This window comes from Streptococcus infantis (assembly GCF_047464155.1).
Lineage (GTDB): Bacteria > Bacillota > Bacilli > Lactobacillales > Streptococcaceae > Streptococcus > Streptococcus infantis_U.
Genome location: NZ_JASHCL010000001.1, coordinates 230,686 through 346,028, shown reverse-complemented (window position 1 = coordinate 346,028; position 115,343 = coordinate 230,686). Strand labels below are relative to the sequence as shown.

Genomic DNA, 115,343 nt, shown 5'->3' with positions numbered 1-115,343 from the left:
TAAACTCCTAGTACTTCTCCATCAGCATCAATGACAGCTATCGAATTATATAAGACATTACCATCTTTTTCATAGAAACTGATTGGTAAAACGACCTTTAATTCCTTAGCAATCACTTTGAAATGCTGAATTGCCGTATTTTCTGTAACCGACTGGGCATACTGGTAGTAGTCATATTGACGTTCCTGACAGAAATAGGGACGTTCAAACAACTCAGGTAAGAGAATAATTTGCGCACCTTGATCTGCAGCTTGACGGACCAAACGTTCAGCTGTTTGGATATTCGTTTCCACATCCTTAGCGCATTGCATCTGAATAGCTGCAACCGTTACATTTCTCATCTTTTTCTCCTATTCTGGAATTTGTTGGGTAATACAGTGGATATTTCCACCACCTAAAAGAATATCTCTTGCAGGGATTCCGACGACTTCACGGTCTGGGAAACACTTACTCAGGATATCCAAGGCCACTTGGTCGTTTTCATCCTGAAATTGTGGCACCAAGACAGACTTATTAGCAATATAGAAGTTCACATAGGAAGCAGCTAAACGTTCACCAGCATAGCGCTCCTCTTCTCCTTCTTCATATGAATAGCCCGGCAAATCTTCTTCCGTCACTACTTGATGAAGCGCTGGAATTGGAAGTTTATGGATGGTGAAACTCCGACCCTTTGCATCTGTTTCATTCTCCAAAAGAGCTAGATTTGCAGCAGACATGGTATACTGGGGATCGTCTTGGTCGTCCGTCCAAGCTAAAACAACCTCAGCTGGACCAACAAAGGCTGCTACATTGTCGACGTGTTCATTGGTTTCGTCCTGATAAATACCGTAAGGTAGCCAGATGACTTTTTCAACCCCAAGACTCTCTAGTAAGGTATTTTCAATCTCTTCTTTAGTCAGATGAGGATTGCGACCAGGACTGAGGAGGCAACTTTCTGTGACAAGTATTGTTCCTTGGCCGTCACTGTGTATGGCTCCACCTTCTAGTACAAATGGTTTTGCATCGTAAACAGGTACCTCTAAGAATTCTGCAAAACGACTGGCCACTTGGTCATCTGCTTCATAGTCTTGATAGAGTCCATCCACAGAACCTCCCCAAGCATTGAAAGACCAATCTACCGCTAATTTTTCCCTTTTATCATTAAGGAGAATGGTCGGACCTGTATCACGAGCCCAGGCATCATTTGTAGGGATATCTAGATAAACGACCTGGTCCCTAAGATAGGATTGGGCTTCCGATAGATAGTCCTCCTCAACCAAAAGATAGACTGTTTCCCCTTGGGCAATGGTTTTGATAATCTGGCTAAATGTTTTTTTAGCTGCCTTACCTTGAAAAGGCCAAGACCCTGGTCGAGTAGGCCATATCATGAGAGTCCCATGATGGGGTTCATATTCTGCAGGCATACGATAACCTAATTTTTTTGGACTGTCCATCATGATAATCTCTCCTTAAAGTCTTTGTAACCAAATGCCTTGACTAGACTGCACTCACCCTCTTTATCCATCAGATACAAACTTGGCAGTCCAATCCCATTAAAGGTATTATTTTTGACAAAGGAGTAGATTGCCATGTCCTCGAAGTACAGTCTATCTCCAATCTCAACTGGATTTTCGAAACTGTAGTCTCCAATGATATCACCAGTTAGACAGGTATTGGAAGAAAGTCTATATGTATAGTTTTTTTCTTGCACTTCAAAACCATCTCTCAATGGGGGACGATAAGGCATCTCTAGAACATCTGGCATATGGCAGCTTGCTGAAACATCTAACACTAGGGTCACAATCCCATTTTCTACGATATCTAAGACTTCAGTAGCTAAATAACCAGCATTGAGTGCAATGGCTTCTCCTGGTTCGATATAGACGTCAAGGTTATAGGTTTCTCGAATTCGTTTAATCTCAGAAATCAGTAAGTCCACATCGTAGTCGGCTCTAGTAATGTGGTGTCCGCCACCCATATTGAGCCATTTAACCTGATGCAAGTATTGCCCAAACTGCTCTTCTACTGCTTTCAAGGTTGTCGCTAAATCATCTGCCCCTTGCTCACAAAGAGTGTGGAAATGAAGTCCGTCCACCAAGTCCAGCAAATCGCTCGGTACCTTATCTAGAGTAACTCCAAAACGGGATCCAGGAGCACAAGGGTCATAGAGCGCGTGATCTCCTTGTGTTGAACATTGAGGATTGATGCGTAGACCTACACTAATACCAGCCTCACGACAAATTTGACCGTATTTTCGTAGTTGTCTCTCCGAATTAAAAACAATGTGATCAGATATTTGAAGCAGCTCTTCCATATCTGCTTCTTTAAAAGCAGGCGCGAAAACATGGACTTCCCCTGGGAACTCTTCTCTAGCTAACTTTGCTTCATAGAGACCACTAGCCGTTGTGCCAGAAAGATACTGGCTAATCAAAGGATAGGTTTTATAGAGGGAATAAGCCTTTTGAGCTAGCAAAACCTTACAACCTGCCTTTTCCTGAACCTTTTGCAGAATGCGGCAATTCTCTTCTAATTTTCCTAAGTCAATGATATAAGAAGGCGTTGGTACTTGTTCTAACTTCATTAGTCTACCATTTGTGGATTTTCAACCACAACCCATGGCAAACCGTATTTATTCAAAGCTTCCATGAATGGATCTGGATCCAACTCTTCAAGATTATACACTCCTGGTTGTTTCCAAGTGCCATCCATCACTAATTTTGTCCCAATCATGGCTGGAACACCTGTTGTGTAAGAAATTGCTTGTGAACCAACTTCTGCGTAGCACTCCTGATGGTCGCAAACATTGTAGATGTAGATAGTCTTTTCAACTCCATCTTTGACACCTGTAAAGATACATCCAATATTAGTTTTACCAACTGTACGTGGGCCAAGGCTTGCAGGATCTGGAAGCAAGGCTTTCAAGAATTGGATTGGTACGATTTCTTGTCCGTTAAAATTAATAGCATCTGTACGAAGGAGCCCGACGTTTTCCAAGCATTTCATGTGCGTTAGATAAGATTGACCGAAAGTCATGAAGAAACGAATACGTTTAACTCCTGGAATGTTTTTAGCCAGTGATTCAATTTCTTCGTGGTGAAGAAGATACATGTCTTTTTGCCCAACTTGAGGGAAATCATACTCACGTTTGATAGACATAGCTTCGACCTCAACCCATTTTCCATCTTCCCAGTAAGAACCTGGCGCAGAAACCTCGCGGAGGTTGATTTCTGGGTTAAAGTTTGTTGCAAATGGATAACCGTGGTCACCACCATTACAGTCTAAAATGTCGATATAGTGGATTTCATCAAAATAGTGTTTCAAAGCATAAGCTGAAAAGACACTGGTTACACCTGGGTCAAAACCAGAACCAAGAAGAGCTGTCAAACCTGCTTCCTTGAATTTTTCTTGGTAAGCCCATTGCCATGAGTAATCAAAGTAAGCCGTAAATCCAAGCTCTTTGCAGCGTTTCTCATAAATAGCACGCCATTCAGGGTCTTCTGTATCTTCAGCCTCATAGTTGGCTGTGTCGATATAGTGAACTCCCGTTGCCAAACATGCATCCATAATGGTCAAATCTTGGTATGGTAAAGCTACGTTCAAAACGGCTTCTGGTTTGTAGCTTTCAATCAAGGCAATCACTTCTTCTACCTTGTCTGCATCAAGAGCAGCTGTCTCAATCTTAGTACTTGTTTTGCCTTCTAATTTAGCTTTCAAGTCATCACATTTTGACTTGGTACGGCTGGCAATCATAATCTCTTTAAAAGTTTCGCTATCTTGGCAAATCTTTGAAATAGCAACTTGGGCAACTCCCCCACATCCAATAACTAATAAACGACTCATTTTCTTCCTTCCTCTTCTTCTAAAATGTCTTCTACATACTTAGGCAACATAAAGGCACCAATATGCAAGTTTGCAGTGTAGTATTCTGTGAAAAGCTGGCGTTTTTTCCAGCCTTCCTTGTCAAAATCTTTGACAGGGTGATATTTTTTCGATGCAAATCCAAACAACCAATAGCCAGCAGGACTGGTTGGGATATGTGCTTGGTAAACCCGGCTGATTGGAAAGGCTTGATTGACCTTGCGGTGCATGCTTCGGCATGCTGACTCATCTTCGTCAAAGAAGGGACTACCATGCTGGTAAATCATGATACCGTCCTCTTTGAGAGCCCTATAACTATTACCGTAAAATTCCTTGGTAAAGAGCCCTTCCGTATGACCAAATGGATCTGTCGCATCGTTGATAATAATGTCGTAATCATCTTCACAATTTCTCAAAAATCTCAGTCCATTTTGGTAGTAAATGGTGACGCGAGGGTCGTCAAGTCCTGCAGCAAAGTCTGGAAAATACTCTCGGCAAACCTCAACCAGCATCTCATCTGGTTCTACAATATCAATTTGTTCCAATTCTGGATAGAGAGTTAATACTTGGGCAACACCACCGTCACCACCTCCAATAACCAAGACTTTCTTTGGATTTGGATGGACAGCCATAGGAACGTGAACTGTCATTTCGTTGTAGACAAAGTCATCTGCATCTGAGAATAAGACATGCCCATTTAAAATTAATACTTTCCCAAAAGCTGGGGTGTCCAAAACCTCGATATCCTGCCATTCACTTTGACCAGAATAAAGCTGTTTGGCTGTTCTCATTGTTAACTTGACATCTGGAGTATGAACTTCAGAAAACCATAAATCCATCTAGTTCTCCTTTCTTTCAATGACGTTGATATGATTGACCTCTGGATCTTCCGTACCTTGGAGGGAACAACCACGTTCTTTTGCAAATTGAATATAATCGACAATTTCTCGTGTAATTCGTTCACCTGGCGCTAGGATTGGAATTCCTGGAGGATAGCACATGACAAATTCCCCACAGACCTGGCCAACGGACTCGTCTAATGTTAAGCTTCTTCTCCCTGCATAGAAGGCTTCCTGAGGAGATAGCACCAACTCAGGCTGAATATATTCTCCAGCAATCAAGTCCTTCCCATCTCGTGAGTATAGTCTCTTGATATCAGCTAAAGCACCGACCAAGCGTTCAATGTCTTGGATACGGTCACCAATCGAAATGTAGGCTAAGATATTCCCGATATCACCAAACTCAATTTGAATGTCATATTCATCTCGTAAGAGGTCATAAACCTCGATACCTGTTAGACCAATCCCCTGAGTGTAAACTGACAGCTTGGTTACATCAAAATCACAAACTGATACACCATCTACTAGTTCTTTTGAGTAGGCGTAGTAGCCACCGATAGCATTGATTTCACGACGAGCATACTCAGATAACTCAATAACTTTCTCAAAGGAATCTTTGCCACGAAGGGCTAGGTTTCTACGAGAAACATCTAGACTAGCCATTAGCAAGTAGGATGCTGATGTTGACTGTGTCAAATTAATAATCTGACGTACGTACTCAGGATTCATCTGATCGCCAACTAAAAGAAGGGAACTTTGAGTCAAGCTGCCACCGGACTTATGCATGGATACAGCTGACATATCTGCTCCTGCGTCCATAGCAGACAGAGGAAGTTTATCTGTAAAGTGCAGATGAGCACCGTGCGCCTCGTCTACTAAGACTTTCATTCCTGCGGCGTGTGCCATCTCTGTTAAACCCTTAAGATCTGAACAAATCCCATAGTAGGTTGGATTGTTTATTAGGATAGCCTTGGCATCCGGATGGTCCTTAATCGCTTGCGCCACACGCTCATTTTCAAGCCCCAAAGCAATACCGATTTTTGGGTCCACACTCATCTCTATATAGATGGGAATAGCTCCGCATAAAACGAGTGCATTAATAGCTGATTTATGGACATTTCGTGGAAGGATGATTTTATCACCTGATTTACAGGTAGAAAGAATCATGGTCTGCACGGATGAAGTTGTCCCACCAATCATCAAAAAGGCATGAGCAGCACCAAAAGCTTCTGCCGCTAGCTCTTCCGCTTCTCTAATAATCGAAATAGGATGTCCTAGATTGTCCAAGGGCTTCATAGAATTGACATCAATACCAACGCATTTTTCCCCTAAAAGTTCCACTAATTCTGGGTTACCACGGCCACGCTTATGACCTGGTACATCGAAAGGTACAATTCTTTTTTTTCGTAACTTGACCAGTCCCTCATAAATAGGAGCTTGGTTTTGATTTAACATTATAGAGACATACTCCTTTATCATAGTTTTTTTCACCTTGTGTAAGGCTCTAAAGGATACTTATGAAAAAAGAGCAGGTTGGCACCTGCTCTACAATCTACTGACGTGTTTATGTTTGTTTCTTTTGAGTATGTCTGTTCCTGATGTTTCCTAACTCTCTAGTAGCAAATATTACGTACTTTATTGATCGTTTCACAAGATGACGTGTGCTTTCACCACACTAACAAATGTATACGAATTAGAACTAATGTCCTAACATCAACTTATAAAAGTAGGCTTTTAACCCTATCAATAATGCGGCTTTTCAACCACGCTTCGGCATTCAACCCTGCCTGTCCGTAGGCATTTTTTACTCGGGTTTATATTTGCTAGAAAACATCATCTCATTTTCTAAGCTTCATTACTATATCATGTTTTCAGATACTTGTAAAGTATTTTGGGGAAACTTTATAAATTATTTACATTTTTGTTCGTATTTTTACTATACCCAAAAATTGAAAACTATTTCAAATTTGTCTTTAAATAATAAAATAGGAACTAAATAAATTAATTCCTTTAGATAGGCATAATCAAATTCAACTATTCAAAATCGTATTTACTCATCACGCGCTACTTTGGCAGCTAGTTCAAAATCAGTCATCAAATAATTTTCATCTAGACGGATAATGCTGTAATACTCATTCCAAAATAGAGAGTCGCTGTTACTTGACCATTGTAATCCATACCACAATTGAGTGACATCACTTGTATTTGATGGGGGGATTGACCATAGATGCTTTTTGAAAGTTTCTTGAACAAGCGGAATATCAAGTCTAGTAGTCAAGTCGAGTTCATCTAACTTGAAAGTGATAGAATGTTTCTTAGCTGCTTCAATACTGTCCTTGTTAAATCGAATCTGAATAACCTTAGCATCTTCTAGAACCACGTCCTTATCTTCTGCCCCGTAAAAGGAAATACTCCCCAGCACTATACCATTTTTTGCTAGGAGATAGGGAGCGTAAGGGACTGCATTGCTATCAAGCCTAAAGCCTTTTTCGATAGTGACTGATTTATCACCTGCATACTTTTGGAAACTGCCATCTGTCAGGAGGTCTTCGTAGTCACTAGTACCATCTACTTGTCTTACATAGATATTAAACCCAGCTTCCATCAGATCACTTGCTTTTGTTTCTGCTAACGTAATTTTACTTTCATTAATTTGCAAAATTGGTGTTTGAGGTGGCAAACCAATCGTGAGATTAAACATGACTCCTACTAGAAAGACCATAAAGGTTATAAGGAGGGCAAGTAAAGACTTTCCAGTCCTTTTTCTTGCATTGAAAAGAGCCATTATAGCTGGGAGGAGGATCATTTTAGCTAAAATAGAATTCCCAACACCACCTCGATTTAAGGTCTGAAAAGCAAAGATCCCTGCGATGGCAATCAGTGTCAGGTAGACAAGAATCTCACCTAAACCTAGTTTTTCTGTTCGAGTTTGTTGATTTACAGGAGTTTCGTACAATGACTGCCCATTCTCTTTCCTCTTTTTTAGAAAGAGATAAAAGCCCAGACCGAGTAACAGATTAAAGATTGCAAAAACTATTAAAGTACCTATAATCACCGTTCTACCCATGGTTCTCTACTCCTTTATGTTCTCTCTCAAATCTTATCTTTCTCTTTAATTCCCAATTCCCAACTAATAAAACTAGTAAGAAGAAGGGGCCGCCTTCTATGACCACAATAGGCATAGCCAAAATAGCAATCATCAAAAAACTAGCTTTCTTTTGCCGCCAACTACCGCCCCATTCTCCGTTTATCAGTTGTCCCAAATAGTCGATGTAGTCAGTAAACCAAGTAAATAAAGGTGGGTGAAAATCACTTATCCTTAGGTAAATGAAGAGGACTGAATTTAAAAGGATGTAGAGAATTCCAAGAACTAGAATAATCTTTTGACTAGTTCGAGTAGCCTCTAGAACGATTTTTTCTCTCTTCTCTGGCTTTATTTTTTTTAGACTTGCATTCTTACAAGAGAGTTTTTCAAATCTATAGACCAGAAATCGGTAGAGATAATACTTTTTTATATCACGCTTCATAAAAACCTCAATCTAGGAAGGACGAATCATTTGTAAATCATGGTCTAAACATCTAATTTCAAGGAATTGCCTTCCAAAAAGACTGCTTTTGATTCAGTGATTTTAATCTTTTGATCTTCTGAAAATCCAACGGTTTCACCGTCATTTAAAGTGACATCACTGCCTAAAACATACTGAAGAATAGACAAGATAAAATAATATAAGTCATCGCTATTCATAGGAGACTCAATAATTTCAATCTCAGTTTTTCCAAACTCTTTTAAACCATAAGTGTAAATACTGGTCTTATCTTCCTGATTGATAATTCCTATATAAATCCAGAGTTGAAGGGGAAGCATTTCTTCTTTCAAAAGGTCAGCCAGGTCTAGATAAAGATCTTTGGGTATGAGTAAGGTAGCAGAACCCTGATAAATGCCAATTGCTGATTGACTAGTTTTTAGGATAGAGGCATTAACTTTAGTCAATAGGGAATAGGTTTCTACTGGCGAAAGATTGTCAGACAAGATAGATACAATAGCGTGTTGTGAATGCTCCTTTATTTCCTTCTCAACATCCTGCCAGAGGTAAGAATAGGCATACAATTTTTCAAATTCTTGGCTTGGGATAGGTAAATCTATTAAAGCCAGCGCAACAAGAGCACCATCAATCACAAAGGTTGCACTAGAATCATCCCCAGAAACTTCAGAAATTTCAAGCCCCCAGTGAGTTTTCAATTCCTGAACGACCTGATCTAAAGAATAGGCTTGATTGCCTTTGAAAAGAGGCATGGACAAGTTCAGTTGTTTTTTCTTCTCTGACTTTTCTTTCTTACTAGTAAATAGATTTTTTAAAAAATTCACAGGACTTCTCCTTTTTCTAATATCAGTTGGAAAGCAAAGCTCTCTTACTCAAAGTAAGTCGCCATACCAAGTTTCCTCATCCTCAAAACCGTAAAATTTTTCATCAAGTAGCCAATTTCCATCCACTAATCTAAGTACAAACTGATGCTTCATTTCTAAAGCTTCTTGATAGTGGGTGATGACTCTTGCTTCTTCAGCTTTTGTCATGATAAAATCTACAGAAAAATCATTCGTTTTAACATAGTTATACTCACTTGGGGAGCCATAAGAAATTCGAACTCCTCCTTCCAAGTAATTTTGAGTCACTCGTCCAGTTAGAAGTTGCATTTGCCTCTGAAAATAGTCATCCATAAGTTCATTCCACTTGGGATGAATTTGATTTGCTGGGATGCCAACGCCTTCTTTTTCCTTATCCAGTGCTCTGTTACGCTCAAAAATTTCCTCTTCTAACAAGGTTAAACTTTTGAGTAAATTAAGCAAGGGTGGGATGATTATTTCCGCCATAGCTCGATAATTTTCAGGGGTATTTTTATAGTTCACTCTCATAATTACTCTCTTAACACTCCTGGATTAATTGCTTTACTTCTATGTCTGAAAGTTGTCCTTCCATGTAGAGTTTCCTAAGTAAATCTTTATCTACGGTAATTTCATAATAGTCAGTCACAAACTCATGAAATCTCTCAAAACTATCAAAAAGGTATGAAAGCAACCATTCTCCACCATCCTGGCCTTGGTAAGTCTGTTGATGCGCGTGACCGTCATACCAGATAAAGAAGGTTGTTTCATCTTTTTGTTCTTCTGAATAAAGTGAGACATACTTTTCATCCAGACCTTTATAAAAACCATCAATGACGTCTTGATCCCACTCGTCAGCAGCAAACTGGCTTAAACTACTTTCATGATCAAAGCCTTTTATAAGGATCATTTTATCAGTCAAAATCACATCTAAAGAATCACCAGATCCATTATCAATAAGATAGCGGACTCCATAGTCTTCCTCAGTCTTAATCACGAGTCTGAGCCAATCCTCACTCGGATCTGTCAGATATTCGTCAATGACTAGCAAGGCATCTAAGCGAGTCTTTATCTTGTCCCAATTAATCTTTCTCATCTCTAAAAACCTCCATCTTATTCTTGCTATTTATCAAGATCACAAGCCCTATAACGAGCTGTTAGATAGCCTGAAAAACTAATCTGAGGGATATTCCACTCATTAGGCAAATAAATTGAACAGTCTACCTGATCACCTAGAGAGGAACTTGCTGAAAAGACATATCTTCCCAAATCTTCATTATTAGGATTTCTTTCAACTAGACTCAATCTGCTAGCATTGAACCAGTCTTTAAACAGTAACCAGATTTGCTCGGCATCTTCGTTTAATAGGGATACTTTCAAGTTGTAGCTGATTCCGACCCTACATCTTTTTTTGAATCCTGACTCATCAGCCCTACAAACTTTTATCAATCCCTTATCATACTGCCAGTTATCACTATCTAATAGGGGAAATTGAACAGATAGATTGTCTTTAAATCCCTGCATAGTATCTAATAAATCTTTGGAGGCGGCTTCGAATAATTCTAGTTCTTCCATAGTCTTCTCTTTAATTTTCATAGCTAATCACATTTCGATTTAATCTGCATCAACCCAGATCTGGTATTTTTGACAATGGAGACATCTGAAAAGGTAACCACAGATAGGCCCGTCTTTGACCAAGTAGTCTTCTACCTCTTGATATTCTTCACGCGCTTCATAGTCTGCCAAGACTTGCTCAGCGATTCCCATATCCTTTAATTCACGAGTTCCAACTGTACCCAAGTAAGCACAATAATCTTGGCAACAAGAAAGCCAATATTCTCCCTGCCAACTAGAGTAGCCTGGAGTCTGACAAAAAAGCAACTGATTCTTTTCTGGATCCAATTCACACTGGCACTCGGCATCTTGGATAAATTCTGCATCGAATTTTTTAGCTGCTTGACCGTTTGCAATGCAAGATGGGCAGAGATGTTCTACCTCTTCAATACTGTAGGGTCTAAGAGCATAATAAACATTGCTTTCTTTCCCACAAGATGGACAAACCTTAGCTTCTCCTTCAACAAATGAACCTGTAGCCAACGGATCTGGATGATAGATAAAATGCGGCAAAGACTGTAATAGCTTCTGTCTTTGCTTCTTCTCTTCTTTTCTTAGAGGTCGAGGAAGAGCAAAACGATCGCCATGACTCTGACTCATTTCTTGTAAACGGCTCAGTTTCTTTATCTGTTTTCGATCAGGTTTGCCTAAGATTTCGGTAAATAAGCTATAGGCACTAGCGTAGAGACCCAATTGTTCATAGAGGTCAACTAAGACTTTCTTAGCTTCTAAATCATCAGACTTAGCTAATTCATTAGCCAAATCATAGAGAGCTGCAACACTGGAAGAATTTCCATCTTTAGCATGGTATTCCCTTGTCCGAGTGATATATTCTTGTAAATATGGATTCATCTGACCACCTTCCTAATGGATGAAATAAAATCTTAACAAATGGTAACAAGGACAATACCATTTAAGTCCAATATTGCTTTATATAAATCTTTCATTTCATCACCTGATTTTAACCTCTCATTGTCAGACAGTCAGTAAATTTCATACACAAGCTCTCTATCAGCTTGAAAATGTTTGTCGAATTTCACTAAAAGATATAGGGATCCAGCTGGAGAAACACCGGCATCATAACCTAGAGCAAATTCGCCATAAGAACCACTTTTATCCAAGATTAACTCCCTTAATTCCAGTTCTGTAACTGCTTTATCAGGCCAATTATCATGGATAACCTTTTGAGCTTTTTTATCAAGGTGTTCCAAGTTTCTATATAAACTAGTCATCAAATCATCTGATAATAAGAGTAAATCCTGTTCACAGTACCCTGTAAAATAAATATTTATGTCTTTATTAAGATATCGCCCTAGAAAATAGATCCCCGAATCATGTTTTTCCCAGCTTATTCCCTTCCATAACGCCAATAAATCTTCTTTGTTCATTTATTTCCTCAAGCAGTTTTATTCTTTTAGGAAAGTTTAATATACTTTCTAACAAATAGTAACTAAGACATTTCCATTGAGCTCCAGAATCTTTTTGTAAAAGTCTTTCATTTTGACAAAGCAGGTTAAAATATCATCCTTGATTTCTTCCTCTTCCTCAAGATAATCCCAAATATCAGGATACAAGTCAGCTTTCTTGCATGCTTTCATACTAAAGTCTTTCAAAGCCTTGTCCATATCAAATTCTTCTAAAGCTTGACTGATAGCCGCAATTCTCGATTTTTCAGTATAGGCGATATATTCAGATACATCCTCTAGAGGAGTCACCCCTAAAACAGCTTCTCTCAAGGGATTGTCATCCAAAAATTCTGAACTACTAAATCCTGTCATTACAAAAACTAAGACATCCCACATCTTATCGATATCTATTAAGATATCATGACTATCAGCGGAGTCCTCAGCAAAGTCTAACAAGTCATCTTTTTGATTGGAAAGACCTTTTATTTGTTCTAATTCATTGTCTGGTAAATATTGATAATTGGCAATCATTCCCATGATTTTTCTCCTTTGAATCTTGTAGGATAATACTGTTTTTAGCTCTATTTCTATAGAAAATGCTATAATGGAGCTAAGAAATTGTTTTATTGAATGTTAAATAGGGGGAAATAGTCATGTTCACTAGTATTGTTTTGGGTTTTTATGCTCTTTTCTTTCTATCCTTGTCCTTTACTATCTATCTCTATATTAGTCTTGTAGTTGCGGTTAAAAAAGGCAAAGACATTCCCAAATGGATTTATAAACTTGGCCATGCTGTTCAAGGAAGAATTCACGTTGACTATGAAGAAATCACTGATGCTAACGCCCTTAAAGAGATTCATTGGTTCTTGCTAATCTATTTAATCGTAAATCTACTCGTATTGGCTGTCTTCTACTATCATGGTAATAGCTTTCCTCAAGCCATTTATGAATGTTTGAAAAAACAATTTTTTATCGTACTTGTTAGTATGGTTTTAAAAAGTATTGGTAAATTTGTTGTACTGGCTATAAGAAAAAACTTTCATAACAGTCATGTCTATGCATCAACCAACGCTTTTATCGGGACAGCTTTTTTAACGAGTTATGTTTTTATGTTTTGCATGATGATGAGTGGCCTTCCGGCTCAACCTGTTCCAGTAACCATTCAAGATACTACTGTCATTGTCGGGGAGACCAAGGCTTCCGAGCTTTTAGAGCATGGGTTCACCTTCGCAGATAAAGGTGCAGATAGTCCTATTACCAATCCAAAAAACGACCACTTCTACTACGGTCAGCTTCTTGAAGTCAAGCGGGATGATCAGTCCTATGGCTTTATGACCCTTACTCCCACAGGTAAAGATACAGATCAGCTCAAAAACTGCGTCATTACCTACTACAGAACACCTAAGGATAACAATCAACTAGAAGAAATTTCCGTCAATCATGTCAAGCTAGCCAATCTCAAGCTTCAAGATTTTCAAACACGAAAGTTAATCGATATCTTTGAAGTCAATCCTGCTGATTATAATGTCTCTGATAAGGATAACAACTTTATCCTAACCATTCAAACAGCAGACTACGACCTCTGGAAAAGGTACCGTATTGAATCCAAGTTCAATTCAGATGGTTCCCTAGATAGCTATGGTGTTAGAGCCCAGCACAGCATGTGGGAATGATTGACCATCTCCCCCTTTATCACATAAGCATTAAACTGGAAAAATATCGTCGACAAGTTTATAGGTTTCGATGAATCGAATGCCAGAGGAACCTTTATCTCTAGTGATTTCTTGATAAATATCTTCTAAATTTTGGGCAGGTGCCAGCATCCAAAGACTAAAAGGTCTGAGTTTCACCTGTCCAATTTTTTCAATATTTTCTAATAATTGCCCTAAATCTTTGTGATTGAACCAGCAGTCTGTAACGAGAGCAAACTTTGTATTTTCCATCTTACAGGAGATTTGACTGGTCAAAAAATCATCGATGGTGGGCTTTTTTGTCTGTAAGAGGCGCGTGCAAGCCAGATGATACTCAAGCTTTCTAGGACTCTGATCAACCATAGATACAAAGATAAGACCATACTGGTCTTTGAACTTAACAGCAAGGAGATCCCCTTCTACAAAGTAGGGTTTGCGTTTAGCTTTGGTCTTGAGGACCTTTAGAGGTCTAGGATTTTCAGTTTTCAACTGGATAGCAAGTTTATCCAAGACCTTTTGCCTTTGCTTCAAAGCCTTTGAATCTATTTCCAACCAAAATGGATCAGCCCCTTTTTTGATAAGCTCCAAGGTTTTATCTCTGATATCGTCTGTCAGGTGACCAATCTTCCACAGTGAGTAGGCAAGAGCAGTCCAATAAATTTCTGTAAAAAAGTCTGTTTGACAGTAATCTTTTTCTGCATCGAGGATATCCTTGATAATATCGGACACATGATCACCGTCTCTATAGCGACCGACTACTTCATTATAAATATCATAACCTTGATCACTGTCAATGATTTTAACGCCATCAATAGCCATACTAAACTCCTAATGCTCAATCGACACCTTATTGATAAATCTCAAAACTTATTTAATCTTATGCTTGTTCATTTTTTCTTGGAAAATATCTGTAAGAATTTGGCGCAATTCTTGAGCTTCTCTTTCAGGAAGTTGGCCTTCTTGTTCAGCTAAAGCATACAATTCTGGATACTCGAGCGAGATTCTCTTAACAGTACGTGTAATGGCATGTTTTCTAACAAAAAATGGAATTCGTTTAATCATATCTTCAGGAATTAAGGCGATAATCTTATCGGCTGTTTCCTTGTCGCTAAGTTTAGAGAAAGTTAATCCCTTTTTAATCATTTCTTGTTCTTTTTCTGTAAAATCTTTAATATCCATTGTGTCTCCTTATGACTTTTTTATTTGCTTCTATTATACTATTTTTTTAATTGGTCGAATGAAAAATCTCTATAAATCCGCTCTTTCCCAAGAACGGAATCTGTTGTAACAGGTAGTTTTTTCAGCAACAATTGAATATCAATATCTTTGGGAAGAGGATTAAATTCTCCCAGACTATTTTCCTGAAGGTGTGCTGCAAAGATAAACTCTCCCTTTTCCCAATCCATAGCACAATCATTGATAACATCTACCGGCGACAGGCCCAGCAGTTCTTGCTCTTGCGCTATAAAAGTCTCGTAAATCAGCTCAAAAATAGCTTCCTTATCAATTTTTACAACTCTTAATGTATGTTCATCCATGCTTGATCTCTCCTAATCATCACTATCATCTTCTGTCACTTCCCAAATCTCTGCTTGGTAAGGTTCTCCATCTTCATCGTATCGATTGATATAACCAATAAACCTTTCATTTTTTCTTGGTCTCTGCTGGTTTCCTTTGATAACCCAAACAGCCCATACTCCGATTAAAACAATTATTATGAATGCTAGTACTACTTCCATTTCAATGCCATCCTTTAAAATTGAACCCACTTATCATTATCCATAATAAATGGCTTAGCTAGACCTTCACCTGTATAGTTTTCATATTTTGTATCTAGATATTTGTAACAATCTTCCTTGGTCGCAAATTTGATGGCTTGATAAGGCTCCTCAAAGGTCAGCTTTTCGACAAAGAGATAGCCATCCTCGCTTGGTACAAGTATCCCGACATGGCCAATAAATAGGGATTGACCATCCAAGTCATCATGAACGACTACGGAGAGCATTCGAGCATTTTCGTTAAACTTGAATTGAGAAAGGAATTGTTCCATCTTTGCAGTATGAACTTTGACATTTGTCGTTGCTTCGGTCTTGACTCTTGAGAATAAAATATCAAAAGCATCTTTGTCTTCTGCAGCAAAGACCCTACCTTTGTCAATGGCATCATTATCGACAAACAAAAGGGAATCATCTTTCTCTAACTTAGGAATTTCGATAGAATTTTTTAACAAACAATAACTGTTAATACGACAGTTGGTACCGACAAAATCACCCTTTTTAGGCGTCCAAAGATTGCTTATCTTTTCAACATCATAGTCTGTTTTGGTAAATGTAGAAAAATCTCCAGTTAAGCCTACTGAACCGACAGTCGCGTTGTAATCATTGACAAGGTTGAAAAATGCATCGACACTGTCTTTATCCAAATGTGCAGCCAAGGCTTTCCGAACTTCTTCTGAACTTTCCTTGCTATTGAGATTGCTATAGGTTCCTTTGTAGTTTTCTTTATCTGAGCTAGCCAACTTAGTATTTGAACTATTCTGTTGTTCCATAGATTGGTTTTGGTTTGTACCACAGGCAGCTAACGTAAAGATAGCTAAACAACAACAGCTCATTAATCTAATTTTTTTAGATACTTTCATAAAATGTTTCCTTTTTTACTAAGATTTTTCAAGTCGATTAGCTTCTCTTACATTATAGTTCAAATTTATTTTAAGTCCAAGCATTTTGCTAAGTAAAGTAGATTTTAAATCATTAAAAAGGAAGCTGGCACACAGCACGCTCCCTAATAAGTGAAATATCTATGAAATATTTAATTTAGTCACCTTTTAGCTGTACCTGTGTATGAGCTATAAGATCACCTAGATGTCGCTTATCTTTCCTGAAAACCATCATTGCTAGTAAGGCAACTGCGAGGAGAGTAGCTAAAAACGAGAGGATAATAGATAAGAAATCAAACTCACTATAGAAACCATGTATCGTGCCCATATGACCTATTTGCCAAGGTAAAAATTTAATGGTGTTTCTAATTAAGCTAGCTTGCACTGTTTTTTTCTCGTAAACCAATTGAAGTCCTGCTTTCGCCTTCCCAAAACTCCCATTCTTTGTATAATCTAAGAATGTAAAAAGTAGAGTGATTGGCAAAACAGAGGTAAAAAAAACAAGACACTGCGACTGAATTTCTGTAAACTCTGGGATACCATTAAAAAAAATAATGTAAAAAAGCATAGAACCTAAAAACAGAAGTGCTAAATAAGCTAGAATGAAAAGATAATCAAATAGTAATTCAATCATTCTTTTTTTAAACGAAATAGAATTAATTACTAAAATCTTCATCATCATCAGCTCCTTTATTATCTACTATTCTTTTCAAAAGTTTTATTCTTTCGGTTGAGAATAAACTTCTATATGCTGCCCTAGAACCTTGATTTCTACTGGTAAATTATCAGATTTGTCACCATCAACATCCGTTTCTAATTCACTATCTGAAGAGATTTTGATGTGACGAGCTTTAATGTACTCGATGTGATCATTTTCTACGATGTCCCCTTTTAATAAGTCAGGGATAACTGACAATTTAGTAAGAAGAGATGCATCTTTTAAAATCAAAATATTAGCATAACCATCCTTGTCTTCATCAAAGATCTTTTTGTCAGCGAAATAATTGGTGAGGAGAACTAAAACATGACTGGCTGGTCCAATGTAATTTCGATTTTCAGTCACAACTGTAATGTTAAATGCTTGATCTGTAACCACAGACTTCATAGTATTAATCGCATAGGCTAGCATACCAAACTTTGTTTTATCCTCTATGCCAACATTATGAATGGCTTCTGGTAATGAACCGATACTGAAAATATAGCCAAAATAGTTTCCATTTGATTTTCCGATATCAATCTTGTTGGTAGAACTAAAATCAAGTTCATCGATCGCACCGTCAATATCTTGATTGATTTCTAATAGTTTCGTAATGAGATTTCCAGTTCCTCCTGGGATAATTCCTAGTTTAGGAGTATATTCTTTTTCCGCGATACCAGATATTACTTCATTAACTGTACCATCCCCACCAAAAACAAGGACTGCATCATAACGCTCTCTGGAAGCTTCTTCTGCAAAGTTTGTTGCGTCTTGCGCTTTTTCCGTAATTTTAATGTCCACATGTTCAAAGTAGTCTCTAGCTTTATTTTCTAACTTCACCTTATAATCCAGGGCTTTTTCACCACCAGATGTAGGGTTGATAATCACCATTATTTTATTCATTTATAATTCTCCTGTCATTAGATTTCCTTACTTTAACTAACTTTCTTAAGTTTCTTCAAGATACATTTTGACTGATAGGTATTCCTGATCTTTTGCATAGGCAAATACTTCTGAATTTCTAATGTAGTCAAAAATATTTTCCTCTAAATCCTCATCCCAGGTTGATTCACTAAAAATTTGATTGTCTTGACTAGCTTCATAGAAAATATCAAGGTGAACTTGATAAAACTCTTCATCTTCATTTGGAGCTTGCCTTACCAACGATAGTTGAAACAAGGGTTTATCAGATATACTTGTAAATGTCCCTACTTCAAACAAAATCATTTCATCATCAATAGGCTCACGACACAAATCTTCAAAGATTGCGACCATATCGTCTAAGGGCATCTTATCAGTAATTCTTTCTCTTAAAAATTCAAGTGATTGCTTCATACTTCTCCTCTTTCTGATAAGAGCTTCGTTCTTGGAAAAATCCTATTAAAAAATAGAATTCCTATACCCTTATTATACTACATTAACAGAAAAAAAAGACTGAACCAGACGGTTTTCACCTTGGTTTCAGTCTAGTTTTTTATAACAAAAAGTCTCAATGAAGACTCTATTTCAAATATAAACCCTTAACTTAAAAATGATTAATTAGGTCTAAGCTAAATTAAAAGTAAGCATTTTCAATTTGCAACTCGCATCCTCTAGAAATTCTCATGAGCGACTTCTTCAAGATAGTCATCAAGATGATCGTAAATTTGTATATCTTCTTCTGAACCATCTTGCAAAACTGCAAATACCTTCACTTTATCATCATTGACAAATATAAAGTTATGTTCTCCAAAATAAGCCTGATAACCCTTGTCAACTAAGGTCCAAAGTTCATCTTTTTTTAAACCGAAAATATCTTTTTTTACAAGATAGGTTTTCCCGATTTCCATTTTCATGATAGATATTTCTCCTTAAAAAACTAATAGTTCAAAAGATTTTCTCTTTGCAAATTAATCAGGTCACACAAGAAGTGACACAATTTCAAAACGAACTTTGGTTGACTATTGCATATCTACCATAGCTTCTTTCAAATATCCTTCGACATCTTCAATCTTTACAAACAACGGGTCTAAGTGACATAGGAAGTGCCAATCTTCAGTGTCGCGTTTTCTGTAGACAATCGCTTCACCGTCTTCACTTCCGAAAAAGCTTCTGTCGACTTCGTACCCTTTGCTTTCTAAGAAAGCTTTTGCCTTGCGGAAGTTTGCTTCTCTGGCTTCGACATAGACTTTCACTTCATCGTTGTTAACGACATAGGCATCGACTTTTGTAGCTCCTTCAATCACTTTATCGTTTTTAACAGATAGATTCGAAATCTCTTTCCAAATAATGTCCACATTTTCCTCAGAATTAAACGAAAACCTAGATAAAGGGACAATATTTCCATTGAAGACAATTTCCATATAATCGGGCAAGTGTTTAGGGTTAAAATACTCAACTTCAAACTCATCTTCTGTTTCTAAAGTATATCCAGGGATTTGAGCTACAAAGGCTTTCCCCTCCTCTAAAGAATCAAACACGACTAAATCTTTAGAAAAATCATTTTGGTACAATTCCAATATAACCATCTATCATCCTCAAATCTTAAATGTTTCTATTAATTCTGATCATTTTTACGTTATTACTCATTCTCAGGTGGTACTACTGTTGAAAAATAAGAGTAAGACATTAAATTTTGTCAATCTCCTTCTTAAACTTTAATTCAAGTATTTTATTATAACCTTCATGAAAACGATCTCTTGTTACCACTTCGCCTGGATATTTTTCCTCTAGAAGTGCATAAATTTCATTTGATCTAATTCCTATTTCCGCCATATCTTGAAGGAATGGACTGCATAGCTTCATCTCACCTTTACTCGATTGTTTTAATAAAACTCCGTATATAGGAATCTTAGTTAATAGATTATAGGTACTCTTTTTCATAATATTTATCTCCCACATAAATTTGGATTAATTAGCAAGCCTACTTGACAAAATGATCCTGCTCATAGCTTGACTTAATATTAGAAAAGAGGCCAGTAACAAACTTAAGCCCAGCCTCTTAGATAATCATTTTTCTTTGTAGCAAATAATGTATGCTTTGATGAAATCACTACCCGCGACAATGGTTAACGGAACACTCAAAACAACTTCATCAGTTTTGCCATTCTCATACTCTTGTCTTTCTTCAGGAGAGTATAGGTACATAGCTATTGAATAGGTGTTCCCAGCCTCCAAGTCAAGATCCATACTGATATTTTCTGATTTGATATTGATTGTTTGATTCAGTCGAGTCTCAGTCGTTTTATAAACGCCCTCAATTGTATATCTCCCTGGAACTAAAGCAACTACCTTTTCTAGGTTTTCTCCAGTTATTGGATTAAAGTCAGCAAGATTCTGTCCATTAATTTTAGTTTTTGAACAGTATAAATGAACAATAGCTTTATCACTATTATCACTAACAAAGCTAACAGCTTTTTTCTTTCTATTACCATTTGCAATCATAAAAACAACAAATAGCAAGAACCAAAAAACAACAAATCCTACGATAATATACATTGTATTCATCATCTATCTCCTATGTTTTCTTTACTTTTTAACTACATTATAGCACCAATCATTGAACAAAGCAAAAAGATATACTAAATGCAAGTAATTGTTTTGGGACTTCTCTTTCAACTCTTTTTTGTCACCTTAAAATAGGTGTTTCTACAAGCATTTTTAATTATATTAACTGTATGAGGTCGATAGAAAAATCGTTAATCAATAATTTTTATAAAGCGCTTGCTCATGACCTTGCGTCATGATGTATAATATATATTAGGAGGTGAGAATAATGGCAAAATTCAGAGCAATCCCTGAAGGTTTTATGACAGTTGGGGAAGTCGCAAAGAAAATGGGAGTTACAGTCCGTACTCTACAATACTACGATAAAGAAGAATTGCTTTCTCCATCTACAGAAAGTGAGGGGGGACGTAGGCTTTATACCGATAAAGATCTAGTCATGCTTCATCAGATTATATCCTTGAAATCGCTTGGTTTTTCTCTGAAGGACATAAAGGGGCGTTTGAACTCTTTGAAAACACCTGATGATATCGCAAATGCTCTTACCGAGCAGGCGGATGCTATACGTATAAATATTAAACAACTTAAGGATTCTTTGGCCGCAATAGAACAGTTAAAAACAGAAGTTTTACAGATGCAAACGGTTAATTTTAAGAAGTATGCTGATATTATTGTTAATCTACAGATGAAGAATGAGTCATACTCTTTAATTAAGCGCTTTGATGATGATACGCTGGACCGTATACGCAGTCGATTTGACAAGAAAAGCGGAGTAGACTTTATGGACAGATTTAATCGCCTGAGTGATGAGATTGTGAAGCTCCAAAAAGAAAAGGTGCCAGCTGATAGCGAACAATGCCAACAAGTTGTTCAAGAATACTGGGGCTTGATTATGGAGTTTACAAATGGAGATATGACTATGCTTCCGAAGTTGATGGAAGTCGGTAATATTGATACCGCCACTAATGCTTGGGAAGAAAAACAAAAGATCGTTAATGATTATTTAGAGCCAGCTTTGCAAGTTTATTTTTCAAGACTTGAAACCAATCCCTTTGAGGAGGTATAGGCATGAAATACGCAATAGAGGTTCGTGGATTAGAGAAAAAATACGGAAGTAAGATGGTCCTAAAAGGTCTTGATCTTCAAATCGAAAAAGGAGAAATTTTTGCTCTGCTCGGTGTGAACGGAGCTGGGAAAACAACAACACTTGAATGTATCGAAGGTCTGAGAAAATATGATGGAGGCACTGTTATTGTAAACGGCAAAATGGGAATTCAACTGCAGTCATCTTCTTTGCCTGCTCATATCAAACCTATGGAGGCGATAAAGCTCTTTGCAAAATGGAATCAGACAAGCATTAATAATACCATGCTGAAGGCTCTTGGAATAAAAGAAATTGAGAAATCACAATATCTGCAATTATCCACAGGACAAAAAAGAAGACTACATCTCGCCCTTGCACTTATCAGTAATCCGGATATTATTTTTCTCGATGAACCGACAGCGGGACTTGATGTTGAAGGAAGACTGTCCCTCCATGAACAAATCCGAAAGCTCAAATCACAGGGCAAGACAATTGTTTTGGCAAGCCACGATATGGCCGAAGTTGAAACCTTATGTGACCGCATTGCTATTTTGAATAATGGAAAGATTGTCTTTTGTGGTACTCCTTCAGAACTGACAGACAGGTTGGGAAGAAAATATTTCATCCATTTAAAGACCCGGGACGGAGAGGAATCTTTTGAAACAGATACGATCGAGGACACTTTGATTTCATTATTGGAAGAATGCAAACAGAAAAATATCCAGGTATTGGATATTAAGGTTGATCGTGGCACACTGGAGCAGCATTTCATCGAAATGGCAAGGAGGGGATCGGAATGAATGGTTTTTTATATAGCCTAGCATTACAGTGGAAATTGGACATACGAAGTAAGTCTCTCTTGGTTACTTACTATATTGTACCGCTTATTTTCTTTCTTCTCATGGGTGGTATTTTTACTTCCGTTATGCCTGAAATGGGTAGCACACTCATACAGTCAATGATTGTCATGAGTGTTTCAATGGGGGCCTTTCTCGGTTTACCGCCTTCCTTGATTGAAACATACGGAAGCGACATAAAAAAGATTTATAAAGCAAATGGTGTGCCTATTCATTTAGGATTGGTGACAATAGTTCTCTCTGCCTTTCTTCATTTGATGATTACCTGCATGGTGATCCTACTACTTGCTCCAATTTTATTTAAAGCAAATCTACCAAATCAATTTCCCTTATTCTTTCTCGCGCTTGCCATCTACATTTTTGTATCGTTGAGTATCGGAAGTATACTGGGCATTACTGTTAATAATCAAGCAAAGCTGACCATGATAGCGCAACTTGTATTTTTGCCTTCAATTATGCTTTCGGGGATTATGTTTCCTATTAGCTTACTACCCGATTTTCTCCAAATATTAGGGCGAGTTTTCCCAGCTTATTGGGGATACAGATTGATGCTAGAGAATGATTTTAGTCTTGAAAACCTGTGGTATCTAATTCTTGTATCTTGTATTGCAGTAATGACTTGTATCCTCCTCTTGAATAAACAAAAATCTGAGTAAATACCTGAATAGGGCAACATGAATCCATGGAAACATTAACTTTAAAGAAAAAGCGACGAGATTGTTTCTTATCTCGTCGCTTTACTATTTTTCAGGGGTCAAGCTCATGACTTGGTTAAGTTTGTTTCTGCCTTTTCCTCTCAAAAGGTGATAACTCTTTACCCTAGTATTTGCTCAACTTCCTTAATCTTATTTTTCAGAGTTTGATATTGAAACTTCTTTCTCCCACCTTCTGAGAACCTCTTTCAAAGGCTCATCTAGATAGCTATAGGCCTTGTCTTTAATCCACTCAGGAATTCCATAAGCTGCCTCGGCGATACTTCCTGTGATTGCAGCAAGAGTGTCGCTGTCACCGCCAAGAGAAATCGCATTTCGAATCGCATCTTCAAAATCTGTACTTTCTAGAAAAGCAACGATGGCCTGAGGAACCGTATCCTGACACGTTTCATTGAAACGGTACGTAGGACGAATTTCATCCAGCGTTTTAGAAAGGTCATATCCATATTCTTTCTCGATATGTTCCTTAACGCGTCTTTTAATCTCCGCTGCGTTATTACTACCGAAGAAATAACGGCACATAAAGATCGCATCCGCTGTTGCCATTGCGCCTTTGATTCCTTCTGGATGGTTATGCGTCACCTCTGAAGAAAGTTGCGCCAGACGTTTCCCTTCGGACGGCAACTCGTCTGTTGTAGCCTCCATCACCCAAGCACACGGAGAAACACGCATCGCCGACCCATTCCCAAAACTATTGTAAGGTTCACGGTTGTCGGTCATAAGCCAACGATTAAACCTAGCACCGTAATCCGCGTTTGGATACATCCTGCCGTACTTCTTCATGGCATCAATGAAGTCATCCTCCTGACCACCATTCATGATTGCTTCCGCCACAGCACAGGTCATCACCGTGTCATCTGTGAAAAAACAATCGTCCCTAAACAAGGGAAAATCCTTCGTTTTAATATTGTTCCATTCATAAACAGAACCTACAATGTCTCCTACTATTGCTCCTAGCATAAGATTCCTCCTTACAGCATATCAGATTCATTATACATTCCCAATGAATCACTCTTTAAAAATGGTACCACCAAATCAACCCACTCTTGAGGCAGGTAAGCTGATAAAAAGCCGTGGTTATAGCCCTTTGCTTCATACAGAATAGTGTTTGGATGTAGCTGCTGAAATAATTTCGCTGATGCTTTCACACAGTTCAATTCTTTTTCACCATAAATATACAGAACCTGCGCCTTGCTAGCAGAAATCGTATCCTTCAGCTTGTAACACCCCATATATGTTTTGTAAATGGTCACCATTGTTTTAATAGGTGTCCTTGGTAGATCCTCCAAATAATATGCTTTTATTTCCTCTGGATAAGCTAGTTTAGGATAGAGTTTGTTCATCATGCTTAATTGAAGTTTGCAAGACAGTTTACTGAACATCAGTTTACCAAATAGAGCTACTATAAAGATGCTGATTTTAGCTAACCTTGGTTGTGGAATACAGAGGCTTCCGTCTATGATGGCCTTCTCAGCTATCTCGCTGTCTAAGGACAAAAGCTCCATGGCAATTTGACCTCCGAGCGAAACACCACCGATTGCATACAATTTCCCACCACAGTTTGCTTTGATATAGTCTAGGATCTCCAAAGCAGAATCTTCAGTAGAAATATAATCGAGTTGATATTCTTCACCATGGCCATTCAAAGTGGGTAGAATAACACGGTAGTCTTCTGACAAGCTCCGCGCTTGACGAAGATAATTCCACCAAGAACTGCCACCACCATGTATCAGTAAGATAGTAGGCAAATTCTTATCCCCAAATTCATGGAATTTCATGTTTAAACTCCTTACTGTGAGACTTTCAATAGATTCATCCTTGTTTAATCTGTTTAAAGAAGCAGTGATCTAAATACATCAATCGTTACTTTCGATAATAGTTAAGCTGATCAAAAATTTAAAATATTTTTTCCTTACTAATTCTATTACTCGCCAATATAGTATAAATTAAATAACAAATAAAAATAATAATAAAAATAAAAAAGCAACCAGTCTTACAACTTACTATTGTTCATATGATAATTTATAAATGTCTTTCCAGCCACTCGATCTTTTTAAAATCCTTATTGTTATTGTGATCATTTCGATAAGAGTCTTGAGAAGAAGCTTTGTAAATACTTAGATACTGCTCCATACTTGGAAGACGAAAAGTGATGCCTTCAATGTGAATAAGCTCTATATCCGATTCCGAAACTCCTGCAAAATCAGGTAAGGAATCGATACTTCCAAATTCAACACTCACTCTATCCTTTTGGAATTCATGCTCATGAATATCCATTAAGACGTAGCCTAAGTCTTTCATCACTTTCATTATCTTGTCCCAGTCATAAATTCTGAGATGATCAGGTACTTCCCAACCTCTAGGGTCACCAGGCACATGAATGTCAATATCAGACGGCCTCCAATTTTCTTTCGTTCTAAACTCCAATCCCAAAGAACCCATCAGTGTCGGTGTAATTCCGACTCGATTTAAATAGAAACAAATGGTTTTAAATTCTTCAAATAAGAGACTCATGTTTACTCTAAACCTTTCATCTAAATGTTCGTTATTTCTACTTTATTACCTTGATCAAAATCATTTTCTAGAGTATATCCAGTTATTTTAGATACAAAGGCTTTCCCTTCTTCTAAAGAATCAAACACGACTTAATCTTTAGAATAATCATTTTTGTACAATTCTAATAGATACATCATTAATCCTTCCAATATTTGAAAAACCAACCGAGATTTAAACGACTTACAACCTAATTACCTATTCTTACTATACACATGTATTACATAACGAAGATATTTAACTAAAGTTTATCCAGGATCTACATCTATAGAAGTTAATTTGTAACCATCCTCTTGGTATAAAAATTCTAATTGTAGGGTTAAATCTACTAATTCAGAATCGGAGGTCATCTGATATTCAACAGCAAAGCCAGTTTGATCATTAAATTCATAAACTTGTAGTTGAGAATACTCATAATTCGGATGGAAATTACATTCTACACCATATTCATCAATTTTATCAAAATCATTTAATTGTAATGAATCGTCAATATATTCAAGCAACTCTCTTACATCATCAACTTCTGAACCATCAACACAATCCATAATATCTCTATAATTATTTAGATGAATTGCTCTTAAAATTTTTTTAAGTACCTCAATTACTTTTTCTTCATTTTGGCATTTTTCTTTGTACTTAAAATCATCGAATATTCCCATGATAATACTTCCTTTTTCTAAAATTTAAAATATTTTTTTCTTACTAATTCTATTACTTGCTAATATTGTATAAATTAAATAAGCTATAAAAATGATAATAAAAGTAAGATTAATCTTCAACACAAAATAGAGATTTAACAAATTTGCGAATGCATGAAATAATAAGCAGTAACCGACAGATTTCGTTTGACGGTAAAGAAGTCCTAAAACAAAACTTAAAAATAACGTATATATAAAAAATAAAATAAAAGGAAATCCTTGATGACTTTCTCCAACTATAAACCATAAAGGCAGATGCCAAATTCCCCAGATTGAACCTACAATCAAATTAGATTGCCAATAAGTATATTTTTTATCAAGTAATAGCTGTAGTATTCCTCTCCATCCTAATTCTTCATGTCCACCACCAAAAAAAATGAGTTGTATAAAGAATAATGGCATCAGATAAATGGATACTCCGTTTAATTCTAAGGAAGATACAGAAAATAGTATCAAAATTGCTAACAAATGAATAATGAAATAAATACTACTATTTTCTTTCTTACTAAATACAAAATGTTGAAATTTTATATTATTCCTTTTCAAATAAAAGCCACTTGCAATAGCTGGACCAAGTGCACCAACTATATGTAATGTTCTTCCTATAATTGTTTCTAATCCCAAAATATGAGATTGAGTAAAGATGGCAAGAAGCCCCCAAGCTATATAAGTAATTCCAAATGTAATATAAAGATAATTTTTTAAATTCCTTTTATCAATTTCTGTCATTTTATCTTCCTTATTTTGATTATTTTAAATGTAATATTTGTTACTGCTTCTTAGTTGCTGTCGATTATAACTACCTATATTCTATCACAAAAACACAAAAAAAGCCTTACAATCAAGGCTTTTCATTATTGATTCATACCAAGCTTTCTATGCTTTTACGAGCAAACCTACATACTCGACATGTGGCACTAGTCAACATCTATATTATAGAATGAAAGGGATAGAGTTGATGTTTAAACTTAAACTTTAGAATAAAACTATTTTATAGTTACCATTTTTCCAAGTTTATAGCTGATAATTGTCACTTAATAAATCTACTTGCTAACTTGTAAACTTTTTGAATCTCTTTACTATTAATATCCCAACCATCAAGTTCTTCTTTAATCAACTCTGGAAATTTTTTGCTAATATCCCTCAAAGCATTACCAACTGATTTTCTAACATATTCACTAGAATCTTCTTTTAATGCTGCAATACGTCTAACCGCTTCATATGGATTCTCTTTGAAATATGGTCTACTCGTCCATATTCTCAAACCTTCTGTAACAGCTCTTCTGACATTTGGATTATTATTTTGTAGCTAGTCGTCAATAACCGGAAGAGATTTTTCATAACCTGTTTGCTTACAAAATTCATCAAATGCTTTTGCTAATACTTTTTGAACTCTCCAATTGTCATCCTTTGAAACCTCATCCCTCAAAAAGATCAAAATTTCTTCACACGATGACAAATGGCCAAAGAGAAATACACTGTACATTCTAACTTGATATACATTGGATTTAAAAGCTAAAAATGCTAATTCTTTGGTATACGCATTATCGTTTGATTGATAGTCAGCAAGAGCTCTTTGCTCTTCTTCTTTAAATCCATTTTCTATTAAAGAGAATTCTTTTTCTAAATTTAAAATATATTCTTTCATGTAACTTGACCCCGAAACAACATTCCAAGTTTTAAGATAATTCTCGATAGGTATTAATAAAGAATTGAATTCGTTATAATATGAGCAAATAATCTTGACATTTTTTCAAATTGATATTTAAACTCTTTTATTATTCAACCTTTTTCTCAATCAGATACCAACTAGGAATGATTTGCTTCATATCATCATACCATTCTAAAATTTCCTTAGCTTGATTTTGCATTACTGATATTTCTTCGATTCCGTAAGGTAAAGCCCAAGGAAGTGATCCAACTAAGTTATTTAGAATATAGATAGCGAGAAGATTCCAAAATAAATCCGGAACCTTACCATCAAAATATCCATCTATCATACCAGAGGCAAAAGAAGGTGAAACTTGAGCAGACCATACAATACGATTGAATTCCTCCCAAGGATCTCCAAGATCAAATCGATCAAAGTCAATGACATAAATTTTACGATCTTCACCAATCATGAAATTCCCGATATGATAATCTCCATGTTGGAAAACCTGAGGTCTATCTTTCAACAAATCTCGATTTGCATTTAAAAACTCAATAAAGGTCTGACCATTTTCATATTGAACGGGACATTCTTTGTATTTGGAGATTTTGTCATCAATTTTTCGATTATAAAAGACCTCCCAATCTTCACGAACTTCTGTAACAGGGAGTGAATGAATTTTTTGAAGGATTCTTCCTGCTTCTACTCCGTAAATGTATTGTTGTTCTTTTGAAACAGTTAAAATGGTTTCTCGAGCATCTTTCCCGTCAATCCATTCGTGTAAAGAATGTACTTCGTCATCGCAGAGTTCAATGCTAATCGGTTTACACATCGGAACTCCAAGAGAAGCTACTTTCTCCATCATATCAAATTCAAATTTTTTAGAATCTAACTTCTCCTTATCAGAAACACGCAAGAAATATTTTTGCTGATTTTTATCTGTCACACAATATTTTTTATCATCTGACCAGCCTTTATTTATAGCTATCTTACTACTAAAATCCATCAATAACTCCTCGATTAACTTTACAACATTACTATATTCTTAACTAATGAAAAGTAATTCGTAGTTCGTCCAATCTTTCACACTTTCTAAAGATACATAAATTTTGACCACGTTCTGAAATTATAATTTCTTCTTAAAATGAATAATTCTATTTGCCTCCTGAAATCCAATATTGAGATGAAATCTTATAGAATCCGTATTCGTTAAAGTACTGTCACTTGCAAATTCCTTACATCCTTTATTTTTCGCCCATTCCTCACATTTTGTACAGAGATTTTTAGCAATATCCTTTAAACGATATTCCTCGTCGACAATAATCCCTTCTAAGAATCCCACAGGACTATATTTACAACCTTCAACATAATCAAATCTGAGTGAACATAGTGCTAGACCTACAATTGTGTCACCTTCAACTTCAGTAAAGATTGCAGTATTTTTGCCATTCGTATATTTTTTCACTTCATCAATAGCTTCTTTATCGGTCAATTGGGGCCATAATTGTTTCATTAGTTTAGCCGTTTTTATAGAATCTTTTGTTATTCCATCCATATTGATGTTCCTCCGCAAATTACAAGCAAATGTTTCGAATCATGCTGTTACTTTGTTACTCATTGATTGATACCAATACCATCCCCTTCTACTTTTCGACTATCTCAGATTGGAAGAGCAGAGCCACGCACTCAGCGGGTCGGACTTACCGTATCATTTCGTCGGTTTCCCTCCTCATTCTACGAGTCCTATCCCATGGGCGGACTCAAAAAATTTGGGGAACCTTTTGAGGTTTAGCTATGTTAGTCTAATAAACATGCACACCAAATGTGAAACGATTTAACACTAAGTATGTCAGGTAGTCTTGTCTGTATGTGAAAACATTTTCATATACCTTTTAATGATTAAATAAGGTTATCGTTAAAAGGTATTACCTCTACAAACTGTGAGTTGTTGGTTTCTTTTCATTATCATACATCAAAAAAGTTAAATCCAAAATAATTATTAAAATCGAGATATTTATCAGATGAAATGAATTTATTTAACTTATAAATTTCACCAGTTGAGCATAATTTATTGTATAATTTTGGGTGTAAAATGGTGTTTGATGTACATTTCAGAACAATGTTTTGAATAAAAAATCCACTATCTTTTGAGTATTCTACTAATTGATTAAAAATATAACTATCTTCCTCATGTGCGATTATATAAAATATATTTGGTTTATTCTGAAATTCGGGTAGTATTCCAAAAGAAATCGGATATTTAGATTCAAATAATTCTTTACAAGCCATACTTGCAAAAGACAACTCGTTATCTATTTGATAAGTAAAAATTTTAAATTCTTTAATGAATTCAGGTTTCACAGTTCCATCATCTACAATAAATTTTTCAAATAGATTTTTTAAATTCTCATATTTCCTGAAATCAAAATCCATAGATAATTTTTTTGAAATTTCATTCAATCCACTATCAATAAGAGGTTTAATATCATTTATTACAGGATTATTATACTGCTTTTCAAAAATGGCATTATCATTTGTTAATACTGTTTTTTCTTCCCATAAAAGATGACATAAATTACGATATGCATATAGAAATGAATATTCCTCCAAAGATGCTTTTTCTACAGAATCTTTAACTTCAATTAATTTGAACAATGGTGCATCATGATTCTCTTCACAAAAACCTTTGAAGACCGTAGCTTTATTTATATGTTCTTTATCAAAGAAGCTTTCTTCCCCATTTCTAATTCCTTGAGTTAATCCTTTAATACTCCAACAATAAACCATACCTTCTTTATCAGACAATTTTTCTTGTAACATTGATTTTTGATAACAATGAGAATCAATTGGCTTATTACAACATTCTTTATACATACATTGACTATTTTGGGTATTTTTAAGTAGTCTATTGGCTTCGGCATTCAACGCTACCTTTAATTTAGTTTTATTATCATACACAACCTTTTCCTCCGATATTAATTTTCTTAGTTCTATTTTAACAATACTAACAGCTTTTATAAAGATTATTCTTTACATTACTTTTTTCATCTTTTTTAATAAATATCGATGATAACTTTCATTTTTTTGCAAATATTGCTCTTAGTTTATCAAAGTCCTAAGCTTTAAATCCTTTCAGAGCCTTTTTAGTATCATTCACTTATCTCTAATATAACTCACTGTACATGTATTTACATCTAGCTTTTCCTTTTATAAATTAACTAAAGTTAAATTTTGGGGATTAAAGAATTGAAATATTCTCTTTTTATTCTATAACTATACCTATTCTGTTCGAGTTTCAGCTAAATATATTCCCCATTCAGATAATTCTGTAGGCAAATCATAAACAGTTTTTCCATTACTTTCATAGATTTCAGAGATTCCTGGTGAGGTCTTAGAAAAAGTTTTCCAGGCTGTCACTAGTTCTTCTACAAATTGAATATTATGAGGTTCAAAAAAGTCATTAAATTTCGATAGTTCTTTACTATAAATTGTCACAACATTATAGCTATCAAGCATGATCTCATCATGACTTTTATGCCCACCAAATCCAAACTTACTTAGTCCATCATTAACAAGCAAATCACCGTATCTAATCAACAGTGCTAGGCATTCCTCTCTTGAACAACCATCAATATAATAAACATCCTTATGGGATTCCTTGATAATATTCTTTGCTATCACTTTTTCTCTATCAATACTGACAGGCAATTCCAAAATAAAAAACAAGGGTTCGTCATGAATCGCAATAAAGTGTTGAAAAACCTCTAATATTTTTTCTGCGTGTACATTCGCCATCAAATGATGTTCAGTTAACTTTGTAAATGATTCAAACAGGTTTTCTACCAAGCTAACTCGGTGACCTTTTACTAAATTCAACATTATACATCCTCCAGAGAATTTAAACTATATTCACATTTATAATCTCATTATAACATTAAACCTCTAAAAAGACTGCAACTTCCCAGTCACAGTCTCTTATAAATCTACCTCAGTTCCTTCAAGGAAAGTTATTACAATTTGTCCAGCTTCTGAAATAGATTGATAGCATGTCAGACTATAGTATCCAGAAGCCATACTTGAACTATTACTCTGATTCTTACCCTCTATTCGATTAGAGAAGCTACCTTCACGCTTTTCATTCTCCCTTTCGTTACAAGGTTTCTAGGCTTTTACGAGCAGAGCAACACACTCAACGTGATGCGTCTGCGGAAAAAGGTCCACCGGCTGCACTTTCTTTAATTCGTAGCCCAACTCTTGATAGAGTTTGATATCACGCGCCATGGTGGCGACATTACAGGAGATATAGGCGATACGGTCAGCTCCTGTTTGGGCGCTTGCTTTGATAAAGCTTTCGGTCAAGCCCTTGCGTGGTGGGTCGACCAAGATGGCAGTTGGTTGGATACCCTCCTTAAGCCAATTTCTCATGGCATTTTCAGCTGTATCACAGACATAGTGGGCATTGGTGATGCCGTTTAAACTAGCATTTTTCTGGCTATTCTCCACTGCTTCTGGAATAACCTCTACTCCATAGACTTCCTTAACATGCTTGGCAACGGACAAGCCAATGGTCCCAATTCCTGAGTAGGCATCAATGACCACATCATCTTCACTTAACTCCGCAAAGTCAATGGCTGTCTGGTAGAGCATCTCTGCCATTTCGGTATTGACCTGATAAAAGGCTGGTCCAGAGATTTGGAAATCATTTCCCAACATTTGATCCGTAATATAATCTTGACCATAGATAACCCGCCATTCTTTCCCGAAAATCGCATTGGTATTCTGGTCATTAATATTCTGCATGATAGATACAATTTCTGGAAATTGCTTGATGACTTGTTCCATTAACTGTTCAACTCGGAAAATTTTAGGACGAGTTGTCACTAAGATAACCATAATCTGACCTGAATGATGTCCACGACGAACAACAAGGTTACGAATCAAGCCAGACTGTTCCTTCTCATCATAAAGCTTCAAGTCATATCGACGGAGTAAATCACGTAGGGCTAGAATAACCTGATCAATAACTGGATTCTGAATGTAAAAATCTTCCAACGGCATAAGGTCATGAGAATTCTTACGGAAGAAACCAGTTTCTAGAACACCATTTACTCGGCGAACAGGAACCTGGGCCTTGTTGCGATACTTGATAGGATTTTCCATACCTAGAGTACCAGCAACCTCTACATTCGTGATTCCAGCAATCTTGTAGAGATTGTCTTTCACTTGCTTGGTTTTAAACTTAAGCTGCTCTGGATAAGCAAGATGCCCCAAGTCAGCGATACCCGAACGCAAATAAGCCAAATCTAAATCTTGGTTACGATGAGATGATTGGACGAGATACTCCTCGACCTTACCAAAACCAATCTTCTTGTTGACTTTAAGGACACGCATAAGGATTTTTTCTGTTGGTAAAGCATTCTCAACAAAAAAGACCAAGCCATCTACCTTGGCAACTCCTGCTCCCTCATGAGTCAAATCGACAATCTCTACTTCTACAATATCATTTTTCTTTAACATATGTTTCACTTTCTATCAACCGACAAAAAAAGACGGCAACTGTTCTGTTACCATCTATTATACCATGAATTAGCCTAAGCACCAAAACTCTTGAAAAAGTTTACAATTGCTTGCCAAATAGCACTGAGGATATTTCCACCATCTTGAATAGCTTTATTAGCATCAAAGTTTAGGTCGATATTGCTGAAACTGTCACCTGCTTGAGCAACGATACTTTGTTTCAAATCTTTTAGAGTCTTTGTAAAGTCTTCGTTATCAAGAATATCGCTCTTAGAAAGATTGAAGGCAAAGTTGATGATGACATTGACCTGATTGCCTGTAACAACTTGATCCAGTTTGTAGTTCTTCAAGGTATCTTCAACAATCTTACGAACATCATCTTCTGTAAGTTCACCTTTGGACTCTTTAGCCTTAGCGACTGCAGCCTTGATATCGGCAAGAGCTACGTTCAGCTTGTTAGCGTCGAAGCCTGATTTGTCCTTGTTTTCATCATTAATATCAGACAAGGCCTTAAGCTCTTCCTGAGCTAAGTCTTTATTTTCTTGAGGTAATTTTACACCATTTGACTCGAGGGAATAGTAAATACCTGCTAGGGCACTTTCACCGGTTACAGGGATTGGTGCTGCAACGGTGATACGCGCATGCTCCACACCCAAGGTAACAGCCGCATTACGGTACATATCTTGTGTTACTTTAGTGATATTTTCAGGTGTTTCAATCTTGACCTCAAGGGGAGATTTTTCACCTAATTTTTGAATTTTTGCTGATGAATAAAGTTGAAGACTTGAATCGTTTGCGACATTCATAATTTTTGAGTAGACAGCTGGTGTCATGGTCTTCAAATCTTTAGTATCTTTTGAGGCATCATAGCCAAGTTTTTTAAGTGTTTGATTTTTTTGATCTTCCGTTAATGAAGAACCCAAGACGTACTCAGGTTGAACATAGGTTTCATCAATTACTTTTTGAACATCAGTAGCTGCCTGGGCGCTTTGCAGTGTTGCAACTGCTAAAAGTACTGCAGCGCTAGTCAGAAAGAATTTCTTTCGCATGAGACGTTCCTCCTTTTCCACTCTAGCATATTAAAGTATCCTTAAAGAAAACTTATAAAAGCACCTAGGAATTCTAGATGCTTAAAATAGATTAAAAATTTTCATAATATAGAGATTTAGCTGAACCTGTCTAGAGTAATAATAGTTTCCCCCATCCACATAAAGTTCTCCACCTTGAAAGATAGAAATGGGATTGATGTAGCGATAGGTTTTCCCTGTTGTATTTCCTAATATAGGCGCAACTGTATCTCTGGAGTATTGCTTAGCTAGTGCAATAGTATTCTTTTTCCCATTTTGGGCGATAAAATCAATATAAGCAGGTCCAAAGTTATAAGCTTGAATGGCTGTCCAGACATCCACTCCTTTTTCTTGAGCTAGATAGAGATTTTCTGTCAAGGTTTGAACCCCTTGCCGAATACTACTTGCATTATCGTTTATGGTATCAGTAGAGCCACTAGCAGATTCACTTGACTGCATCACGTCTCCTTCTTTACCCTTCGTTTCTGTATAAATCATGGCGAGCACAAGCTCTTCGTTTGCTGGGGTATCTCTTTCATTCAAGATTTCGCGAACCATGGGTTGGTAGGTCATGACTTGTTTGACATCCTGACGAATCAGATAAGCTTTATATCCAGCGAAAAGGAAGACTGCTAGTACCAGCATTCTTCGTATAAATTTAAACATTATTTACTTTGTATATCCTCGATATTTTTGATTAAGATAGAGTATGTTCCATTGTCGTTTTGAATAAATTCAACTGACTCAGCATCTTGATAGACATTGTTTGGTACGATGAGTTCAATTCCGTTTGACAAGGAAAGTTTCTGATTCTCAAATCTCTTTAACTGACGACTGGCATCAATCTCATCAAACTGTACTGGCTCTGGTACTGCTTCTTTAACCTGGTCAATGAAGCTAAGTCGAGCAGTCAGATTATTGTCAAAAAGATCATTGGCTAATTTTTCTGGAGAGAGCTCATTATTCTCTTCAAGATTATTGAAAATTGCTGATTTTACTTTTGATTGAAATTGGAAATCATCTGAGTTAAAGGTTTCGGCAATTTTCTGAGCCGTTTTTTCAAGTTCCTTGATTGATTTCTTAGGTGAAATCTTTGGTTGTGCTTGAATAAGATTCTCAGAAAAATAGTTTAAAAAGGCTCCATTATACTTGATCCGTTTCTCAATCAGGTGATATTTGCGGTTTTGAAGATTAACCACAAGGGCTTCATCAGCTCCAGTACCAAAACCTGGTAGATTATTCTGAGTCAGTTTGATTGGATTATCAACTTCACCACCTAAGTGCGTCAAGGTCTCACGCAATGCAATTCTAAGAAAAGCAAAATGTTCGACTCCTTCTTTTGAAAACAGGACAAAGACTAAATCATTTGTCTTTTGATTTTCAGATACAGAGAATTCCTCTTTCCATAGATTGGCAATCGTCACAGATGTTTCCATTAAATCTTCTGTAATGTTGTTGAAAAATGGGTTATCCTCTTCAAAAATACCAGTTTTAGCATCATCAGAATACACACGCTCCACTTTTTTACGCAAGTATTCCTCTATTTTTGGAGTGATATTGAGAAACTTATCCGCTAGGAACAACTCTGTCTCATCAGGGCTGAACTGATGGATGATGGCTTTCTTGATATAAATATCCATAAAATATTAGTCCTCGTATAATGGGAAGGCATCTGTCAAGGATTTGACTGCACTTCTCACTTCTTCTAAGACAGCTTCGTTTTCTGCATTCTTAAGGGCTTTAATAATAAGTTCAGCAACTTGACGGCTTTCTTTTTCACCAAAGCCACGAGCAGTAATTGCTGCCGCTCCAATACGAATACCACTAGTCTTAAATGGTGACAAGGTTTCATAAGGGATAGAGTTCTTATTTAGGGTAATATTAACTTCATCCAGCAAGTTTTGAGCTACTTTTCCACTTTCTACAACCTTAGTGACATCCACTAGGAAGAGGTGGTTTTCAGTGCCACCAGAGATAATACGGAAATCAGGATCTTTCAGGAATACTTCAGCCATAGCCTTACTGTTCTTGATGACATTAGCAGCATATTCCTTGAAGGCTGGATCTAAGACTTCTTTGAAGGCAACAGCCTTAGCAGCAACAACATGCTCTAAAGGACCACCTTGGATACCCGGGAAAATAGCTGAATTAATTTTCTTAGCCAGCTCTTCGTCGTTAGTCAAAATCAAACCACCACGCGGACCACGAAGGGTTTTGTGGGTCGTTGTTGTAGTGATATGGGCGTATGGTACTGGACTTGGATGAAGACCAGCAGCAACCAAACCAGCAATGTGAGCCATGTCGACCATGAGCTTAGCACCGACAGCATCTGCAATTTCACGGAATTTAGAAAAATCAATAATCTGAGAATAGGCTGAAGCACCAGCAACAATTAGTTTTGGTTTTACTTCTTGAGCTTGTTTCAAGATGGCATCGAAGTCCAAGAGTTCTGTTTCAGGATCAACGCTATAAGAAACAAAGTTGTAGGTTTGACCTGAGAAGCTAACAGGAGCTCCGTGAGTCAAGTGCCCACCTGCAGCCAAATCCATTCCCATAACTGTATCACCTGGCTCAATCAAAGCCATGTATGCTGCACAGTTGGCTTGACTTCCTGAGTGAGGTTGGACATTGGCAAATTTAGCACCAAAGATTTCTTTCGCACGTTCAATAGCTAGAGTTTCAATAACATCTACTACATCTGTACCACCGTAATAACGACGTCCTGGATAACCTTCGGCGTATTTATTAGTCAAGATAGACCCTTGAGCAGCCATAACAGCCTTAGAGACTACGTTCTCTGAAGCGATTAATTCAATATTATTTTGTTGGCGTTCCTCTTCTTTGGCAATGGCATTCCAAAGATCCACGTCATAGGCTTCAAAATCATCTTTGTCAAAAATCATAGGTCTTCTCCTTTTATTAATTTAATGAATCGTTTCTGCACTTTATCACAAGTATAACCTACTCTTTCATAAAATGCATGCGCACCTGTACGATGGTCTGCAGAGTTTAAACGTATAAACTTATAGCCACGTTTTGCTGCTTCCTGTTCTAATCCTTTAAGCAAAGTTTTACCGATTCCTTTACCTTGTGTTTGAGGTAAAACAGCTAAAGCTAGGATATTAAAACCTGGTTTTGAATAAAGGGATTCATAAACCTCAGCATGAACATAACCAAGTAAGTTATGGCTGATTGAATCCTCAAAACCTAGTAGGAAGTGATGGGAGTCTTGTGACAACTTAGCTAGTTGACTAGCCGTCTCCTCTGGACTAAAAGCATAACCTAGTGCTTCTTTGTTAATGACACAAATTGTTTCGACATCTGTCGCTTTCAAATCACGTAGCATATCATACCTCCTCAAAAGGAATTACTGGTATCTTGGCAAGGATATCTTCTCGAGTAATCGCTCCTTGACGTAGAATTTTCACCTTATCACCAGAAAGGTCTAAAATAGTTGAATCCTGACCTGTTAAAAATGCATCGTCTTCAAGTCCTAAGACCTCTTGGTCCAAGTCTTTTATAATCTCTTTAAAGCTAACACCACTTGCATGTCCTGAAATGTTAGCAGACGGGCCAATTAAGGGACCAAACTCACGAATCAATTCTAGAGTGACAGGATGACTGGGCATGCGAAATCCAACAGTCGTCATGTCTGAATTAACCCAGTAAGGAACCTTGTCATTAGCTTCTAGGATAATGGTCAATGGACCAGGAAGAAAACTTTCAACAAGTTGTTGTAAATAAGTTGGCTGATTCTTTGAAAAGTTCAAGATAGCGTCTGAACTAGCAACATTGAGATTGAGAGCCTTGTCTCTAGGGCGACGTTTGAGCCGATAAACATGGTCAACAGCCTCCTCATCCAAAGCTTTCGCAAAAAGGCCATAAACTGTCTCTGTTGGTAAAACTACAGCTCCACCTTTTTCCAACTCTTGCTTAATTTTCTCCATCATCAATGACAACCATCCTATCTTGGCCAAATTGGTCTTTCAGAGTACGAACTCGTTTCTCAGGAAGATTTTCCATAAAGAGAGCAGGCACACTTTGACCTTGTTTGTAGCCAATTTCAAGATAAATCTTACCACCATCATTTAGATAATCCTTTGAGTCTTCCGCAATTCTACGGTAGATAGCTAGGCCATCCTCATCAGCAAAAAGTGCCAAATGTGGTTCTGAATGCAGAACATTCAAACCAACTTCTACCTCATCTGCTCGAGAAATGTATGGTGGATTGGATACAATTATATCATATTTTGAAGAAATTTCGGAGAAACAGTCAGATTTGATAAAAGAGAGATTTAGATTTTGAACGTTAGCATTCTCTGTTGCAAGTTCTAGGGCATCCTGTGAAATATCCGCAGCCGTAACTGACCAATCTGGTCTATTTTTCGCTAAAGCAAGGGCTATTGCTCCACTTCCTGTTCCGATATCCAGAACTTTGAGGTTTTCTTTTGGATTCTCAGCCAAAATGAGTTCCACCAACTCTTCTGTCTCTGGTCGAGGAATCAAGACTCGCTCATCGACTTTTAACTGCATCCCATAGAATTCAGCATAACCGATTATGTATTGAGCAGGCATGTGATTTGCTAGTTTCCTGTAAATATCCTCTACAAATTTGTAATCTTCATCAGTGACTTCTTGCTGAAGAGCAAAGACGAAGTCTGTAAAAGATAGATTTTTTAGGCTACGATAGACAAAGGAGAGGCTTTCTGCTTCCTCTCCTTGTGCTATTAACTTTCCCTCAAAATCTTTAAATATTTGAGCTAATTTCATTATTTGTTTAATTCTTCCAATTTTTGTGTTTGGTCATAAAGAACCAAGGCATCTACAACTTCATCCAATTTACCAGCTAGAATTGTATCAAGTTTTTGTAGAGTCAAGCCAATACGATGGTCTGTTACACGGTTTTGTGGGAAGTTATAAGTACGGATACGCTCTGAACGATCACCTGTACCGATAGTAGACTTCCGCTCAGCATCTTGCTCATCTTGAGCAATCTGAGCAAAGTGGTCTGCTACACGCGCACGAATAATCTTCATGGCCTTCTCACGGTTTTTCTGCTGGGTACGTTCTTCCTGCATCTCAACCTTGATATTGGTTGGCAAGTGAACGATACGAACGGCAGTCGCAACCTTATTGACGTTTTGTCCACCAGCACCTGATGCGTGATAGATATCCACACGAAGGTCTTTTGGATCAATATCGTATTCAACTTCTTCGATTTCAGGCATGACGAGAACTGTCGCTGTTGAAGTGTGTACACGACCTTGGCTTTCAGTCACAGGGACACGTTGCACACGGTGGGCACCTGACTCGTACTTAAGTTTAGAGTAAACAGACTGGCCTGATACCATGGCAACTACTTCTTTAAAACCACCAACGCCGTTCATAGAAGCTTCCATGACTTCAAAGCGCCAGCCTTGAGCTTCCGCATACTTTTGGTACATGGTTAGCAAATCGCCAGCAAAAAGTGCTGCTTCATCACCACCTGCAGCTCCACGTATTTCAAGGATGATATTCTTGTCATCGTTTGGATCTTTAGGAAGAAGCAAAATCTTCAGTTTTTCTTCGTATTCTTCTTTTTCAGCCTTAGCGTCTTTCAATTCTTGCTTGGCCATTTCTTCCAAGTCCGCATCTCCGCCTGATTCCTTAATCATCTCTTCGGCATCGATGATGTTTTGAAGTACTTGTTTGTATTCGCGGTAGGCAGTTACGGTATCACGAGTAGAAGCTTCCTCTTTTGAAAGTTCCATGAAACGCTTGGTATCAGAGACCACATCTGGGTCACTGAGCAATTCTCCCAACTCTTCATAACGGTCTTCTACAGCTTGTAGTTGATCATAGATATTCATTCTGTGTTATTCTCCTTATTAATTTCAGGGGCAAAATAATGTTTGCGACAAACCGAGATATAGGTTTCATTGCCACCTATCTGGATCTGCTCACCATCATAGACTGGCAATCCGCCCTGCGTACGCAAGACCATAGTCGCTTTTTTCTTACAATACTGACAAATGGTCTTAATTTCATCAATCTTATCTGCTAAAAGCAAGAGGTGTTTAGAACCTTCAAACAGCTCATTGCGAAAATCGTTCTTCAAACCAAATGCCATAACAGGTATGTCTAACTCATCAACAACACGGGCCAAGTCGTAAACATGATGACGTTTTAGAAATTGAGCTTCATCAACAAGCACACAGTAAGGCTTTTCAGGCAAATCCCGGATAAACCCAAAGATATCTGTCGTTTCCTCAATAGCAACTGCTGGTCTTTTCATCCCAATTCGACTTGAAACATAGCCAACACCATCACGCGTATCTATAGCCGAAGTCATAATCACAACTCCCTTTCCTTGCTCCTCATAGTTATAGGCTACCTTGAGAATCTCGATGGTCTTTCCTGAGTTCATAGTCCCATAACGATAATACAACTGTGCCATGCTTCTATTTCACGTCCATTTCTAAATTTTTGCTACATTCTAGTATACCATAATTTCTCAAAGCTTTAAATGGCAAAATGTGGTAAAATAGAAGAAATCAAATAAGTAGTGGAGGACGCAATTATGCCATTTGTACGCATTGATTTATTTGAAGGACGCACGCTAGAGCAAAAGAAAGCCCTAGCTAAGGAAGTTACAGAAGCTGTTGTTCGTAACACAGGAGCACCTCAGTCAGCTGTTCACGTTATTATTAACGATATGCCTGAAGGAACTTATTTCCCACAAGGTGAAATGCGCACTAAATAAAGCTTAAGCAATCTGCTTAGGCTTTTCTTTATAAGTGGCATTCGTTGAATAAAACACTAGATTTTGTTACAATTTTAAGTGATATTTGTATATAAATTGTAAAAAGGAAATGAAATGATTACACGTGAATTTGATACCATCGCAGCAATCTCGACACCGCTTGGTGAAGGGGCTATTGGGATTGTTCGTTTAAGCGGAACAGATAGCTTTGCTATCGCCCAGAAAATCTTTAAAGGCAAGGACTTGAGCAAGGTTGCTAGCCACACTCTAAACTACGGACACATCGTTGATCCTCAGACAGGCAAGGTCATGGACGAGGTCATGGTGGGAGCTATGAAGTCCCCGAAGACCTTTACTCGTGAGGATATTATCGAGATTAACACCCACGGTGGAATCGCCGTAACTAATGAAATTCTCCAGCTTGCTATCCGTGAAGGAGCTCGCTTGGCAGAACCAGGAGAGTTTACTAAACGCGCCTTCCTTAACGGTCGTGTCGACTTGACTCAGGCTGAAGCTGTCATGGATATCATCCGTGCTAAGACAGACAAGGCCATGAATATTGCAGTCAAACAACTAGATGGTTCACTATCTGATCTCATTAACAATACTCGTCAGGAAATTCTCAATACACTGGCACAAGTAGAGGTTAATATCGACTATCCTGAGTACGACGATGTTGAAGAAGCTACTACTGCTGTTGTCCGAGAGAAAACATTGGAGTTTGAGCAATTGCTAACAAATCTCCTTAAAACAGCCCGACGTGGCAAAATCCTCCGTGAAGGAATTTCAACAGCCATCATTGGGCGCCCCAACGTTGGAAAATCAAGCCTTCTAAACAATCTTCTACGAGAAGATAAGGCCATTGTAACGGATATTGCTGGTACCACTCGAGACGTCATTGAAGAATACGTCAATATCAACGGTGTTCCACTGAAGTTGATTGATACTGCAGGTATCCGAGAAACGGATGATATCGTGGAACAAATCGGTGTTGAACGCTCCAAAAAAGCACTCAAGGAGGCTGACTTAGTACTGCTTGTCTTAAATGCTAGTGAACCTCTTACTCCCCAAGACCGACAACTTCTCGAAATTAGCCAAGATACCAACCGTATTATTCTTCTCAACAAGACTGATTTACCAGAAGCGATTGAAACTGCTGAGCTTCCAGATGATGTCATCCGCATTTCCGTCCTCAAAAATCAGAATATAGATAAAATCGAGGAACGCATCAACAACCTCTTCTTTGAAAATGCTGGCTTGGTCGAACAGGATGCAACCTACCTATCCAATGCCCGTCATATTTCATTAATTGAAAAGGCAGTTGAAAGTCTGCAAGCAGTTAACGAAGGTCTTGAACTGGGCATGCCAGTTGATTTGCTTCAGGTTGATTTGACCCGCACTTGGGAAATTCTCGGAGAAATCACCGGAGAAGCAGCGCCTGATGAGCTTATTACTCAATTGTTTAGCCAATTCTGTTTAGGTAAATAAGAAAAACTAGTTTAAAAAATGCTAGTCACCTAAAAAGAGGTTGGGACAAAAAGATCCCGACCTCACTTTTTATTATCAATCATAATTTGACGCGGTAGCTGATTGAACTTTTTGTTCGTCTTTTCGACTCCAAAAAGCTCCTAATCATCCTCGCGGGGCTGGGACTACGAAATCAAGACTTTGTCTATCGATTTCTGTCCCACCGCCTTTTCTTTCACCTTCTGCGTTATATCCTGCCTTAGCAGATATTTGAAACAAACCTTACTTGTCCTTTTCTATTTTACTTAGTCTTTGGGTAATTTACCAGCTTTTTCAAGCATTTTTTTGATTAAATAAGGCATCTTGACATTTTCACGACCTTTTTTCTCAATTAATTTTTTAACAAATTCTGGCATTTGTAAGTCTTGTGATTCATCTAAAATATTCTTAGTTTCATCCGAAGGGACTAATTCATCAAAGGTCTCTTCTTCTGGGAGCAATTCTCTAAATTCTTTATGTTCGTTAGCTCGGACAATATTGACCAAGGCATCAATCAAGCGAGAATCTGTATTTGGCATTGGTGGACGATGGTAGTTCACCTCCAATTCCTGGCATAAGTCATAACATTCCACATCATTGTCAAACAAAACTTCAATGTGCTCACTAATAAAACTAATAGGTACAAAAATATAATGCTCTGGATGTTCTTCCTGTTCTCTAAGATATTCCAGGACATCTGGTTTAATCCAAGGAATACCAATATCACTTTCACTCTGCCAAGTGTTGGTATATTGGTCTGGATTTAAGTTTAATTTCTCAGAAATTAGTTTGCTATTTTCGAAAATCTGGTCGATATAGGGATCACCAAAATCCAAGGCAAAAATGGGCACACTGTGGGCAGAGAAGATGACTTTAAAGCTATCCTGTTTCACCTTTTCTTTTAAAATCTTAGCAATTTCATCTGTCCAATAGTTTAATAGTGCTTCTTCTTGATACCAGTCCTTAATAACTAAAAACTGAATTTGTTTGCTTTCCAGAAACTTTTCGTACCCCATGACAGAGTAAAAGGAATAGTGTGGCTCCAAAATCAAGCAAATACACTTTTCAATTCCATCTGCTTCCATTTGCCGAATTACATCAGGAATAAAGGGTTTTGAAAATTTATTGGCAAAATAGACACTATATTCATTTCCTAACCTAGCTTCTACCAAGGCAACTTCTTCACGGGTAATTTTTTGAAGTGGAGTTCCTCCAATTCGTACATAATTATTATAAAGTGTTTGAATTTCATGGTCTTGAGGTCGAACTCCTCGACGAATGTTAGTAAAAAAGTCAGCCACTCCCTCAAAGGTAATCTCTTCTGGTGAACCAAATGTCATCATTAAAATTGCTTTTTTCATCTCTGCATCCTTGTGATATTTTTATCTTTCTTATTGTATCACTAAAGAAGCCATAAGTAAACGCTAACATAAAGATTTTATCGCCCTTCCGACTTTTGTTTTTCTCTTCTTTCTATGATACAATGGTTTTAAAAGAAGGAAAAAAGGAGTTACGATGAAATATCCAACATTGTTGGAACGTTTTTTGACTTATGTCAAAGTCAATACACGTTCTGATGAAAATTCAACTACTACACCAAGTACTCAAAGTCAAGTAGACTTTGCCACTAATGTTCTCATCCCGGAGATGAAGCGTGTCGGTTTGCAAAATGTCTATTATTTGCCAAACGGTTTCGCTATCGGTACGCTTCCAGCTAACGATCCAAGTTTAACTCGAAAGATCGGTTTTATCTCCCACATGGATACTGCTGATTTTAACGCTGAAGGTGTCAATCCACAAGTAGTTGAAAACTACGACGGGGGAGTTATCGAGCTCGGGAATTCTGGTTTCAAGCTAGATCCTGCCGATTTCAAGAGCTTAGAGAAATATCCTGGACAAACATTGATTACTACTGATGGAACTACTCTTCTCGGTGCCGATGATAAATCAGGTATCGCCGAAATCATGACAGCTATCGAATACTTAACTGCTCATCCTGAGATTAAACACTGCGAAATCCGTGTCGGCTTTGGACCTGATGAAGAGATTGGTGTTGGTGCCAATAAATTTGATGCAGAAGACTTTAATGTCGACTTTGCTTATACAGTTGACGGTGGACCTCTAGGTGAACTTCAGTATGAAACCTTCTCTGCCGCGGGTGCTGAACTCCATTTCCAAGGTCGTAATGTTCACCCAGGAACGGCTAAAGGACAAATGGTTAACGCCCTTCAGTTGGCAATTGACTTCCATAACCAACTTCCAGCTGGTGACCGACCTGAATTGACTGATGGTTACCAAGGTTTCTACCATCTCATGGATATAACTGGTAGTGTTGAGGAAGCGCGTGCTAGCTACATCATTCGCGACTTTGAAAAAGAAAGCTTCGAAGCGCGTAAGGCCGCAATGCAATCTATTGCTGACAAGATGAACCAAGAACTTGGAAGCGATCGTGTTACCCTGACTTTGACAGACCAGTACTACAACATGAAAGAAGTCATTGAAAATGATATGACTCCAATCACTATTGCTAAAACAGTGATGGAAAATCTTGATATTACACCTATTATCGAGCCTATCCGTGGTGGAACAGACGGTTCTAAGATTTCCTTCATGGGAATTCCTACTCCAAATATCTTCGCTGGTGGCGAAAATATGCACGGTCGTTTCGAATATGTCAGTCTCCAAACTATGGAGCGTGCAGTTGATACAATCATTGGAATTGTATCTTATAAAGACTAAAAAAGAAGTAGCAAAGCTACTTCTTTTTTAGTTGACTTCTTTCTCGCTTGTTTCAGGAGAACTAGTCGTTGGATTGCTTGATTCAGTCTGTTTGTCGCTTACTTGTTTGCTAGTTGTTTCAGAACTTGCTTCATTCGGCTTAGCTTTGGATTGAAGTTCTTGGTTTAATGAGACAATTTCTTGCGCAAGAGCTAGAAGAGCTTGTTTGTCTTTGCTTGCAGCTGACAATTTATCGAACAAAGCATCCACTTTTTCAAAGTCCGCATCAGAACCATTATTCATTTCCAAATAAGTATGTAGGGCAAGGACTCCATTATATAATTTTTGATAGAGAAGCAAAACCTCTGGGTCTTGATTAGCATTCTCACGTTCAGTCTGAATGGTTTGTGAAATACGTTTTATAAGATCTTGGACTTGTGTGTTTAGTTCATCAAGGTCTGCATCGTCTTTATCTAGAGCAGCTTTCAGGTTTTTCACCTCGTCAGCGAGTGAAGCTTTTACGCCTTCTTCTTTGACTTGAGCAACTAATTCTTCAGCTTTCGTTAAGAGTCCTTCTACTTGAGCTTTTCGAACATGATTGCTTTGTTCCTCAGGCTTAATATCATCATACAAACCTTTCAAAAACTCATAGACTGCTGTTTTAGCACTATGGCCATCCACTTTTTCTGTATCTAAAATCGTTTCAGAAGGCTTACTTGTAACAGGTTCATTCTTCAGAGCTTCTTCAACTTCCAGTTTTGTTTGATAGATTTCTGGGAATAGTTTGTTCAAGTCAGTCGCCTTAAGGAAGGATTGTGATTGATAAAGTGTCCAAGTTAAGTTAGCAATTTTATTTCTAAGAGTGTCATTTAAGTGATTATCAGATAAATGTTGATAGAAATACTTAATGTACTCGACTGTTGTAACTCCAGTTCGATCATTAAAATCTTGTAGAGCTTGTAGTTTTGCTTCTACTGCATCTAAACCAGCCTCATCTTGAGCCAATTTATTTTCTTGGAGCTGAGCCAAGAGATCCTTCTTAGGAAGTCCATAAGCATCCGTATCCAAGGTATTAATCTTATCTACTAAAGCTTGATATTTCTTATCTAAAGGACTGATTTCTGTTGGTTTTACGCTAGCATCAACATGGATATACTGCTTGTCAAAGAGATCTAACGCAGCTAGATACCCAGCTGTAGAGTTGGTTGAGAGCTTCTTCATATTTTCAGAGAATTGTCCCAAAGCAAGCTCGATCTGTCTCTGTAGAATTGGTTTATCCTTGTAAACTTCTCGACTTTCTGCTAGAAGCTGATCAACCTTATTTTGAACAGTCGCTTCATCAAAGGCTCCTGGTTGGTAGTTGGATTGCAAGGAAGGAATCTTATGTTTCAAAGCAACTTCATAACCTTTAGTCTGAACTTTAATGTAGTGATTATGGTCACCGTGAGGTATGACGAAGCTACCATTTTCAACCTGTAGGCTATAAGGAGAGACACCGTCACGAAGTGCAGTTGTATAGAGTTCGTTTAGAAAATCAAGCTCTGCATCACCTGTTTGTAGCGGAATTCGAACGTGTTCCTTTCGAACCGCATAAGGGTGAATGTGAGTTGGGTCATAAGCCTGGTCTGGATTTCCAAATACAAAGAATCCATTTGAAATTCTGATAGCCTCAAGAGGAACGCCATATGTTTTAGAAATATAAGCTATTTTTTCTTCATCGCTGGCATCTCGAGAGAAACTTTCAACCGTCTTGGCAAGTGGTTTAACAGGTTCTGTCTGCTGATGGCCATGAAGATGGTCTTGTGCAGCCTTAATCTGCTCTGCTGATAAATCTTTCTTAAAGAAATAATGGGCATGATCTCCATGTGAAACCACAAAACCTTGCTCATCCTCACTAATCACTCGCTCAGCATCGAATCCGTGATTGTGGTCTTCACCATGGTGGTGATCATGCCCGTCTTCATCATGGTGCTCATCTGATGGATTAGGTTTAACTTCGGTTTTACCTTTCAAGTGTTCCTGAGCTTCTTTAATCTGTTGAGCCGTCAAATCTTTCTTGTAAAAATAATGATTGTGGTCTCCATGTGAAACTACGAAACCTTGGTCGTCCTCACTTATCACTCGATCAGCTGCAAAGTCATGGTCATGCTCTTCTTCATCGTGATGATGATTAGCATGATCGTGGTCATGGTCTTCTTCGTGATGATGATCAACATCTTCGTGGTCATGGTCGTGGTTAGGGTCTTCGTTTGGTTTACTTGGAGTTTCTACAGGATTTGATGGTGTTACTAAACCTGAAAGTGGTATTAAGCGTGCAATCTTTTGCTCCAAAGCAGATAGACTACTATAAGGGATGAAATGGTAGTGATTACCGTGTGGGATGGCAACTCCTGACGGTGTTCGACTTGTGATTTTAGCTGGGTCAAATACCAAACCATCAGATTCTTGATAGCGTTGACTAACTGGTAAAGCGTAAAGCTGTTCTAGAAGTTTTTGAAGATTATTTTCTTCTTGTACTGGATTGCTTGTAGCTGGTTTCTCTACTTGATGACTTGGTTCAACACTTGGAATCGGTTTGTAGTCTGTTAGACTTTGTTGACTTCCTCTTCCAGCAAGGTAAGCTTGAGCGGCAGCCAATTCACTTGAAGATAGAGCACTCTTAGGAACATAATGATAATGGCCACCATGAGGAACGATATAAGCGTCACCTGTATCTTCAATAATATCTGCAGCATTAAAGACGTAACCATCATCAGTTGTATATCGACCTTGTGCTCTGGCAGCAATAACTTCCTTACTCGTACTGCTACTATCTGATGTGTGTTCTTGTTTTTGTTTCTCGATTTGGTCTTTGGTACGAATATTTTCTGCGTGACTAGCATCTTTCAGATAGACATAATATTTGCCATCCACCTTGATAATATAGCCACCCTTAATCACATTGACAATATCTCCATCACTTAGTTGATAGTTTGGATCCTTCATGACCAATTCTTCACTAAAGATGGCATCATAAGGCACCTTACCATTGTAGAAATGGAAATGGTCACCATGAGAAGTCACATAGCCTTGATCTGTAATCTTAGTAACAATCTGTTCAGCTTCTATTCCTTCTTTTTGGTTGACTTGATCAGGTGTCAGATTTTCATTCTTTTTAGCATCAGACTCTTTCCCATCAACATAGGATACACGGTTATTTTCTTTGTTCTCAGGCGCTTGATGTTGATTTAAAGCGTAAGCGCAGACACTTAAGGCAAGAACCACTGCGGATCCTGCTAAATATTTTTTATTAATTTTCATAAACTCCTCATTTCAATTCTTGAGCTAAAATTGCCAAATTTTCTTCTAAATTTTCCAAGTAAGACTTGTCATTTTGTGGGTCAGCCTCTAAAGGGTTTATCGTTTTAAGAGTTACACCTGTTGATTTAACAAGGGTATCAGCTACCTTTGATGAAGCGTTACTCTCTGTAAAAATTGTTTTAACCTTATAAGTCTTAACAAATTCTTGGATTTCAGTCAATTGTCTCGGGCTTGGTTCTTGGTCAGGAGATATTCCTGCAATCCCAAGTTGATTTAGCCCAAATCGTTTTGCTAAATAAGAAAAAGCTGTGTGTTGGGTTACAAAAGTTTTTTGATTAGCTTTTTCAAAGATGGGTTGGTATTTCTTGGTTAAGTCTTGAGCTTTGGCACTAAAGTTCTGTGCATTTTTCTGATAGGTATCCTTGTTGGCACTGTCCAGTTCGGATAACTTATCAGCAATTATCTGTGCTTCTTCTGCAACCTTTTCAGGATCAAGCCAAGTGTGAGGATCGTACAAGGTCTTCTCGTCAATCCCTTCTCCAGCCTGCATATCTTCTAATCCAGGCACGCGCTCCAAGGTCATACCTTCTGATGCTTCTAAAACCTTTACCTTAGATTTTTGCAAACTTGGGTCTAAACTTCCAGCCCATGACTCCAAGGTATGAGAATGATAGACGAAAACATCAGCATCATAGATGGCTGCAATATCATTTGCAGAGGGCTCAAAGGAATGAATACCTGAGCTCGACTGAATCATCCGCACATCATTCAAATCACCAGAAATTTCTTTAACCATGGCATAGACAGGGTAAAAACTAGTCACAATCTTCATCCCCTTAGCTTCACTTCTATTATCTTGACTAGATTTTTGTCCACAAGCTCCTAAGAAAAGAGAAAACAAGGCAATTACAAACCACAGGACACTTCTTTTTTTCATCACAACTCCTTAACTAGTATTTAACCGTTTAATTAACTAGTAAACATTCTACGCCTTAAAATTTAAAATGTCAAGTTATAAATTCACTTTTTTCCAAAATTTTACCCAAAAGAAAAAGCACCCTAAAAGATGCTTTCTTATAAACTACCAATGTTGATCTCTGGAAACTTTTTCGGAAGGAGTTGCCAGAATTCTTCTAATTGCTCTTCTACTCTATTTGTGTTTCGAATAGTTAGGCTATACTTCTTAGAACTATCCTTTCGAGTATATACCAACTGATAAACTTTGGTAAAACGGCTATAACTTGTACGTACTAAATAGATCCTCCACACATCTCTAAGATCTAGAGCTTGGGTCCCTTTGTAATAAGTAATGAGATGATTCTTATACAAAATAACTTTCAAGTCCTGGTCGTAAAATTCAGCTTGAGTATCAAGCAGCTCAAGATTTCCTTCTAATTCAGGATACAAACGATAAAGTTCCTTGAACGAATCAATTGTTTTCTTTCGTATGATAAAGGCTGCGACTAAGGTCATTAATCCCATACCAGAGAAAATCACAATACCAAAAATATAACTCAGGCTGTCTCGTGAATATTCGCTGAGACTGAGATAGATTCTTGTATTCATATTACGAGCAACAACTGACTCAGCTGGAAGAATAGAGCTAATAAATTCGTCAAGATTTATAATCTTGGTATTTTTCGAAGTATTGATAAAATTGGTATTAGTGAGGGGTTCTAACTGAATACCTGTGAGTGTTCCAGGATTTTCAGCAAGACTATCTGCATTCTTAAGAAGTTTATTGATTGACTCATCTTTCACTTTAGATTCAACTACAGCAAATTTTCCTTCACCTTCGTTGCTATATTGCACAATATAAACAACAGTTCCACCATCAACTTCACCAACAGGTTCAGGATAGATACCGTAGACTGACATAGTAACTTCTTTTCCAGTATCAGTTGTATCTGCAAACCTCTCTGTAGGATTCTTGTGCATTTGACCTAAGAATCCTGAAATTGTAGCAATTGCAAAGAATAGCAGCGAAAGCAACAGTACGGAAATAAAACTCTTATTTCTTTTTTCTTTAAACATGCTTTTCTCCTTTAATCTCTTATTGAAATTATACCAGACTTAAGTATATATCTCATCTCTGATCCTTGTTTTTCTATGATTTTAACAAAATAAAAAGCTCGAATTTTCATTCGAACTTCATTTTTATTTTCTTGCAGCTTTTTCATCTTCTTCGAGTTGTTTGACCAGTTGTTCAATGCTGTCAAATTTCACCATATCTCGAATACGATCTAACCAATAGACGGTTACTGTTTCACCATAAATATCTTCATCAAAATCAAAGATATTCACTTCAAAACGCTCTTCTTCTCCATCGAAGGTCACGTTCTTCCCGACACTGGCCATTCCACGATAGAGTTTCCGTTTGATTTCAATATCAACAGTATAGACACCATCTGATGGCATATAAGTGCGGTCCAAAAGCACGAGATTTGCAGTAGGATATCCAATTGTTCGACCACGAGCATTGCCATGAACGACAATTCCTTTTGTCGGAAGTGGGCTACCAAGCAATTGGCCAGCTTCTTTCACATTCCCTTCTAGGATAGCTTGTCGAATGCGAGTAGAGCTAATCTTTCCTTTTTCATCTTCTACAGGTGGTACTACAACCACTTCTCCATCGAAGATTTCTTTTAGATCTTCTGCTGATTTTCTATCAGAACCAAGACTATAATCAAATCCTACCACAATGGTATCTGCTTTGACTTCTTTGACAAAGGTATCTACAAACTCTTGAGCGGTCATATTGGCAATACGACTTGAGAAGTCCATCAGATAGAGATTTTCAACTCCAGCTCGTTTAAACTTACGTTCACGTTCTTCTGCATTCAGGATATGAAGTAAATTTTCTGGTGAATAAGATTTTAAGGTTAACTTCGGTGATTCATGAAAGGTAATTAAAGCGACGCTTAATCTTTTCTTTGCAGCTATTTCACCAGCTATACTAAATAGCTTTTGATGCCCTAGGTGGATACCATCAAAATATCCTAATACTAGGACAGTCGGTCCTGGAGTTGCAATGTCTTTTTCAGTTTTAATCGGTATTGTTACAATCATAGTCATATTATACCAAAAAGAAGAAGGCATTCAAAATATTACGAATTTAAAAAGACTATAAGCTACTCTTCACTTCTTTCCTCAGTTGTTCCAAACTTTCGATGTTATATTTGTCTATAACTTTTGGCAGATTTTCGATAATATCTGGACAAGCATATGGATTGGTAAAGTTTGCTGTTCCAACACCAATAGCTGACGCACCAGCTAAGTACATTTCTATAGCAGCTTCAGCTGAATCAACTCCTCCCATACCAATGATTGGTAGATTGGTAGATTGGGCTACTTGACGGATCAATTTGAGAGCTACTGGAAAGACTGCTGGTCCAGACATGCCCCCTGTCCCATTTGCAATGATTGGCTTTCTAGTTTTGAGGTCAAAACGCATACCAACAAGGGTATTAATCATGGTGAGACCGCTAGCTCCAGCATCTTCTACTGCTTTTGCAATAGTTACGATATCCGTCACACTTGGTGTTAATTTAACGTAAACGGGTACATCAGAAGCCTCAACAGCTGCCTTTACCACATCATAAGCCAACTCAGGGTCCTGTCCAATTAAAAGTCCATGATTTCCATGATCAACGTTTGGACATGAGATATTGAGCTCGATGGCTTTTACATTAGTTGCCTTTGAAATTCCATGAGAAACTGCTGCGTATTCTTGTTTTGAAAATCCAGCAACATTGGCGATAATAGGGAGATTTGGGTATTCTCTTTCAAGCCAAGGTAATTTCTCAGAGAGAACGACATCTAAACCAGGATTCTGCAAACCAATGGCATTGAGCATACCAGCAGGTGTTTCTGCCACTCGAGGTGTTGGATTACCAAATCGTGGTTCAAGCGTAGTAGCCTTTATCATGATAGAACCTAATAGATCTAAATCATAGTATTTAGCATACTCTTGACCAAAACCAAAACAACCTGATGCGGGAATGATAGGATTTTTTAACTCTAAGCCTGGCAGAGAAACTTGTAATCGATTTGTAGTCATGATACTCTCCTTATAAAACAACTGTTCCTGTTTTAAATACAGGCCCATCTTCACAGACACGTTGACTAACTGTTTCACTATCTGGAACTTTTAGGACACAAGCATAGCAAGCCCCCATGCCGCAGGCCATACGCGATTCTAAAGATAGATAAGCTCTTGGGTGGTCGTAAAAGGTTTGATTGATATATTTCATCATACCAGGTGCCCCACAAGAGTATATGGCGTCAAATTCAGTGTCTAATTCTTTAATCACAACTGAGACATTCCCCTTGATTCCATAGGAGCCATCATCAGTCGTCAAAAAGACTTTGCTGTATTGGGATAATTCACTTTCTAAAATGACAGCATCTTTAGTAGCAAATCCTAGAACAGTTGTAATTTCCACACCACTCTTATGTAGTTGTTTAGCTACTTCGAGTAAGGGTGGTACTCCGATTCCTCCACCAACTAGAAGAACACGATTCTGCTTGTCTAAATCAGATAAGTCAAAGCCATTTCCTTGAGGTCCCATAACATCTAAGCTATCACCAGTTTTTAAGGTTGAAAAGATAGCTGTACCAGAGCCTTCGATGCGATAAATCAGATGACATTGTTTCTTAGATTTATCTATGGATGAGATTGAAATTGGACGACGCAAGAGGTGGGCATCATCAGGTACACGTAAATGAAGAAATTGTCCAGCTTTCATAGCTTCAACCATGTCTCCTTCAAGTACTAGCTCAAAGATTGCTGGTGCGATTTCCTCTTGATCAATCACTTTCATATTTTCCAAGCGAATAGCACCCATGCGTTTTCTACAATTTGGATTCAAACCTTTTCCTCCTTAAATTTTAAGGGGATCAGATAAAGAAAAACCTTGCTATTGCAAGGTTTCAGTTAAGATATTTACACAAAAGTAGCAAATAAGCACCTGCTTACTTGTTTCCATTGTAGCTTCTTTACTCTGACACCTTGTGAGTCTCTCTGGACTTCCCTTAAAGGTTAAATTTTCACTAGTATACTGTATCAAACATGAAAAGTCAAGTAAAAATAGGTAAGGTATCAGTTCATAAAAGTTGCTTATTTTTGTGAAGAAAGAATTTTTTCTAGTTTTTGATAATCTTTAACACTGTCAATTTCGTAGATAGAATTTTCTTCTAACTCCTCTACGTAAACATCTAGTTCTTTGATATTATCTTTAACCATGTTGTCCCAGTAAAGGTCTACAAACTCGCCGCTTGCATAAGCCTCATCGATAAATCCAACAATTTTTTCAGCTGTTGGAGCATCCCAGAACGATACCCCACTCAAGATACGTCCGTTTTTACTATCGACGATGATATCTTGAACTTTGAAGTCATCACCATAAACTAGGAACCACTCATTGTCACAATCCTCACGATAAACACTAAAATATGTTGAACGCTCGATATCATTGCGGAACATATTCTTGAAAAGATAATTATCAGCATCAATAACGTAGCTGTTAGCCAACTCTTCTTTTACCAAGTAAAGAGAGTAAAAGTTATTGTAATCCGCATACTTATCGTTGAAAACTAAACGCACACCGTATTTCTCTTTGAGATAGTCGAACTGTTCTTTCAAATAACCTACGACGATGATAATGTCATCAATTCCTCGTTCTTTTAAATATTCAATTTGATATTCAACCAAAGGTTTTTGATTGACTTTAACCAAGGCTTTGGGAGTATTTTCTGTCATAGGACGTAAACGAGTTCCCAATCCCGCTGCTAAGATGATCGCTTTCACGCGTTTTCTCCTTTATTCTTTAATGATAATATAAACACCAGCCATTACAACAAATGAAGTTATAATGGTCAAGACAGTCAGAGGTGTCCCCAAGAACATTGCTGCAAACAGGACAGTCCAAACTACATAACTGACATTTAAACCAGTTGCTTTTGCTGGTTGCAATCGATTGATAGCCATATAGTAGGCAAGATAAGAAATCATATTAAATGCTGCAAAGACAATTAATAGACCAAACAATTGGCCATTTGCCACTTCTGCAAATGAGTGATGCGAGAAAAGCACAATAACAAGATAAGACAAGAAGGATGTAACTTGACGAATCAAGAGAGCTTCAATTTCGCTGAGGTCACTTTCCATAGCAAAGGAGCTCAGAACACTTTCACTTCCCCAAGCAAAAGCACAAATCAAAGCACATAGAATACCTATGTAGAAAGAATTAACCTGCTCTGCTTTATAGGTCTGAGCAATAATCCCAGCAATGATTAGAAAGATACCAAAAATTGTATTTTTGGAAATCTTGTGCTTCAAAAAGAAGAAGGCAAGCAAGACTGAGACTGCCGGATAAATAGCTGAGACTGACGAAGCTAATGAACTTCCAATATACTTAACCGCATAGAGATTGGCCTGCATACCAATCGGACCGGCTAGTAAAGCTCCGATGATAACACTGACATTTCGAATGTTCAAGAAGATTGAAAAACGAACTCTGCCTTCCTTAACTAGAAGATATCCTAGCAAGATAAAAATACTTAGGAAATCGTGTGCTGCTGCTACTACAAAGGGCGATAAATCCGTGAATATTGAAAAGATATAAGCACTAATAGTTAATCCTAATCCCCAGAACACACCTGATAGTAGCCCAAAAGAAACTCCATTTTTAGTTTTCATTTAAATCTCCTTCAGACTCTAATTCTTTTACTGCTCTATTGTAACGAGAGATTCCGTAATCTCCGAAATCTGCACCATTTTCTTCTTTGTAAATAGTCCAAAGACTCCAAATGATATCTTGCAAGATTTTGTAAATACGAATTTTCTCCCTTGAAACTGGAGTCTTGTCACTCTCGTAATGACTTAAAAAGTCTTCTTCTTCTGCACTTGTAAATTCAGATTCTAGGAAGAGGGCTGCCAAATCCCACATAGGATCATTCATAGAAGAATATTCCCAATCAATTAGATAAAGATGTCCGTCTGGACCTTCAATAAAGTTTTCTGGAACCAAATCAATATGACATGATTTCTTGTCAATTCCAATTTGTTCAAGCTCTTCTTTCAGAGAAAATACAGCCTTTCTGACAGCTTCATAATTAGGATAAGAAATCTCCCCTTGAATCAATGATTCATATTTTTTAATTTCCTCAAAAGGAGCAAACTCTCCTTTCAATTCTCTACCAGAAGCATGAATCGTTTGTAAAATTGGAGCTATCTTTTCAAATTTAGTTTTAATGGTATTAAAATTAAGTGTCTCAGCATTTTCGATGTACTGATTAACCTTGATACCTGCTTCGATATCAAAAAGATAATTTTCTACATCTAATTTCAAATCTTTCAACAACTCAAGATTGTACTTTTCATTCTGGCGATCGATTAATTTATCAGTACCTTTACCGAAAAACTTAACGATGTACTGGTTTGAGGTTGTCTTAACCAAATAGTTTTGATTGGTCATCCCCCCCAATTGTTCAACGCTCTGAATTTCTTCGTCAGCTGACAATAAGGAAGCAATCTTTGCTTTAACGATTTCCTTCACAATAATCCTCCATTATACTTCCCACTTAAAGACTGTCTTAAATGCGGTATTTAAGTCAGTTGCAAAAACTCGGTGAATATCTTTAATTTCTCTGACTGGTTCTTCTAGATAAATGATATTCTTCAAACGATTGGCAAATTTTTTAATTTCCATCATTTGGATAGCATTTTCAAAGTCAATTCTTCCTGAACGTGAAGATCCGACTAGTAACAAGCCTTTTTCCAATGAATCCCGAGTGTTGATGTTGACCTTATACTCACTAACACCCATCATCAAAATGGTCCCTTGTGGTTTGATGTAACGGATCAAGTCATTAATAGCAGGTCCGCATCCATCACCACCACAGCATTCGAAACCATGGTCAAAACTTAAATCTTCTGGAATACTATCAGTAATGTAAAGCTCTTTTGCAAATGAGAAGAGTTCTAACTTTTCCCAGTGACGACCGATAACAATAATCTCAGCTTCAGGCAAAGTATAGTTAATAATATTAGCCATGACAAAAGCTAAACTTCCATCACCAATGACAGCAATTCGTTGGCGTCTGCTGTGAGATACCGTCATGAAACGATTCATAGCATGCATGCCAACACTGACAAACTCTGTAATGGCAGCAACTGTATCTTCAATATCTTCGTATGATACCACACGATCCTTAGGCAGAGATACAAATTCTCGCATAAACCCATCATAACCACTTGAAAGGAAATATGTTCCAGTCATGTAATTTTCGTAGAATTCCTCATCACTTTGCATAGGTGGTTGATTTGGAATCATAACAACCTTCTGACCAACTTTGTAGGTACCGGTTGGGTCAGAAATGACTGTACCACAAGATTCATGAATCATAGCCATAGGTAGTTTTTGGGCTAAAATTTTTGGATCTCGTTTACCTTGATAATAGCGCTGATCCGCATGACAAACAGCCATATAGTTTGGTCGGATGAGAATATGATTCTCTTGATCAATTTCTTCTTCCTGATATTTAATATTAATAAACTTTGGTTTTGTCAGTTGATAAATTTGATTAATCATGTCTCTAGTCTTTCTCAATCATGCTTTTAGCAATCTTCAAGTCTGTAACTGTTGTAATTTTAAGGTTTGAGTATTCACCTTTAGCCAAGGCCACATCTTTACCCTTAATGACAAAGATTTTACATGCATCTGTTAAAATTTCTTTTTCTTCTGCTGATAATGAACCATACAAATCAATAAAGTCTTTACAACGGAATGTTTGTGGAGTCTGTCCTTGGTAAAGATGAGCACGATTTGGAATATCTGTAATAAACTGACCATTTGTGCTTTCAACAATTGTATCCACCGCTTCAACCACAGTGTCAACCGCATCATGTTTTTGAGCAAGAGCGATATTGTCTTGAATCATGCGAAGTGTTATAAAGGGACGAACCGAATCATGCGTCACTACGATATCATCTTCTGTTAGTGGACGGTAAGCATCAATTGCTTCAATAATCTTTTCAATACTAGAATTACGATCAACCCCACCTTTTGTAATGATGATGCGATCCTTGTGAAGTGGAAGGAATTTTTCAACTAGATCTTCTGCATGTGTAACCCAGTCACCATGAACTCCAACAACAATTTTTTCAATACTTGGTTCTAGAACAAATTTTTCAATTGTATGGATTAGAATTGGGCGGTCTCCCAACTCAAGAAATTGTTTGGGTAAATTACTGATACCCATGCGCGTGCCGGTTCCACCTGCTAAAATTCCAGCGTAAATCATATTGATTCTCCTTTGGTTTGTTTTAAAAACTCATTCTTTACTATTATATCATAATCTAGCACTATCTTGAAATAAATACTAGTTCTCTCTAGTTAGAAACTGATGATGAGAGCATTTCATGCATTGAACATTTAAAACTAATCCTTGCATTATTAACTCTCGGTTAATATAGAGTTCTTCAGAATAATATAGAAAGCTTAAAGAAACCTTAAACCATTGGTTGATATATATATAGCAATCCTGAAATTTTAATTAGACTTTTCGTATTAAAATTGATAAAATAAAATGGAAAATAAAAGAAAAGGAAGCTAACTACCGCCATGATGAATATGCAAAACATGATGCGTCAAGCTCAAAAACTTCAAAAACAAATGGAGCAAAGTCAGGCTGAACTTGCTGCAACAGAATTTGTTGGAACTTCTGCTCAAAACCTTGTGACTGCTACTTTAACAGGTGATAAAAAAGTCGTTAAGATTGATTTTAATCCCGCAGTTGTGGATGCTGAAGATATTGAAACTCTTTCAGATATGACTGTTCAAGCCCTCAATGCTGCGCTCGATCAAATTGATGAAACTACTAAGAAGAAACTTGGAGCATTTGCTGGTAAGTTACCATTTTAATTAGATTATCAAAAAGAGGCTGGTACACAGCCTCTTTTAATTTATGTTAAAAAGCAAATAATTCAGTTGCTTTATTTAGCAATAAGTCACTATATTCAGGATCTTCCTGAGCAGTTTCTAGTTCTTCTTTTATTTTTTCCAAGTCATCCGTAATCATTCCGTCAACACCTAGGTGAAAAGACTTATTAAAAGATTCGGAACTATTGATTGTCCATACATAGAGTTTTTGCTCAGTATTCCATAGTTTCGTGACAAAATATTCATCCAAAGTAGAGTACTCCATTGTGTAGCCTGTCGCAACCGTTCTAGGAAAAACAGAATTATAGGGAAGAATAAAGTAGACCGGAATATCCTTATCATACTCTCTTACTTTTTCAATAACCTTATAATCCAAGGATTGCATTTGATGACCATAAACCTTAATTTTTGCACCGTATTTTTCTAGAAAATGTTCCATCATCTGCGGGCTATCTTTGTGGCTGGTCTTAATTTCAATGAGTAGTTTCTGATGCAGTTCATTTGCGCGAGTTAGATAATCATCGAAACTTGAAATTTTCGTATCATAACCATTCTCATGAATGTCAATCTGCTTTAACTCTTCTAAGGTCAAATCTTGTGGTGTTTTATTGATACCAGCTAATCCTCTAAGATTCGCATCATGCATCATGACAAATTGTCCATCCTTTGTTTCCTGTATATCCATCTCGATTAAATCTGGTTTTAATTGAGATGTTTTTTCTAGGGATTGAATGGTATTTTGTACACCATTGCCATTTGATACACCACGGTGTGAAATCACAAGTGGTGGATTGACTACAGGAGCTTCTAGATAATTATAGCCTTCAATCGCAAAAAAGATACATGCACACACCATAACACCCCACCTCATGATATGGTCCTTCTCGCGTCTTGGCATAATATCAAGTTCTTCTCCTGTTAGGAAGGACGTAAATTTCACAAGGAAATAGGTTAATGCCATATAGTGGAAATTCTTGATAAGAACAAAATTCAAAATAGCTAGAACCAGAGACTCTCTCCGAGTAAGGCTATCCACTATATACTGAGTAGATAATATTGGGATGAGAGGAAGATAGAAAAATAGATTGGTTTTTACAATAATTAAGAATAAATGCCAAGCGTAAAACCAAAAGTGATCTTTAGTTTTATCCAAACTATAAATGATTGCTTCCTTAACCGTCATCTTTTCATAAAAGACCTTGGGCAGAGTGAATATCAAGCGAACTGAAACATAGAAGAATAAGAGTGATAAGATAATAATGGCTACCCACCACATCCAGTACTTATCTTCCATGTAGGTTTGAATAAACTCTGGAATTACGATTTTATTGAAATAATAAATCTTAAATATCTTTCTGATAAACGGAAATAGCATTGCTACAAATATAAAGATGAACAAAGCTTTTGAAATAGTCAATTCCTTCATAAAAGCAAGGCTTTCACGAAATACTTTTCGACTGTATTCTATAAGAGTTCTTTTTTCGTGATATAGGAGGTGGCGAGCTCCAATAAAGAGAATACTAAGTTGAAAATAGGCTACCAGCAGATTGATGGCTATTAAGATTAAGAAGCCAAGACTGACTATAGGTGCGTTTTTTATAATCTCAAAAATATTGTTGTAGGAAATAAACAAATATCCAGTCTGACTTAGCAAAAATCCAGCTATCACTGAGTTTAATGGCAACCAGATATAGTCAACCAACATAAAGATTAGAAAGAATAGAAAGAGGATTTTATCTAGATTTAGGTAAATCTTTTTAAAACCCAATTTTTTCGGTTTTTCAGGTTTCATAAAATCTCCTAATCAAAAAACTGTGATAGATCTAAGGCATCAAATGGATTCGAATTGAGACTACTCTGAGAATTGAGTAACAGCCTACTCTCATCAGACTCAAGAAAAGCTTCATACACTCGAGCAGTCATACGAGCATCCTCTAAACTATTATGAGATCGCCCTTTAAAACCTAGAAAATTAGCCACAGTTTGTAATTTTAGATTAGCAATTCCATGCAGATCAGAACTACGTCGCTCAAGTGCCTCATTGTAGAGATCGACAAAATATTGTTCTCGATAGTCCAAACCATGTTCTAGTAAAATCGGTAAATCACTCTTTGCTGCATTATAACCAACAAGGGGTAAATCACCAACAAAATCTTGAAATTTTTGGAGGACTTCTTCTACCTTTGGGGCATCCTTGAGTATCTCTGAAGTAATACCAGTCAAACCATTAATAAAACTCTTTAAAGGTACATCGGAGTGAACATAAGAGTCAAACGCTTCTACCTCTTCACCATCTTTAAAGTGCACTGCCGATACCTGAATCAAATGAGTCTTATCTTGGTGTTTGTTGAATTCTAAGTCAAATGAGATATAATCTCTTACTGTTTCCATCTTATCATTCCTTATTGATTTGTAAAAAGAAACCACCTGGTCTATTTATAGAAACCAAGCAGTTTTTTCTTATTTTCCAAATAAGCGAGCAAAGAAGCCTTTCTTCGATGCTTGTACTTCTTGCTTAGCTTGATCCAACTCCAACTGAAGTGTTTCTTGATCCTTCATTGCTTGAAGGGTTAACTGTTGTTGTTGATCCAATTGCTTATCTTTTTCAGCAATTTGGCGGTCTTTAACACGCATCTGTTCATCTTTTTCAGCCAGTTGCTTGTCTTTTGCTTTCAGTTGTTCATAAAGACGGATGATTTCAGCGTTCTTTTCATCAACAAGAATTTCCATGAGTTCTCGTTGCTTAACTTCATCACTAACTGGTTCATCTTCAAAGATAGTCTTTTTGTAGATTTCTTCAAGTTTGATCAATCCACTGCGAGTAACTACAGTAACACCTTTGTCGTTTTTTGTAATATCTTCTTCAGGTAATTCTTTGACACGATTATTGATTGCTTGTCGGGATAGTCCCAAGACCTCAGCAATCTCACTGACAGTCATTTCAATACTCATAATATCCTCTATTTTTCTCTAGCTTTTCTTAAATTAAATCTTATCATAAGTAATTCAAACTGTCAAATAACACTGTATTTTCAATGGTTTTTTAAGACATAAAATTTTAAATCTATTTATCTTCAAATATTTTAAAAAGATGAGAAAATCTCATCTTCGGACTAGTAGATAAAAATCATTAATTCGTCAAATAATTAAGAGAAAACCTTTCTCGGTTTGTAAAGATGTTCTCGTTTCTCTAAAATTGCTAGTAATTTATCACCTTCAAAGCCAGCCAATTCCTTCTCAGTTTGTTCCAATTCAATAAAGCGACCAAAACGCACTTCTTCAGCCTGTTCTGGAGTCAAATAAACTTTGACTAAGTCACCTGTCCCAATCTCCAATGGATGAAGAAAATCTAACTCACCAGCTTGAACCTTTTCCTCAATTTCATTCAAGGTCAAAGCATCATCTAACTGCAAGCCTGCAGCACTGGTCCTTGTTAAATGAGACATATGAGCTGAATAGCCAAGTTTTTCTCCCAAGTCAACTGACAAAGTACGGATATAAGTTCCCTTACTGCATTTTACACGAAAAGTGAATCGTGCAAGATGCCCATCATAAGAAATCGGACTCGTTCTTTCAAAACTATAAATCGTCACCTGACGTTCAGGACGCTCGACTTCCTGACCAGCACGCGCATACTCATAGAGTTTGCGACCATTGACCTTGACAGCTGAGTACATTGGTGGGATTTGAGTGATAGAACCAGTCAAACTAGCAATGGCTTCATCGACAAGTTTTTCATCCAGTGGAGCTAAAACAGGAGTTTCTACAACAACTTCCCCACTAGCGTCTTCGGTTGTTGTTGAATATCCTAATGTGATTTCTCCCTCATAGACCTTGCCCTCATCCTGCATAAACTCAACCATGCGAGTCGCCTTACCAACTGCAATGGGTAAAACACCCACAACATCAGGATCCAAGGTCCCACCGTGTCCGATTTTCTTGGTACCCAAAATCTTACGCAGTTTAAAGACCGCATCATGGGAGGTCATCCCTGCTTCTTTCTTTAAGTTGATAATACCGTTCATTCATTAACTTTCTAAAAATACTAAAACTCTCTTTTGGAAATCCTTATTCTGTTCATATAGCGCATGCCCACACCCTGGTAAAATAATCAGTTGGCTACCTTTGATATGCTGATGCAATCCAAGCGAACCATCTACTCCAAGAACATCATCTTTTTCTGCTCCAATGATTAACGTTGGGCAGCTAATTTTTTCCAAAAAAGCTAGACTATCATGCTTCAAACAAGATACAGCTTGGATATCAATACGTTTTTTATCTTTAATGCGACCAAAGATTCCCATTATTCGATAAAGGTATTTAAATCTTCCAAAGGATTTAGTCGTGTAAGAGTGACGAGCAATATCTATCATCAGATCTTTATAAGTTCCTGTTTGACTCAGGTTCAGCCAGCAACTAATTCTCTCCCTGCCTAGGTTACTTAGTTTTGCAGTGGTCACAGCTAAAATGAGCTTTTGAACCTTTTCAGGGAAATTCGCCACCAACCATTGGGCAATCATTCCACCTTGCGAAATCCCCATAACATAGGCACTGGTAATATTCAATACCTCCATTGCTTCTGCAACATCTGCTGCCATATACCGTGTCGTATATCCCTGCCTCAACTCATTGATTCGAGAAAAAACATAAATTTTATAACGTTCGGCAAGTTTACGGTATGTGATTGAAAAAGGCATAGCCATACCTTTAACCGTCTGCAACCCATCCCCCAAGCCTGGTATAATCACCAGAGGTTGATTTCCTTTTCCAAATGTTACATAGTCCATAGTCTTTCCATTTATAGACAAGGTGGCGTTCTTAGCTGAATACAAAGATTATTCTCCTTTCAACGCATCAAACTTCGCTTTCATAGTTGGATTTTTTCTTGTCAATTTTTTGACGGAAACATCATCTAATTTGTTGTTGGCGAGACGGAGTTGATTTTCTGATGTGGTCAAGAATTTCTTAACTTCTTCCATCCGTTTAATAGCCTTGTCAATTTCATCGATGGCCTTACCGAAGTTGACAGAAGCTGAATTGTAGTTCTTAGCAAAGGCTACCTTGAAAGCTTCCAAATCTTCCTCAAAATGAGTGATATCGATATTTTGCTCACGTATAAGTGCTAGTTCCTGCTTGTATTTTAGAGAATTAAGGGCAGCATTTCGTAAGAGTCCAATCAACTGAATAAAGAATTGAGGACGAATGACATACATCTTCTCATATTCGTGGCTGACATCAACAATTCCAGTATTGAAGTAATCATTGTCAGCCTCAAGCATACTTACCAAAACTGCATACTCACAGTTCTTCTCCCGACGATCCTTATCCAACTCTTTATAGAAATCGGCATTCTTATGCTTTTTCTCAGTACCATCAGCTTCATTTTTCATCTCAAACATGATGGAAATGAATTCTAGCCCATTTTCATCAAAATCACGGAAGATAAAGTCCCCTTTAGAACCACGAGCTGAAATCTTGTTGTCCTTTTCAAAATAAGCATTTGGAAAGGCAAAACTACGAACCTTGTTGAACTCACTCTCTGCATACTGCTCAAGACTTTCTCCAATAGCTTTTGTTGATTGTTGGGCCTTGAAATTCTTGTAGAACTCAACTTGCTCATTTGCTGCCTTAAGTTGGGCTTCATAGTTTTGTTTTACAGAAGTCAGAGAAAGCTCGTTTTCTTTTTCTTGTAAAAGGAGCTGATTTTTAACCTGGTCGCGTTCTTTTTCTAAATCAGATAAAGTCTTTTGCAGTTGGTTCTCATGTTCCAAGCGCAAGGTAGCTAGTTGATTTTCAAGTGCTTGGACTTCTTTTTCTTTCTCCAACAAGCTTTGACTAGCACTTTGCTCGACTTCCTTCTTAGCCAATTCTTTTTCAGTATCGAAATTTTGGATTTGAGTTTGTAGCTGGGCAATTTCTTGATCCTTTTGAGCGAGTTTTGCCTGTTGTTCATTCAAGGCCTTTTGCTCTACCAATGTCAATTCTTGCTTGATTCGTTCATGCAATTCCTTATCAAACTCTACAGTGCGAACTTGAGAAATCAGTTCTGCATATTGACTTTCATTAACTGTAAAAACTTCGCCACAATTTGGACATTTAATTTCGTTCATGATTTTCCTCTAAATTTAACATTACTACTTTCATTATAGCATGGAAAAACAAAAAGAAAAAGTTGGAATCAATCCAACTTTTAATCTACGTATGTATCTTCGTTTTTGTTTAAGAAGGCGTAAGGCAATCCCATCAGTAGACCACCGCCGATAAAGTTACCGATGAAGGTTACACCCCAGTGACGAAGAATATTTCCGATACCAAAGTTTGCGATCGAATCAGCAGCAACACTGAATTTCACAATAGCAAATGATGCAAAGTTTGCAGCAATGTGCTCATTTGTTAAGAATACAAACATGTAAATAGCTGAAAGAACCAACCAAAGTTTAGCTCCACCATCTTTAACCAGAACAAATGATAGAATTGCGATATTTACAAAGATATTCGCTAAAATACCTTCAAGTAATACCAATTCATTAGAACGTGCTAACTTCATTTCTACAACTCCAGAAATAAAGCTATCATGTGTAAGATTTGCATAGGCTGCTGAATGAGCAAATCCCCAACCGGCAATAAGGGCACCGATTAAGTTAAAGAAAGTACAATATAGAAGAATTTCTACTGTTTTTCTCCAGCTAATTTTTTTCAAAAAGCTACCAGCTGTAAGGAACATCATGTTTGATGTTACCAACTCAGCATTCAAGAAGACAATGTAAGCCAATCCCCAAGCGAAAACAAAGGGGAAAAGGAAGCGTCCGCTACCAGGAGCGATTTTATTAATCAAATCAGCACCAACAGCTCCTGCTGCTGTACTGAAAGTTAAGAAAGCACCCGCAAACATTGAACGAATCGCATACTTAAATTTACTATTCGAGTAAAGACTTTCCTTTTTCTTACAAGCAAATTCGATTTTTGAGATAAATTCTGATGAGACCATATAAACTCCTAAAACTTTTATTTGTGAATATTATAACATAAAATCGATATAATGGGAAGGCTTTCCTAAATCAATTAAAAATATTTTTTAAAATATCGGAATCGTTTACATCCTTGTAATATTACGGTTTTAGGGATCAAATATTTTTTAAAAAAATTCCTGAACTCCTAGCTTTTTTTCTAATATTTAATATATTCTTTCAAAAAAGGAAAATAAAAAGAGAGAAACCAAGTGAATCTCTCTACTTCTATTGAAATTTTAATCTACATAACTGTCTTCGTTTTTGTTTAAAAAGGCATATGGCAAACCGATTAAAAGCCCACCACCTATTAAGTTAGCAACAAAGGTGACCCCCCAATGACGGAGAATATTTGCGATTTCAAAGTGCTGAACTTCATTAGCAACAATGCTGAATTTAACAATACTAAATGAAGCAAAATTTGCAGCAATATGTTCGTTTGATAAAAATACAAACATTGAAATTGCTGACAATATAATCCAAAGTTTTGCAGATGCATCCTTGACTAAGATTGAAGACAGAATGGCGATATTAACAAACACATTGGCAAGAATACCTTCAAGTAGAACTAACTCACTTGGACGCGCTAATTTCTTAGCTACTAGTTTTGGTAAATAACTATCGTGAGTCAGATGTGAAAATGCAGACGAATTCGCAAAGAACCATCCAGAAATCAAAGCACCTAGAAGATTAAATAGAGTGCAGAAAAGCAGAATGATCATCGTTTTTTTCCAGGAAATCTTCTTTAAAAAGCTCCCTGCAGTTAAATACATCATATTAGAAGTTACTAACTCAGCATTTAAAAAAACGATATAGACTAGTCCCCAAGCAAATACGAATGGGAAAATAAAATAACCTACATTTGGTACAATCGTATTCATTAAATCTGCACCAATCGCGCCTGCAGCTGTACTAAAGGTTAAAAAAGCACCCGCAAACATAGAACGTATTGCATATTTGAACTTGCTTTGTTCAAAAAGACTTTCCTTCTTACGACAATAATTATCTATCTTCAAAACGAACTCTGAAGAACTCATAAAAACTCCTTGACATATTATTGTTAACATTATAACATAAAATATTTTAAGTAAAAATAAATTTTTGTTCTTTAGATTTGAATGTTTTTAGTGCTAACAAAATCTTCAATTTCTTCTGCAGTCAACCCTACCAGCTCTGAAACCCACAAGCCGACAATATCAGACAAAACAGAATCGCAGACATATTCATTCTCACCATGACCATATTTACAAGTGAATAGAGGGGTTCTTATCGCTGATTGATAAAAATTGAAGGCTAACTCTTGCAGTTTTTCTGGCTGAAATTTAAGTCCCAACTCTTGTGCAAGTCCAGCTCTCACTTTATCCCACAATTCACCTTTTGACTGGTAGTTTTCTCGTGCTTTGTTAATAAATCCCTGACAGAATTTTGACAACAAATCCTTGTTTTGATAGAGTAACCGACAGGAAAAGTCTGAGATAGAACCAGCATGAAGTAAGAAAGTAAGCAAGTCATCAAGGCTTTCTGCTACCCGACCAACTTGGCCTTCACTCCCTATAAAGCCAATACTCTGATCCTCAAGAATTACAAATTCTCCCCCACTACCGTCTTTAGCAAAGGCTATGGGCCAAAGAGAAAAAACTTCATTGTTCTGAGAAAATTCAACCTCTTTCAACTGGTCATAAAAGAGAATATCGCATTCTTGCATCAATAAAATTCTTAGTTGTTTATCTTCTCTTATTACTTGTAGTTGATTCATATTAGCTACTCTCCTAGCTTTGACAACTGTCACAAGTGACAACAATTCAATTTTAGCAATCGACTCTTAATAATAATAATAGATTTTAATATGGCACTTCTTGGCCACATTGGCAAGATTTTTCAATAACTCCTCGTTTCTTTTGCTTTTTCCAAAATGAAAAGTAAAAGATTTTCCATCTTTCCTTGTAAAGTACAGATGATACCTGTCCCCATTCATTCTTCTCCCTCGAACGTAATCAATATCAATCTGTCTAATTTCAGCTAGAGGAACAATCCTTTTTCTAAAAAGAATAATCGTGTGAATGTATAATCTTCCCTTTGCAATATGAAAAGGATCCAACATACTCCCACCACTTTTTAAAGATGTCTTAACTCTTTGGAAAAAAAGATAGAAATAAAATAGTGCTAAAAAAATTAACAAAAATCTAATGACCTGATTTTTCCAAAGGACTTCAAAAACTGAAATACGATAACCATACATATTAAAATAATCCCTTTTTTCTTTATTATACCACTTTTGTTGAGCTTCTAGGTTCATGGACAAAGAAAAAAACTGAACAAAGTTCAGCCCTTTTCAATAATATTTCATGTGATATCTTTATCTAGTCAAATCAATACGTTGACCAATTTTACCAATGATAATGGCACCGACAATTAGTGAAGCGAATTCTCCGATACCAGTAGTGAACCAGGTAAAGAAGAAAGGTGCTTCTGCTACGATGTTTAATTCAGCAGCAATGGTGATCATTGAAATTGAAAATAGAATTGAAAAGAAGAAATGATCTTTACGAATCAATCCATTAAAAAGATAGTCTTTACTATATTTACTGAACAACCAAACTCCTAAGCTAAGGAAGACTAGAGTTGAGCCTCCACCTACAGCGACATCAATGAGTCCAAAACTGAAGAAATTAGCAATCATACATCCAAGAGTAACACCGATAATGTACTTAGGATTGTAAAAAGCTAGGAAGTTCATCATTTCAGAAATACGGAACTGATAAGCACCGTAGCTGATAGCATTAAGTGGTGGCGTAATTGTCAAAACCACATAAATAGCTGCGACAATGGCAATATCAGCCAAATCACGGACAGTTAGTTTTTTCATGTTTTCTCCTTTGGCGGCTATCCCGCGTCTAATATGCTTGGTGAAAGAAGCTAAGCACCAAGGGTTGAGCAAGTCAACTTTATAAGTATAGCACAATTATAGTCTTTATGCTATACTAATCTTATGAAAAGATACATAAAAAAATTCTTCGATAACGAAATTTTATCCTATTTATTTTTCGGTGTTGCTACTACTATTGTTTCTGTAGGAACTCGCATGATTATTTTCTACTTGACACAGCAAGAATTAACCGCTACTGCTTTAGGAAATATAACAGGAATTTTATTTGCCTTTTTTACCAACGACACCATTGTTTTTAAACAAGAACGAGCAAATTGGTTTAGACGACTTATCAAATTCTCAGGAGCTAGACTTTTTACCTTCTTACTTGATATGGCTTTAACCTTTATCTTTGTTACTAAATTTCCTCATATTATCGGTCAATTTGTTGGTGATGACATCAACAGGGTTAACACCATAGAAATCGTTTTTGCACAGGTTACAATAGTCGTTCTAAACTACCTTTTCAGCAAGCTTTTTGTTTTTAAAAATCATTGAACACTTTTCTTGCTTTACCCACAAATTTACGATATAATTTTGTCTGTAAAAATTTGATAAAATTTTGAAAGGAAAAAGATTATGTTAAAGGATCTTAAGGATTTCTTGCTCCGCGGTAACGTCGTAGACCTTGCTGTCGGTGTGATCATCGCTACTGCTTTTGGTGCTATCGTAACTTCATTCGTTAACGATATCATCACTCCACTACTATTGAACCCAGCTTTGAAAGCTGCGAAAGTTGACCGCATTGCTGAACTTTCATGGAACGGTGTTGCTTACGGTAACTTCTTGAGCGCTATCATCAACTTCGTAGTAGTTGGTACTGTTCTTTTCTTTGTAGTTAAAGGAATTGAGAAAGCTCAAAACCTTCGTAAGAAAGAAGAAGTTGAAGCAGCTCCAGCTGGTCCAACTGAATTGGAAGTTCTTCAAGAAATCAAAGCACTTCTTGAAAAAAACTAAAAATGTAAAAGGATTTAGATATTGTCTAAATCCTTTTTTTCTTCCTCTTTTTACATTGGTTTTAGTCTTGAGTAAAACTCCTATTTTTGATATAATGATGAGAGTTTCCACCCTTAGTGTAATGGATATCACGTAAGATTCCGGTTCTTGAGATGGGGGTTCGATTCCCTCAGGGTGGATAAATATAAACGAAAAAAGCAACAAGAATATTGCTTTTTTATTTTTAAATTTTCTCCGACAATTCTTCCCACTCCAGCAAAGCTTCTTCCTGGCGCTGGCTAATCCTATCTAGTTCTGCTTGTAATTGCATGAGTTCATCCGCATCATTGGTGGTATGCATTTGTTCAGAGATTGATTGGGCTTGAGTTTCCAGTTCTTCGATTTCTATCTCAAGACTTGCGATTTGTCTCATTAACTTACGAAGTTCTTTTTGACTTTCTTTTTGTGCTTGGTAATCATTAACTGGAGAAGTTTCCTTCTCTTTATTTTCAGTTAAAGCCTCTTCTGCTTGGCTAGCTTCTAGCTCTGCTTTCTTTTCGACATAATAGTCATAATCACCAAGATAGAGGGTTGAGCCATTTTCAGATAATTCTAGAACATGAGTGGCTACTCGGTTGATAAAGTAACGGTCATGGCTGACAAAAAGTAAAGTACCATCAAAGTCAATCAGTGCATTTTCCAAGACTTCCTTGCTATCGATGTCTAAGTGGTTTGTCGGCTCATCGAGAATCAAGAAGTTGTTGTTTTCCATGGAAAGTTTAGCCAGAAGCAAACGAGCTCGCTCACCACCTGAGAGCATTCCAACTGATTTCTTAACATCATCACCTGAGAAAAGGAAGGCGCCTAGGCGATTTCGGATTTCCACTTCTGGCGTCAATTTAAAATCATTCCAGAGTTCATCTAGAACAGTATTACTTGGTGTTAACTTGCTTTGTGTTTGATCATAGTAGCCAACTTCGACATTGGCACCGAAACGCTTCTCACCCTTAATGAAGGGAATCTGATCAACAATAGATTTGATAAAGGTCGTCTTACCAATACCATTAGGACCGACAATTGCTACTGCGTTCATCTTACGAAGGTCGAGGTTGATGGGCTCTGACAATACTTCACCATCATAGCCAATAGCAGCATTCTCAACTGTCAGAACAATATTTCCAGATGTTTTATCAGAATGAAAAGTCATATTAGCTGATTTAGTTCCAACTTCAGGCTTGTCTAATCGCTCCATCTTTTCTAGTTGTTTCCGTCGAGATTGCGCCCGCTTGGTTGTTGATGCTCTAACAAGATTCCGGTTAACAAAGTCTTCTAAAGCAGCAATTTCCTTCTGTTGCTTTTCGTAGTTCTTAACTTCAGTTAGCAACTTCTGCTCTTTCAGTTCCACAAAACTTGAGTAGTTTCCTACGTATCTGTCTAAGGAATGTTTGGTTAAGTCGAGCGTTATGGTTGCTACCTTATCCAAAAAATACCGGTCGTGACTGACGATAATGAGAGCACCGCTATAGTTTACAAGGTGGTTTTCTAACCAGGCAATGGTTTCAATATCCAAGTGGTTGGTCGGCTCGTCCAGTACCAAGAGATTTGGTTTTTCCAAGAGCATCTTGGCCAGAGCGAGACGGGTATTTTGCCCACCAGACAGCTCTTCAATCTTCATCTGCCACATAGACTCATCGAACTTAAAGCCGTTGAGAATGGCGCGGATATCTGCCTCATAGGTAAAGCCACCAGCCTGACGGAATTCTTCTGATAGACGGTCATAATCCTGCATGAGTTTTTCTAAGTCAGCCCCAGTTTTTTCCCCCATCGCAAGCTCCATCTGCCGCAAAGTTTTCTCGGTCTTTCTGAGATCGTCAAAGACATGGAGCATCTCATCGTAGATAGTATTGGACGACTCAAATCGACTATCCTGTGCTAAGTAAGAAAGGGAAATATCTTTTTTCTTATTAATCTCACCCGAAGTTGGCTCTTCTTCCCCGACTAATATCTTTAATAGTGTCGACTTACCTGCTCCATTTTTCCCAACGAGAGCAATACGGTCTCTTTCATCTACTTGTAGATTAATATTTTCAAATAGAACATCGCCTGCAAAAGAACGTTCGATTTTATTAGCTTGTAAAATAATCATGTAACTATTTTACTATCTTTTTCTATTTTTAACAATTCAAATAAAAAAAGTTCGAGCTTTAAACTCGAACTTTTAGATATTAATAACCGATACCACCACGGAATGTACGTGCCATATCTTTTAAGTTATAGTTCTTAGAAGATGTGTCGATTGTCCATTTACCGTCTTTCTTGGTCATCTTGATTTCGTAACCTTCTTTTTGCATATTGTCGCTAGTATCGAGAGGTGTTGAATCAAATTGACTTGGTGCATTTTCTAGAATATACTTCTCACCAGCTTTCATAGCTTCTGAGTAGTTACTGTATTTTCCTTTGTTTTCTTCATAGAATTTACGGCTCAATTCATGAACATCCAAGTTATCCAAGTCGATTGTTTCTGGTCTTACGTAGATAACAGCATAGTCTGGTAAATAAGTTTTTACTTTATAATCAACTTTTGCTCGTTTTGCATTTGCTTTGATATATGCTTCTGCGAATGTACGAAGTTCAGAATCAGATGGTTTGTAGTTGTAGAATCCTTTACCGAATGACTCGATGAATTTCTTGATAAATTCTTCTCTGTCAGCCTTCACGTCGTTTGTAATAAGATCAGAAGAGCTTGAAGATTTTTTATCATCTGACTTCTTATCGTCTGATTTCTTATCATCAGATTTCTTATCGTCTGATTTCTTATCGGCTGATTTCTTATCTTCAAGTGCAACGATTTGAGTTTTATCATTAGTGAAGCTTACATTTGATGCACCACCAGTGTTTTCACCATCTAGGTAAACAGCATCAACATAATTTTTCATAGCTTCCTTAGCTTCATCAATAGTGTCTTCGTATTGACTTGGGTCAACCTTGATAGCTACATCATTTTTACCTTTTTGATTTTCTTTTACATCGTCGTAAAAGCTTGGCGCAAAGTGAAGTTCATACTTAGAATCTTTATCAACTTCATAAACTACATAACCAGCAACACTCTTGCCTTTAGACAGACTATCTCCGTAAGACATGAATTTAGTTTTACTGTCTGATTCATAAATTTGAATTGGTTCAAGTTTTTCATCTTTTTCGTTATAAAGCGCGATATCTTGGCTAGTAAAACTAAACTGTTTATCACGATTATTTTTAATTTCTACTTGAAGAGCAAGATAGTGTGATGATGAATCTTCATCTTTTGGCAAAACATACATACCATCTTTAACAGAAACCTCAAAGTTTGAGTTAGATGCAGTACCATTATCACTTGCTTTCTTACTATTTCCACAAGCTACCAATGCTAAAGCAGTCAAAACTAAAGCAGAATGCTTAAGAACTTTTTTCATAATAGAAAATCTCCTTTTTTTATTTATTAAATTGTACCATACAGTCAAAAATTTTCAAAACAGAAACAGGAAATCGCTTTAAAAATATTGTAACTTAATATAAAAATGAAAAAATTTTTGTTTAAACTAACTTTAAAAATAAACTATAAATTCATATATCTAAGTTATGCTAACGTTTTACTAAAACTTTAAAAAATGCTATAATGTAGACGATTAATAGTAATAACAAAAAAGGAGAATTTCAATGACTTATCAAGAAAACTTCCAAAAATGGGCTGATTTCGCTGACCTACCAGATTACCTTCGTCGTGATTTGGAGAGCATGGATGAAAAAACGAAGGAAGATGCCTTCTACACAAACCTTGAATTCGGTACTGCTGGTATGCGCGGATTGATTGGTGCTGGGACTAACCGTATTAACATCTACGTAGTCCGCCAAGCAACTGAAGGTTTGGCTCGTTTGATCGAATCTAAAGGTGGAAATGAAAAAGAACGTGGTGTAGCCATCGCCTACGATAGCCGTCACTTCTCTCCAGAATTTGCCTTTGAATCAGCAGCCGTTCTTGCAAAACACGGTATTAAATCCTATGTCTTTGAAAGTCTCCGTCCAACTCCAGAACTTTCATTTGCTGTTCGTCACCTAAACTGTTTCGCAGGGATCATGATTACTGCTAGCCACAACCCTGCTCCATTTAATGGTTACAAGGTTTACGGTGAAGATGGTGGCCAAATGCCTCCACATGATGCGGACGCTTTGACTAGCTACATCCGTGCTATCGAAAATCCATTTGCTGTTGAAGTTGCTGATGTAGAAGCAGAAAAAGCATCTGGTTTGATTGAAGTTATTGGCGAAGCAGTCGATACCGAATACCTCAAAGAAGTTAAAGATGTAAATATCAACCCTGCCTTGATTGAAGAATTTGGTAAGGACATGAAAATTGTCTACACTCCACTTCATGGTACTGGTGAAATGTTGGCTCGTCGTGCTCTTGCTCAAGCAGGATTTGACTCTGTACAAGTCGTGGAAGCTCAAGCAACACCAGATCCAGACTTCTCTACTGTGAAATCTCCAAACCCAGAAAATCAAGCAGCCTTTGCACTTGCAGAAGAACTTGGTCGCCAAGTAGGTGCTGATGTTCTTGTCGCAACTGACCCTGATGCTGACCGTGTCGGTGTTGAAGTTCTTCAAAAAGATGGTAGCTACCTCAATCTTTCTGGTAACCAAATCGGTGCTATCATGGCTAAGTACATTTTAGAAGCTCACAAAAATGCTGGAACTCTTCCAGAAAACGCTGCTCTCTGCAAATCTATCGTTTCAACTGACTTGGTTACTAAGATTGCTGAAAGCTACGGCGCAACTATGTTCAACGTCTTAACTGGTTTCAAATTTATCGCTGAAAAAATCCAAGAATTCGAAGAAAAACACAATCACACTTATATGATGGGATTTGAAGAAAGCTTCGGTTACTTGATTAAACCATTCGTGCGTGATAAAGATGCTATCCAAGCCGTTCTTGTCGTTGCTGAGCTTGCTGCCTACTACCGCTCTCGTGGTTTGACACTTGCAGATGGTATTGAAGAAATCTACAAAGAGTACGGCTACTATGCTGAAAAGACTATTTCTGTTACCCTTTCAGGTGTTGATGGTGCTGAGCAGATCAAGGCAATTATGGCTAAATTCCGTGACAATGGTCCAAAAGAATTCAATAATACAGCAATTACTGTTGTTGAAGACTTTAAAGCACAAACATCTACTGCCGCTGATGGCACTGTAACAGCCTTAACGACTCCTCCAAGTGATGTCTTGAAATACACTCTTGCAGATGGTTCATGGATTGCTGTTCGCCCTTCTGGTACTGAACCAAAAATCAAGTTCTACATTGCTGTTGTGGGTGAAAGCAATGAAGATTCACAAGCTAAGATTGCCAACATCGAAGCGGAAATCAATGCTTTTGTTAAATAAGAAATTATAAAAGATGAGATCAACCAATCTCATCTTTTTTTCGTATCAAATCTAAGCATTTTTAGAGACTTTATGGCATACTAGATTTATCAATGAAAGCGAGGTAAACTCATGGAACAATTTTTAGAAAATATCAAAGATCTTGAAGTCACTACAGTTGCGCGTGCGCAAGACGCTCTTGATAAAAAAGAAACTGCAACCTTCTTTATTGGCCGTAAAACTTGCCCTTACTGCCGTAAATTTGCCGGAACTTTGGCTGGTGTCGTTGCCGAAACAAAAGCACACATCTACTTCATCAACAGCGAAGAACCAAGCCAGCTCGATGCATTGCAAGACTTCCGCTCACGTTATGAAATCCCTACAGTACCTGGATTTGTACATGTTACTAATGGAGAAATCAAGGTTCGTTGTGATTCTTCTATGTCTGCACAAGAAATCAAAGAATTTGCTGGTTTGTAAAAAGCATAAAAAAAGAAGGCACTCGCCTTCTTTTTTATATATCTGTCAATGGTGTTGCAGTGTCTGGAGATGTATCGTAAACTTGAAAATCCACTCCTACTCCCAGGTCTGCTTGAGCTAACTGATTGACCATGGTCATGTGGGCTAGTTCTTTGATATTATTCTCTTTAGACAAATGTCCTAGGTAAATCTTCTTGGTACGATTACCTAGTGTACGAATCATAGCATCTGCTCCATCTTCATTTGAGAGGTGACCAAGGTCAGACAGGATGCGTTGTTTAAGTCGCCATGCGTATGATCCAGCTCGCAGAATTTCAACATCATGATTTGACTCAATCAGGTAACCATCTGCATTCTCGACGATGCCAGCCATACGATCACTAACATAACCCGTATCCGTCAGCATAACAAAGCTCTTATCATCCTTCATAAAGCGGTAGAATTGGGGAGCGACTGCATCATGGCTAACGTCAAAACTCTCAATGTCGATGTCGCCAAAGGTTTTGGTTTTACCCATCTCAAAAATATGCTTTTGCGACGACTCAACCTTACCTAGATACTTACTATTTTCCATTGCTTGCCAGGTCTTTTCATTGGCGTAAAGATCCATGCCATACTTACGGGCTAAAACACCGACACCGTGAATATGGTCAGCATGTTCATGCGTAATTAAGATAGCATCCAAATCTTCTGGCTTACGGTTAATCTCAGCCAATAAGCTTGTGATTTTTTTGCCAGATAATCCTGCATCTACTAAAATCTTTTTCTTAGGGGTTTCTAGATAGAAGGAATTACCACTAGAACCCGATGCTAAAATACTGTATTTAAAGCCTTTTTCACTCATTCTAGTCTTCTACTTCATCCTCCCATACTTCTTCTTTTACAGCATCATTATCATAAGGAAGAACAATGGTAAAGGTTGAACCCTTGCCATATTCACTCTTGGCCCAGATAAATCCATTATGTTGCTTGATGATTTCTTTTGCTATAGCAAGACCTAAACCAGTCCCACCTTGGGCACGACTTCTAGCCTTATCAACCCTGTAGAAACGGTCAAAAATCTTCGGTAAATCTTCTTTAGGAATTCCAAGTCCTTGATCAGAAATGGATAAAATCATCTGGTCATCAGTGGTTTTCATGCTAACCGTAATTTTCCCACCATCAGGAGAATACTTGATGGCATTGTTAAGAATATTATCGATTACCTGAGTCATCTTATCAGTATCAATTTCAATCCAGACCGATGTAATGGGATAATCACGAACCAACTCGTATTTCTTTTCTTGATCCTGGGCTCGTATCTTATCGAAACGGTTTAGGATAAACGTAATGAAAGCTGTAAAGTTAATCAATTCAACATCTAAATGGCTAGTTGCATTATCAATACGCGAAAGATGCAAGAGGTCCGTCACCATTCGCATCATACGGTTGGTCTCATCTAAAGATACTTTGATAAAATCAGGAGCAACAGGTTCATATAATGCACCCTCATCCAAGGCCTCTAGGTAAGATTTTACACTGGTCAATGGAGTTCGCAATTCATGACTAACGTTGGAAACGAAAAGCCTTCTCTCGCGTTCTTCCTTCTCTTGTTCAGTCGTATCATGTAGAACTGCTACCAAACCAGAGATAAAGCCGGATTCTCTACGAATCAAGGCAAAACGCACACGCAAACTAATATACTCCCCATTTACATTTTGGGAATAAATCATCATTTCAGGACTTTGCGTAATTAAGTCTCTAAGCTCGTACTCATCTTCAATCTTGAGCAACTCTAAAATGTTTTGATTGAGCGCGTCATCACTTTCAACTCCAAGTTGCCTTTTAGCCATATCGTTAATCATCGTGATTTGACCACGACGATTTGTTGCAAGAACCCCATCAGTCATGTATGATAGGATACTATGCAATCTTTTACTTTCCTGCTCAAGGTTTTCTTGAGTTAGACGAATTACTTCAGACAAATCATTTAAGTTATTCGTAATGTTAGTGATTTCAGTATTCCCCTGCATATCTAATACCTGAGAATAATCACCAGCAATTAAATCTTTAATCTTTTGATTTAACTGTTTGAGTCGGATATTATCTCTACGGCCTTCAAGCAAGAGAAAGCTAACAAGCATGATAAAACCAATTAAAATGAGTACAAAGACGAAATCTCTGGTTAAAATTGTTTGTCTAATTACTTCAATCATTATTTCTCATATAATAACCCACACCACGACGAGTTAAGATATATTCAGGTCTACTTGGTGTGTCTTCAATCTTCTCACGTAGACGTCTAATGGTAACATCGACAGTACGAACATCACCAAAATAATCATAACCCCAAACAGTCTCAAGGAGATGTTCACGGGTAATAACTTGACCTAGATGAGAAGCTAAGTGATGCAACAACTCAAACTCTCTATGAGTTAAGTCTAATTCTTCCCCATATTTTTTGGCTACATAAGCATCTGGAAGAATCTCTAAATCCCCAATTTGAAGACTTTGCAATTTAGTATCTTCCTCTTGGTTATCCACTGCTACTAACTCCGTACGACGAAGAAGAGCCTTAACACGCGCTTGTAGCTCACGGTTAGAAAATGGCTTAGTCACATAATCATCCGCACCAAGTTCAAGACCGATAACCTTATCAAACTCACTGTCTTTTGCAGAAAGCATGATAATCGGAACACTACTTGTCTTGCGAATTGTTTTAGCCACTTCAAGACCATCAATTTCTGGAAGCATCAAGTCCAAAATAATAATATCAGGTTTTTCAGCTTCAAACAGTTCAATCGCTTCACGTCCATTAAAGGCTGTAACAACTTCATAGCCTTCCTTGGTCATATTAAACTTAATAATATCTGAGATTGGTTTTTCATCATCTACAATCAATATTTTTTTCATATAGTCACCTTTTTCCTTATATCAATTATACCAAAAAAATGCAAAGAAGACACGAAAGACTGGTGTGTCAGCATCTTTTTGAATACTCTTGCCAAATTTTTTGTTGAGGTTTTGCAAGTGGATAGAGGTCAAACTCATCTGGAGTTAACCAAACAACTTCTTTGTCGCTATACTCTTTACTATCAACTACTTGTCCCGCTAGGATTCGTACATGCCACTTTCGATGGCTAAAGATATGCTTCACTTCTTTGAAATCACTATCCTGCCATTCAACTTCTAAATCATAATCCTGCTCAAAACTTTCTTGCGGTGATGGTCCAAGTTGAATAGATGATTCAGCAACCTGATTAAAGAGATTTAGTTCTTCATCTTTTGAAAATTCATCTACCTCAATCAAGGGGAAATGCCAAAATCCAGCAAGTAACTTTTCACTTTCATTCTTTTCAAGTAAAAACTCGCCTCGGTCATTTTGCACAACTAAAGCATTTAAAAATATAGGAACTGGTTTTTTCTTTGGCGCTTTAATCGGATAGCGATCCATTGTTCCATGTTGATAGGCAGCACTAAAATCTTTAACTGGACTATCTTCTGGCCTCGGATTAACGGGTGCCTCAATATCTGAACCCAAATCCATCAAAGCTTGGTTAAAATCACCTGGACGTTCTGGATCAATCAAAATTTCCATCATAGCTTGAAATATCTTGCGGTTGCTTGGATTTCCAATGTCATGATTAACTTCAAATAGACGAGCCAAAACACGCATGACATTCCCATCAACTGCTGGTTGTGGTAGATTAAAGGCAATACTTGAAATAGCTCCAGCCGTATAGGGACCAATCCCCTTCAGACTTGAAATTCCTTCATAAGTGGATGGAAATTCTCCATTAAACTCATTCATAATCTGCTGAGCTGCTGTTTGCATATTGCGAACACGAGAATAATAACCAAGACCTTCCCAAGCTTTTAATAAACGTTCTTCAGGTGCGATTGCTAAACTCTCTACAGTCGGAAACCATTCTAGAAACCGTTCATAATAAGGAATGACTGTATCAACTCTGGTTTGCTGCAACATGATTTCAGACACCCAGATATGATAGGGATTCTTGTTCCTTCTCCAAGGTAGGTCCCGCTTATTTTCATCATACCAAGCTAATAACTTTTTTCGAAAAGAGAGAATCCTCTCCTCTTCCCACATGGACACGCCATATTTCTCCAAATCTAACATATATCTAGTATAGCATATCCTTATAGGATACTCAAAAAATGAAAATTGTCCTTGTTTTAGTATCGACTCTCTTATCACACCTGACTATCAGACATATCTCTACTCTTTCTGTTGTTTTCTATCTTTTTTTGATATAATGACTTTTGAAAGAATCTTCAAAGGAGGCATCTATGCGTTTTAATCAATTTAGTTATTATCCCGTTACAAACCAACAAGCTTTACAAGAATTATCTGAGCTTGGATTCAAGCTTGATCTTTCAGCTTCACATAAAGAACAGTTTGAAGCCTTTGTTAGAACTTGTTTCTTCAATTACAAAAATACCGATTATCCACTTTCCGCTTTAGCAGTTGATAAAGAAACTGATCTGCTCGCTTTCTTCAATTCAGAACGTGAATTAACTGCAGAAATTTTCTATACTGTAGTCTTTCAGTTACTAGGATTCAGTTACTTAGTAGACTTTGAAGACGGTCTGGATTTTCATCAAGAAACAGCCTTCCCTATCGTTTATGGAAATTTGATTGACAACCTCTACCAACTTCTTAATACGCGCACTAAAAAGGGAAATACCTTGATTGATCAGCTAGTTAGTGATGGTTTTATTCCTGAGGACAACTCTTACCATTACTTCAATGGCAAGAGTTTGGCAACCTTCCATACTAACAATGTCATTCGTGAAGTAGTTTATGTGGAGACTCGTGTTGATTCTGATAGAGATGGACTTCCTGACCTCATTAAGGTGAGCATAATCCGACCAACATACAACGGTATGATTCCAGCTGTTATGACTGCAAGCCCATACCATCAAGGAACCAATGATAAAGCAAGCGATAAAGCTCTTTACAAAATGGAAGCTGAGCTAGAAGTCAAGGAACCGCATGAAATTTCTCTAGAGATTCCAACATTAGACTTGGTTGAACCTGTTGGGGGAGCTGAACTCGTTCCAGAAGCTGAAGAAAAACTCACTCATATCAACAGTAGCTACACACTTAACGACTACTTCCTCCCAAGAGGATTTGCCAATATCTATGTATCAGGTCTTGGTACCAAGGATTCACAAGGTCAAATGACCAACGGAGATTACCGACAAGTTGAAGCCTATAAAAATGTTGTCGATTGGCTAAATGGTCGTTGTCGTGCCTTTACAGACCATAGTCGTAAACGTCAAGTCAAAGCTGACTGGTCAAATGGTAAAGTAGCAACTACTGGACTTTCTTACCTCGGAACAATGTCTAACGGCCTTGCCACTACAGGAGTTGATGGTTTAGAAGTCATTATTGCTGAAGCAGGTATCTCTTCATGGTACAACTATTACCGTGAAAATGGTCTTGTGACAAGCCCAGGCGGCTATCCTGGAGAGGACTTTGATTCATTAGATGAATTAACTTATTCTCGTAATCTCTTAGCTGGTGACTTTATTCGTGGTAACGAGGCTCATAAAGATTCCATAGAAGAACTCAAGAAAAATCTAGACCGTAAAACGGGTGATTATAACCAATTTTGGCATGACAGAAACTACCTACTCAATGCCCAAAAGGTTGAGGCTGAAGTTGTCTTTACTCACGGTTCACAAGACTGGAATGTAAAACCACTTCATGTCTATCAAATGTTCAATACTCTTCCAAGCAATATTAAAAAACATCTCTTTTACCATAACGGCGCCCATGTTTATATGAACAACTGGCAGTCAATTGATTTCCGTGAATCTATGAATGCCCTTTTGACACAGAAATTATTGGGTCAAAACACTGACTACCAACTACCAAGAGTCGTTTGGCAAGATAACACTAATCCTCAAACTTGGCTGCCACTTGAAGATTTTGGTAATCAAGCTGAACATAGAACTTTCTCTTTAGGTACTGAAGAAGCTGTCATTCAAAATCATTACCAGAATTCTGACTTCGAACGTTTTGGAAAAACCTACCAAACCTTTAATAATGAACTCTATCAAGGAAAAGTCAATCAGGTTAGCATAGACCTGCAAGTGACAGAAGACCTTCATCTTAATGGGCGTGTTAAACTGAACCTTCGTCTCAAGTCAAGTACAAACAAAGGCTTACTTTCTGCTCAACTTCTCGAACTTGGTCAAAAGAAATACCTACAACCATATCCAGGAGTTTTGACTGCTCGTACTATTGATAATGGTCGTTACCATATGCTGGAAAACCTTTGTGAACTACCATATAGTCCAAATGCCCAGCGTGTTATTACCAAAGGCTACCTCAATCTCCAAAATCGTCATGATTTATTGAAAATTGAAGAAGTTAAGCCAGATGAATGGATGGAATTCCAATTTGAACTCCAACCAACGATTTACAAACTAAAAAAAGACGATACAATCCGACTAGTTCTTTATACTACTGACTTTGAGATTACTATCCGTGACAATACAGACTATCAATTAACTGTGGACCTTTCACAATCTAGTCTAGAAATTCCTTATCAAAAATAGTCAGTAAACCAGAAAAACCGTGATACAAATATCACGGGTTCTTTTATTCTTATTTTTTTTCTTCGGCTTGTTTTTTCATTCTCGCAAGTCTCAATGAACGATTGGGATTGAGGCGATTAAAAAGTTCTTCTAATTTCTTTTCATTCCAGACGTCTGCTGCAGAAACAAAATTTCCGTCAGCATCTCGGAAAGATATTGGTTTATCACCCATAGCTATCTCCTAGTCTACAAATTCAAACTCAAATTTTCCAATACGGACAAGGTCGCCGTCCTTAGCACCACGAGCACGAAGAGCTTCATCAACACCCATACCACGCAACTGACGAGCAAACTTCATGACAGACTCATCACGGTCAAAGTTAGTCATATTAAAGAGTTTCATGAGTTTTTCACCTGAAAGAACCCATGTTGCATCATCGTCACGACCAATCTCAAATGGTTTTTCTTCTTCATCGAAGCCATAGTAAGCCTCTTCTTCCATTTCTGATTCGTCATAAAGAAGGAATTCTGGCGTTTTATCAAGAAGCTCAGCCGTTGCGTCTAATAGTGGTGCAAGTCCTTGCTTAGTCAAACCTGAAATTGGGAAGATTGGTGGTAATTCTTCAAATTCATCATAATTAGCAGCCAATTTTTTCTTGAATTCTTCAAGGTTTTCTTGACTCTCAGGCATATCCATTTTATTGGCAACAATAATCTGTGGACGCTCCATCAGACGAAGATTGTAAGATTCAAGTTCCTTATTGATTGCTAGATAGTCCTCGTAAGGATCACGTCCTTCGCTAGCTGACATATCAATGATATGCAGGATAACACGAGTGCGCTCGATATGGCGCAAGAACTGAGTTCCTAGTCCAACACCTTGGCTAGCACCTTCAATCAATCCAGGAAGGTCTGCAACGGCAAAGGATTCACCGGACTGGGTACGAACCATACCAAGATTTGGAACAATTGTCGTAAAGTGGTAGGCACCGATTTTTGGCTTAGCAGATGTAATCACGCTAAGGAGTGTTGATTTACCGACAGATGGGAAGCCAACCAAACCCACATCAGCAAGAATCTTAAGTTCTAACTGTAATTCACGTTCTTGACCAGGTTCTCCATTTTCTGAGATTTCTGGAGCAGGATTTTTTGGTGTTGCAAAACGGATATTTCCACGACCACCACGTCCACCATGAGCCACGATGAACTCTTGTCCGTTCTCTATCAAATCAGTGAGAACTTTACCAGTCTCAGCATCACGCACAGTTGTCCCTTGAGGTACACGGACAATCAAGTCTTCTGCCCCTCTACCATGCATTCCTTTGGTCATTCCCTTCTCGCCAGATTGGGCTTTGAAATGACGATTGTAACGGAAGTCCATAAGGGTACGTAAACCTTCGTCTACAACGAAAACAACGTTACCACCACGTCCTCCATCACCGCCCCATGGTCCACCATTAGGGACGTATTTTTCACGACGAAAGGCAACCATGCCATCGCCACCATTACCAGCCTTTACTTTAATCTTGGCTGTATCTAAAAACATACTCATATTCTCTTCTCACTTCAAAAAGGGCTGGGAAATCCCAGTCACCCAACTTATTGCCAAACAATAAAATGATTAACTTTTTAGAATCTGCTAAATACACCAATAGCAGTAGCAAAGATACCTGCCAATGTTACAAATAACATTACTAATACAACAAACATTGTAAGTTTTTCAAAGAATGTTTTTTTACGTTTACCATTATCACCGAATGCCATTTTTTCTCCTTTACTATAATACTCTGTTCTTAATATTCATCTGATACAGGAGCGATTGCCCACAAGATTAAATAAGCAATAAGTCCAGCACCATAACAGAAAGCCAAAACTCCCCAAATAACACGTACGATTGTAGGGTCGATATCAAAATAATTAGCTAAACCAGCGCATACACCACCGATTTTTTGATCTCTACCACTTCTCATAAATTTCTTTTTCATATTTTTATTTCCTTTCTTTGATTCGATTAATCATTTATATATTTTCTTAAATTTCTTAATTGTTTTCTAGATGCCTTAAGCATACGCTTCGAACCTTTAACTGGCATAGTAACAGCCTGTTGCGGGATATAGAAGACTGTCTTTAAAATACGTTTTGTAACAGGTTCGTCAGCCCCTATTTCTTTGGCAAAATTATTTGAAATAATAACGTCTAGATAAAATTCATGGACTCTTCTACCAAAATTCTCAGCAGAAATTTCATATAACTTTTCAGCCAAGTGTTTTTCATCCATCAGTGGAGTAGCAAGTAAAGCCTCAAGAATCGCTCCTGCCAAGTCCCTTTCCTCATAATAAAGGGTTCCGAACATTTTATCATTGATGAGATTATCCAAATAAGGATTACCATGGGCAATAACAGGTGTCTTACTAGCTAAACTTTCCAGATAAGTCAATCCCTGAGTTTCACTTGTAGAAGCCGATATGAAGAAATCAGCTGTCTTATAATAGAGTGCCGTCTCATTTGGCGGTATCATACCTGTAAAGATAACAGAATCTTGAATTTTTAAATCTTCTGCTTGCTCCTTAAGGGTGTCTAAATAAGGTCCATCTCCAGCTACAACCAGTTTAACATTTGGTTCTTCTTTTAGGACATCTGGTAAAGCTTTAAGAACTGCTTGAATATTCTTCTCGTACGAAACACGAGAAAGACTTAGAAGCATCTTTTCACTTTTCTTGATACCAAGTTTATCTCGGAGGTCACTGATTTGCTCAGGACCAATCTCAGGCCGTTCAAACTTGGCAAGTTCAATCCCTGTAGGAATGACACGCTTTTCAACCTTTACCTTATAATCAGATAACAAATCACGCACAATTTCACTCGGACAAATGACTCCATCAACGTCATGAAGAAATCCTCTCACAAGATACTTGACCATACCTGGACGAATCAACATACCCTTAGCAATATAGTGGACATAATCCTCATATTGGGTATGATATGTATGAATGACTGGGATTTTCAGTTCTCGAGCAATCCAAATTCCCAATAAACCAAGAGAAAACTCAGTTTGGGTATGAATAATATCGAGTTTGTATTGTTTCGCAATCTCAAGAGCTTTCGTAAATCCACGGTAAGCGAAACGACGGTCTTTAAAAGCAAAGAAAGGAACACTAGGAATACGGATAATTTGCCAGTCTTCATAGCGATTAACATCCTTATCAGTTGTCGTAAAGATAAAGACTGCATGCCCTTGCTTTTCAAGCTCAGTTTTTAAGGTTCGAATACTGGTCGCAACACCCGAGACCTGTGGGAAATAAGTATCTGTAAATAATCCAATTCGCATATACTACCTCATTTTTTTCCTAAAGCTGCTTGCTCCCGATAGAATTTTAGCCAGATTTCTAAAAGATGCTCTTCTGAGTATTCTTTTGAAATAGCCTTAGCCCTCTCTTTTAATTCTTTTAGTGCTTCTGGATGCGCTCTGTATTCCAAAATGGCTTCTTTCATCTCTTCCACATCGGTGGTTGGTCTGTAATTTCCTTCTAGAATCACCTTATAAAGATCTAAGTCCCGAAGCATAATGGGAGCTTCACAACTCGCAGCTTCTAGAATAGTCATCGGAAAGAGCTCATTATAGCTAGGAAGTAAGAACAAATCTGCCAAAGCATACAGCTCTCTCATCCGTTCTGGCTCAACAATTCCAGGGAAAATCAGATTCTCTGGAGGATTATCCATGATTTTTTTATAACGTTCATAACCATCTGTAATCCCACCAAAAGAGAAGCCTCCAGCCCAAATAAAGGTGATATCCGGTAGTTCCTCAGCAAGTGTAATGAAATCATCAATCCCTTTACGCTTTTGAACCTGCCCAGCCCCTACTACTACAAATTGATTTTCGTTCAATCCCATGTCACTTCGAAGTTTCCTTACTTCTTCTTCAGGAAGTGAATGCCATTTTTCTTTATTCACAAAGTTAGGGATGTAGGTCACCTTTTCACGAGGAATACCAGCTGCAACCAAATCTTCGATAAAAGTAGGATTAACCACAACTAAATGTTCCATACGGTCATAAAAAGAAAATACGTAGCGCTTCACAATTCCTTTTAGAAAGAATGGAATCTTCAAACTGCCCTCCAACGTATCAGGTAAGAAGTGGACATAACCAATTCTACGACCAGAACGCTTCTTTTGGAATGTTGACAAATAATAAGGAAGGTCGATTGTATGAAAATGAGTAACATCAGCTTCTACAGGAAGATTCTCCGTTACTATTAGTTGGTCTTTCGCATCACGTTTCAAAAGTTGCACAAGTTCACGGTAAGCTCCAGATACACCTTGTCCTGCTACCTTTTCACTCGAACTTAGCATATTGATGCGTAATTTCTCTTTTTCCATACTATCTATTATATCATTTTATTGAAAGAAAATCAGCAAATTAAAAGAGAGATAGCATAAAAGCTAGGGAATTTCCTAACACTTATACTATTTCTCTTTTTTATCATTCTATTTAATACCTAAAGCGATACGTGCATAGCGACTCATTTTTTCAACCGTCCAAGCTGGATACCAAACTAATTTTACTTCAACGTTAGTAACCTCTGGCACATCTGTCATAGCATCATAGATTTGATCAGTCAAGAGGTCGGCCAAAGGACAACCCATAGTCGTCAAGGTCATATCAATCTCAGTATCACCGGTATCACCATCAAATCGAATCTCATAAATTAAACCTAAGTTGACGATATCAATTCCTAATTCTGGGTCGATAACCTCTTCTAGAGCCGTCAAAATACGAGTTTTTATGTTTTCAATTTGCTCTTCTGTGTAAGCCATATTCAGTCTCCTCTATCTTAATCCTCGATAAAGTCACGAAGCGGTTTGCTTCTACTTGGTTGACGAAGTTTTCTCAAAGCTTTTGCCTCAATCTGACGAATACGTTCACGAGTGACATTAAAGACTTTACCCACATCTTCTAGAGTACGCATTTTACCATCATCAAGACCGAAACGTAGACGAAGAACATTTTCTTCTCTATCAGTCAAGGTATCTAGAACTTCATCCAACTGCTCACGCAAGACGATACGAGTTGTATAGTCAACTGGATTTTCAATCACTTCATCTTCGATAAAGTCACCAAGGTGGCTGTCATCTTCTTCACCAATTGGTGTTTCAAGAGAAACTGGTTCTTGAGCAATTTTAAGGATTTCACGAACCTTATCAGGTGTCATATCCATACGTTCTGCAATTTGCTCAGGAGTAGGATCTTGTCCTAACTCTTGAAGAAGATTACGTTGTTCACGAACAAGCTTGTTAATTGTTTCCACCATGTGAACTGGGATACGGATGGTACGAGCTTGGTCAGCAATGGCACGGGTAATAGCCTGACGGATCCACCAAGTTGCATAAGTTGAGAATTTGAACCCTTTAGAGTAGTCAAATTTATCAACGGCTTTCATAAGCCCCATGTTACCTTCTTGGATTAAGTCAAGGAATTGCATTCCACGTCCAACATAGCGTTTCGCGATAGACACAACCAAACGAAGGTTAGCTTCTGCTAGACGTTGCTTAGCTTCAACATCACCTGCTTCAACAGCAAGAGCCAACTCTTTTTCTTCTTCGTTTGTAAGAAGAGGTACAACCCCAATTTCTTTCAAATACATGCGAACAGGATCGTTAACCTTGGCAGATGTAGAACCAATTAAATCCTCATCGCTAAGTTCGGGTTCTTCCTCAGTACTTAGAACACGTTCACTTGGGTTTCCTTCGTTATCCGTGATTGCAATACCAGCATCTTGAATACGTTGCAACAGGTTTTCAATCCCTTCAACATCAAGAGCGAAAGGAATTACAAGAACATTGTTGATTTCGTCATCTGTCGCAGTACCAGTTTTCTTATGGTTACGAATAAACTCAGCGACTTGGACATCAAAAGTTGTTACTTCTTTTTGTTTTTTTGCCATTCTTACTCCATTCTTCTTTTTTGGGCAATTAAGCGTTCAAGCTCTTCTAAAGCAGTATCAGTATCACCTACATGACTAGCTTCCTGAACCTTCTTTTTGATTTGCAAGTTTTGTTGATTCAAAAGAGCACGATTACGAGACTCTTCCACTTCTTTTAGTTCTTCTGGAGACATTTCAGAAGGTAGATCCAAGGCTAACACTTGGTACCAAGCATTTTCCACTTCTCTAGTCTGATTTGCTAAATCTTCAGAAGATATCGAACCATTATCAATCAAGAGTCCATACAAGGTCTGAAACTCTGGAGTTTCAAATACAAAATCATCTCTCAAACGATAATCATTCAACACAAGGGGGTGCTCCATCATACGATAAAGAATATGTGCTTCAGCTCTCATGACTGCCGTCAATTGTTTAGAAACTGACATGGTAATTGGTGTCGGATTAACAACCTGCTTAACCTTCTCTTGTCTCTGTCTAACACGACTTTCGTTGATAATGTGCTCAACTTGTTGATAATCAAAAGATGGTAAATGATCTGTCAACAAATGAATATAGGTGTTCTGGGCTGTGATAGAAGGTTCTTTGACGATAAGAGGTGCAATTTTCTCGATAAAATCAATCTGTGCTTGAAGATTTTCACTATTACTAGGTTTGTAATGATGGATATAAAACTCAATCGGACTGATTCGAGTATTGGATAAAAGATAAGCCAAATCCTCTGGAGAATTCTTTTGTAAATACTCATCAGGGTCCATTGCATCTGGAATCTGAACAATTTGAACTGGTAAATCACCAAATTCCTCTAGAGCTTTAGCAGTTGCTGCTTGTCCTGCCTTATCACCATCATAAGTGATAATCACTTTTTTTGTAAAGCGTTTGAGATGTTCAACGTGTTCAGCAGTCAAGGCTGTTCCCATGGAAGCTACTGCATTTTCAATACCAGCACGGTAGGCTGCAATGACATCCATAAAACCTTCCATTAGATAAATTTCAGGAGCCTTACCAGACCCTTTTTTTACCCTATCCAAATGATATAATTCGTAACTCTTATTAAAAATTGCCGTCGCGCGACTATTTTTATACTTGGCAGTTTGAGAATCCGTCTCTTGCCAAACACGACCAGAAAAAGCAATTACCTTACCTTGATCGTTAGAGAGTGGAAATATAATCCGGTTATGGAAGGTATCAAAGAATTGATTACTCTCGGAAAGATAAAATAGACCTGAATCCAGCAAGTCCTTCTCACTATAATCGTCTGCTAAACGCTGATAAAGATAAGAGCGTTCTGCTGGAGCTAGACCAATCATAAAATGTTTAATGACATCATCGGTCAAGCCACGTTTATAGAGATAGTTTCTCGCCTCCTCACCCATCTTAGTCGTCATTAGGATTGCATGATAAAAGCGTGCAGCCTTATCATGCATCTCATAAAGATTTTGATGGGGTGACGTATGTTGGACAGGGTTGTGTACAGGAGTTTCAAGATGTATCCCAAGACGTTCGCCTAGAATCCTCACGGCATCGGCAAAGGTTACTTGTTGATATTCTTCAATGAATTTAAAGACATCTCCAGAACGGCCACAACCAAAACAGTGGTAAAACTGCTTATCTTCAACTACGTTAAAGGAAGGGGTCTTTTCACCATGAAAAGGACAGAGCCCTAAAAAGTTCCGTCCAGATTTTTGTAAGGAAATTACTTCTCCTATGATTTCGACAATATTGGTATTGTTTTTGATTTCTTCGATGACTCTCTTGTCAACCATATACAATACCTCCATTTTATCACAGTTTACTTTATATAGTATACTTTATTTCTGAAAAAAAGTAAACCATTTCATACACTTTACATGAGACTATTTCATAAGTTTACAGTTGTCATGAAAAAGTGAATCTTTTGAGCAAACCATTCTAATATTTGAAAGAAAAATAGAAAAATTAAAGACTATTTCACTTGATTTTCGAGATTATTTTTCAATATCCTGCTAATATACTGACCATCTTTTCTACTAATGCAAGCCGTTGCATAAGTCAATGGTGCTTTGTATACCACTCCTCTATAGGATGGATCAGTCAATACAGGCATAGAATAATAGGCGTTCTTTTTATTTTTAAGATCAATAAACCATTTTCCTCCTAGGTGCTTACGGAAGGTTTCACCGATATAAACGGTCAAATAATCCAACATCTTGCGGTCTGCTATCAAAGCATGGTGGTCTTCGTAGTGAGCCAAGATCCAAGCCTCCAAATCATCCAAGGACTGCATGCTATAGTCTAAATGAAGGCCTTGTTCCTCAGCAAACTCCCTAGTAAAATAGTCCATCTTAAATCCAATTTGAAAAATCCATTCTTGAAAATCTTCTTGTGTGTATGCCATGTGTTTATCTCCTTACTTCTATTAAAGTTTAAGATTCTTAGATTGATTCCATTATAAAGTAAAATTGGCAAAAAAGGAAATATGAATAAAGTTTAAACGCCACTAAAAAAACCTAGAAGCGAAATCTTACTTCTAAGTTTTTAAGGATACTTGATTTAAAAATTATCTACTCAAATAGTTGATAGTAATCAGAAATCTTCATCTTGGCTTTTTCATCCTTGTTTAAATCTTGAATGATTCGTCCTTCTTTCATGACAATGAGGCGATTTCCATACTTGAGAGCATCTTCCATATGGTGGGTAATCATCAAAGCAGTCAGATGGTCCTTACTGACAAAGTCATCCGTTAATTCCATCAAAGCCACACTAGTTTTAGGGTCAAGCGCAGCTGTGTGCTCATCCAATAAAAGGAGTTCTGGACGTTTTAAGGTTGCCATTAAGAGACTCAAAGCCTGTCTTTGTCCACCTGACAAGAATTCAATCGGTGTATCCAAGTGTTTTTCTAGTCCATTTCCAACCTTCTCAATGGTTGCTTGAAATTCTTCCTTGTAAGCTGAGAGTCTTCTTGGAAAGAGACCACGTTTTTCTCCACGGAATTTTGCAATCAAGAGATTTTCTGCAACCGTCATACGAGGGGCAGTTCCCATCTTAGGATCTTGGAAGACACGAGAAAGGTACTTAGCACGTTTTTCAGGTCTGAAATTTGTGACATCCTCACCCATGATGCGAATACTACCACTGGTTAAAGGTAAAGTTCCTGCAATGCTATTAAAAAGGGTTGACTTTCCTGCTCCATTTCCACCCAAGATTGTGATGAAGTCATGTTCATAAATATCAAGCGAAACATCGTTTAGGATAATCTTTTCTTCATCAAATCCACTTTTCACAATTTTTGTGGCATTTTTCAATTCTACAATCGCTGTCATTTGCTTAACTTGACTCCTTTCAAGTATTTATCCTTAAGGGTTGGAATTACCAAGCAAGTTGCTAGGATAAGAGCACTGTATAGACGGAGGTAGCTAGTGTTAAAGCCGAGAGCAATGACTCCCCATACCAAGAATTGGTAACTAATAGAACCAACAACTATAGTAACCAAGCGTTCTGCTAGAGTTAGACTCTTGAAGAGAACTTCACCGATAATCAAGCTTGCAAGACCAACTACGATAACCCCGATACCACGAGAGACATCGGCATAGCCTTCTTGTTGAGCGATAAGAGCGCCAGCAAGTGCGATCACACCATTTGACAAGACCAAGCCCATAAGCTCCATACGTCCAGTATTGATACCAAAACTACGAGCCATATCTGGATTATCTCCTGTCGCGATATAGGCCTGTCCAAGTTTGGTATCTAGGAAGAAAAGCATGAGAAGGATAACCAAAGTCACAAAAATCAAGCCTGTAAATAATTGATTAACCTCAGATGAGAAAGGAAGAACATCCTGGATTTGTTTGGTTCCCAAAAGCCCAAGGTTTGCGCGTCCCATAATCATGAGCATGATAGAATGGCAAGAAGTCATCACCAAAATACCAGACAAGAGTGTTGGAATCTTTCCTTTCGTGTAAAGAAGACCAGTCGCTAAACCTGCAAGACAGCCTGCTCCAACAGCTACTAAGGTAGCAAGAAAAGGATTGACTCCTTGTGTGATTAGAGTTACTGCTACCGCTCCTCCCAACGGGAAAGAGCCCTCCGTTGTCATATCTGGAAAGTTGAGGATTCGAAAGGTCATAAAGATTCCCAAACCTAGAATAGCCCAGACAAATCCTTGTGAAATTATCGATACTATCATGTTACATTCATTTCCTTCTTTTAAAAATTGGAGGAGATGTCTCCAACTCCTCCTTCATTCTTATTCGATTACTTGACCAGCTTCTTTAAGAACTGATTCTGGAATAGTGATTCCAAGTTCTTGAGCTAGTTTTTTGTTGATAACTGATTTACCAGTTGAGAAGACATTGACTGGAGTATCAGCAGGTTTTTCACCCTTCAAGACTTTAGCGATCATCTTACCAGTAGCCACACCAAGATCGTGTTGATCCACAACGACTGATGCCAAACCACCGGCTTCTACCATTGCAGTTGCACTTGGATAGATTGGTTTTTTAGCTGTTTGGTTACTTGATACTACAGTTGAGAACGCAGATGCGATTGTGTTGTCAATTGGAACCCAGATTGCATCTACTTTTCCAGTCATGACGTTTACTGTAGAAGCAATTTCGTTAGTTGATGGAACTGCAAAAGTTTCTACTTTCAAACCAGCTTTTTCAGCGTAAGTTTTGAACTCTTCAACTTGAGATTTAGAGTTATCTTCACTACTTGAGTAGAGAGCTCCGATTGTTTTAACATCAGGTGTCAAAGCTTTAATTAATTCAACTTGTTGCTCAGCAGGGTTGTGGTCAGATACACCTGTGATGTTCCCACCTGGTTTTTCCAAATCTGTTACAAGGTTAGCACCGATTGGGTCAGTTACAGCTGCCATAATAACTGGAAGATCTTTTGTTGCACTTGCAAGCCCTTGAGCTGCTGGAGTTGCGATACCGACAACAACATCGTTTCCGTTTGCTACTAATTGTTTACTCATTGTCGCAACCTTACTTTGGTCACCTTCTGAGTTCATAAAGTCGATTTTAACTTGGTCACCTTTATAACCTTCTTCAGCAAGTCCATCTTGGATACCTTGGTAAATCAAATCAAGTGATGGATGGCTGACGAATTGTAAAACACCAACTTTAGCTGTCTTGTTAGCTGTCTCTGTTTTAGTTTCTTGTTTCGTTAAGTTAGAGTAGACCAAGCTTCCTCCAACTACAAGTGCTAGTGCTGCAATAATACCAATTAAACGTTTATTCATATCTATTTCTCCTTATTTTTCTTAAACTTAGTAATGTTCATTTCACTTTCAATATAACTCTACCAAGCGTCGCCATCGCTTAATTTCCATAAAATTGCCTCCCCATAGAAAAAGTCCTCACACAAAAAACTTGTGTGAGGACGTCGATGCGCGGTGCCACCTCAATTATAGGAACTTGTCCTATCGCTCTTACTCGCTTCACGAGTTGCACTGTAAGGTGTGCTCACCGAATTCTTATGATTTCAAATTCTTAATAACATTCAGCCCAATTTTCATCACTTCCACTTATCTGTTTCCACCAACCACAGACTCTCTAAAAAATTTCAATGATTACTTTCTGAATGTTTAAATTATATCATTTTACTAAAACTTGTCAAGGCTTTTTATGAATTATTTTTTAAAATTATGAAAATTCCTACGGTTTTTAAAAAATATAGCTTGTATTAACCTGAATTACGTAATCCTGTAGCAATTCCGTTAATAGTTGTATGAATCAATCTTTCTTCATCTGAAGAAAGCTCGCCACGACGTTGACGCTTAATCAATTCCAACTGGATATAGTTAAGGATATTGAAATAAGGCATACGGTAGTTCAAACTGTCTTTCAAGTAAGTATTTTCTGCCAAAAGTTCATCATAGCCTTCAATAGCCAGGATAACATTCTTAGTCAATTGCCATTCATCCAAAATAGTATAGTAGATTGCTTGTACTTCTTCACTTTCACAAAGTTTAGCATATTCAAAAGCAATATTCATATTTGATTTTGACAAGACCATATCAACGTTAGATAGGAGTGACTGGAAGAAAGGCCAGTTCTGATACATGTCACGAAGGTATTCAATATTTTTGGGATCTTGATCAATAAATTCCTTGAAGCTTGACCCAACACCATACCAACCTGGGAACATGACACGACTTTGTGACCATGAGAATACCCAAGGAATGGCACGTAGACCACCAATTTCAGTGATTGTTTTACGTGCTGCTGGACGAGAACCAATATTAAAGCTTGAGATATTCTTGATTGGACTAGATTCAAAGAAATAATCGTAGAAATGATCATTTCCAAATACTAGTTCACGGTAGATATCATAGCTACGACTGACTACTTGGTCCATGATTGCCTCATAGCGATTTGACGTATTAGTATCACTCTTCTTCTGTGTAATCATACGGTTGATAGCCGCTGATACCAACATTTCCAAGTTATAGTAAGCTGCATCCTTGTTTCCGTATTTATTTCCGATAACTTCTCCTTGTTCAGTTAATCGAATACGGTCCTTGATTGATTTGAGTGGTTGAGAAGCAATGGCGTCATAAGTAGGGCCACCACCACGACCAACAGTACCACCACGACCGTGGAAGAAGGTTACTTTGACTCCAAATTCATCACCGATAGCGGTTAATTGTTGTTGAGCTTTGTATAATGTCCAACAAGATGATAGATAACCACCATCCTTATTACTATCAGAGTACCCTAGCATGATTTCTTGATAATTATCTTTTGAAGCAATCCACTTCTTAGCAAGCGGTAAAGAGAAATACTTTCTCATAGTCTCTTCGGAATGATCCAAATCCTCAATTGTTTCAAAGAGAGGCACGATTTGAACACGTGCTTTTTCAGCATCTACAAGACCGACTTCTTTCAGCATAATCGCCAATTCTAACATATCAGACACGCTGGTTGCATGAGAAATAATCGTTTGACGAATGACGTCTTCTCCCAAACGATCTTTTAATTCACGTGCAGTTTGGAAAATGGCTAATTCTTTTTCAAGAAGTTCAGACTTTTCAGCATGAGTAGCTGACAAGATTCGAGGGTCTTCTAATAGTTCATGTAAAAGCAACTCGCACTTCTCATCTTCTGAAAGATCGCTATAATGGTCATTAATTCCAGCAGATGCTAACAATTCAGCAACACAGGCTTCATGAACACTTGAGTCTTGGCGCATATCGATAGATGCCAAGAAGAAACCAAAGACTTCAACAGCCTCCAAAAGCTCAGCAAACTCTCCAGTAAGCAAGGCTTCTGCCTTATTTTCAAGCAATGAATCTTTAATGATAGCTAAGTCTTGTTTAAATTCTTCAATTGTTTCGTAGTAAGGAGGACGATCTTCAGCCAATTCTTGAATGGCTCCTGAGAGACGATTACTAATATAGTCAGTAACCACTCCTTGTTGATGTCCTTGAGTTCCAAAGAGTCGTTCAATATGATGGCGTTCATCTGCTGATGAGCCGACAAGAGCCCACTCTTTCAAATTTAAGAGAGTTTGAATTAATTTTGATTGAATAAAGTGAAAAGCCCGACGATAAGGTTCTTTCTCGCGGAAAACAGATGTATCACTAGATTGAGCAGCCATTTCTTCAACAGCCTTGCTTGTCTTAGATAAATTAGTAGAAAGAGAGAAAGTACGGTAGAGACTAGAAATCTTACTGATGTAGTAGTTTAAGATCACTTCACTTTGAATGGTAGCCGAACGCATGAGTGTTTCAGCAGTTACAAATGGATTGCCATCACGGTCTCCACCAATCCACATTCCCATGGTGATAGGTTTTGCTTGTTTTAGGTCAATTCCCTGCTCTTTTGCAAGACGCTTATACTCTAACATTAGATTTGGTACAGCTTGTAGGAAAGAACTATTGTAATATTCCATCACGTTTGTGATTTCATTCGTTACTTTTAGTTTCTTCTCACGAATCATATCCGTCTGCATGATAATCTCAATGTAGCGACGAAGATCATTGTGCCATTTTTCTTTGTTAATAAGTCCCATTCTCACATCACGGTATTTACGCAAGAGAGTATGGATATGATTAGTCAAGTCCAGCATACTCTTACGTTGAACCTGAGTTGGATGGGCTGTTAATACTGGCACCACGTTCAGATGTTCAAGAATTTCAGCCGCATTTTCTTTTTCAGCAACCATTTCAATGGTTGTTGACAATTTACCAAGATAATCTTGATCAATATTGTTTAGATGGTTAATCTCATAAGCTAAGTCTACGTCTTCGGAGATGTTAATCAAAAGTGGTAAAATAGAGAAATATCTGGAGATGTAGACCATTTCATCATTTGAAAGGCTTCTCACTACCTTATCTAGTCCTTGATAGTCTAGATTTGATGATAGCTTCTTCAACTGCATAATCTTGTCAAAAGTCTCAGCAGGAAGCATATTTTTCGTGATATCTTCAAGTAAATCTGTCAAGATTTGAACTTCTTCTTGGACTACAGTTTTGTTTCTGTTATTTTCTAGTTTTTGAAGAGACATATTTTTCTCCTTGTCACATTTTCTTAGAGCTGTGCTTCATATTCGCTGTAGAGTTTTGCACGTTTTTCACTAGCATCGATATTTAACACAAAGGCGATAGCTACTGATAGAACCAGGAGACTATTCCCCCCTTGTGAAAGGAATGGGAAGGTTACACCTGTTGAAGGGATCAATCCTGAAATCCCTCCGATATTAACGAATACCTGAATTAAAATCATTCCACCAATACCGATTGCTACCATAGAGTTAAACGGATCTTTTGCTCGTACCCCCACTAAAATAATACGAAGAATTAGGAAGAATAATAGAGCTAAGATAAGACTGGCACCAACAAATCCAAACTCTTCAATCACAATAGAGAAAACGAAGTCCGTGTGTGCCTCAGGTAGATAGCCTCGTTTTTCGATAGAGTTTCCTAATCCTAGTCCAAACCATCCTCCATTTACCATAGCATAGTATGAATTTGCCAACTGGTGTCCTGCACCAGCGACATCATCAAATGGATTAAAGAAAGCACTGAATCGTTTAGCTACGTATCCAAATACTGGAATCTTAGAAAACTTATCAACACCAACAAGCTTAATGGTTGTTAGAGAAACAAAGGATAAACTGGTCAATACTCCAAGAATAGTTGCAAACCATCGGTGAGCTATCCCACTAATTGAGTACATCAACAATGCTACCAAAAAGAGAATTGTAGCATTTCCAAGGTCAGGGAAAATAGCCAAACTACCAATCATGACTAGAAGGACAAATCGCCAATCGTTAAACGCTCTAGGAAACCATTGGTTTTGAGTTAATACTTGGAAATCATAAACGGCAATTTCTTCTTGTTGTTTTGAAAAGCGTTGAGCCAAGTACCAAATGATGATAATTTTCAAGTATTCCGCAGGCTGAACAGTAATAGGTCCTACTTTGATCCAACCGTAAGCACCATTGATGGGAATCCCAATCAAACGTGCTAAAGCTAGTAACACTAACTCAGCAAACATAACGATAAATAACAAACGTTCGTTTCGAAGAAAACCAAGTTTCAGCTTATAGATTACTGCAATAAGCAACAAACTAACGATCCAAAATAAGCCCTGATTTCGAACCAATTGAAAGGCGCTCTTACCCTCCTGAATCAAGGATGCACTTGTTGTCGAATATACCACTATCAATCCCAGAACGGATAAGAGAATATAGGGCACTAAAATAGAGTAATTCAACAGGTGCCTTTTACTAATTTTCATATTTCACCATCTACTAAATTTTTAATTTTCTATTAATTCTAGTTTTACATGCTATTATACCACTTTTTAGACTAGAAAAAAACTCTTATCCGTTAAAGCCTAGAATTTAAGCTTTTAGAATTCACAAACATTTATTTATATTTTTAACTTTTAGCTAAGAAAACTTCAAAAAAACTCTACCTTTCAAGAGTAGAAAGATAGAGTTGTCATCATTAGTTTGAAGATGTTGTTGTCGTTTCAGCTGCAGTTGTTGTCGTTTCAGTTGCTGCTGATGTAGTTGTTGTTTGAGTTGTTGTATCACTTTGAATGTACTGAGTAAAGATATTTTGGAAGGCTTGATCTTTAACCTTGATATTTGCCGCCTGCAACTCTTTACTAATTACACCTTGAACAAAAGTAGCATCATTTTGTTTTTGAGTCAAGATAACTGTCTTCAATTTTTCTTTATAATCTTCCCAGTTAGAAGATTTTTCTGTTTTCTTGGTCAATTTCACAATATAGAAACTGTTTGAATAAGCTTGTGTACCTGGAGCTGTGATCACATCAGAGATTCCATCAACATTAAGGGCAAAGGCTGCTTTTTTAACAACGTCTGGCAATTCTGTTGATGCAGAGTCGAAGGTGATTTCTCCACCATTTGCTTTTGTCTTTTCGTCAGTTGAATTATCCTTAGCCAATTGTGCGAAGTCAGCTCCAGATTCTTTAGCTTTAGCAAGAACTTCTTTAGCCTTATCTTCACTATCAAGTTTAATAATTTGCGCAGTTACTTCTGGTGTGTATTCATCGTAAGCTTTTTTGTAGTTCTCATCCGTCAATTCAGCTTCTGCAGCTTTTTTAACAGCATACTCAACCAATTTACTTGTACGAATTTGAGCTTTACGGCTTTCTGCTGTCATACCAGCACGAGAAAGAACGATTTGATAGCTATCACCATATCTTTTTTGCTCTTCTGCTACTGCATCTTCTACTTCTTTGTCACTTACTTCAGATCCATATTGTTTTTCAAAAACTTTTTGGATTGTCATATTGAGCAAAATTTGTTGAGCAGTTGGGTTGTTTTTCACTTCTTCATAAAATTGGTGCTCAGTGATGACATCACCCTTCATACTGATGAGGTCAGCTCCTTGAGAGCTATTTGAACAAGCAGCCAAAGTAGCTACTGATAACAAAGTGATGGCACCAGCCAATAATTTTTTCTTCATGTTTACTCCTTTTTATACACTAGATAAATGTTTACCTTATCTATTTTACTAAATTGTCTTAAAAATATCTGAAATTAATCAACATCAGGCAGTTCTATTTCTGCTTGATTCTTTCTTAGCATCAAGATTCCATCTCCAAGAGGAACTAGACTAGCTGTTAATCCTGGATTGTTTAGAGTTGCGTCAAATAGTCTTTGCAAACCACGATAAATGGTTCGTTGCCCGCGTCGGACTTCCATAATATCCTTAGCAATGTCTCCACCTTGGAAAATATCATCCAAGACAACTACTCCACCAACCTCAAGGTGTTTTAGGATTTCTGGCAAAAATACGATGTATTTGGATTTTGCAGAATCCATAAAAACAAAATCATAGGTCTCTGTCAATGTTGACAAAACGTCTACCGCATCGCCTTCCAAAAGAGTGATTTGTTGGCGATTATCAAACTTGGCGAAATTTTCCTTGGCAAAACCAATCATTTCAGGATTCCGATCAATGGTTGTAATTTTAGCCTCTGGGGCATGTTGAGCCATTAAAAGTGCCGAAAAGCCAATTGCCGTTCCAATTTCTAAAATATTTTTTGGTTGAATTGTTTCCATTAGGAAACGGAAATAAGCGACTGTTTCATGAGGAATGATAGGAATATTCTCCTTGCGAGCAAAGTTTTCTAGTTCTTTTAAAGAACCAGTCACCTGCTCTTGTCTATGGCGCATAAATTCCACAATCTCATCCTTAACAACAGGCCGTCGCATGTTATGGTTAGCATTTTTACTGTATGACTCAACCATTTTATGCTAATCCTAATTTTTCAACAAGGGCTTCGAACTCATCCAAACGGCGTTCAAAGACTGCAAAGGCATCATTAAGATAGTCTTCTTTTTCCATATCAACACCAGCTTTTCGCATGATATTTAGAGGATAGTCTGACTTCCCAGCCTTGAGGTAATCAATATAACGGTCACGATCATCTTGACTACCGTGAACAATCTTTTCAGCCAAGGCCGAAGCTGCTGCAAAGCCTGTTGAATATTGATATACATAGTAATTATAGTAGAAATGAGGGATACGAGCCCACTCGTATTGAATTTGAGGGTTGTCTTCCTTGCTCAAGCCATAATATTCTTGGTTCAAGTCAGCATAGAGATTGTTTAAGAACTCGCTTGTCAAGACTTCTCCATTTTGATCGGCTTGGTGAATAGCATGTTCAAATTCAGCGAATTGAGTTTGACGGAAGACTGTTCCACGGAAACCATCCAAGAAGTTGTTTAGAATAGCGAAGCGTGTTGCGTCATCTTGAACTTCTTGCAATAATTTTTCAGTTAAGATATTTTCATTGGTTGTTGAAGCAATTTCTGCCAAGAAGATTGAGTAATCTCCGTATACATAAGGTTGTGTTTCACGCGTGTAGCTAGAATGCATACTGTGACCTGTCTCATGTACCAGAGTAAATAGATTATCGAGATTATCTTGCCAGTTAAGAAGCATGAAGGCGTTGGTATCATAAGAACCGCCAGAATATGCACCTGAACGTTTGCCTTGGTTTTCATACACATCAATCCAACGTTCGCTAAAGGCGCGTTTAACACGACTCAAGTAATCCTCACCAAGAACAGCTAAAGCTTCCTCTGCCTTCTTCAAGGCTTTCTCATAAGTAAAGCTGTATTCTACTGAAGACAATGGTGTATAAACATCATACATTTTAAGGTCTGGAATACCCAAAATTTTTGAACGAAGCGCGAGATAACGATGCAATAATGGTAAATGCTTACGAACCGCAGATACTAAGTTGTCATAGACACTTTCTGGAACAAAGTTCGCTGCAAGAGCTGCTTCACGCGCACTCTTGTAGTTCCGAACTTTTGCACGGTAGTTTTGTACTTTTACATTTGTCTGCAAGGTTTTAGCGTAGGTATGTTGATATTGCTCATAGGTAGAGTATAGTGCTTCATATGCACCACGACGAACCTCACGGTTCTTAGATTCTACTAAGCGCATATAGACGCCGTGTGACAACTGCACTTCGTTTCCATCTTCATCTTTAACAAATGGAAAGACGATATCTGCATTATCTAAGATAGCAAAGGTTTCACTAGCTGCCCCGAAGATTTCTCCAGCACCTGCAAGCAACTCTTCTTCACGTTGTGAAAGGACATGTTCCTTATTTTGCAAGAGTTTATCAAAGAAGTGTTTATAAGGCTGAAGATTTGGTTCTTCTGCTAAAAAGTTTTGATACTGCTCTTCAGTAATTGCCATAAATTCTGGCTCATAGAAAGAGAATACCTGGTCGAGTTGACTGTATAGAGTCATTGCTTTTGCATAGTATTCTTGATATTTAGCAACTCGTGTATCCTGATCGTTTTTCATATGAGCGTAGACATAGAGTTTTTCAAGACGACGACTCAAATCCAAATAACGCTCTGTAATATTAAGAAGGCTTTTTGCGCTATCCAAAAGATGTCCCTCAAGACTAGCTGCTTCTTTTGTATCCTCAGTTAATAGGGCTAATTCTTCTTCCCATTTTTGGTCTGTTTCAAAGATCGTTGATAGATCCCATGTATCTTTTTCATTGATTTCATTTCGTTGTAATACCATAAATTTCCTCCATCCTTTCTATTTTACCATATTTTTCGAGAAATAATGCTGATAAAAGGCAGGTGGGTAGAGCTTTTGTTGCTGATTTTGTGGATTCAGTTCATAATAAGCCTGAAAGTTGCGGTAATAATCATATAGATTTTGACTTATCTGACAAAAATGACCATGTTCTATCGGCCTTACTTGGGGATACCAGTCCTGATTTTTTAGATTTAAAAGATTTTCTCCTCTTAAGTAAGCTTGGGCTTGTTGTTTCATCCAATAGGGATTTTGATAGTAGAGCTGTTTTTGAATGTAATGACAAATATTCTTGTCCTGTTCGACTGAAAAAACAGTTAGCTCTTGCTGCTGATAAGGACTACGTAAAATTTCTAGGAGATTTCCTTTGCCATAAGAAAATTCCTTGACCTGATAATGGAGTTTTCCTTTCAAATCTTGGTGAAGGAGGTATTTGAGCCTCAAAAATTGTTTTTTATGGTCTAACTCCCAAAGATAAAATCCCATATTATGACTAAAATAAAGAAAATCTCTTTGAAGTTTAGTTAGTCGCTCTTTTAGCCAGAGCTTTTCTCCCAATAACCAAAGAACTTGAATTCCCAAACTTCGATAACCATTACTTCTCTCCCGTAAAAGTTCGCAAGAAATAGGACTACACTGAACTTCCAGTGCTAATTGCTTATTGATAAAGATATCTGCGATTTGCTTAAGTTCAGGAATCGGATACTCCATTTCTACTTCAGCATCTTTCTTAGCCCAATTAAAAAGTGCCACCTTATTCTCTAAATGTTCTGGTCCTTCGTTCTCATGATAAAAATCACAACTTTTTAAACTTTCATGCGCAAAATGAGTTCTTACATTTTTTCCTTTTTTCAAGCGAACACTCGTTCCGCAAGCTGGACAATAATAAGCTTGTTTCTTTACTTCATTCTCTAACGCGTTAATTAAATGACCTTTTTTATCTCTAGCTAGAAACATATATCCCCCTTTTCTACTTTATTCGAAAAGGATAAGAAAAGAGAGTGGGACAGAAATCGATAATTTGTTAGAATTCTATTTCGTCGTCCCACCTCCGCACAGTTGAGTAGGGCTGTAAAAGCTGATGAAATCAGCGTAGTAGAGCCCACTCAACCACTGCGTCTTGCTCGACAATCCAAAGACAATTGAGAGTCTAGAACTATTATCCCAGACTTTTCTTCACTATAACATCTAGTATCATTGACGTTTGTTCTTCATATATTTCCGTAACATGGGAATAAGATTCTGTATTTGATCCTGCTTTATCACCATTACACCATATTCCTGACAACGATGACTATAAACAGGATTGATTTTTCCAGAGCAAACAATCATTTTCAAGCAATTATCACCTGCAAAATGATTGGCATAAACTTCAAGTTCGTTAATAGCTTCAACTGCTAGATCAGTCATTTTACAAGAAATGAAAACTACAGAGTGACCTTTACGAAGAATAACATCAATCTCATTTTGAACATTGTCAGCCTCAGGGAAAATCCCATTCCAGTCAATTTCAGTACCAATCATACATTCATCAAAATACTCCGACTCGAGGGCTAGTAAATAGATATACAATTCTAAAATATGCCCTTTAGTTCGACATAGCAGATGTGCTTCTGGTGTTGGGAATGTATAAGTGACAGTATCTGTTGTTTCCTCTTCTACTTTCAATAAATTAGCTTTTGTGAACAAAGGAATCAAGCTACTGGGGTAAGAATAAATTTTTCCATTACTCTCCAAAACTTTTGCTGTTTCAGCGTGAAAATCATTTGTTTTTGCCAGTGCAAAGAATTGGGTAATCTGATACCATTTTTCAGGATTTTCGATAGCATATTTGGCCAATTTTTTAATAGCTAGCACTTGCTTATTAGAATGCTGAGGCCTTCTTGATTTAAGGACTTTTCCACCACGTAAAGCTATCAATTGTTCAATAGATAAACTAGGAATCTCTAACTTTTTATCATAAATCTTATCCCTTTCCCAGGCATACTGCTTTCCTTGTTCAACATCCAGAGCAATAATGGGAATACCTTTCTCCAAACCATACTGATATAGAACTATCGCTAATAGATTATCTCCACCAAAAACATCGATGGTCACTGTCTCAAAATCATTGATAAATACGTCTAATTCCTGGCAGATTTTTTCTAGGTGAAATTGTCGAAAATGTACTTGTTTTAAGTGTGGAACTTGTTCCATTAGAAAATGCTTCAAGGATAGCTTCTCTTCCTCAGCAATTTTTCTTGTAGAAAGATATAAAATCTCATCACAATCACTGACAAAAGCCTGATAGACATTTTTCTCAATGGTATGACGGTCGTACAGTTCAATTAAAAGACTAGTCATCCTAAGACCTCCTCTACAAAAAAGTTTGAAAGAATAGTGGTCGATTAGAATCATTTTAAAACCATCACAATTCTGTTTCATTTCATCGACTTCTCCTACTTCTAGTATAGCATAAATTGAGAATTCCCTTTCTTATTAGGGTAACAAATAAGGAATAGAAAACAACTGCTCTCTATTCCTTTTTTTCATTTATTTTACTTTTTTAGCCAACATGGTTGCAAAACGTAGTTGAATACGATTTCCGTTTTCATCGCGACGGTGGAGATGGCCTGGATTTTCATTGTACTTCACTAATTCCCAGTCCTTGTAGTAATTTGCCAACTCACCCTCTTTGAAGGTAAATGGGAAATTAACTGAACATGGATAATCTTCTGTATCCATAGCACAAACAATCAAATTATAGCCACCGATAGAGGTTTGTTCCTGCATGTTTTGAATAATAGCAGGAATACGATCTGCTTGTAAAAACATGAGAACAACAGTCGATACGATAAAATCGTAAGTTTGACCAATGCTAGCTGAATTGATATCGTAGAGACCAACAGGCATTTCTAAATCTTCTTGCTCTACGATACTTTGCAAAATTTCAAGGGATAGCTCATTTTGATCCACTGCTGTGACATCAAATCCATGTTGTGCGAGAAAGAGGGCGTTTCTACCCTGCCCACAGCCTAGGTCTAGTGCCTTACATGGTTTTACTGTATCCATAGCTTCTAAAACTTCCGAATGAACTGGATTGGTATTGTATTTCTTAGGGAAATAATCTTCCGGCTTACAATAGAATTCTAAATACCATTCCACATCGTCTGTTGCAGCCTCTACTCGGTGCCAGGCTTGCGGTTGAGCCATCGGATTATCAGCACCTGCTTCAAAGAGATGTTCGGATAGTACCTCTCCCTCTTCAGTTAATTCAATAAACTTAAGAGCTCCTTTTAATACGGTAATCTTGCCCCAGGTTCCAACCTTAGTATTGTGTTTTCTTTGAACAGCCTCTGGCATGGTGTCTCTATTCCATACAGGCATTCGTTTGTAGGCAACTAGTTTTTCCATATCCTTCACTCTTTCTATCGGTGATTAACAGCCTTCATAACACGCGCAATGTCTCGATCCTGCTCACGACGTTTAATCGACTCACGCTTGTCATAGTCGTGCTTCCCTTTTGCAAGTCCTAAAAGAAGCTTAGCATAGCCATCTTTGATATAGACTTTAAGAGGAACCAAGGTCATACCTGTTCCTTTTGTTTCTTGCTCTAACTTCTGGATTTGCTTTTTATGAAGGAGAAGTTTACGACGACGTTCTGGCTCCTGGTTCCAAATGTTGCCCTCTTCATAAGGAGCGATATGAACGTTGCTCAGCCAAACTTCCCCATTTTTAACTTGGGCAAACCCATCTTTCAGATTGATGCGGGCTGCTCGAACACTCTTGATCTCAGTTCCTGTCAGAACCATTCCTGCTTCTAGCGTATCTACGATTGTATAGTCGTGGTGTGCCTTTTTATTTTGCGCGACGACCTTTCCCTCGCCCTTTGCCATGCTTGGCTCCTTTCTTTGCTACTTCTTTATAAAAAGGTTTCTTGCTTTTTTTCTTCTTGTCTTTTGGAGAATGCTTGCGCTTATCACCTAAGCGATCAGATTTTCTCTTGTCTTCTTTCTTATCCGAACGACGACCTCTATCCTTACGACCAGAGCCTTTCAAACCTTTCTCAATGACATCAAATTCACTTGGAATAAAGGAGAAATCAATCTCGCCAGTCATCTTATCGGCTCTTTCGACACGAATACGTATCTGCTGACCCACTCGGAAAGTTGTCCCTGATTTCTCCCCACGAAGGGTTAAATCACGTTCGTTAAAATGATAGAACTCAGGCAGATTTGTGATGTGAATTAAGCCTTCGACTGTATTTGGCAATTCAACAAAAAGACCAAATTTAACAATACTGGAAACAACAGCATCAAACTCTTCACCCACAAACTCTTCCATGTATTCAGCTTTTTTCATAGCTTCGACTTCACGCTCTGCCTCGATGGCACGACGCTCACGATTAGAAGACTGAGTCGCAATCTCTGGAATGACCTGTTCAAAATGTTCCGCAACTTCCTTGGAACGTCCATAGTCACGAATCATACGGTGAACCAAGAGATCAGGATAACGGCGGATTGGACTAGTAAAGTGAGTGTAATAGTCTGCAGCTAAGCCATAATGCCCATGATTATGCTCAGAATATCGAGCCTGCTGCATGGAACGCAGAAGCATCATGGATAACACATCTGCATAAGGCTCACCTTCAACAGCACGCATGATGTCTTGGAGGGCTTCTTGACTAATTTCACTGGCAGTCCCATAAACTCTCAAGCCAAAACTTGAAGCATAATCAATAAACTTCTGAACTTTTTCAGCTTTAGGTTCCTCATGGATACGATAGATAAAAGGTAGGTCCAGCTTGCTAAAGTGCTCAGCAACCGTTTCGTTAGCAATCAACATAAAGGACTCAATCATACGTTCAGCAACACCACGATGTCGAAGAACAATGTCAACTGGCTTGCCTTTTTTATCTACCAAAATCTTAGCTTCATTGGTATCAAAATTGAGGGCTCCACGCTTAATTCGCATACTTTCCAAAGTTTCATGGAGCTTGGCCATAAGTTCGATACTAGGAACAATTTTCTTATACTCTCGTCTCTTCTCCTCGTCACCTGCTAGGATGTCATTGACATCACTATAAGTCATACGGAAACTTGTCTTGATAACAGTCTGTGTAATCGTATAATTACGAACACGACCATTTTTATCAATTTCCATAATAGCAGATTGAGTCAAGCGGTCCACTTGAGGGTTAAGAGAACAGATTCCGTTTGAGAGGCGCTCTGGCAGCATTGGAACTACACGGTCTGTCACATAGACAGAGGTCGCACGATTGAGAGCTTCCTTGTCAAGAGCAGAACCCTCTGTCACATAGTAGGAGACGTCGGCAATATGAACACCTAGTTCGATATTTCCATTTTTCAATGGTTTGATATGAACTGCGTCATCTAAGTCTTTTGCATCCGCTCCATCAATGGTAAAGGTAATTTGATCTCTTAAGTCCAGACGACCTTCCATATCCTTCTCTGATGGTGCATCCGGAACACTCTCCGCTTCTTTAAGAACAGCCTCTGGAAACTCAGATACAATATCCATTGATTCCAAGACCTCGAGGACATCAATCCCTGCATCTGTAGAATGTCCAACCACATCTAAGACACTGGCAACAAAGAAATCGTGTTTCTTACTTGGGTACTTATCAATAAAGACCTTGAGAACTTCTGTACCGTCTAATTGAATAGCTGGCTTCTTAACGTAGATTGGTTGACTAATCTTTTGATTTTTTGAACGGATATAACCCGCATACTTAGGCTTTTCCTCATCAAGAACAATTTGACCAACTACCGTCGTCAAACTGTGTTCTAAAATATCGATAATCTTTGCTTCAGCTGCAGTTCCTTTTTGGCGATCCGCAACCTTCTTGATTACAATTTCAACAGTATCGCCATCAATGGCATAGTTAACATCATTTTTCCCTACAAAAAGGTCATCTTCTTCCCCTTCTAGGCTTACAAAACCAAAGCCATTTTTGTGGGCATGAAAAGTTCCTTTAAGAGTAATCTCGTGTTTCTTCTTTTGGTCCAAGGTGAGACTACCATCTTCTTCAAAGCGAATTTGGTGCTTCCTTTCCATCAGCGACAAGGTTTTAATGAGCTCTCGAAAGTCCTTGGAACCATCCATTCCAAGAGCTTGAGCTAAGTCATTTACAGTGACTCGTCCCTTTTCTTTTAAATATTCTTTTATTCTATCTTTCATGTTTTCTTTCTAGATTGTTAAATTTTTTTGTGTAAAACCTTCTCAAACATCATTTAATACTCAATAAAAATCAAAGAGCAAACTAGAAAGCTAGGCGCAGGTTGCTCAAAACATCGTTTTGAGGTTGCAGATGGAAGCTGACGTGGTTTGAAGAGATTTTTGAAGAGTAAAAAATAAAAATAGGCAAAGACCTAGTCCCGCCCATTATTTTCTTATCTACTTGATAATACCGTCAATGCTAAGGCAATGGCTAGCCAGAAAAAGACTAAGATTCCTGTCAAACGTTGCATTACAGCTTCAAAACCACGCGCTTTGCTACGTTCAAACAAATCACCTGAGCTGGCATCAAATACATTGCTAGATTGATTTTTAGTTGGTTGCATAAAAATTGCAATCACAATCACAACAGATAATACTAATAAAATGGTTAATAATAGGTTATACATATCAAACTCCTTAAAATCCCTATTATTCTACCATAATTTCTACTTAGATTCAAGATGTAGAGTCACTTTTCTTTCTTTGGGACAATACTTTAAGACTTCAATCTTATCTGGATGTGTTTTGGAGTTCTTACTGGTTAGATAATTCATGCTGCCACAAGAGGAGCATTTTAGATTAATTTTTACACGCACTAGATTTTTGTATTTGATACTATTTTAATCTAAGATGACTTGAACAAACAATACCAAAATTCTCCTTCCTAACAAAGTTAATTTATAGACACATTTCATCAAGTAACTGAACTACCTGAGCTATCAGCTGTTCTTGATTTCCATTATTATCTAGACTGTGACTAGCCAGGCTAATTTTTCTTTCTAAACGCCATTGAGAGTTTAAACGGGATTCAGCTGCTTCTTTTGAAATTTGATCCCGTCTCATTAATCGCTCCAATTGAAGATCACGATTTACATAGACTAACCAAGTTTCGTCAAACCATGAAGCATAGTCCTGCTCAAAAAGCAGGGGAATATCCATGAAAAAGAGTGCTTCAGTCTGAGCCAACTGATTTCTTAATGCAGCTAACTCCTCACGAATAATCTCTCCTTGGGTTCTCTTAGACCATTCCTGCTCTTCGGGCTTTGAAAAAATAAGGCTAGCAAGAATAGGGCGATTCAGTTCACCATTTTCTAAAAGGATTTTCTCCCCAAAATGCTCCACTAAAATCTGAAATAATCGTCCACCTGGTTTTTGTAGTTGGTGCACAAGAGCATCCGCGTCAACGACTTCAAACCCTTTTTGTCTAAGAAAATTTGTAACAGTTGACTTCCCAGATGCAATGCCTCCAGTAATTCCAATGATTTTAGCCATTACTTCCTCCTTTGACACTTAGGACAAAAGTGGGTTCCTCGACCACCAAGTTGAATCTTTTCGATGATAGCTCCGCAACGCGAACAAGCTTGCCCCGTTTTGTCATAGACTTGATGAAATTCCTGCATGGTACCATCTTCTCCAAAAGCATTGGTATAGGTTCGGATAGTGGACCCGCCCTTTTCAACGGCCTGTCCTAAAACATTGATCGTTTCATCATGGACTTTTCTAGCCTCTTGGGAGCTTAAACTATTAGAGGTTCTAGAAGGATGGACTTTCGCTCTCCAAAGAACTTCATCAACATAGATATTTCCCAATCCTGCAACCAAAGTCTGGTCGAGAAGATGCGATTTGATTGGTTTTTTAGATTTTTTCAAGGCTAGTTTAAAACTCCCTAAATCAAAGTCTTGCTCAGTTGGTTCAGGGCCCAGTTTTTTTGATATAAAGTAAGAATCCAATAGTTCAGGAGCCAACAGTTCCAAGGTACCAAACTTACGGACATCCTCATAAACTAGAGTCCCACCATCTTCAAAATGAATCAAAACATGAGCGTGTTTACGTTCTGGAACTTGGTCTGGGTAATAAAAATACTTGCCTTCCATTCTCAAATGAGAGATTAGAACTTTGTCGGATAAATAGAAAAGTAAATACTTGCCACGACGTCCCATTGATTGAATGACTTGACCGTGTATTTCCTTCTGAAATTCATACAAATCAGTTTTAATCATCTTGGGGTAACGAATGTCAATGTTTGAAATCTTCTTCCCCAGAATCAATTTTTCCAGACCTCGCCGAACTGTTTCTACCTCAGGTAATTCAGGCATAGTCCCTCCTTCTCTAAAAACAAGAAGCAGGCTCCTGCCCACCTCTTCTTAATATTCTTTTTCGTTGTAACCAAAATCGGCAAGATCTAATTTCTTATCGCGCCAATTTTTCTTAACCTTAACCCACGTTTCTAGGAAGACCTTGTCTCCTAGCATGAGTTCGATATCTTTACGAGCCATGGTTCCAATCTTCTTGAGCATAGCGCCACCTTTACCGATGATAATCCCTTTTTGGCTGTCACGCTCGACCATAATGGTTGCTCGGATATGAACCTTGTCAGTCTCTTCATCTCGTTTCATAGAATCAACCACTACTGCAACTGAGTGTGGAATTTCCTCACGAGTTAAGTGTAACACTTTTTCACGAATCATCTCTGATACTAGGAAACGTTCTGGGTGATCGGTGATTTGATCTGACGGGAAATATTGGAAACCCTCTTCTAAGTTTTCGATCAAAATATCGATCAAACGCGAAACATTATTTCCTTGTAGAGCTGAAATCGGTACAATTTCCTTAAAGTCCATCTGACTACGGAAATCATCGATTTGAGCCAAGAGTTGGTCTGGGTGCACCTTGTCAATCTTGTTTACCACGAGAATGACTGGTACTTTAGCAGCCTTGAGGCGTTCGATGATCATATCGTCACCCTTCCCGCGTGGTTCATCTGCTGGAACCATAAAGAGAACTGTATCGACTTCACGAAGAGTGCTATAGGCAGACTCAACCATGAAGTCTCCAAGGGCTGTCTTTGGTTTGTGAATCCCTGGAGTATCAATAAAGACGATTTGTTCCTTATCCGTGGTGTAGATTCCCATAATCTTATTACGCGTTGTTTGCGCCTTATCACTCATGATGGCAATCTTTTGCCCCATGACATGATTCAAAAAAGTTGACTTCCCAACGTTTGGACGTCCTAAAATGGCTACGAAGCCTGATTTAAATGTCATAGTTACCTCTATAATGTTTAAAATAGCAAATCCCAAATCCTAGGGATGAAAATGATAAGTCCAGTCACTGCAGCAAATAAAGACACAACAAGAACTGCACCTGCAGCCATGTCTTTAGCCTTCTTTGCAAGCATATCGAAGTGATAATGGCTAGCCAAATCCACTACATTTTCAATAGCAGAATTCAAAATCTCAAAAGCAATTACTAAAAAAATGCTTAGTAGGAGAAAGAGCCATTCAATTTTGGAAACTTGAAAAACAATGCCTGCAAGTAGAACTAAGAGAGAAGTCACTGCATGCTTTCTCATATTACGCTCTTCTTTTATGGCAGTAAAAATACCTGTCAGGGCAAAATCTAAACTTGAGAGCAAGTCGCGATTCTTCCATTTTCGTTTATTGTCTTGTGAGTCCATAGGCTGTTAAAATTTCTTCTTGTAAACCGAACATCTCCGCTTCTTCTTCCGGAGTGTAGTGATCATAACCGTTTATGTGTAAAAAACCGTGCACAGCTAAAAAGCCCATTTCACGTTCGAAACTATGACCGTACTCTTCAGCTTGCTCATGCGCTTTATCAATTGAAATGAATAATTCGCCGATATAAGAATCAAATTCTGACATCATTTCTGCTAAGTCAGGATCTTCTGCCAAATCCTCTTCGTCAAAGGTAATCTCTAATTCAGGTTTGTATTCAAGGCTAATAACATCTGTTGGACGGTCAGTAGCACGAAACTCTAAATTGAGCTCATGACTGCGTTCATTGGTCACAAAAGTGACTGCCATCTCCTTGTCTTCTTTTCCAAGCTTTTTAGCAGCAAATTCCAAAATTTCTTGAGTTTGCTTTAAAATTTCTTTAGAAACCTGACCAGTTTCATCTACCATTTCAATATACATGCGTTTCTCGATTCTCTTTACTTGGCTTTATTATACCATATTTCTATGATTTTATTCTACCTTTTTGATATAATACTATGGAATACATTCATAAGGAGAGAACCATGTCATTTGATGGATTTTTTTTACACCACATGGTTGAGGAATTGCGAGCTGAACTACTAAACGGTCGCATTCAAAAAATTAATCAACCTTTTGATCAAGAATTGGTCTTACAAATCCGTAGCAATCGCCAAAGTCATCGTCTGCTCCTTTCTGCTCATCCTGTTTTTGGACGCATTCAGTTGACAGAAACGACCTTTGAAAACCCTGCTCAACCTTCTACCTTTATCATGGTTTTAAGGAAATATTTACAGGGTGCTGTTATCGAGTCTATCGAGCAGATTGAAAACGATCGAATCGTTGAAATCACTGTTTCTAACAAGAATGAGATTGGAGACGATATTCAAGCCACCCTCATCATTGAGATTATGGGTAAACATAGTAATATCCTTCTCGTAGATAAGTCTAGCAATAAAGTTCTTGAGGTGATCAAGCATATTGGTTTCTCTCAAAATAGTTACCGTACACTACTACCTGGTGCAACTTACATAGCCCCACCAAGCACAGACGCTCTCAATCCTTTTACCATTAAGGATGAAAAACTTTTTGAAATCCTACAAACACAGGAATTGACAGCTAAAAACCTTCAAAGCCTCTTTCAAGGTTTAGGCCGTGATACGGCAATTGAATTAGAGAATTTATTAACTGATGATAGGCTTTCCAATTTTCGTGACTTTTTTAAGCAAGAAACCAACCCATGCTTAACTGATAAGTCTTTTTCTTGTGTCCCTTTTTCAACTAAAATTGAAGGACATTTTTCAAGCTTATCTCAACTTCTTGATGTTTTTTACAAAGATAAGGCAGAACGTGATCGTGTCAAACAACAGGCTAGTGAACTCATTCGTCGTGTTGAAAATGAACTACAAAAAAATCGTCAAAAGCTTAAGAAGCAAGAAAAAGAACTGCTTGCTACTGAAAACGCTGAAGAGTTCCGACAAAAAGGCGAGTTACTAACGACTTTTCTACATCAAGTTCCAAATGACCAAGACCAAGTCGTCTTAGATAACTACTACACCAATCAGCCTATTACGATTTCTCTCGATAAGGCTTTAACACCAAACCAAAACGCTCAAAAATACTTCAAACGTTATCAGAAGTTAAAAGAGGCTGTTAAATATCTGACTGAATTAATCGAAGAAACAAAATCTACTATTCTCTATCTGGAAAGTGTAGAAACGGTACTCAACCAGGCTGGGCTAGATGAAATTGCTGAAATTCGTGAAGAATTAATTCAAACAGGCTTTATTAGAAGACACCAACGCGAAAAAATTCAAAAGCGTAAAAAGCCAGAGAAATATCTGGCTAGCGATGGGAAAACCATTATTCTCGTTGGACGAAACAATCTTCAAAACGAGGAATTAACCTTTAAGATTGCGAGGAAAGAAGAACTTTGGTTCCATGCTAAGGATATCCCAGGAAGCCACGTAGTCATCTCAGGCAATCTCAATCCTTCTGACGAAGTCAAGACGGATGCTGCAGAACTCGCAGCCTACTATTCGAAAGGACGTCTTTCTAATCTCGTTCAAGTGGATATGATTGAGGTTAAAAAACTCAATAAACCGACTGGTGGAAAACCTGGTTTTGTTACCTATACCGGTCAAAAAACTCTTCGTGTTACACCTGATTCCGAGAAAATTGAATCCATGAAGTTGTAATATCAGTCTTATTTTAAAAATATTATTACTTCACTTTTACACAAAAATAGGAGGGGAGCTCAATGCTACGGCATATTAAACCAACTATAACTATTATATTCGGAGCTGCTATCTTCGCCTTCGGACTTACTTATTTTGTTGTTCCACATCACTTGTTCGAAGGTGGAGCAACAGGGATAACCTTGATTACCTATTACCTCTTTAACATCCCTATTTCGCTGATGAATATCTTGATTAATATCCCTCTCTTCCTACTAGCTTGGAAAATATTTGGACTAAGATCACTATATTCCAGTCTACTTGGAACCATTGCCGTCTCCGTCTGGTTAGCTATCTTTGAGAAGATTCCTCTTCAGTTTAACCTTGAAGGAGATCTCGTTGTGGTTGCTTTAGTAGCTGGTGTCCTCCTAGGTGTTGGACTTGGTGTTATTTTCAACGCGGGTGGAACAACTGGTGGTACTGATATCGTCGCTCGTATCCTTAATAAATACACCAATATCTCTGTTGGAAAATTGCTTTTTGGACTTGATTTTCTGATTCTAATGTTGATTTTAATCATCTTCCAAGACCTACGTCTTGTAACCTATACTCTCTTATTTGACTTTATCGTTTCAAGAGTTATTGACCTAATCGGTGAGGGTGGATATGCTGGAAAAGGATTTATGATTATCACTCAAAAACCGATGGAATTAGCCGATAAAATTAACAAAGAACTCGGTCGTGGTGTTACCTTTATCTCAGGACAAGGCTACTATAGCCAAAAGGACTTAAAGATTATTTACTGTATTGTCGCAAGAAATGAAATCGTGAAGATGAAAGAAATGATTCATACAGTTGATCCGATGGCCTTTATCACTATCACGGAAGCTCACGAAATCCTTGGAGAAGGGTTTACTTTCCCAGCAAGAGACGATATTTCTTAACCTTAAAATAAAAAAGTAACTTCAATAGTTGAAGTTACTTTTTTTATTGTCATATCATCAATTATTTTTCTGCTGTAAGTGCAGCCATTGTGATGTAGTTGTATGGTTTATTGAAGTGTGGCAAGAAGAATAGGTCTGTCAATGCTAATTTGTCAATTGTAACGTGTTCTTGAATAGCAAGTGAGAACATGTGAATACCCATGCTAATTGCTGAATCACGAGATACCATTTGAGCACCAAGGATTTCACGGCTGTCTTTATCAAAGACAATCTTGATAGCTACTTCATAGTTGTCATGTTTCATAAATTCTGGTTTTTGAAGATCGTTGAATCCAGTTTCAGTTGCGTTGTAACCAGCAGCTTTTGCTTTTTCAAGTGTTAAACCAGTTGAAACCATGTGAAGACCATAGATTGAGATACCGTTTGATCCTTGAACACCGATTCCTTCAAGCTCATGTCCACAAGCATTGTAGGCACCTACGATACCAGTACGAACAGCGTTTGATGCAAGAGCGATGTAGCTAGTGTCTTTACGAGCGTTGTCATAAACAGTTGCACAGTCACCAACAGCATATACACCTGGGATAGATGTTTCTTGTTTCTTGTCTACAAGGAAAGCACCGTTACGGAAGAGTTCGATCTTACCATCAGCAAGTGCAGTGTTTGGACGGAAACCAACTGCAAGAACAACCATATCCACATCAAATGTTTCTTTGTCAGTGATCAAGCGTTCAACTTTTCCTTCACCTTCGATAGCTTTAACAGTTTGACCAAGTGCCAAACG

General features: G+C 37.6%; 121 protein-coding genes, 1 tRNA gene, 2 pseudogenes, 1 riboswitch and 1 other annotated feature (2 of these 126 only partly in view). Of the genes and pseudogenes, 16 read left to right on the top strand and 108 right to left on the bottom strand.

Features of this window, described 5'->3' with window-relative positions; translation table 11 throughout:
* The 15 genes from aguB to QM810_RS01605 form a co-directional block, all read right to left on the bottom strand.
* On the bottom strand, nucleotides 1-341 hold the 5' portion of the coding sequence (gene aguB / locus QM810_RS01675; protein ID WP_414253630.1) for an N-carbamoylputrescine amidase. 535 nt of this gene lie to the left of the window's left edge; 341 of the gene's 876 nt are visible here — the first part of the coding sequence; the start codon lies at nucleotides 339-341; the stop codon falls past the left edge of the window.
* Between the two features lie 9 nt (nucleotides 342-350).
* Nucleotides 351-1,436, bottom strand: a complete 1,086-nt coding sequence (gene aguA / locus QM810_RS01670) for an agmatine deiminase (RefSeq protein ID WP_414253629.1) — start codon at nucleotides 1,434-1,436, stop codon at nucleotides 351-353.
* A complete protein-coding gene (nspC, locus tag QM810_RS01665) occupies nucleotides 1,433-2,560 on the bottom strand; it encodes a carboxynorspermidine decarboxylase (protein WP_414253628.1) in 1,128 nt (375 codons plus the stop codon). The genes aguA and nspC overlap by 4 nt, the downstream gene beginning before the upstream one ends.
* Nucleotides 2,560-3,819 carry a saccharopine dehydrogenase family protein gene (locus QM810_RS01660; RefSeq protein ID WP_006150675.1) on the bottom strand — a complete coding sequence of 420 codons (1,260 nt, stop codon included), beginning with the start codon at nucleotides 3,817-3,819 and terminating at the stop codon, nucleotides 2,560-2,562. The genes nspC and QM810_RS01660 overlap by 1 nt, the downstream gene beginning before the upstream one ends.
* On the bottom strand, nucleotides 3,816-4,676 hold the full coding sequence (speE, locus tag QM810_RS01655) for a polyamine aminopropyltransferase (protein WP_414253627.1): 861 nt from the start codon (nucleotides 4,674-4,676) through the stop codon (nucleotides 3,816-3,818). Before speE ends, QM810_RS01660 begins: the two co-directional genes overlap by 4 nt.
* The gene (locus QM810_RS01650) at nucleotides 4,677-6,131 is read right to left on the bottom strand and encodes an aminotransferase class I/II-fold pyridoxal phosphate-dependent enzyme (protein ID WP_414253626.1); all 1,455 of its coding nucleotides are present in this window, start codon (nucleotides 6,129-6,131) and stop codon (nucleotides 4,677-4,679) included.
* A 595-nt stretch (nucleotides 6,132-6,726) separates the two neighbouring features.
* Complete coding sequence (locus QM810_RS01645) at nucleotides 6,727-7,743, bottom strand: hypothetical protein (protein ID WP_414253625.1); 1,017 nt, start codon at nucleotides 7,741-7,743, stop codon at nucleotides 6,727-6,729.
* On the bottom strand, nucleotides 7,736-8,203 hold the full coding sequence (locus QM810_RS01640) for a hypothetical protein (protein ID WP_414253624.1): 468 nt from the start codon (nucleotides 8,201-8,203) through the stop codon (nucleotides 7,736-7,738). Before QM810_RS01640 ends, QM810_RS01645 begins: the two co-directional genes overlap by 8 nt.
* Before the next feature lie 44 nt (nucleotides 8,204-8,247).
* Nucleotides 8,248-9,042, bottom strand: coding sequence for a DUF4261 domain-containing protein (locus QM810_RS01635; RefSeq protein ID WP_414253623.1), 795 nt, complete (start codon nucleotides 9,040-9,042; stop codon nucleotides 8,248-8,250).
* A gap of 48 nt (nucleotides 9,043-9,090) precedes the next feature.
* Nucleotides 9,091-9,588, bottom strand: coding sequence for a hypothetical protein (locus QM810_RS01630; protein WP_414253622.1), 498 nt, complete (start codon nucleotides 9,586-9,588; stop codon nucleotides 9,091-9,093).
* 10 nt (nucleotides 9,589-9,598) lie between these two features.
* Entirely contained in the window at nucleotides 9,599-10,153 is a 555-nt protein-coding gene (locus tag QM810_RS01625; protein ID WP_414253621.1) for a hypothetical protein, read from the bottom strand.
* 26 nt (nucleotides 10,154-10,179) lie between these two features.
* Entirely contained in the window at nucleotides 10,180-10,653 is a 474-nt protein-coding gene (locus tag QM810_RS01620) for a hypothetical protein (RefSeq protein ID WP_414253620.1), read from the bottom strand.
* 18 nt (nucleotides 10,654-10,671) lie between these two features.
* Entirely contained in the window at nucleotides 10,672-11,523 is an 852-nt protein-coding gene (locus tag QM810_RS01615; RefSeq protein WP_414253619.1) for a CbrC family protein, read from the bottom strand.
* Between the two features lie 131 nt (nucleotides 11,524-11,654).
* Nucleotides 11,655-12,059, bottom strand: a complete 405-nt coding sequence (locus QM810_RS01610; protein WP_414253618.1) for a hypothetical protein — start codon at nucleotides 12,057-12,059, stop codon at nucleotides 11,655-11,657.
* A 48-nt stretch (nucleotides 12,060-12,107) separates the two neighbouring features.
* Entirely contained in the window at nucleotides 12,108-12,614 is a 507-nt protein-coding gene (locus QM810_RS01605; RefSeq protein WP_414253617.1) for a YfbM family protein, read from the bottom strand.
* 116 nt (nucleotides 12,615-12,730) lie between these two features.
* Between QM810_RS01605 and QM810_RS01600 the strand changes: the two genes are divergently transcribed.
* Nucleotides 12,731-13,750 carry a hypothetical protein gene (locus QM810_RS01600; RefSeq protein WP_414253616.1) on the top strand — a complete coding sequence of 340 codons (1,020 nt, stop codon included), beginning with the start codon at nucleotides 12,731-12,733 and terminating at the stop codon, nucleotides 13,748-13,750.
* A 30-nt stretch (nucleotides 13,751-13,780) separates the two neighbouring features.
* On the opposite strand, the gene QM810_RS01595 is transcribed toward QM810_RS01600, so the two are convergent.
* From QM810_RS01595 to QM810_RS01540, 12 genes are all read right to left on the bottom strand, one after another.
* Entirely contained in the window at nucleotides 13,781-14,587 is an 807-nt protein-coding gene (locus QM810_RS01595; RefSeq protein ID WP_414253615.1) for a hypothetical protein, read from the bottom strand.
* Between the two features lie 48 nt (nucleotides 14,588-14,635).
* Nucleotides 14,636-14,947 carry a hypothetical protein gene (locus tag QM810_RS01590; RefSeq protein WP_414253614.1) on the bottom strand — a complete coding sequence of 104 codons (312 nt, stop codon included), beginning with the start codon at nucleotides 14,945-14,947 and terminating at the stop codon, nucleotides 14,636-14,638.
* Between the two features lie 38 nt (nucleotides 14,948-14,985).
* A complete protein-coding gene (locus tag QM810_RS01585; protein WP_414253613.1) occupies nucleotides 14,986-15,306 on the bottom strand; it encodes a hypothetical protein in 321 nt (106 codons plus the stop codon).
* Between the two features lie 12 nt (nucleotides 15,307-15,318).
* A complete protein-coding gene (locus tag QM810_RS01580) occupies nucleotides 15,319-15,507 on the bottom strand; it encodes a hypothetical protein (protein ID WP_414253612.1) in 189 nt (62 codons plus the stop codon).
* Nucleotides 15,508-15,521: 14 nt separating this feature from the next.
* Nucleotides 15,522-16,406 (bottom strand): DUF4300 family protein, encoded by an 885-nt coding sequence (locus QM810_RS01575; RefSeq protein ID WP_414253611.1) that lies wholly within the window; start codon nucleotides 16,404-16,406, stop codon nucleotides 15,522-15,524.
* Nucleotides 16,407-16,581: 175 nt separating this feature from the next.
* Nucleotides 16,582-17,103: an RDD family protein gene (locus tag QM810_RS01570; protein ID WP_414253610.1), complete on the bottom strand. Its 522-nt coding sequence runs from the start codon at nucleotides 17,101-17,103 to the stop codon at nucleotides 16,582-16,584.
* 39 nt (nucleotides 17,104-17,142) lie between these two features.
* Nucleotides 17,143-18,024 (bottom strand): diacylglycerol/lipid kinase family protein, encoded by an 882-nt coding sequence (locus tag QM810_RS01565; RefSeq protein WP_414253609.1) that lies wholly within the window; start codon nucleotides 18,022-18,024, stop codon nucleotides 17,143-17,145.
* A 45-nt stretch (nucleotides 18,025-18,069) separates the two neighbouring features.
* A complete protein-coding gene (locus QM810_RS01560) occupies nucleotides 18,070-18,456 on the bottom strand; it encodes a hypothetical protein (RefSeq protein WP_414253608.1) in 387 nt (128 codons plus the stop codon).
* 257 nt (nucleotides 18,457-18,713) lie between these two features.
* Nucleotides 18,714-18,956, bottom strand: coding sequence for a phosphohydrolase (locus tag QM810_RS01555; protein WP_414253607.1), 243 nt, complete (start codon nucleotides 18,954-18,956; stop codon nucleotides 18,714-18,716).
* Between the two features lie 105 nt (nucleotides 18,957-19,061).
* Nucleotides 19,062-19,628, bottom strand: a complete 567-nt coding sequence (locus QM810_RS01550) for a hypothetical protein (protein WP_414253606.1) — start codon at nucleotides 19,626-19,628, stop codon at nucleotides 19,062-19,064.
* 100 nt (nucleotides 19,629-19,728) lie between these two features.
* Nucleotides 19,729-19,983, bottom strand: a complete 255-nt coding sequence (locus QM810_RS01545) for a hypothetical protein (protein ID WP_414253605.1) — start codon at nucleotides 19,981-19,983, stop codon at nucleotides 19,729-19,731.
* 126 nt (nucleotides 19,984-20,109) lie between these two features.
* On the bottom strand, nucleotides 20,110-20,607 hold the full coding sequence (locus QM810_RS01540; RefSeq protein WP_414253604.1) for a hypothetical protein: 498 nt from the start codon (nucleotides 20,605-20,607) through the stop codon (nucleotides 20,110-20,112).
* 268 nt (nucleotides 20,608-20,875) lie between these two features.
* On the opposite strand from QM810_RS01540, the gene QM810_RS01535 reads away from it, so the two are divergent.
* Genes QM810_RS01535 through QM810_RS01525 form a run of 3 tightly spaced genes read left to right on the top strand, consistent with a single transcriptional unit; the run spans nucleotide 20,876 to nucleotide 23,201 of the window.
* The gene (locus tag QM810_RS01535; protein WP_414253603.1) at nucleotides 20,876-21,670 is read left to right on the top strand and encodes a MerR family transcriptional regulator; all 795 of its coding nucleotides are present in this window, start codon (nucleotides 20,876-20,878) and stop codon (nucleotides 21,668-21,670) included.
* Between the two features lie 2 nt (nucleotides 21,671-21,672).
* Nucleotides 21,673-22,488 carry an ABC transporter ATP-binding protein gene (locus QM810_RS01530; protein WP_414253602.1) on the top strand — a complete coding sequence of 272 codons (816 nt, stop codon included), beginning with the start codon at nucleotides 21,673-21,675 and terminating at the stop codon, nucleotides 22,486-22,488.
* The gene (locus tag QM810_RS01525; RefSeq protein ID WP_414253601.1) at nucleotides 22,485-23,201 is read left to right on the top strand and encodes an ABC transporter permease; all 717 of its coding nucleotides are present in this window, start codon (nucleotides 22,485-22,487) and stop codon (nucleotides 23,199-23,201) included. The genes QM810_RS01530 and QM810_RS01525 overlap by 4 nt, the downstream gene beginning before the upstream one ends.
* A gap of 189 nt (nucleotides 23,202-23,390) precedes the next feature.
* Here the strand turns inward: QM810_RS01525 and QM810_RS01520 are convergent, their stop codons facing one another.
* The 21 genes and pseudogenes from QM810_RS01520 to QM810_RS01420 form a co-directional block, all read right to left on the bottom strand.
* Nucleotides 23,391-24,218, bottom strand: a complete 828-nt coding sequence (locus QM810_RS01520) for an ADP-ribosylglycohydrolase family protein (RefSeq protein WP_414253600.1) — start codon at nucleotides 24,216-24,218, stop codon at nucleotides 23,391-23,393.
* Between the two features lie 11 nt (nucleotides 24,219-24,229).
* A complete protein-coding gene (locus QM810_RS01515) occupies nucleotides 24,230-25,036 on the bottom strand; it encodes an alpha/beta fold hydrolase (RefSeq protein ID WP_414253599.1) in 807 nt (268 codons plus the stop codon).
* 118 nt (nucleotides 25,037-25,154) lie between these two features.
* Nucleotides 25,155-25,235: pseudogene (locus QM810_RS01510) on the bottom strand (CPBP family intramembrane glutamate endopeptidase); the annotation flags it as partial.
* Between the two features lie 45 nt (nucleotides 25,236-25,280).
* On the bottom strand, nucleotides 25,281-25,772 hold the full coding sequence (locus tag QM810_RS01505; RefSeq protein WP_414253598.1) for a phosphoribosylanthranilate isomerase: 492 nt from the start codon (nucleotides 25,770-25,772) through the stop codon (nucleotides 25,281-25,283).
* Nucleotides 25,773-26,059: 287 nt separating this feature from the next.
* On the bottom strand, nucleotides 26,060-26,470 hold the full coding sequence (locus QM810_RS01500) for a hypothetical protein (RefSeq protein ID WP_414253597.1): 411 nt from the start codon (nucleotides 26,468-26,470) through the stop codon (nucleotides 26,060-26,062).
* Nucleotides 26,471-26,494: 24 nt separating this feature from the next.
* Nucleotides 26,495-27,238: a lysostaphin resistance A-like protein gene (locus QM810_RS01495; protein WP_414253596.1), complete on the bottom strand. Its 744-nt coding sequence runs from the start codon at nucleotides 27,236-27,238 to the stop codon at nucleotides 26,495-26,497.
* Nucleotides 27,239-27,539: 301 nt separating this feature from the next.
* Nucleotides 27,540-28,157: pseudogene (locus QM810_RS01490) on the bottom strand (DNA alkylation repair protein).
* Between the two features lie 130 nt (nucleotides 28,158-28,287).
* Nucleotides 28,288-29,166, bottom strand: coding sequence for an aminoglycoside phosphotransferase family protein (locus QM810_RS01485; protein WP_414253595.1), 879 nt, complete (start codon nucleotides 29,164-29,166; stop codon nucleotides 28,288-28,290).
* Between the two features lie 120 nt (nucleotides 29,167-29,286).
* Nucleotides 29,287-29,715: an aminoglycoside 6'-N-acetyltransferase gene (gene aac(6'), locus QM810_RS01480; protein ID WP_414253594.1), complete on the bottom strand. Its 429-nt coding sequence runs from the start codon at nucleotides 29,713-29,715 to the stop codon at nucleotides 29,287-29,289.
* 410 nt (nucleotides 29,716-30,125) lie between these two features.
* On the bottom strand, nucleotides 30,126-31,118 hold the full coding sequence (locus QM810_RS01475; protein ID WP_414253593.1) for a hypothetical protein: 993 nt from the start codon (nucleotides 31,116-31,118) through the stop codon (nucleotides 30,126-30,128).
* 321 nt (nucleotides 31,119-31,439) lie between these two features.
* A complete protein-coding gene (locus QM810_RS01470; RefSeq protein ID WP_414253592.1) occupies nucleotides 31,440-32,039 on the bottom strand; it encodes a hypothetical protein in 600 nt (199 codons plus the stop codon).
* Between the two features lie 282 nt (nucleotides 32,040-32,321).
* Nucleotides 32,322-33,677 (bottom strand): 23S rRNA (uracil(1939)-C(5))-methyltransferase RlmD, encoded by a 1,356-nt coding sequence (gene rlmD, locus QM810_RS01465; RefSeq protein WP_414253591.1) that lies wholly within the window; start codon nucleotides 33,675-33,677, stop codon nucleotides 32,322-32,324.
* A 74-nt stretch (nucleotides 33,678-33,751) separates the two neighbouring features.
* Nucleotides 33,752-34,726: a DUF1002 domain-containing protein gene (locus QM810_RS01460; RefSeq protein WP_414253590.1), complete on the bottom strand. Its 975-nt coding sequence runs from the start codon at nucleotides 34,724-34,726 to the stop codon at nucleotides 33,752-33,754.
* 81 nt (nucleotides 34,727-34,807) lie between these two features.
* Nucleotides 34,808-35,410: a lysozyme family protein gene (locus QM810_RS01455; protein ID WP_414253589.1), complete on the bottom strand. Its 603-nt coding sequence runs from the start codon at nucleotides 35,408-35,410 to the stop codon at nucleotides 34,808-34,810.
* A complete protein-coding gene (locus tag QM810_RS01450; protein WP_414253588.1) occupies nucleotides 35,410-36,384 on the bottom strand; it encodes a nucleoid-associated protein in 975 nt (324 codons plus the stop codon). The genes QM810_RS01455 and QM810_RS01450 overlap by 1 nt, the downstream gene beginning before the upstream one ends.
* Before the next feature lie 6 nt (nucleotides 36,385-36,390).
* The gene (gene glyA, locus QM810_RS01445) at nucleotides 36,391-37,647 is read right to left on the bottom strand and encodes a serine hydroxymethyltransferase (RefSeq protein WP_414253587.1); all 1,257 of its coding nucleotides are present in this window, start codon (nucleotides 37,645-37,647) and stop codon (nucleotides 36,391-36,393) included.
* Nucleotides 37,644-38,090 (bottom strand): GNAT family N-acetyltransferase, encoded by a 447-nt coding sequence (locus QM810_RS01440; protein ID WP_414253586.1) that lies wholly within the window; start codon nucleotides 38,088-38,090, stop codon nucleotides 37,644-37,646. The genes glyA and QM810_RS01440 overlap by 4 nt, the downstream gene beginning before the upstream one ends.
* Nucleotide 38,091: 1 nt before the next feature.
* Nucleotides 38,092-38,694 (bottom strand): L-threonylcarbamoyladenylate synthase, encoded by a 603-nt coding sequence (locus QM810_RS01435; RefSeq protein ID WP_414253585.1) that lies wholly within the window; start codon nucleotides 38,692-38,694, stop codon nucleotides 38,092-38,094.
* The gene (gene prmC / locus QM810_RS01430; RefSeq protein ID WP_414253584.1) at nucleotides 38,678-39,514 is read right to left on the bottom strand and encodes a peptide chain release factor N(5)-glutamine methyltransferase; all 837 of its coding nucleotides are present in this window, start codon (nucleotides 39,512-39,514) and stop codon (nucleotides 38,678-38,680) included. Before prmC ends, QM810_RS01435 begins: the two co-directional genes overlap by 17 nt.
* Complete coding sequence (prfA, locus tag QM810_RS01425; RefSeq protein WP_414253583.1) at nucleotides 39,514-40,593, bottom strand: peptide chain release factor 1; 1,080 nt, start codon at nucleotides 40,591-40,593, stop codon at nucleotides 39,514-39,516. The genes prmC and prfA overlap by 1 nt, the downstream gene beginning before the upstream one ends.
* A complete protein-coding gene (locus QM810_RS01420; protein WP_414253582.1) occupies nucleotides 40,590-41,180 on the bottom strand; it encodes a thymidine kinase in 591 nt (196 codons plus the stop codon). The genes prfA and QM810_RS01420 overlap by 4 nt, the downstream gene beginning before the upstream one ends.
* 123 nt (nucleotides 41,181-41,303) lie before the next feature.
* Between QM810_RS01420 and QM810_RS01415 the strand changes: the two genes are divergently transcribed.
* Nucleotides 41,304-41,486, top strand: coding sequence for a 4-oxalocrotonate tautomerase (locus tag QM810_RS01415; protein WP_001117401.1), 183 nt, complete (start codon nucleotides 41,304-41,306; stop codon nucleotides 41,484-41,486).
* A gap of 114 nt (nucleotides 41,487-41,600) precedes the next feature.
* On the top strand, nucleotides 41,601-42,974 hold the full coding sequence (gene mnmE, locus QM810_RS01410; protein WP_414253581.1) for a tRNA uridine-5-carboxymethylaminomethyl(34) synthesis GTPase MnmE: 1,374 nt from the start codon (nucleotides 41,601-41,603) through the stop codon (nucleotides 42,972-42,974).
* A gap of 284 nt (nucleotides 42,975-43,258) precedes the next feature.
* Here mnmE and hemH read toward each other — a convergent pair whose 3' ends face one another.
* Nucleotides 43,259-44,353, bottom strand: coding sequence for a ferrochelatase (gene hemH, locus QM810_RS01405; RefSeq protein ID WP_414253580.1), 1,095 nt, complete (start codon nucleotides 44,351-44,353; stop codon nucleotides 43,259-43,261).
* 154 nt (nucleotides 44,354-44,507) lie between these two features.
* Here hemH and pepT point away from each other — a divergent pair, with 154 nt between their 5' ends.
* A complete protein-coding gene (pepT, locus tag QM810_RS01400) occupies nucleotides 44,508-45,731 on the top strand; it encodes a peptidase T (RefSeq protein ID WP_414253579.1) in 1,224 nt (407 codons plus the stop codon).
* A 27-nt stretch (nucleotides 45,732-45,758) separates the two neighbouring features.
* On the opposite strand, the gene QM810_RS01395 is transcribed toward pepT, so the two are convergent.
* From QM810_RS01395 to QM810_RS01345, 11 genes are all read right to left on the bottom strand, one after another.
* Nucleotides 45,759-49,010: a pneumococcal-type histidine triad protein gene (locus QM810_RS01395; RefSeq protein WP_414253578.1), complete on the bottom strand. Its 3,252-nt coding sequence runs from the start codon at nucleotides 49,008-49,010 to the stop codon at nucleotides 45,759-45,761.
* Between the two features lie 7 nt (nucleotides 49,011-49,017).
* Nucleotides 49,018-49,947, bottom strand: coding sequence for a metal ABC transporter solute-binding protein, Zn/Mn family (locus QM810_RS01390; RefSeq protein ID WP_414253577.1), 930 nt, complete (start codon nucleotides 49,945-49,947; stop codon nucleotides 49,018-49,020).
* 137 nt (nucleotides 49,948-50,084) lie between these two features.
* Nucleotides 50,085-51,044 (bottom strand): hypothetical protein, encoded by a 960-nt coding sequence (locus tag QM810_RS01385; RefSeq protein WP_414253576.1) that lies wholly within the window; start codon nucleotides 51,042-51,044, stop codon nucleotides 50,085-50,087.
* A 123-nt stretch (nucleotides 51,045-51,167) separates the two neighbouring features.
* The gene (locus tag QM810_RS01380) at nucleotides 51,168-52,079 is read right to left on the bottom strand and encodes a bifunctional riboflavin kinase/FAD synthetase (protein ID WP_414253575.1); all 912 of its coding nucleotides are present in this window, start codon (nucleotides 52,077-52,079) and stop codon (nucleotides 51,168-51,170) included.
* 55 nt (nucleotides 52,080-52,134) lie between these two features.
* Nucleotides 52,135-53,118 carry a dihydroorotate dehydrogenase gene (locus QM810_RS01375; protein ID WP_414253977.1) on the bottom strand — a complete coding sequence of 328 codons (984 nt, stop codon included), beginning with the start codon at nucleotides 53,116-53,118 and terminating at the stop codon, nucleotides 52,135-52,137.
* Entirely contained in the window at nucleotides 53,081-53,881 is an 801-nt protein-coding gene (locus QM810_RS01370) for a dihydroorotate dehydrogenase electron transfer subunit (protein ID WP_414253574.1), read from the bottom strand. Before QM810_RS01370 ends, QM810_RS01375 begins: the two co-directional genes overlap by 38 nt.
* Nucleotides 53,882-54,129: 248 nt before the next feature.
* Nucleotides 54,130-54,819 (bottom strand): CTP--phosphocholine cytidylyltransferase, encoded by a 690-nt coding sequence (locus tag QM810_RS01365; RefSeq protein ID WP_045615916.1) that lies wholly within the window; start codon nucleotides 54,817-54,819, stop codon nucleotides 54,130-54,132.
* Nucleotides 54,820-54,831: 12 nt separating this feature from the next.
* Nucleotides 54,832-55,710 (bottom strand): DMT family transporter, encoded by an 879-nt coding sequence (locus QM810_RS01360; RefSeq protein ID WP_036752746.1) that lies wholly within the window; start codon nucleotides 55,708-55,710, stop codon nucleotides 54,832-54,834.
* A complete protein-coding gene (locus QM810_RS01355) occupies nucleotides 55,700-56,569 on the bottom strand; it encodes a phosphotransferase family protein (protein ID WP_036752749.1) in 870 nt (289 codons plus the stop codon). The genes QM810_RS01360 and QM810_RS01355 overlap by 11 nt, the downstream gene beginning before the upstream one ends.
* A gap of 12 nt (nucleotides 56,570-56,581) precedes the next feature.
* Nucleotides 56,582-57,604: a ribitol-5-phosphate dehydrogenase gene (locus tag QM810_RS01350; protein ID WP_036752752.1), complete on the bottom strand. Its 1,023-nt coding sequence runs from the start codon at nucleotides 57,602-57,604 to the stop codon at nucleotides 56,582-56,584.
* A 4-nt stretch (nucleotides 57,605-57,608) separates the two neighbouring features.
* On the bottom strand, nucleotides 57,609-58,316 hold the full coding sequence (locus QM810_RS01345; protein WP_414253573.1) for a 2-C-methyl-D-erythritol 4-phosphate cytidylyltransferase: 708 nt from the start codon (nucleotides 58,314-58,316) through the stop codon (nucleotides 57,609-57,611).
* Nucleotides 58,317-58,636: 320 nt separating this feature from the next.
* On the opposite strand from QM810_RS01345, the gene QM810_RS01340 reads away from it, so the two are divergent.
* Nucleotides 58,637-58,936, top strand: coding sequence for a YbaB/EbfC family nucleoid-associated protein (locus QM810_RS01340; protein WP_414253572.1), 300 nt, complete (start codon nucleotides 58,637-58,639; stop codon nucleotides 58,934-58,936).
* A 46-nt stretch (nucleotides 58,937-58,982) separates the two neighbouring features.
* Here QM810_RS01340 and QM810_RS01335 read toward each other — a convergent pair whose 3' ends face one another.
* The 11 genes from QM810_RS01335 to QM810_RS01285 form a co-directional block, all read right to left on the bottom strand.
* On the bottom strand, nucleotides 58,983-60,746 hold the full coding sequence (locus QM810_RS01335; RefSeq protein ID WP_414253571.1) for a glycerophosphoryl diester phosphodiesterase membrane domain-containing protein: 1,764 nt from the start codon (nucleotides 60,744-60,746) through the stop codon (nucleotides 58,983-58,985).
* Between the two features lie 8 nt (nucleotides 60,747-60,754).
* Entirely contained in the window at nucleotides 60,755-61,345 is a 591-nt protein-coding gene (locus QM810_RS01330; RefSeq protein ID WP_414253570.1) for a 3'-5' exonuclease, read from the bottom strand.
* A gap of 69 nt (nucleotides 61,346-61,414) precedes the next feature.
* Nucleotides 61,415-61,906, bottom strand: a complete 492-nt coding sequence (locus QM810_RS01325) for a DUF536 domain-containing protein (RefSeq protein ID WP_004252719.1) — start codon at nucleotides 61,904-61,906, stop codon at nucleotides 61,415-61,417.
* A 194-nt stretch (nucleotides 61,907-62,100) separates the two neighbouring features.
* The gene (truB, locus tag QM810_RS01320; RefSeq protein ID WP_414253569.1) at nucleotides 62,101-62,979 is read right to left on the bottom strand and encodes a tRNA pseudouridine(55) synthase TruB; all 879 of its coding nucleotides are present in this window, start codon (nucleotides 62,977-62,979) and stop codon (nucleotides 62,101-62,103) included.
* Between the two features lie 3 nt (nucleotides 62,980-62,982).
* Nucleotides 62,983-63,741 (bottom strand): alpha/beta fold hydrolase, encoded by a 759-nt coding sequence (locus QM810_RS01315; RefSeq protein WP_254804272.1) that lies wholly within the window; start codon nucleotides 63,739-63,741, stop codon nucleotides 62,983-62,985.
* A 48-nt stretch (nucleotides 63,742-63,789) separates the two neighbouring features.
* Entirely contained in the window at nucleotides 63,790-65,064 is a 1,275-nt protein-coding gene (locus QM810_RS01310) for a DUF2130 domain-containing protein (RefSeq protein ID WP_414253568.1), read from the bottom strand.
* A gap of 80 nt (nucleotides 65,065-65,144) precedes the next feature.
* Entirely contained in the window at nucleotides 65,145-65,942 is a 798-nt protein-coding gene (locus tag QM810_RS01305) for a formate/nitrite transporter family protein (protein WP_254730226.1), read from the bottom strand.
* 258 nt (nucleotides 65,943-66,200) lie between these two features.
* Nucleotides 66,201-66,998: a formate/nitrite transporter family protein gene (locus QM810_RS01300; RefSeq protein ID WP_414253567.1), complete on the bottom strand. Its 798-nt coding sequence runs from the start codon at nucleotides 66,996-66,998 to the stop codon at nucleotides 66,201-66,203.
* Between the two features lie 71 nt (nucleotides 66,999-67,069).
* The gene (locus tag QM810_RS01295) at nucleotides 67,070-67,717 is read right to left on the bottom strand and encodes a hypothetical protein (RefSeq protein ID WP_414253566.1); all 648 of its coding nucleotides are present in this window, start codon (nucleotides 67,715-67,717) and stop codon (nucleotides 67,070-67,072) included.
* Between the two features lie 66 nt (nucleotides 67,718-67,783).
* The gene (locus tag QM810_RS01290; protein WP_148131272.1) at nucleotides 67,784-68,257 is read right to left on the bottom strand and encodes a hypothetical protein; all 474 of its coding nucleotides are present in this window, start codon (nucleotides 68,255-68,257) and stop codon (nucleotides 67,784-67,786) included.
* 60 nt (nucleotides 68,258-68,317) lie between these two features.
* The gene (locus QM810_RS01285) at nucleotides 68,318-68,827 is read right to left on the bottom strand and encodes a QueT transporter family protein (RefSeq protein WP_004252705.1); all 510 of its coding nucleotides are present in this window, start codon (nucleotides 68,825-68,827) and stop codon (nucleotides 68,318-68,320) included.
* Nucleotides 68,825-68,922: riboswitch (PreQ1 riboswitch) on the bottom strand. It overlaps the preceding gene by 3 nt.
* A gap of 28 nt (nucleotides 68,923-68,950) precedes the next feature.
* Here QM810_RS01285 and QM810_RS01280 point away from each other — a divergent pair.
* The 3 genes from QM810_RS01280 to QM810_RS01270 all read left to right on the top strand — a co-directional run bounded on the left by QM810_RS01280 (nucleotide 68,951) and on the right by QM810_RS01270 (nucleotide 70,023).
* Nucleotides 68,951-69,385 (top strand): GtrA family protein, encoded by a 435-nt coding sequence (locus tag QM810_RS01280; RefSeq protein ID WP_414253565.1) that lies wholly within the window; start codon nucleotides 68,951-68,953, stop codon nucleotides 69,383-69,385.
* 81 nt (nucleotides 69,386-69,466) lie between these two features.
* A complete protein-coding gene (mscL, locus tag QM810_RS01275) occupies nucleotides 69,467-69,844 on the top strand; it encodes a large conductance mechanosensitive channel protein MscL (protein ID WP_178895090.1) in 378 nt (125 codons plus the stop codon).
* Between the two features lie 107 nt (nucleotides 69,845-69,951).
* Nucleotides 69,952-70,023, top strand: a tRNA-Arg gene (locus QM810_RS01270).
* Nucleotides 70,024-70,067: 44 nt separating this feature from the next.
* On the opposite strand, the gene QM810_RS01265 is transcribed toward QM810_RS01270, so the two are convergent.
* Together QM810_RS01265 and QM810_RS01260 are read right to left on the bottom strand one after the other, a co-directional pair.
* Entirely contained in the window at nucleotides 70,068-71,969 is a 1,902-nt protein-coding gene (locus QM810_RS01265; protein ID WP_414253564.1) for an ATP-binding cassette domain-containing protein, read from the bottom strand.
* 79 nt (nucleotides 71,970-72,048) lie between these two features.
* Nucleotides 72,049-73,275: a DUF4352 domain-containing protein gene (locus tag QM810_RS01260; protein WP_414253563.1), complete on the bottom strand. Its 1,227-nt coding sequence runs from the start codon at nucleotides 73,273-73,275 to the stop codon at nucleotides 72,049-72,051.
* 244 nt (nucleotides 73,276-73,519) lie between these two features.
* On the opposite strand from QM810_RS01260, the gene QM810_RS01255 reads away from it, so the two are divergent.
* On the top strand, nucleotides 73,520-75,238 hold the full coding sequence (locus tag QM810_RS01255; protein ID WP_414253562.1) for a phospho-sugar mutase: 1,719 nt from the start codon (nucleotides 73,520-73,522) through the stop codon (nucleotides 75,236-75,238).
* 111 nt (nucleotides 75,239-75,349) lie between these two features.
* On the top strand, nucleotides 75,350-75,697 hold the full coding sequence (locus QM810_RS01250; protein WP_414253561.1) for a thioredoxin: 348 nt from the start codon (nucleotides 75,350-75,352) through the stop codon (nucleotides 75,695-75,697).
* A gap of 34 nt (nucleotides 75,698-75,731) precedes the next feature.
* On the opposite strand, the gene QM810_RS01245 is transcribed toward QM810_RS01250, so the two are convergent.
* From QM810_RS01245 to mutY, 4 genes are all read right to left on the bottom strand, one after another.
* Nucleotides 75,732-76,541 carry an MBL fold metallo-hydrolase gene (locus QM810_RS01245; protein ID WP_414253560.1) on the bottom strand — a complete coding sequence of 270 codons (810 nt, stop codon included), beginning with the start codon at nucleotides 76,539-76,541 and terminating at the stop codon, nucleotides 75,732-75,734.
* A gap of 1 nt (nucleotide 76,542) precedes the next feature.
* Entirely contained in the window at nucleotides 76,543-77,892 is a 1,350-nt protein-coding gene (gene vicK / locus QM810_RS01240) for a cell wall metabolism sensor histidine kinase VicK (RefSeq protein ID WP_414253559.1), read from the bottom strand.
* Nucleotides 77,885-78,589 (bottom strand): response regulator YycF, encoded by a 705-nt coding sequence (yycF, locus tag QM810_RS01235; RefSeq protein WP_006151970.1) that lies wholly within the window; start codon nucleotides 78,587-78,589, stop codon nucleotides 77,885-77,887. Before yycF ends, vicK begins: the two co-directional genes overlap by 8 nt.
* Before the next feature lie 67 nt (nucleotides 78,590-78,656).
* Nucleotides 78,657-79,814 carry an A/G-specific adenine glycosylase gene (gene mutY, locus QM810_RS01230; RefSeq protein WP_414253558.1) on the bottom strand — a complete coding sequence of 386 codons (1,158 nt, stop codon included), beginning with the start codon at nucleotides 79,812-79,814 and terminating at the stop codon, nucleotides 78,657-78,659.
* 170 nt (nucleotides 79,815-79,984) lie between these two features.
* On the opposite strand from mutY, the gene QM810_RS01225 reads away from it, so the two are divergent.
* Complete coding sequence (locus QM810_RS01225) at nucleotides 79,985-82,264, top strand: Xaa-Pro dipeptidyl-peptidase (protein WP_414253557.1); 2,280 nt, start codon at nucleotides 79,985-79,987, stop codon at nucleotides 82,262-82,264.
* A gap of 49 nt (nucleotides 82,265-82,313) precedes the next feature.
* Here QM810_RS01225 and QM810_RS01220 read toward each other — a convergent pair whose 3' ends face one another.
* The 30 genes from QM810_RS01220 to ybeY form a co-directional block, all read right to left on the bottom strand.
* Nucleotides 82,314-82,475: a hypothetical protein gene (locus QM810_RS01220; RefSeq protein ID WP_006148428.1), complete on the bottom strand. Its 162-nt coding sequence runs from the start codon at nucleotides 82,473-82,475 to the stop codon at nucleotides 82,314-82,316.
* A 9-nt stretch (nucleotides 82,476-82,484) separates the two neighbouring features.
* Nucleotides 82,485-83,795: a GTPase ObgE gene (gene obgE, locus QM810_RS01215; RefSeq protein ID WP_033630851.1), complete on the bottom strand. Its 1,311-nt coding sequence runs from the start codon at nucleotides 83,793-83,795 to the stop codon at nucleotides 82,485-82,487.
* 77 nt (nucleotides 83,796-83,872) lie between these two features.
* Complete coding sequence (locus QM810_RS01210; RefSeq protein ID WP_045615867.1) at nucleotides 83,873-84,007, bottom strand: DUF4044 domain-containing protein; 135 nt, start codon at nucleotides 84,005-84,007, stop codon at nucleotides 83,873-83,875.
* Between the two features lie 29 nt (nucleotides 84,008-84,036).
* Nucleotides 84,037-84,228, bottom strand: a complete 192-nt coding sequence (locus QM810_RS01205) for a PspC domain-containing protein (protein ID WP_052689745.1) — start codon at nucleotides 84,226-84,228, stop codon at nucleotides 84,037-84,039.
* A 26-nt stretch (nucleotides 84,229-84,254) separates the two neighbouring features.
* The gene (locus tag QM810_RS01200) at nucleotides 84,255-85,571 is read right to left on the bottom strand and encodes a glycosyltransferase family 4 protein (protein ID WP_414253556.1); all 1,317 of its coding nucleotides are present in this window, start codon (nucleotides 85,569-85,571) and stop codon (nucleotides 84,255-84,257) included.
* 8 nt (nucleotides 85,572-85,579) lie between these two features.
* A complete protein-coding gene (locus QM810_RS01195) occupies nucleotides 85,580-86,623 on the bottom strand; it encodes a glycosyltransferase family 4 protein (RefSeq protein WP_414253555.1) in 1,044 nt (347 codons plus the stop codon).
* A 108-nt stretch (nucleotides 86,624-86,731) separates the two neighbouring features.
* Nucleotides 86,732-87,061 (bottom strand): metal-sulfur cluster assembly factor, encoded by a 330-nt coding sequence (locus QM810_RS01190; protein WP_006145447.1) that lies wholly within the window; start codon nucleotides 87,059-87,061, stop codon nucleotides 86,732-86,734.
* 17 nt (nucleotides 87,062-87,078) lie between these two features.
* The gene (gene rpoD, locus QM810_RS01185; protein ID WP_004252673.1) at nucleotides 87,079-88,188 is read right to left on the bottom strand and encodes an RNA polymerase sigma factor RpoD; all 1,110 of its coding nucleotides are present in this window, start codon (nucleotides 88,186-88,188) and stop codon (nucleotides 87,079-87,081) included.
* 2 nt (nucleotides 88,189-88,190) lie between these two features.
* Entirely contained in the window at nucleotides 88,191-89,951 is a 1,761-nt protein-coding gene (dnaG, locus tag QM810_RS01180) for a DNA primase (protein WP_414253554.1), read from the bottom strand.
* Nucleotides 89,952-90,130: 179 nt separating this feature from the next.
* Complete coding sequence (locus tag QM810_RS01175) at nucleotides 90,131-90,562, bottom strand: hypothetical protein (RefSeq protein ID WP_414253553.1); 432 nt, start codon at nucleotides 90,560-90,562, stop codon at nucleotides 90,131-90,133.
* 166 nt (nucleotides 90,563-90,728) lie between these two features.
* Nucleotides 90,729-91,487: an ABC transporter ATP-binding protein gene (locus QM810_RS01170; protein WP_414253552.1), complete on the bottom strand. Its 759-nt coding sequence runs from the start codon at nucleotides 91,485-91,487 to the stop codon at nucleotides 90,729-90,731.
* Entirely contained in the window at nucleotides 91,484-92,350 is an 867-nt protein-coding gene (locus QM810_RS01165) for an ABC transporter permease (protein WP_036752806.1), read from the bottom strand. Before QM810_RS01165 ends, QM810_RS01170 begins: the two co-directional genes overlap by 4 nt.
* 60 nt (nucleotides 92,351-92,410) lie before the next feature.
* Complete coding sequence (gene trpX / locus QM810_RS01160) at nucleotides 92,411-93,409, bottom strand: tryptophan ABC transporter substrate-binding protein (RefSeq protein ID WP_414253551.1); 999 nt, start codon at nucleotides 93,407-93,409, stop codon at nucleotides 92,411-92,413.
* Nucleotides 93,410-93,542: 133 nt separating this feature from the next.
* Nucleotides 93,543-93,758 (bottom strand) — a binding site (T-box leader).
* A gap of 94 nt (nucleotides 93,759-93,852) precedes the next feature.
* On the bottom strand, nucleotides 93,853-96,678 hold the full coding sequence (gene ppc, locus QM810_RS01155; protein ID WP_414253550.1) for a phosphoenolpyruvate carboxylase: 2,826 nt from the start codon (nucleotides 96,676-96,678) through the stop codon (nucleotides 93,853-93,855).
* Between the two features lie 23 nt (nucleotides 96,679-96,701).
* Entirely contained in the window at nucleotides 96,702-97,913 is a 1,212-nt protein-coding gene (gene ftsW, locus QM810_RS01150) for a cell division peptidoglycan polymerase FtsW (protein WP_016465935.1), read from the bottom strand.
* 212 nt (nucleotides 97,914-98,125) lie between these two features.
* Nucleotides 98,126-99,115, bottom strand: coding sequence for a peptidylprolyl isomerase PrsA (prsA, locus tag QM810_RS01145; RefSeq protein ID WP_414253549.1), 990 nt, complete (start codon nucleotides 99,113-99,115; stop codon nucleotides 98,126-98,128).
* Between the two features lie 74 nt (nucleotides 99,116-99,189).
* Entirely contained in the window at nucleotides 99,190-99,903 is a 714-nt protein-coding gene (locus QM810_RS01140) for an O-methyltransferase (RefSeq protein WP_074324722.1), read from the bottom strand.
* A 1-nt stretch (nucleotide 99,904) separates the two neighbouring features.
* Nucleotides 99,905-101,707 (bottom strand): oligoendopeptidase F, encoded by a 1,803-nt coding sequence (gene pepF / locus QM810_RS01135; RefSeq protein WP_414253548.1) that lies wholly within the window; start codon nucleotides 101,705-101,707, stop codon nucleotides 99,905-99,907.
* Nucleotides 101,708-101,725: 18 nt separating this feature from the next.
* Entirely contained in the window at nucleotides 101,726-102,682 is a 957-nt protein-coding gene (locus QM810_RS01130; RefSeq protein ID WP_414253547.1) for a competence protein CoiA, read from the bottom strand.
* A 237-nt stretch (nucleotides 102,683-102,919) separates the two neighbouring features.
* Nucleotides 102,920-104,068 (bottom strand): hypothetical protein, encoded by a 1,149-nt coding sequence (locus QM810_RS01125; RefSeq protein ID WP_414253546.1) that lies wholly within the window; start codon nucleotides 104,066-104,068, stop codon nucleotides 102,920-102,922.
* A 189-nt stretch (nucleotides 104,069-104,257) separates the two neighbouring features.
* The gene (tehB, locus tag QM810_RS01120; protein ID WP_414253545.1) at nucleotides 104,258-105,118 is read right to left on the bottom strand and encodes an SAM-dependent methyltransferase TehB; all 861 of its coding nucleotides are present in this window, start codon (nucleotides 105,116-105,118) and stop codon (nucleotides 104,258-104,260) included.
* Between the two features lie 14 nt (nucleotides 105,119-105,132).
* Nucleotides 105,133-105,600, bottom strand: a complete 468-nt coding sequence (gene smpB / locus QM810_RS01115; protein ID WP_001051741.1) for an SsrA-binding protein SmpB — start codon at nucleotides 105,598-105,600, stop codon at nucleotides 105,133-105,135.
* Entirely contained in the window at nucleotides 105,563-107,905 is a 2,343-nt protein-coding gene (gene rnr / locus QM810_RS01110) for a ribonuclease R (RefSeq protein ID WP_414253544.1), read from the bottom strand. Before rnr ends, smpB begins: the two co-directional genes overlap by 38 nt.
* A 212-nt stretch (nucleotides 107,906-108,117) precedes the next feature.
* Entirely contained in the window at nucleotides 108,118-108,351 is a 234-nt protein-coding gene (gene secG / locus QM810_RS01105) for a preprotein translocase subunit SecG (protein ID WP_000282517.1), read from the bottom strand.
* A gap of 39 nt (nucleotides 108,352-108,390) precedes the next feature.
* A complete protein-coding gene (gene rpmG, locus QM810_RS01100) occupies nucleotides 108,391-108,540 on the bottom strand; it encodes a 50S ribosomal protein L33 (protein ID WP_007519517.1) in 150 nt (49 codons plus the stop codon).
* 82 nt (nucleotides 108,541-108,622) lie between these two features.
* Nucleotides 108,623-109,216: a dephospho-CoA kinase gene (gene coaE / locus QM810_RS01095; protein ID WP_414253543.1), complete on the bottom strand. Its 594-nt coding sequence runs from the start codon at nucleotides 109,214-109,216 to the stop codon at nucleotides 108,623-108,625.
* The gene (mutM, locus tag QM810_RS01090; RefSeq protein WP_414253542.1) at nucleotides 109,216-110,040 is read right to left on the bottom strand and encodes a DNA-formamidopyrimidine glycosylase; all 825 of its coding nucleotides are present in this window, start codon (nucleotides 110,038-110,040) and stop codon (nucleotides 109,216-109,218) included. Before mutM ends, coaE begins: the two co-directional genes overlap by 1 nt.
* A 48-nt stretch (nucleotides 110,041-110,088) precedes the next feature.
* Complete coding sequence (gene era / locus QM810_RS01085) at nucleotides 110,089-110,988, bottom strand: GTPase Era (RefSeq protein WP_414253541.1); 900 nt, start codon at nucleotides 110,986-110,988, stop codon at nucleotides 110,089-110,091.
* A 17-nt stretch (nucleotides 110,989-111,005) separates the two neighbouring features.
* Nucleotides 111,006-111,401 (bottom strand): diacylglycerol kinase family protein, encoded by a 396-nt coding sequence (locus tag QM810_RS01080; protein WP_414253540.1) that lies wholly within the window; start codon nucleotides 111,399-111,401, stop codon nucleotides 111,006-111,008.
* Nucleotides 111,382-111,879 carry an rRNA maturation RNase YbeY gene (gene ybeY / locus QM810_RS01075; protein ID WP_414253539.1) on the bottom strand — a complete coding sequence of 166 codons (498 nt, stop codon included), beginning with the start codon at nucleotides 111,877-111,879 and terminating at the stop codon, nucleotides 111,382-111,384. The genes QM810_RS01080 and ybeY overlap by 20 nt, the downstream gene beginning before the upstream one ends.
* Nucleotides 111,880-111,983: 104 nt before the next feature.
* On the opposite strand from ybeY, the gene QM810_RS01070 reads away from it, so the two are divergent.
* Together QM810_RS01070 and QM810_RS01065 are read left to right on the top strand one after the other, a co-directional pair.
* Nucleotides 111,984-113,636, top strand: a complete 1,653-nt coding sequence (locus QM810_RS01070) for an NFACT family protein (RefSeq protein WP_414253538.1) — start codon at nucleotides 111,984-111,986, stop codon at nucleotides 113,634-113,636.
* A gap of 62 nt (nucleotides 113,637-113,698) precedes the next feature.
* Nucleotides 113,699-114,559, top strand: coding sequence for a YitT family protein (locus QM810_RS01065; protein ID WP_414253537.1), 861 nt, complete (start codon nucleotides 113,699-113,701; stop codon nucleotides 114,557-114,559).
* Between the two features lie 61 nt (nucleotides 114,560-114,620).
* Here QM810_RS01065 and nox read toward each other — a convergent pair whose 3' ends face one another.
* On the bottom strand, nucleotides 114,621-115,343 hold the 3' portion of the coding sequence (nox, locus tag QM810_RS01060; protein ID WP_036754694.1) for a H2O-forming NADH oxidase. 657 nt of this gene lie beyond the right edge of the window; 723 of the gene's 1,380 nt are visible here — the last part of the coding sequence; the start codon falls outside the window, past its right edge — the gene reads right to left on this strand; the stop codon is at nucleotides 114,621-114,623.

Bases quoted from the DNA above. Each gene is read 5' to 3' on its own strand.
- QM810_RS01640 (WP_414253624.1), bottom strand. From the start codon at position 8,203: ATGAAGCGTGATATAAAAAAGTATTATCTCTACCGATTTCTGGTCTAT.
- QM810_RS01540 (WP_414253604.1), bottom strand. From the start codon at position 20,607: ATGAATACAATGTATATTATCGTAGGATTTGTTGTTTTTTGGTTCTTG.
- QM810_RS01630 (WP_414253622.1), bottom strand. From the start codon at position 9,588: ATGAGAGTGAACTATAAAAATACCCCTGAAAATTATCGAGCTATGGCG.
- QM810_RS01650 (WP_414253626.1), bottom strand. From the start codon at position 6,131: ATGTTAAATCAAAACCAAGCTCCTATTTATGAGGGACTGGTCAAGTTA.
- QM810_RS01195 (WP_414253555.1), bottom strand. From the start codon at position 86,623: ATGGAAAAAGAGAAATTACGCATCAATATGCTAAGTTCGAGTGAAAAG.
- QM810_RS01570 (WP_414253610.1), bottom strand. From the start codon at position 17,103: ATGATGAAGATTTTAGTAATTAATTCTATTTCGTTTAAAAAAAGAATG.
- QM810_RS01590 (WP_414253614.1), bottom strand. From the start codon at position 14,947: ATGGATATTAAAGATTTTACAGAAAAAGAACAAGAAATGATTAAAAAG.
- QM810_RS01395 (WP_414253578.1), bottom strand. From the start codon at position 49,010: ATGAAAATTAATAAAAAATATTTAGCAGGATCCGCAGTGGTTCTTGCC.
- QM810_RS01615 (WP_414253619.1), bottom strand. From the start codon at position 11,523: ATGAATCCATATTTACAAGAATATATCACTCGGACAAGGGAATACCAT.
- QM810_RS01580 (WP_414253612.1), bottom strand. From the start codon at position 15,507: ATGGAAGTAGTACTAGCATTCATAATAATTGTTTTAATCGGAGTATGG.
- QM810_RS01620 (WP_414253620.1), bottom strand. From the start codon at position 10,653: ATGAAAATTAAAGAGAAGACTATGGAAGAACTAGAATTATTCGAAGCC.
- QM810_RS01280 (WP_414253565.1), top strand. From the start codon at position 68,951: ATGAAAAGATACATAAAAAAATTCTTCGATAACGAAATTTTATCCTAT.
- QM810_RS01070 (WP_414253538.1), top strand. From the start codon at position 111,984: ATGTCATTTGATGGATTTTTTTTACACCACATGGTTGAGGAATTGCGA.
- glyA (WP_414253587.1), bottom strand. From the start codon at position 37,647: ATGATTTTTGACAAAGATGATTTTGAAGCCTATGACGTGGATCTTTGG.
- QM810_RS01595 (WP_414253615.1), bottom strand. From the start codon at position 14,587: ATGGCTATTGATGGCGTTAAAATCATTGACAGTGATCAAGGTTATGAT.
- QM810_RS01375 (WP_414253977.1), bottom strand. From the start codon at position 53,118: ATGGGCCTGTATTTAAAACAGGAACAGTTGTTTTATAAGGAGAGTATC.
- QM810_RS01165 (WP_036752806.1), bottom strand. From the start codon at position 92,350: ATGATAGTATCGATAATTTCACAAGGATTTGTCTGGGCTATTCTAGGT.
- tehB (WP_414253545.1), bottom strand. From the start codon at position 105,118: ATGGAAAAACTAGTTGCCTACAAACGAATGCCTGTATGGAATAGAGAC.
- dnaG (WP_414253554.1), bottom strand. From the start codon at position 89,951: ATGGTTGACAAGAGAGTCATCGAAGAAATCAAAAACAATACCAATATT.
- QM810_RS01535 (WP_414253603.1), top strand. From the start codon at position 20,876: ATGGCAAAATTCAGAGCAATCCCTGAAGGTTTTATGACAGTTGGGGAA.
- secG (WP_000282517.1), bottom strand. From the start codon at position 108,351: ATGTATAACCTATTATTAACCATTTTATTAGTATTATCTGTTGTGATT.
- QM810_RS01380 (WP_414253575.1), bottom strand. From the start codon at position 52,079: ATGATTGTAACAATACCGATTAAAACTGAAAAAGACATTGCAACTCCA.
- QM810_RS01360 (WP_036752746.1), bottom strand. From the start codon at position 55,710: ATGAAAACTAAAAATGGAGTTTCTTTTGGGCTACTATCAGGTGTGTTC.
- QM810_RS01660 (WP_006150675.1), bottom strand. From the start codon at position 3,819: ATGAGTCGTTTATTAGTTATTGGATGTGGGGGAGTTGCCCAAGTTGCT.
- QM810_RS01585 (WP_414253613.1), bottom strand. From the start codon at position 15,306: ATGGATGAACATACATTAAGAGTTGTAAAAATTGATAAGGAAGCTATT.
- speE (WP_414253627.1), bottom strand. From the start codon at position 4,676: ATGGATTTATGGTTTTCTGAAGTTCATACTCCAGATGTCAAGTTAACA.
- QM810_RS01210 (WP_045615867.1), bottom strand. From the start codon at position 84,007: ATGGCATTCGGTGATAATGGTAAACGTAAAAAAACATTCTTTGAAAAA.
- ybeY (WP_414253539.1), bottom strand. From the start codon at position 111,879: ATGTATATTGAAATGGTAGATGAAACTGGTCAGGTTTCTAAAGAAATT.
- QM810_RS01265 (WP_414253564.1), bottom strand. From the start codon at position 71,969: ATGATTATTTTACAAGCTAATAAAATCGAACGTTCTTTTGCAGGCGAT.
- prmC (WP_414253584.1), bottom strand. From the start codon at position 39,514: ATGAAATTAGCTCAAATATTTAAAGATTTTGAGGGAAAGTTAATAGCA.
- QM810_RS01220 (WP_006148428.1), bottom strand. From the start codon at position 82,475: ATGGGTGATAAACCAATATCTTTCCGAGATGCTGACGGAAATTTTGTT.
- QM810_RS01485 (WP_414253595.1), bottom strand. From the start codon at position 29,166: ATGGATTTTAGTAGTAAGATAGCTATAAATAAAGGCTGGTCAGATGAT.
- obgE (WP_033630851.1), bottom strand. From the start codon at position 83,795: ATGAGTATGTTTTTAGATACAGCCAAGATTAAAGTAAAGGCTGGTAAT.
- ftsW (WP_016465935.1), bottom strand. From the start codon at position 97,913: ATGAAAATTAGTAAAAGGCACCTGTTGAATTACTCTATTTTAGTGCCC.
- QM810_RS01300 (WP_414253567.1), bottom strand. From the start codon at position 66,998: ATGAGTTCTTCAGAGTTCGTTTTGAAGATAGATAATTATTGTCGTAAG.
- QM810_RS01225 (WP_414253557.1), top strand. From the start codon at position 79,985: ATGCGTTTTAATCAATTTAGTTATTATCCCGTTACAAACCAACAAGCT.
- truB (WP_414253569.1), bottom strand. From the start codon at position 62,979: ATGAACGGTATTATCAACTTAAAGAAAGAAGCAGGGATGACCTCCCAT.
- QM810_RS01205 (WP_052689745.1), bottom strand. From the start codon at position 84,228: ATGAAAAAGAAATTTATGAGAAGTGGTAGAGATCAAAAAATCGGTGGT.
- era (WP_414253541.1), bottom strand. From the start codon at position 110,988: ATGACATTTAAATCAGGCTTCGTAGCCATTTTAGGACGTCCAAACGTT.
- prfA (WP_414253583.1), bottom strand. From the start codon at position 40,593: ATGAATATCTATGATCAACTACAAGCTGTAGAAGACCGTTATGAAGAG.
- mutY (WP_414253558.1), bottom strand. From the start codon at position 79,814: ATGTTAGATTTGGAGAAATATGGCGTGTCCATGTGGGAAGAGGAGAGG.
- QM810_RS01290 (WP_148131272.1), bottom strand. From the start codon at position 68,257: ATGAACCTAGAAGCTCAACAAAAGTGGTATAATAAAGAAAAAAGGGAT.
- QM810_RS01545 (WP_414253605.1), bottom strand. From the start codon at position 19,983: ATGAAAAAGAGTACCTATAATCTATTAACTAAGATTCCTATATACGGA.
- QM810_RS01125 (WP_414253546.1), bottom strand. From the start codon at position 104,068: ATGACTAGTCTTTTAATTGAACTGTACGACCGTCATACCATTGAGAAA.
- QM810_RS01440 (WP_414253586.1), bottom strand. From the start codon at position 38,090: ATGCTACGTGATTTGAAAGCGACAGATGTCGAAACAATTTGTGTCATT.
- trpX (WP_414253551.1), bottom strand. From the start codon at position 93,409: ATGAATAAACGTTTAATTGGTATTATTGCAGCACTAGCACTTGTAGTT.
- ppc (WP_414253550.1), bottom strand. From the start codon at position 96,678: ATGTCTCTTCAAAAACTAGAAAATAACAGAAACAAAACTGTAGTCCAA.
- QM810_RS01525 (WP_414253601.1), top strand. From the start codon at position 22,485: ATGAATGGTTTTTTATATAGCCTAGCATTACAGTGGAAATTGGACATA.
- QM810_RS01555 (WP_414253607.1), bottom strand. From the start codon at position 18,956: ATGAAAATGGAAATCGGGAAAACCTATCTTGTAAAAAAAGATATTTTC.
- QM810_RS01460 (WP_414253590.1), bottom strand. From the start codon at position 34,726: ATGCGAAAGAAATTCTTTCTGACTAGCGCTGCAGTACTTTTAGCAGTT.
- QM810_RS01450 (WP_414253588.1), bottom strand. From the start codon at position 36,384: ATGGATATTTATATCAAGAAAGCCATCATCCATCAGTTCAGCCCTGAT.
- QM810_RS01130 (WP_414253547.1), bottom strand. From the start codon at position 102,682: ATGTTTCTAGCTAGAGATAAAAAAGGTCATTTAATTAACGCGTTAGAG.
- QM810_RS01170 (WP_414253552.1), bottom strand. From the start codon at position 91,487: ATGACAGCGATTGTAGAATTGAAAAATGCCACAAAAATTGTGAAAAGT.
- QM810_RS01415 (WP_001117401.1), top strand. From the start codon at position 41,304: ATGCCATTTGTACGCATTGATTTATTTGAAGGACGCACGCTAGAGCAA.
- prsA (WP_414253549.1), bottom strand. From the start codon at position 99,115: ATGAAGAAAAAATTATTGGCTGGTGCCATCACTTTGTTATCAGTAGCT.
- QM810_RS01310 (WP_414253568.1), bottom strand. From the start codon at position 65,064: ATGAACGAAATTAAATGTCCAAATTGTGGCGAAGTTTTTACAGTTAAT.
- QM810_RS01305 (WP_254730226.1), bottom strand. From the start codon at position 65,942: ATGGTCTCATCAGAATTTATCTCAAAAATCGAATTTGCTTGTAAGAAA.
- QM810_RS01295 (WP_414253566.1), bottom strand. From the start codon at position 67,717: ATGAATCAACTACAAGTAATAAGAGAAGATAAACAACTAAGAATTTTA.
- QM810_RS01385 (WP_414253576.1), bottom strand. From the start codon at position 51,044: ATGTTTAAAGAAAAAAGAAATAAGAGTTTTATTTCCGTACTGTTGCTT.
- QM810_RS01345 (WP_414253573.1), bottom strand. From the start codon at position 58,316: ATGATTTACGCTGGAATTTTAGCAGGTGGAACCGGCACGCGCATGGGT.
- QM810_RS01560 (WP_414253608.1), bottom strand. From the start codon at position 18,456: ATGAAGCAATCACTTGAATTTTTAAGAGAAAGAATTACTGATAAGATG.
- smpB (WP_001051741.1), bottom strand. From the start codon at position 105,600: ATGGCAAAGGGCGAGGGAAAGGTCGTCGCGCAAAATAAAAAGGCACAC.
- QM810_RS01285 (WP_004252705.1), bottom strand. From the start codon at position 68,827: ATGAAAAAACTAACTGTCCGTGATTTGGCTGATATTGCCATTGTCGCA.
- QM810_RS01600 (WP_414253616.1), top strand. From the start codon at position 12,731: ATGTTCACTAGTATTGTTTTGGGTTTTTATGCTCTTTTCTTTCTATCC.
- QM810_RS01340 (WP_414253572.1), top strand. From the start codon at position 58,637: ATGATGAATATGCAAAACATGATGCGTCAAGCTCAAAAACTTCAAAAA.
- QM810_RS01080 (WP_414253540.1), bottom strand. From the start codon at position 111,401: ATGGACTCACAAGACAATAAACGAAAATGGAAGAATCGCGACTTGCTC.
- QM810_RS01455 (WP_414253589.1), bottom strand. From the start codon at position 35,410: ATGTTTAAATTTATACGAAGAATGCTGGTACTAGCAGTCTTCCTTTTC.
- QM810_RS01190 (WP_006145447.1), bottom strand. From the start codon at position 87,061: ATGGCTTACACAGAAGAGCAAATTGAAAACATAAAAACTCGTATTTTG.
- QM810_RS01140 (WP_074324722.1), bottom strand. From the start codon at position 99,903: ATGGTTGAGTCATACAGTAAAAATGCTAACCATAACATGCGACGGCCT.
- QM810_RS01175 (WP_414253553.1), bottom strand. From the start codon at position 90,562: ATGGCATACACACAAGAAGATTTTCAAGAATGGATTTTTCAAATTGGA.
- QM810_RS01255 (WP_414253562.1), top strand. From the start codon at position 73,520: ATGACTTATCAAGAAAACTTCCAAAAATGGGCTGATTTCGCTGACCTA.
- QM810_RS01315 (WP_254804272.1), bottom strand. From the start codon at position 63,741: ATGGACTATGTAACATTTGGAAAAGGAAATCAACCTCTGGTGATTATA.
- QM810_RS01550 (WP_414253606.1), bottom strand. From the start codon at position 19,628: ATGGTTATATTGGAATTGTACCAAAATGATTTTTCTAAAGATTTAGTC.
- QM810_RS01200 (WP_414253556.1), bottom strand. From the start codon at position 85,571: ATGCGAATTGGATTATTTACAGATACTTATTTCCCACAGGTCTCGGGT.
- QM810_RS01520 (WP_414253600.1), bottom strand. From the start codon at position 24,218: ATGCTAGGAGCAATAGTAGGAGACATTGTAGGTTCTGTTTATGAATGG.
- QM810_RS01575 (WP_414253611.1), bottom strand. From the start codon at position 16,406: ATGAAAGTATCTAAAAAAATTAGATTAATGAGCTGTTGTTGTTTAGCT.
- QM810_RS01330 (WP_414253570.1), bottom strand. From the start codon at position 61,345: ATGGAAACAGTAAGAGATTATATCTCATTTGACTTAGAATTCAACAAA.
- QM810_RS01625 (WP_414253621.1), bottom strand. From the start codon at position 10,153: ATGAGAAAGATTAATTGGGACAAGATAAAGACTCGCTTAGATGCCTTG.
- QM810_RS01610 (WP_414253618.1), bottom strand. From the start codon at position 12,059: ATGAACAAAGAAGATTTATTGGCGTTATGGAAGGGAATAAGCTGGGAA.
- QM810_RS01470 (WP_414253592.1), bottom strand. From the start codon at position 32,039: ATGTTGAATTTAGTAAAAGGTCACCGAGTTAGCTTGGTAGAAAACCTG.
- rpoD (WP_004252673.1), bottom strand. From the start codon at position 88,188: ATGGCAAAAAAACAAAAAGAAGTAACAACTTTTGATGTCCAAGTCGCT.
- rlmD (WP_414253591.1), bottom strand. From the start codon at position 33,677: ATGTTAAAGAAAAATGATATTGTAGAAGTAGAGATTGTCGATTTGACT.
- QM810_RS01245 (WP_414253560.1), bottom strand. From the start codon at position 76,541: ATGAGTGAAAAAGGCTTTAAATACAGTATTTTAGCATCGGGTTCTAGT.
- QM810_RS01505 (WP_414253598.1), bottom strand. From the start codon at position 25,772: ATGAGTCTCTTATTTGAAGAATTTAAAACCATTTGTTTCTATTTAAAT.
- QM810_RS01495 (WP_414253596.1), bottom strand. From the start codon at position 27,238: ATGACAGAAATTGATAAAAGGAATTTAAAAAATTATCTTTATATTACA.
- nspC (WP_414253628.1), bottom strand. From the start codon at position 2,560: ATGAAGTTAGAACAAGTACCAACGCCTTCTTATATCATTGACTTAGGA.
- QM810_RS01565 (WP_414253609.1), bottom strand. From the start codon at position 18,024: ATGAATAAAATAATGGTGATTATCAACCCTACATCTGGTGGTGAAAAA.
- QM810_RS01420 (WP_414253582.1), bottom strand. From the start codon at position 41,180: ATGGCACAGTTGTATTATCGTTATGGGACTATGAACTCAGGAAAGACC.
- vicK (WP_414253559.1), bottom strand. From the start codon at position 77,892: ATGATTGAAGTAATTAGACAAACAATTTTAACCAGAGATTTCGTCTTT.
- QM810_RS01325 (WP_004252719.1), bottom strand. From the start codon at position 61,906: ATGAGTATTGAAATGACTGTCAGTGAGATTGCTGAGGTCTTGGGACTA.
- QM810_RS01250 (WP_414253561.1), top strand. From the start codon at position 75,350: ATGGAACAATTTTTAGAAAATATCAAAGATCTTGAAGTCACTACAGTT.
- pepT (WP_414253579.1), top strand. From the start codon at position 44,508: ATGAAATATCCAACATTGTTGGAACGTTTTTTGACTTATGTCAAAGTC.
- QM810_RS01515 (WP_414253599.1), bottom strand. From the start codon at position 25,036: ATGAAATTCCATGAATTTGGGGATAAGAATTTGCCTACTATCTTACTG.
- QM810_RS01390 (WP_414253577.1), bottom strand. From the start codon at position 49,947: ATGAAAAAAAGAAGTGTCCTGTGGTTTGTAATTGCCTTGTTTTCTCTT.
- pepF (WP_414253548.1), bottom strand. From the start codon at position 101,707: ATGGTATTACAACGAAATGAAATCAATGAAAAAGATACATGGGATCTA.
- mnmE (WP_414253581.1), top strand. From the start codon at position 41,601: ATGATTACACGTGAATTTGATACCATCGCAGCAATCTCGACACCGCTT.
- aguA (WP_414253629.1), bottom strand. From the start codon at position 1,436: ATGATGGACAGTCCAAAAAAATTAGGTTATCGTATGCCTGCAGAATAT.
- QM810_RS01605 (WP_414253617.1), bottom strand. From the start codon at position 12,614: ATGGGAATGATTGCCAATTATCAATATTTACCAGACAATGAATTAGAA.
- QM810_RS01260 (WP_414253563.1), bottom strand. From the start codon at position 73,275: ATGAAAAAAGTTCTTAAGCATTCTGCTTTAGTTTTGACTGCTTTAGCA.
- yycF (WP_006151970.1), bottom strand. From the start codon at position 78,589: ATGAAAAAAATATTGATTGTAGATGATGAAAAACCAATCTCAGATATT.
- QM810_RS01435 (WP_414253585.1), bottom strand. From the start codon at position 38,694: ATGATGGAGAAAATTAAGCAAGAGTTGGAAAAAGGTGGAGCTGTAGTT.
- coaE (WP_414253543.1), bottom strand. From the start codon at position 109,216: ATGGCTAAAATCATTGGAATTACTGGAGGCATTGCATCTGGGAAGTCA.
- QM810_RS01645 (WP_414253625.1), bottom strand. From the start codon at position 7,743: ATGGGTAGAACGGTGATTATAGGTACTTTAATAGTTTTTGCAATCTTT.
- QM810_RS01065 (WP_414253537.1), top strand. From the start codon at position 113,699: ATGCTACGGCATATTAAACCAACTATAACTATTATATTCGGAGCTGCT.
- rnr (WP_414253544.1), bottom strand. From the start codon at position 107,905: ATGAAAGATAGAATAAAAGAATATTTAAAAGAAAAGGGACGAGTCACT.
- QM810_RS01530 (WP_414253602.1), top strand. From the start codon at position 21,673: ATGAAATACGCAATAGAGGTTCGTGGATTAGAGAAAAAATACGGAAGT.
- QM810_RS01335 (WP_414253571.1), bottom strand. From the start codon at position 60,746: ATGAAACCTGAAAAACCGAAAAAATTGGGTTTTAAAAAGATTTACCTA.
- QM810_RS01350 (WP_036752752.1), bottom strand. From the start codon at position 57,604: ATGATTAATCAAATTTATCAACTGACAAAACCAAAGTTTATTAATATT.
- mscL (WP_178895090.1), top strand. From the start codon at position 69,467: ATGTTAAAGGATCTTAAGGATTTCTTGCTCCGCGGTAACGTCGTAGAC.
- QM810_RS01500 (WP_414253597.1), bottom strand. From the start codon at position 26,470: ATGGGAATATTCGATGATTTTAAGTACAAAGAAAAATGCCAAAATGAA.
- hemH (WP_414253580.1), bottom strand. From the start codon at position 44,353: ATGAAAAAAGCAATTTTAATGATGACATTTGGTTCACCAGAAGAGATT.
- mutM (WP_414253542.1), bottom strand. From the start codon at position 110,040: ATGCCTGAATTACCTGAGGTAGAAACAGTTCGGCGAGGTCTGGAAAAA.